Raw genomic sequence first — 110453 nt, 5'->3', positions numbered from 1 at the left:
CACGCTCGCGCAGGGGGACAACTTCAACCTGCTGGAGGCGCAGCTGCCCGGGTTCCCGGGGGCCGCGGGTGTGGACAGCGCGGGCTTCGGCGACGTGCGCGTGCTGCCGCGCCTCTTCCTGCTGAACCCCGAGAGCGCGCCCATCGGCCTCGCGCTCACCACCGAGGTCCGGCTGCCCACGGGCACGGGCGACAGCTTCCTCGGCGAGAGCGGCGTGCTCTTCGCCCCGCGCTTCGCGGTGGAGCGCTCGATTGGACCGGTGCGGCTCATCGGCAACGTGGGCTACCGCATCCGCAAGGACACGCAGTACCTGAACCTGCTCGTCGGGGATGAGTTCACCCTCGGCGGCGGCGGCACGGTGTCCCTGCCCAGCTTCTGGAAGTTCACCGAGGTGAAGGCGCTCGCCGAGATGCACCTGGCCACGCCGTCCTCGAGCCCCTTCAACTTCAAGGAGGCGGACTCGCTCAAGACCCCCTGGGAGGTCATGGGCGGCGTGCGCGCTCAGGTCGCGGGCCCCTGGGGCGTGCAGCTCGGCGTGGGCAAGGGCGTGAGCACCGAGAGCGGCTACGGACGCGAGGCGTTCCGCGTCTTCGCCTCGTTGCGCTACGAGGTCCCGGGCAAGGACCAGGACGGCGACGGCATCCCGGACGTGCGCGACGCCTGCATGGGCGAGCCCGAGGACAAGGACGGCTACAAGGACGGCGACGGCTGCCCCGACCCGGACAACGACGGCGACGGCGTGCTCGACGGCGTGGACAAGTGCCCCCTCGTGCCGGGCCTCGCCGAGTACGACGGCTGCCCGGACGCGGATGGCGACGAGATTCCCGACGACGAGGACCACTGCCCGCAGGAGGCGGGGCCGCCGGAGAACGACGGCTGCCCCGAGCAGGAGCCCCAGGCCGTGACGGTCGAGTCCGACCGCATCAAGATCAACGGCAACATCCAGTTCGAGACCGGCTCCGCGAAGATCCAGCAGCAGTCCTACAAGCTGCTCGACGAGGTCGCCGTGGTGCTCAAGGCGAACCCCACGCTGGGCCCCGTGATGATCGAGGGACACACGGACAACAAGGGCTCGCGCGCCCTCAACACGAGCCTGTCCAAGCGCCGCGCGCGCAGCGTGCTGGAGTACCTCGTGAGCAAGGGGATTGCCGCGAACCGGCTGCGCTCCGAGGGCTATGGGTTCGACCGTCCGGTGGCCTCGAACGACACCGCGCTCGGCCGCGCGAAGAACCGCCGCGTGGACTTCAAGCTCGTGCGCGACACGGTGGAGGGGCCGGAGCGCACGGTGCCTGCGGACCCCACGGGTCGTCCGGATGGGAGCAAGGAGCCCGAGCCGACGCCGAATCCCCAGCAGGGAAAGAGCGCGACGCCGACGCCGAAGGAGGAGCTGCCCGAGCCGGCGCCGCTGACGCCGGCGAAGCCCGCGGCGCCCGTGCAGGCTCCGGCGAAGCCGGCTGCGAAGCCTGCGGCTCCGGCGAAGAAGAGCGCCACGCCGGCGAAGAAGCCTGCTCCGGCCAAGGCGCCCGCGAAGCCGAAGGCCGCGGCGCCGGCGAAGGCTCCTGCGACCGATGGGGGCGTGAAGCAGTAGCGGGTCCGCGGTCGGGAACCCGGCTCCCTCACCGTTTCCCTCTCCCAGGGGAGAGGGGACGGCTTCGTCCGGGTCCTCCCTCTCCCCCTGGGAGAGGGCCGGGGTGAGGGAAGTTCGCCCTACCGCGTCCCTGCGCGCCCTACCCCGCCGCGCTACTGCTTCTTCAGCGCGGTCTCGATGTTCCGGCGCATCTCGTCCTCGTCCATCATCCCGCGGTGGACGTTGAGCACCTTGCCGTCGCGGTCGAGGAAGTAGAGCGTGGGCAGCGCCTCCACCTTGAACTCCTGCGCGATCGCATCGCCGCCGTACACGATGTACGGGGCGAGCTCGGGCCGCTCGCTGCGCAGGTAGTGCCCGACGAGCTCCTCGGCGACGTCGTCCTCGTCCTGGCTCACGGCGACGAAGGCGAGCCCCTGGGCCTCGTACTCGCGCGCGAGCTTGATGAGCGTAGGCATCTCCGCCTTGCACGGCGGGCACCACGTCGCCCAGAAGTCGAGCATCACCACCTGGCCCTTCAGATCGGACAGGGCCATGGTCCCACCGCCGTGGCGGCGCAGCTGGAGTGCGGGCGCGGCGCTCGCCTGCGGCGGCACCGCCCCCACCTTGTTCGCCTCCATCATGGCGAGCGACACCATCCCCACGACCAGCACCAGGCCCACCACCCACCAGATGATCTTGCCGCCGCGCCCCTTGGGCGCCGGGGGCGGACTGCCCACAGCCTCACTCGTCACGTCGCCGCTCCTCTCGTGCCTTCAATCCCTGGTGCACCCGGCCCAGTCCCCACCGCACCGCGCCGCGCACCCGCGGCCGCGCCCGCACCCACTCCGCCACCCCGGGGCCGAGCTCGTAATACCCCCGGATGAACAGCCGCCCCGCCGCGTGCTTCCGGAGCACGTCGTCGCGAAACGCGCGGAAGGCCACCAGCTCCGGTGCGCCCTCGCCGAACGCAACAGTTGCTACGAAGCAGCTCGACGCCGGTGACATCCACATCACGCGGCTGGTGGTCAGGTTCACCACGGCCTTCAGCTCGCGCTTCTCCGTGTACAGGAACACGAGCAAGTCATTCCGTGCCGCGGGGAACTGCTGGCCGCTGGCCTCCTCGAAGTCGACGCGGGCCGCGCCCCCACTTCCCACCTCCTTCACGGTGAAGAGGTAGCGCCGCGAGCTGCGCTTCTCCTCCACCTCCAGGCCGGTGAGCTCGCCGAAGAAGCCGACGAAGGGCTGCCGGCAGTGCGGGCAGGTGAACTGGTGCGTGGGGTGCAGCGGGGAGAAGCCGAACTCGTCGATGCGCTTGCACCCGGTGTTCGGGCACACGAGCTTCACGCGGACCACGGGGTTCGTGTGCGGATCGAAGCGCGAGCGCCCCGAGCTCTTGTCGAACACGGGCGGCAGCTCTCCGCCGCGAGAGAGCAGCGCACGCGTCTTGTGCGCCGCGCGCTCGAGCTCCTGCGCGCGCCGCCACTGCACCTCGGCCTGCTCGAGCCTCCCCGCGGCCGTGTGGCACAGCGCGGCCCCGTGCGCTTCCAGGGCCTCCAGGTGCGGCATCGCCTGGGCCTGCGCCTCGGGCACGCGCACGAGCGCGAGGCCCTGGGCGAGCACGCGCTCCACCTCGGGCAGCAGGCCCTCTGCGGCCTTGCGCGCGGGGTCCTCGGAGGAGCGGCGGTAGAGCGGGGGCTCGGGGATCTTCGCGTACAGCGCGGCGGCCTCGGCGCGCAGCCGCTCGAGCGCGGCCTCGAGCGCTGGGGGCGAGCGGGGCACGTCGATGGCGGCGGAGCGGGCCTGGGCGGCCTGGATGAGCTCTTGGGGCTGCAAGGTGGCGAAGACCTTAAGGGGCGCCTCCGGCCCTGTCAGCGGGAGACTCCGTGCGGGCCGGAAACTGGCGCTCGTGCACCCCGCAATGTAAGACGGGGTGGGAGGATGTAAACGTATGACCTTCTTGAAGTGGCTCGTCTGGACCGCTTGCGCTGTGGGGCTCGGCGTCTTCCTCGCGTCCGGTGACGTCGGCGGGCACACGCCGCTCGAGCACATGGAGCGCGCGTGGAAGCGCAACGTGAACCCCTCGAAGCTGGACCGGGTGAAGGACGGCCTCGAGGACACCTACGAGAGCGCGAAGGACGCTGTCACGGATGCGACGGACAAGGTGCAGGGCAAGCCGGCCAAGCCCCCGCGCGAGCGCATCAGCAAGGACGAGCGCGACGCCGTGAATCGTCTGATCGCGCAGAAGAAGTAAGACCGCGGGGATCCCCCCTTCCCCACCGCTTCCGCTTCCGAGCCTGCCTCCTTACCTTCGCGGCGAGGTGGCGGGTAGGGAGTGCGGGAGGGGAGTCATGGGGTCTGGTGGGGTGAGAGCCGTGGGAGTGGCGGCGCTGGCGTGTGTGCTGGCGCAGCCGGCCCTGGCGTCGCGTAGCAGCAGCAGCGCCCAGCAGCACCGGTTGTGGGTGGAGGCGCAGGGACGCACGCTGCACCAGCAGCGCTCGAGCCTCGCCGAGGTCGCGCGCAAGGCGATGCCCGCGGTCGTCTCCATCACCACCCGCACGGCGGCGCCCGAGGGCGCCACGGCGGGCGCCGAGGACGAGCCCCAGAAGGGCATCGGCTCCGGCTTCATCATCCACCCGGACGGCTACATCCTCACCAGCGCCCACGTGGTCGCGGGCGCGGACTCGGTGAGCATCAGCGTGCTCAACGCGCGCGGCGAGGCCGAGGAGTACGAGGCCGCCGTCGTCGGCGAGGACGAGCGCACGGACTTCGCGCTGCTGAAGATCGACGCCCCGCGCAAGCTCCCCGTGCTCAAGCTCGCGACTGCCGAGCGCGTGCAGGTGGCCGACTGGATCGTCGTCATCGGCAACCCCTTCGGGCTCGCGCACTCCGTCACCGTGGGCGTGGTCAGCTACAAGGGCCGCACCGACATCACGCCCAACGGCCACGACGCGGACTTCGACTACCTGCAGACGGACGCGTCCATCAACCCGGGCAACTCGGGTGGGCCCGTGCTGGACCTGCAGGGCGAGGTGGTGGCCATCGCCAACGCGGTCAACGTGACCGGCCAGGGCATCGGCTTCGCCATCCCCATCGACATCGCGAAGGCGGTGCTCCCGCAGCTCAAGGAGCACGGGCGCGTGCGCCGCGGCTGGCTGGGCATCTCGGTGGCCGACTGGTCTCCGGAACTCGCGGACAGCCTCAACCTCTCGCGCCGCCAGCACGGCATCGTCGTCACCGACGTGGTCGCGGGCAGCCCCGCGGACGAGGCGGGCCTGCGCGTGGGAGACCTCATCAGCGGCCTGGACGGCAAGCCCCTCTCGCGCGCCCACGCGCTGCGCTGGGCCATGTCCACGCGCCAGGAGGGCCACAGCGTGGGGCTCCACGTCCGCCGCGACACGAAGCGCTTCGCCGTGCGCGTGCGTCTCGGGAACCCGCCTCCCGAGGTCCCCTCCCCCTCCCAGGTCGCCCAGGCCAAGGGCACCCCGCCCGCCGCGCCCCCGAGCACCCTCGGCGCGAGCGTGGAGGACCTGCTCGCCGAGGCCGACCCCGGCACGCACTCGAACCCGCTGGGCGCCTTCATCCGCTCGGTGCAGCCGGACAGCGTGCTGGGCCGCGCGGGGCTGACGCCCGGGGATGTCGTCTTCCAGGTGAATGCCGCGGACGTGAGTGGCCGGGACGAGCTGGTGGGCAAGCTGGACGCCCTGGGGCCGGGCAGCCCCGTGGCCCTCACCGTGCGCCGGGGCGGCAAGACCCTGGACCTCGCCTTCAAGAAGCCCTGATCCGGGCGGGCGACGGCTGCCTGCCTGCTCGCCCCGTGGCTTGCACCTTGCGTTCCACCCCGCGCAGCGCTACACAAGCCGCCCTTTTCATACCCGGCGGCGAGGCGCTTCCCATGCGTGTGGGAGCCGCCGCCGCGGCATCGCAAGGAGCATCACCGTGGCCGAGGCCCAGAAGAAGACCCAGACCCTGAAGAAGTGGCCGCGCGTCGCGAAGGCGAGCGGCAAGAAGGTGTGCAGCGTGGACGGCTGCAAGCGTCCCTACCGCGCGAAGTCCTACTGCTTCTTCCACTACAAGAAGTGGCGCCAGGGCGAGCTGCCCCACAGCCGCTACCGCACCTGCTCCAAGGCGGAGTGCCGCAACAAGGTGTCCAAGGGCGGCCTGTGCGAGAAGCACTACGCCGAGACCTACAAGAAGGACGCGGCCTAAGAACCTCCCGGTTCCTGGCTGTCTCGAAACCCGGCTCCCTCCTCGCGAGGGGCCGGGTTTTTCATTTGGACTCGGGCCGCCGCTTCATCGCGCGCGCGACGTGCTTCCACGCGTTGAGCCACAGCTCCGCCTCGCGCTGGGTGAGCTGCGCGCGCAGCAGGCTCAGCTCCAGCTCGCGCAGCACGTACTCGGGCTCCTGCGGGTTCAGGAAGCCCGCCGTGAGCAGCGTCTGGAGCATGAGGTTTCCCAGCGCGTGCACCGTGCCCATGCGCGCTCCGGGCGGCACCTCCTGCACGATGGGCGCTTCCCCCTCCACGCGCGCGAGCTCGCGAGACAGCAGGTAGAAGAGCACCGTCGCCGCCTGCGCGAGGTTCATCGACGGCTGCGTCGAGCCGGTGCGGATGGCGAGGATGTCCGGGCAGAAGTCGAGCTCCTCGTTGGAGAGGCCGCGCTTCTCCCCTCCCAGCACCAGCGCCACGGGGCCTCGCTGGGCCTGCTGCACCAGCTTCGCCACCGCCTCCTCGGGGGTGAGCACCGTGCGCCCCTCGAGCGGGATGCGCGAGGTGGTGCCGCAGGCCCACACGCAGCCCTCGAGGGCCGCCGGGATGCTGTCCACCACCTGCAGCGCGTCCAGCACCCCCTCGCCCTTCACGCCCAGCTTCAGCGCGTCCTCGATGTCGAAGGTGCCTGGCTGGGAGAGCAGCAGGCGGCTGAGCTCGAAGTTCGCCATCCCGCGCGCCACCGACCCGAGGTTGTCGGGCGACTGCGTCTGGTGGAGGACGACGCGGATGTTGGCGGCCAGAGACATGGGACCGGAGTTTAGCTTCCTGATCCTACGTCCTCTCGGTATATTCCCGTTCCGATGCGCATCCGGGTCGCCGCGGTCGTCCTCTCGCTCACCGTCCTCGCCGCCTGTGGCGAAGGGCCGGCTCCCCTGCGCGCTCCGCTCTCGGCTCGCCAGGCCCTCACGGGCTCGCCGGAGCTGCTGCAGCTGGAGTCCGCGACGGTGCGCCAGGAGCTGTTCCGCGAGCTCGCCCGCATCAGCGAGCAGGAGGCCGGGCAGTCCGCCCAGGCGCTCGTGCTCTTTCCCGTGAGCCGGGACGACCGCTTCGTCGCGGCGCCCGGCTTCGACGCCCGCCTGGACCTGCTGCAGGCCCCGGACGCAGGCGGTGGCCTCACGCTGGGCTTCGAGGGCCGCGCGGGCGAGCGCTGGCCCGAGGACCGCAGCGAGAGCCTCCAGGGCCTCTCCGAGCGCGAGGCCGCCGAGCTGGTGGCGCGCACGCTGCTCGCGCGCTGGGACGTGCACCCCGCGGGGCGCGTGCAGGTGGACCGCGCCGCGGGCGCCCCCTACGCGGCCGCCTACGTGGACGGCATCCTGCGCATCAACCCGTCCTTCCTCTACCTCGCCGCCGCGTTCGGTCCCGCTTCCACTCCGGCCAGCGCGCAGTAGAGTCCGGCGCCTCCACCCCTGTGGCCCCTCATTGGGGCCCTGTGAGGCCCCGTGAACCACACCGCTCTCCTCGCGCAGCAGCTGCCCTTCACCCTGCGGCAGACCGACCTGCCTGGCCTCGGCACGAAGTACCAGGGCAAGGTGCGCGACACGTACCGCCAGGGCGACCGGCTCACGCTCGTCACCAGTGACAGGCTCTCTGCCTTCGATCACGTGCTGACCACCCTCCCCTTCAAGGGCGAGGTGCTCAACCGGCTCGCGCACTTCTGGTTCGAGCGCACGAAGCACATCGTGCCCAACCACGTGCTGGACATGCCGGACCCCAACGTCATCGTCGCGCGCGCCTGCGAGCCCTTCGCGGTCGAGGTCGTGATCCGCGGCTACCTCACCGGCAGCCTCTGGCGCGACTTCGAGAAGAGCACGCACACCGCCTACGGCGTCCCCTTCCCGGAAGGGATGAAGAAGGACCAGGCCTTCCCCGCCCCCATCATCACCCCGTCCACCAAGGCGGAGCTGGGCAAGCACGACGAGCCCATCAGCGAGGCGGAGATCCTCTCGCGCGGGCTCGCGAGCCCGCGCGACTGGGCGCGCATCACCGAGGCCGCGCGCGGGCTGTTCGCGGAAGGGCAGGCCTGGGCGCGCAAGCAGGGCCTCATCCTCGTGGACACCAAGTACGAGTTCGGGAAGGTGGGCGACACCCTCTACGTCATCGACGAGATGCACACGCCGGACTCGAGCCGCTACTGGGTCGCGGACGAGTACGAGGAGCGCTTCAAGAAGGGCGAGCCGCAGAAGATGCTCGACAAAGAGAACCTGCGGCAGTGGCTCATCAAGGAGCGCAACTTCATGGGCCACGGCCCCCTGCCGGAGATTCCCGACGCGGTGCGCGTGGACCTCGCGGAGAAGTACCTCGCGGCCTACGCGCGCATCACGGGCGCGGAGCTGAGCCTGCAGCCGGGGGATGTGCACAGCCGGCTCACGCAAAACCTCAAGGCCAGGGGCTACCTGAAGTAGCTCCCTCCCCTCCGGCTACTTCTTGCCGAACACGCGGGCGAAGATGTCGTCCATGTGCTTGGTGTGGTAGCCGGAGCTGAAGCAGTCCTCGATCTCCGCGGTGCTCATCATCCGCGCGAGATCCGGGTCCGCGAGCAGGGCCTGCTTGAAGCTGACGCCCTCCTCGTACATGCGCATCGCGTTGCGCTGGACGATGACGTACGCCGCCTGGCGGTCCATCCCCTTGCGCGCGAGCTCGAGCAGGATGCGCTGGCTGTTCACCACGCCTCCGAGCAGGTCCACGTTGCGCTGCATGTTCTCGGGGTACACGCGCATGTTCTCCACGAGCCCCGCGAAGCGCTGGAGCATGAAGTCCATGAGGATGGTCGCGTCCGGGCCGATGACGCGCTCCACGCTGGAGTGCGAGATGTCGCGCTCGTGCCACAGGGCCACGTCCTCCAGCGCGCTCACCGCGTAGCCGCGCAGCAGGCGCGCGAGCCCCGTGAGGTTCTCGCTCAGCACGGGGTTGCGCTTGTGGGGCATGGCGCTGCTGCCCTTCTGCCCGGGGGTGAAGGCCTCCTCCACCTCGCGCACCTCGGTGCGCTGCAGGTGGCGGATCTCCACCGCGAACTTCTCGATGCTCGCGCCCAGGAGCGCGAGCGCGCTGAAGAACTCCGCGTGCCGATCGCGCTGGATGATCTGGGTGGAGGCCGGCTCGGGCGTGAGGCCGAGCTTCTTGCACACGTACTCCTCCACCTTCGGAGGCAGGTGCGCGAAGGTGCCCACCGCGCCGGAGATCATCCCCACGGCCACCACGTCGCGCGCGCGCTCGAGGCGCTGCTCGTTGCGCAGCAGCTCCTCGTACCAGACCGCCATCTTGTGCCCGAAGGTGATGGGCTCCGCGTGGATGCCGTGGCTGCGGCCCATCATCACGGTGTTCTTGTGCTCGTGGGCGCGCTTCTCCACCGCGGCCTTCACCCGCTGCAGGTCCGCGAGAATCAGGTCCGCCGCGTCCCGCAGCGTCATGCCCAGCGAGGTGTCCAGCACGTCCGAGGACGTCATGCCCAGGTGCAGCCAGCGCGCGCTGGGCCCCACGCGCTCCTCCATGAAGGTGAGGAAGGCGATGACGTCGTGCTTCGTCACGCGCTCGATCTCGTCGATGCGCCGCGCGTCCGCCTCGCTGAAGTCCCCGGCGCGCGCGGTGCAGTCGGCGAGCGCCTCCTTGGGGGCGAGCCCTGCGTCCACCATCGCCTCGAGCGCGGCGAGCTCCACGTCGCGCCAGCGCCGCAGGCGCGCGACGTCGGTCCAGAGCTGGGTCATCTCCTGACGGCTGTAGCGAGGAATCACGGGGCAACCTTGGGCGAGGGGTTACCCCGGGTCTACCCGGATCGCGGCCGCTCCGACGAGTGGATTTTCTGCTCGCAGGGACAAGGGCCTGGCGGGCGTGCCGCCTGGGTGGCTCAGAGGGCGTCGGCGCAGCAGCGGAAGCCCACCGTGGCGCTGCGGGCCGCGGGCGCCCCGTTCTTGCGCGCGGCGCAGCGGGCGGCCGCCTCCGCGCGGTCGAAGGTCCCGCCCTTCACCACCCGGTCCGCGCCCAGCGGCGTGGCCGTCCACTCCGCCACGTTCCCCGAGAGGTCCGCCACCCCGTACCCCGAGCGGCAGCGCGCCGCCCGGCCTGCCGCAGCGACCGTGCGCGGCTGGCCCTTCGCGTCCTCGGTGTTGCAGGCCTCGGAGTCGAAAGCATTGCCGTACGGGTAGCGCTGGCCGGAGGGTCCCTTGCAGGCCTTCTCCCACTCGTCCTCGGCGCACAGCCGCTTGCCCAGCATGCCGCAGGCCCGCTGCGCCTCCTCCCAGCTCACCGTGACGGCCGGGGCCGTGCCGGGGCGATTCGGGTACTCGTACTCGTCGATGCAGAAGGCGGCCACCGTGCGCGGGGCGAGTGCGCGCTCGTCGAGGCCACGCCCGCGCTCCTCGGGCGGGCTGCCCGCGGCGAAGGTTCCGCCCGGCACCCGGCGCATCCCCGCGGGGCAGCTGCCCGAGGCCGGCACCGCGAGCGCCGAGAGCGGCGCGCCCCCGGGGCCGTCGTGCGCCTCGGCGCGCACCACCGTGAGCGGCGGCGCGCCGGGCTTGGGCTTCATTGCGGCGACGAGGCTCGCCGGCTCCACGTCGTCCCCCTCGAGCGAGGCGCGCACCACCTTGGTGGGCGGGGCGGCGGGCGCTGCGGGCCTCGCCGGCGCGGGAGGCGCGGGCTTCGCCGGCACGGGGGTCGGGGCCGCAGCAGCGGCTGGCGCCGGAACCTCGGGCTCGCGGCGTCCCTGCATCAGCCAGTAGCCGCCGCCCAGGCCCAGCACGAGGCCCGCGACGGCGAGGACCACCAGCGGCACGGACGTGCGCTCGGGCTCGGCCTGGCTCGCGAAGAACGACGAGGCCTCGGGGGCCGCGGCGGGCGACTTCGCCGGCTTCTTGCGCCAGTTGCGCGGCAGCTGGTTCGCGAAGAGCGGCGGCAGCTCCACGGAGGGCCGGCGCGGCCGCAGGCGCGGAGGCGTGGCGAGGCGCGGCGCGGGACGGCGCACGCCGAGGCGCTCGGAGAGCGGCGGCCCGGGAGGCTCGGGACGCGGCAGCGGCTTCGCGGGCGCCTCGGGCTTGCTGAACTGGAAGGGCAGCGCGAAGGCCGGGAGCATCTCCGTCACCGCGCCGTCATCCGAGGGCCCCAGCGAGGGCGGCAGCATCGAGCTGTGCAGCTGGTAGGTCGCGTTCTCGGGCGCGGGCTCGAGCAGCGGCGGGCCCCCCGCGGCTCCTGCGGCCTGGGGGAACTGAGCGACGAGCGGCAGCGGGCGGCCGGGCGCGGACGCGGGCGGCTCCTTCGCGAAGACCACCGGCGCGGTGACAGCCTCGGAGGCGGCGAGGTCCGCGGGGCTCATCGAGGCATTCGGTGGAATGCTCGGCGGCGCGCTCACGGCGCGCGTGCGACCGGACTTGCGCAGGCGGCGCGACTCACGGGCGGCCCACGAGCGCTCGTGTCCGCAAGCGCTGCACCGATCACCTTCGCCAGATGACTTGCGACCACAGCGTTCGCAGAGCACGACGAACTCCCCCCAAGGTCACGGCCCCCACCCGAGTGGGCGCCGGGGCGTCGAACTCTTACCCCGTCCGCAGCGAGCGCCACAAGGAGGGGGTCCTGCGGGACTACCGGCCCGTGGAGCCGAAACCACCCACCCCGCGCTCGGTTTCATCGAGAAGCGAAACTTCCCGGAGTTCCGCTTGCTGCACGGGGGCCACCACCAGCTGCGCGATCCGGTCCCCGCGCTTCAGCGTGAAGGGCTCGTGGGAGAGGTTCACCAGCACCACCTGCACCTCGCCGCGGTAGTCCGCGTCGATGGTGCCCGGGGAGTTGAGCAGCGTGATGCCGTGGCGCAGCGCGAGCCCCGAGCGCGGGCGCACCTGGCCCTCGTAGCCGCGCGGCAGCGCAATCGCGAGTCCCGTAGGTACCGCCAGCCGCTCGAGAGAGCCCAGCGTGCGCTCGCCTTCGATATCGGCGCGCAGGTCCATGCCCGCCGCGTCCGAGGTCTGGTAGCGCGGCAGAGGCAGGGGCTCGGGGTGTGCGCGCACGCGGCGCACGCGGACGGTGAGGGCGTTCATGCCCTCACGCTTAGCACGAGGCCGGGGCTGAACACCGCAGGCGCCAAGGGGTGGCGAGGTGGGTGCGGTGCCGGAATGCTTGGGGCCATGACGGCGCCACAGGCGGAAGAGGTCCTCGAGTTCTGGTTCGGCGAGCAGCGAAACGACACGGCCTGGCTCGCGGAGAGGAACCGGCTCTGGTTCGGAGGAGACGCGGACACGGATGCGCGCATCCGCGAGCGCTTCCTCTCGGTGACGGAGGCGGCGCGCGCGGGGGCGTTGGATGAATGGGCCACGGAGCCGCGCGGACTGCTCGCGCTGGTCATCCTGCTCGACCAGTTCTCGCGCACGCTGTACCGGGGAACGGCGGGAGCCTTCGACGCGGATCTCGCCGCGCGTGCGCTCGTGCACCGCGCGCACGCGCAGGGGTGGATGGAGGGGTACACGCCCCTCGAGCGCATCTTCCTCGCGATGCCGCTCATGCACTCGGAGGCGCTCGGAGAGCAGGACGCGTGCGTGGCCGCGTTCGAGCGGCTCGTGGAGAGGTGCGAGGGGCCACTCGCGGACACGATGCGCAACTCGCTCGATTACGCGCGCAGGCACCGCGATGTGGTGCAGCGCTTCGGCCGCTTTCCCCATCGCAACGATGCGCTGGGACGGCCGTCCACTGCCGAGGAGATGGAGTTCCTGAAGCAACCGGGCAGCAGGTTCTGAGGAGCCTGTGGGCTAGCCGATCTGGAGCAACCCGATGTGGCTCTCCGAGACCTGCGAGAGCCACACCTGCACCTGGGCGAAGGCGGCCAGTAAGGCCTCGACCATCTCGGGCTCACGGCTCCCGTGCTCCTCTTCGAGATGGCCCGCGACTTCCTCGGGCGTCAGCGTGATGCCCTGCAGCTGCATCCGAAGAGTCCTCGCGCCCGCCGCGTCGAAGAGGACCGCGGTGGACTGCCGCGCCGCGGACAGCGCTGCGCTCTCTTCGCGCAGCGTGCTTGGGCCGAAGAGCGTTGCGTCGTGTCCCTGCAGCAGCAGTTCGAGTTCGCTGATGGCGTAGCCGGAGTAGCCGAAGCGCGCGAGCTCCGTCGCGTGCGAGGCCATGAACTCGCCGTAGCCATCGTGCTCCACCCACCGGGATGGGAGGAATGGAAGAAGGCGCTTCACCTCCTTGCGCCGGATGGCCGCCGCACTGAGGAGGGGCTTGAGATCGTGGGCATTGAGGCGATGGAAGGTCGCGATGGCGCTCATGCGAGGTTCACGGCTCCGGCCGCTTGCTGGGAGGTCAGGACAGGGTGCACCTCGAAGTCTACGAGGTCTCGCCACTGCGCCATCCACTGCTCGAGCAACTTCGGGTCCTCGCACTCCATCACCTGGTAGCAGCGCTTCAGGTCCTGCGTCACCCAGCTGTTCACGTACTCGAGCCCTTCAGGCGCGAGGCGGCCCTGCTCGCGAAAGCGCCGGTAGACGGGGCGGGCATCGCCATTCCGGAAGGTCTCGATGACGAGGAAGAGCATGCGGCGGACGCTAGCACCGTGCACGGTGCTCTATCCCTCACCCCGTCCCTCTCCCAGAGGGAGAGGGGACAGCTTCGTTCTCTCTTCTTCCTGTTATCGCGGGCCGGCGAGCGCCGTGGTTCGCGGACGGAAGCGCATGGGGTCCATCGGTTGGCCGTTGAGCTCGAGCTGGAAGTGCAGGTGCGGGCCGGTGGAGCGGCCGGTATTGCCTGAGCGCGCGATGAGTGCTCCGCGCGCGACGTGGTCCCCTACCCCTGCGAGCAACTCCGAGGCGTGCAGGTACGCCGTCGTCACGCCGTTCCCGTGCTCGAGGATGAGCACCTTCCCGTTCACCGCGTCCTCGCTCGCGCGGCGCACCACGCCGGCCTCCGCCGCGTACACGGGCGTCCCCACCGGCAGCGAGATGTCCACGCCCGCGTGCAACATGCGGCGTCCCAGCGTCGGGTGCTCGCGCATCCCGAAGGCCGACGTCACCGGGCCACTGCGTTGCAACGGCCAGGCAAGTCCGTACGCCGTCGCCAGCGCGAGCGCCTGGGCGGCCGCAGCGCTCGCGGCGCTCAGCCCCGGAGGAAGCTCCGCCGCGAGCTCCTCCAGGCTCGGGTGAGGCCCACGGCGCGAGAGCGCATAGCGCGCAGGCGTGCGCCCCGCGAAGAGCGCCACGAGTCGCGCCTCCGGCTCGGGGAACTCGGGATCCAGCGCCGCGAGCAGCTTGCGCGTGGCTGCGGGGCCCTGCGCCTCGTCGAGCAGCGTGGCCTGCGGGATGGAGAGCTCCGCCGCGAGCGAGAGCACGGGCCCGCGCTCCTGCGCCTGCAGCGCGCGCAGCGCGAGGTGGGTGCCGGCCGCGAGCGCCTCGGGCCGGGTGAGCGTGCGCGGCGGCGGCGTGGTGGGCGCGAGCGCGTTGCTGAGGATCGCCGCCGCCCCCTGCCCTTCGTAGTACGCGAGCAGCGGCCGCGCGGTGCTGCGCGTGCCCGTCATCCACGCCGCCGTGCGCCGCAGGAGCGCGCCCGCGGGCGTGTGGTGGTAGGCCACCCACAGGCAGAGCACCGCCATGACCAGGTCGAGCAGGCCGCGCAGGCTTCGCCAGCTGGAGGGAGTGGGCTCGCGCATCAGCGGAAGAACGAGAGGACGGGGCTCGCGTCCAAGAGGGCCGCGAGCGCGAGCGGGGCCACGAGGGCGCACGCGATGAGCCCGCGGCTGAGCCGCTCTGCGTTCGAGCCCGCGGGGGCCGCCACGCGCGCATCCGCGTACTCGAGGTTGCGGTACACCGCGCGCCAGCCGAGCGACGCCAAGACCCCCACGAGCGCCCCGATCGCGAGCAACTGCGCGAAGAGGTGCGAGGCGCGGTCTCCCAGGAGCCCGCGCCACGAGAGGTACACCGTCCCCTCCACCAGGCGTGCCGCGGTGCAGGCACCCGCGAGCACCACGGCCGCCGTCCCGAGCGGGAGCACGATGCGCAGCGGCGTGGGCTGCGCCTTGATGCGCTTCAGGAGCTCGCGCCAGCTCCCGCGCGAGGGCGCCCGCAGCGAGCGCCACGGGTCTCGCGAGCCCAGCTCGGGCTCGCGGTAGCGCAACAGCGGTAGGAGCAGGACGGCATCCGCCGCGAGCTCCCACAAGAGCGTCAGGGCCCGTGCGAACGTCGTGCGCTCCTCGAGCGCCACCAGGTCCACGAGCCCGTGCGTCAGCTCGAAGCGCCCCACGACAGCGTCGAAGGCCGCGTCCACCGCGTCTGCCACCGCGAGGAGGCGGTCATCCAGCGTGTCCGCCGCCGCGTGCACGCCCACTGCGACCAGCGCCGCGAGCCCCAGCGGCATGAAGAGCCAGCGGAAGTTGGAGACGAAGCGCCCGAGGACCTCGAGCAGGCTCTTGTCCTGGGCAGCAGTGGGACGCACGGAGGCGAGTTTCCCACGGTCGAGGCCGGAAAAGACAACGCCCCCGTCCGCACGCGGCGAACGGGGGCGCAGTGAGAAGCCCTCTTCCCTCACCCTGACCCTCTCCCAGAGGGAGAGGGGACAGTGTGGTCAGAGGACTCCAACCCGACGACGACCTAGGCCTTGGGGGCCTCGGTGGCGGGAGCGGGCGTGCCGGCGGCCGCGTTGGCGGCGGCGGCGCGCTCGGCCATCGCCTCCTTGCGGCTGAGGCGGATCTTGCCGGTCTTGTCGATGCTGACGACCTTCACCAGCACCTCGTCGCCCTCGTTGAGCACGTCGGACACGCTCTTCACGCGCTTGTCGCTCAGCTCCGAGATGTGGATGAGGCCGTCGGTGCCGGGGAACAGCTCCACGAAGGCGCCGAACTCGGCGATCTTCCGGACGGTGCCGGTGTAGATCTTGCCGATCTCCGCCTCGCGGGTGAGCGCCTGGATCATCGCGATGGCGGCCTTCACCGCGTCGCCGTTCGCGCTCGCGATGTCCACGCGGCCCGAGTCCTCGATGTTAATCGCGGCGCCGGTGCGGGCGATGATGTCCTTGATGACCTTACCGCCCGGCCCGATGACGTTCTTGATGTACTCGGGACGGATCTGGATGGTCGTGATGCGCGGCGCGTACTGGCTGATCTCCTTGCGGGGCTCGGGCAGCGCCTTGAGCATCTCGCCGAGGATGTGCAGGCGACCCTGACGGGCCTGCTCCAGCGCGCGGCTCATGATCTCCGTGGTGAGGCCGGTGATCTTGATGTCCATCTGGATGGACGTGATGCCCTTCGAGGTGCCGCACACCTTGAAGTCCATGTCGCCCAGGTGGTCCTCGTCACCGAGGATGTCCGAGAGGATGGCGATCTTCTCGCCCTCCTTCACCAGGCCCATGGCGATGCCGGCCACCGGCGCCTTGATGGGGACGCCCGCCGCCATCAGCGCGAGCGTGCCACCGCACACGGACGCCATCGAGGAGGAGCCGTTGGACTCGAGGATGTCCGAGACGAGGCGCACCATGTACGGGAACTTGTCGCTCGCCGGCAGCATGTTGCGCAGCGCGCGCTCGGCGAGCGCACCGTGGCCGATCTCGCGGCGACCCGGGCCGCGCAGCGGCTTGGTCTCGTTCACGCTGAAGGGCGGGAAGTTGTAGTGCAGCAGGAAGCGCTTGAAGGCCATCCCGCTCAGCAGCTCGAGGCGCTGCTCATCGTCGCTGGTGCCCAGCGTGGCCACCACGAGCGCCTGGGTCTCGCCGCGGGTGAACACCGCGCTGCCGTGCGTGCGGGGCAGCACGTCCACCTCGCAGGTGATCTGGCGCACGCCGTTGTGCGGGCGGTCGCCGATGCGGCCACCGTTCACGGTGAGGGCGCGCATGTGATCGTACTTGAGGTCCTCGATGATCGCCTTGGCGCTCTTCTCGACGGCCGGGGTGAACTCCGCGCCCATCTGCTCCTTGAGCTTGGCGACGGCATCCTTCTTCGCCTGGCCGAGCGCGGTGTAGCGCGCCGCCTTCTCCTTGATGCCGTAGCCCGCGGCGATGCCCGCCTGCGCGAGCTCCTTCACGCGGGCCTTGAGGGCCTCGTCGTGGCTGGGGAGCTTGTCGTAGGAGCGGGTCTGCTTGCCCAGCTCCTTTCGCATCTGCTCCTGCAGCTCGAGCACGGGCTGCACGGCCTGCTTGCCGAACTCCAGCGCGCCGACCATGTCGGCCTCGGAGACCTCCTCGGCGCCGCCCTCCACCATCACGATGGCCTCGCGGCTCACCGCCATGACGAGGTCGATGTCGCTCGCCTCGCGCTGCTTCGCGGTGGGGTAGGCCACGTACTTGCCGTCCACGCGGCCCACGCGGATGCCGGCGATGGGGCCGTTGAACGGGATGTCCGAGCACATCAGCGCCGCGGAGGCGCCGGTGATGCCGTGGATGTCACCCTCGTGCTCGGGGTCCGAGGAGATGACGCCCGCGATGATCTGGATCTCGTACGCGTAGCCGTCCGGGAAGAGGGGGCGGCAGCTGCGGTCCACGATGCGGCTGGCCAGCGTCTCCTTCTCGGTGAGGCGGCCCTCGCGCTTGAAGTAGCTGCCCGGGATGCGGCCGGCCGAGTACAGCTTCTCCGTGTACTCGACCGTGAGCGGGAGGAAGTCGATGTCCTTCTTCTCGCGCGCGCTCACCGCGGTGACCAGGAGCATGGTGTCGCCGTAGCGGACCACGACGCTGCCGTCGGCCTGCTTGGCCAGGTGGCCGGTCTCGATGCTGAGCTCGGCCTCGCCGATCTTGATGCTCTTCTTCAGGTGCATGGTGTTGTCCTGCCTTCGTGTCGCGCTCGAGCGCCGCTCCGGTCCGTGCCCCTCGCCCGGCCCATGCCGGAGCGAGGCCCGCACACGTCTACCGGGGGCCTGTTGCGCGTGCTGTATGCGGTCGCCGGCCCGGACAAGCGCACTGATGGCAACCGCGGTGGGACTGCGGTGAGACTGCTGAGAGAGAGCTGCCGCTGAAGAGAGGAACGCCGGCGGAAGTTTCGGCGGAGACCTTGGCCTCTGATCGCTCGGGCCGAGGCGCTCTGTGCTGCGGAAGCGCGTCAGCCGGACCGAACGGAAACCAAAACCCCCGTTCCCACCACCACCCGAGTCCCCGCCTGCGCGGGAGCCCCTTGCTGCGTGCTGCGTGAACTGGACTTCGTGAAACCGACGGCGTGAAACCGACTGCTGAAACGACCGCGGGGCGCCGGTCTGCACCAGCGCCCCGCGTGGGGTACGGCGACGGCTTACTTGCGGATGCCGAGGCCGTCGATGAGCTTCTTGTAGCGCTGGGTGTCCTTGCCCTTGAGGTAGTCCAGCAGGCGGCGGCGCTGACCGACCAGCTTCAGCAGACCGCGGCGAGAGTGGTGGTCCTTCTTGTGGGTCTTGAAGTGCTCGGTGAGCATGGTGATGCGCTCGCTGAGCAGGGCCACCTGGACCTCGGGAGAGCCGGTGTCGGCCTCGTGGGTGCGGAACTTCGTGACGACTTCCGCCTTGCGCTCCTGATGCACGGACATGCTGTTGCTTCGTCTTTCACCCGCTCCGGGTTTTTGCTGCAGGCCGCGGTCCGCGGAGGGGTACAGACCGGGCACTTCCTTCTAACGAATCAGGGGCTTATAAGCGCCGCCCCCCGGGGGGTCAACCTTCGATGTCTGCGGGGTCGTCGCGCTCGGCCGCCCCACCCTGCTCGAACAGGTAGAGCCGCCCGCCGGACTCCAGCCCGGTGCCGCCGCGCGCGAGCTCCCGCGCCGCAGCCTCCTCGAGCGCCAGGACGACGTGGCGGCGCGCCTCCCGGTCACTCGCCAGCTGTCCCTGCAGGCGCGGGTAGAGCGCGAGCAGCGTGGCGATGACGTCCACCACCCCGGAGCCGGCCGGCATGCCGAGGCTCACCTCGCGCCGTCCCTCGAAGAGCGGGCGCAGCGCGGGCGGGATGACGATGACGATGTCCAGGGGGCGGGCCACCGGGAGCACATGCTTTCCTTCCGTGAGACGTCGCTCAGACCATCACACGGAGGTAACGGAGCCGTCCCGCGGCGGCCTCGGCCACGGCGAGCAGGCGTCCTTCGGGTGACATCACCCGGAGCTTTCCGGCCGGAGCGCGGCCCTCGCCCAGCTCGAGCGGCAGGCCGTGGCTGACCTTCACGGCCTCGGAGGCGCTCACCTGCAGCGCGGGCAGCTCGCTCAGGGCCTGCTCCATCGGGACCAGCCGCGCGGCGAGCGCCTCGGCAGAGAGCTCCTGCAGCTGCGCGAGCGGCAGCGCGTGCGCGAGCAGGAAGGGGCCGCTCGCGGTGCGCCGCAGCGCCGTGAGGTGCGCGCCGCAGCCGAGCGCGCGGCCCAGGTCGAAGGCGAGAGTGCGCACGAAGAAGCCCTTCGAGCAGCGCACGGAGAGCTTGAGCTCGGTGGCGCTGAAGTCGCGCAGCACGAGCTCGTGCACGGTGACGGTGCGCGCGGCGCGCTCCACGTCCTTGCCCTCGCGCGCGAGCTCGTAGAGGCGCTTTCCGTCCACCTTGACGGCCGAGTACATCGGGGGCAGCTGGTCGAAGGAGCCGCGAAAGCGCGCGAGCGCGGGCTCGAGCAGCGCGCGGCTGAGCGGCGGCACCGGGGCCTCGGCGACGACCTTGCCTTCCGCGTCCTGGGTGTCCGTCTCGGCGCCCAGGCGCACGGTGGCCTCGTAGGCCTTGTCGCCCTCGAGGATGTGGCCGGCGATCTTCGTGGCCTCGCCGAGGCAGAGCGGGAGCACGCCGGTGGCCATGGGATCCAGCGTGCCGGTGTGCCCCACCTTCTTGATGCGCAGGAACGAGCGCACCTGGCGGACCACGTCGAAGGACGTGGGGCCCTTGGGCTTGTCGATGACGAGCACGCCGTCCATGCGAGCTTCCCGGGCCGCTACTTCCAGCCCTCCTTCTCCTTCACCTCGCGCAGGAGGCGGTCGATCTTGTCGCCCTCGCCCACCGAGGCGTCGAAGGTGAAGAACACCTCGGGGGACACGCGCAGCTGCACCGCGCGCGTCACCTCGCGGCGCACGTAGCCCTTGGCGGCGTCCAGCCCCGCCTGGGTCTCCTTGCGCGCCTTCTCGTCTCCAATCATGGAGTAGAAGACCTGCGCCACGCGCAGGTCCGGGCTCACCTTCACGCCGGTGACGGTGATGTAGCCGATGCGCGGGTCGCGCAGGTTGCCGCGGGAGAGGATGTCCCCGATGGCGGCCTGGATCTCCTGCCCCACCCGATCCGGTCTCGAATGCGTGCTCATTTCTTCTCCCAGTCTCGGGGGTTGCGGAGGCTGCGCGCGCGCGCCCGGGCCTCGTCCAGGGTCAGCTTGTCGCCGCCGCCCCGCTTTACCGCGGGACTCTCGTCCCCATTGCCATTGGAGCGCCCGCCACTGCGGGCGGCCGCGTTGCGGCGGTCCCAGGAGCCCAGGCCCTCTGCCTCCGCGAGGGAGCGGTCGCCCTTGCCGAGGTTCGCGCTGAAGCTCGCGATGAGATCGTCCGCCGAGGGCTCGCGCTCCGGGGCGTCGTCCCCGTCTCCGCCGTCCCCGGCCCAGTCGTGCGCGGGGGCGCCTTCGGGCAGCTGGCCGCGCACGGCCTCGCCGGGGCGCTGCGGGGCGAAGAGCCGGTCGCCGAAGCCGAGGATCTCCGTCTCGCGGCTCACGAGCGGCGCGACGTACATCTCCTCGACGTGGTGGATGATCTTCTCCATCTGCTCGTCCACGTGCCGCCGGTCGTTGCCGACCACGCACAGGCCGATGGTGGCCCGCTGCCAGAGATCGTTGTCATCGACCTCGGCCACGGCCACGTTGAAGCGGGCCTTCACCCGGTCGGTCACCCGGCGGAGGATCTGCCGCTTGGCCTTGAGCGAGCCGCTGTCGGGGATTTGCAGGGTGAGGCGTGCGACGCAGACGAACATGGTCAGGCCCTCGAAGCCCGGCGCGGGTGGGGTGTGCCCACCCGCGCGGGTTCGGTCGGTGATGCAGACCGCCGGGGCGCTGAGCGACTAGCTCAGGCTGGGCCGCGTCTCCTCGATCTCGTAGGCCTCGATGATGTCACCGGGCTTGAGGTCGTTGTAGTTCTCGATGCCGATACCGCACTCGTAGCCCTGGGCGACTTCCTTCACGTCGTCCTTGAAGCGGCGGAGGCTGGCCATCTTGCCGCTGAACAGCTGCTTGTTCTCGCGGATGAGGCGCACGAAGGCGCCGCGCTTGATGGTGCCGTCCAGCACCGCGGAGCCCGCGATGGTGCCCAGCTTGGGGACGTTGAAGGTCGTACGGACCTCGGCGCGGCCCAGCTTGCGCTCGGTGCGGATGGGCTCGAGCAGGTCCTCCATGCGCGAGCGCACGCCGTCGATGAGCTCGTAGATGATGGAGTAGGTCTGCAGCGTGACGCCCTGCAGCTTCGCAGCGGCCTCGGTGCCCGACTCGGCCTTCACGTTGAAGCCCACCACCATGCCCTTGGAGGCCGCCGCGAGCATCACGTCGGTCTCGGTCATGGCGCCCACGCCCTTGTGGATGATGTCCACCTTGACCTTGGGCGTGGAGAGCTTGTTGACCGCCTGGCTGACGGCCTCCGCGCTGCCCTGCACGTCCGCCTTGATGACGAGGCGCAGCTCCTTCGCGCCGCCACCCGCCTTGGTGCGCGCGAAGAGGTCCTCGAGCGACTCGCGGTTGACCTTGCCCAGCTCGCTGGCGCGCTCCTTCATGCCGCGGTGCTCGGCGATCTCCTTCGCGGCGCGCTCGTCGGCCACCACGTTGATGGTGTCACCGGCGGTGGGCACGCCCGAGAGGCCCACGACCTCGGCGCTGTAGCCGGGGAGGACTTCCTTCGCCTGCTCGCCGCGGCTGTTGTTCATGGCGCGCACGCGGCCGTAGTGGGTGCCGGTGACGATGGCATCGCCCACGCGCAGCGTGCCCTCCTGCACCAGCACGGTGGCCACGGGGCCGCGGCCCTTCTCCAGCTTCGCCTCGATGATCGCGCCCACGGCGGGACGCGCCGGGTTCGCGGTGAGCTCGAGGACTTCCGCCTGCAGCGCGAGGTTCTCGAGCAGCAGGTCGATGCCGGTCTTCTGGCGCGCGGAGACGGGCACCATGATGGTGTCGCCGCCCCACTCTTCCGGCGTGAGCTCGTAGTTGGCGAGGTCCTTCTTCACGCGGTCGGGGTTCGCGCCCGGCACGTCCATCTTGTTGATGGCGACCACGATGGGCACTTCCGCGGCCTTGGCGTGCTTGATGGCCTCGACGGTCTGGGGCATCACGCCGTCGTCCGCCGCGACCACCAGCACCACGATGTCCGTGACGTTGGCGCCGCGCGCGCGCATCGAGGTGAAGGCCTCGTGGCCCGGGGTGTCCAGGAACGTGACCTCGCCGCGCTCCGTCTTCACGGTGTACGCGCCGATGTGCTGGGTGATGCCGCCCGCCTCGCCGCTGGCCACGTTGGCCTGACGGATGGCGTCCAGGAGGCTCGTCTTTCCGTGGTCGACGTGACCCATGACGGTGACCACCGGAGGCCGGGGCCGCTCGTCCGCGGGGCTGGTCTGCACCTCGGGCAGGTGGTCCTCCACCTCGAAGCCCACCTTCTCCACGCGCCAGCCGTAGTCGGTGGCGAGAATCTCGGCGGTGTCCGCGTCGATGATCTGGTTCGCGGTGGCCATCTTGCCGCCGGCCATGAGCTTCTTGATGAGCTCGCCGGTGCGCACGCCCATGCGCTGGCCCAGGTCGGAGAGGCTGATGCCCTCCTGCAGGCGGATGACCTTCTTCTCCTCGGCCATCTGCGTGATCTGGGTCTTGGCGCCCTTCTTCGTGGGCTTCTTCTTCTTGCCGCGCAGCGGGATGTTCACGCGGCCCCAGACGAGGTCCGTGATCTCCTGCTTGGAGATGGTCCCGTCTGCGGCGGTGCCCTTCTTGCGCGGGCTCTTGTCCTTGTTCTTGCTGACGTCGACGAGCTCGCGGCCGCGGCCCAGGTGATCCGGGACGACCTTGAACTCGCGCACCTCACCGATGGCCTTCTTGCCCGGCGCGAGCGGGTAGGCCTTGGCGGGGCCGGTGGGCGTCACGCGGCGCACCTGGATGAGCGGGCGCGAGATGACGACGGCCTGGGTGGCCGTGGGGCGCAGCGTCTTCGGGTCCACCGTGGGGGCGCCGGCTGCCGGAGCGCCGGGGGCGCCGGCCGCGGGTGTCGCCGAGCCGGTGGGGCGCACCTGCACGCCGGTGCCTGCCGGGGCGCCGGGGGCGCCGCCGGGGCGCACCTGCACGCCGGGGCGTGCCTGCGGCGGGCCCAGGTGGGCCTGGCCGGGAGCGCGCGGGTAGCCGCCGGGCGGCATGGGGGGCCGGCTCGAGTACTGAGGACGGCCACCGCTCTGATAGGGAGGACGGCCCGAGCCGGAGCCCGCAGGACGGGAGGCACCCTGGCTCTGCGCCGGGGTGGCCTGCGTGGACGGCTGCCGCACGGTGGGGGGCACCGGCGGGGTCGGGGGGGTTACGGGCAAAGCGGGCTTCTCCTGCACGGGGGACGAGGGCTGCGCCGCCACCGGGGCGGCCGCCTGCGGGCGGGCCTCCGGCGCGGGAGGCGGCTCGGCGGCCGGCTGCGCCTGCGGCGCGCTGCTCTGGGCAGCGGCGACAGGGGCGGCGGGCTCGGCAGGCGCCTGGGTGGAAGCCTCCGGGGCCTGGGCGGCCGCGGGGGCAGAGGGGGCTTCGGCTGCAGGCGCCGACTGCTCGGGCGCTGCGGCCTGCTCGGGCTGGGCGGCCTGCTCGGAGGCAGCCGGGGGCTCGGGAGCCTCCGCGGCAGCCGGGTGAGCAGGCTCGGCGTACTGCGCGGCAGGCGCCTCGGCCGGGGCCTCGACGTGCTGCTGCGCAGGCGCGTGCCCCGCGTGGGACTCGGCGCCGTCACCGGCGTGAGTGCCCACCTTGCGGCGCACGACGAAGCCCTTCGCGGCGACCGGAGGGGCCGCCTGCTGGGGCTTGCGCTTGTTGAGGATCTTCTGGACCGCAGCGGTGGCCTGGTCGTCCTCCAGAGAGGACGAGTGGCTCTTGACGTCGTAGCCGAGCGACACGAGCTCGGTCACGACCTCCTTGTTGTCGAGCTCAATGCCGTGGCCCTTGAGCTCCTTCGCAATTTCGTGGACGCGCTTCTTCGACATACCTTGCTTGGCCTTTGGCTTCGCCCGACTGCCCGAGGGCGAAGCACCCTAATCCAAAATTGAGTGGGAGTGGTTCCTAACACCCACGACGGTTCGCTACCTCCCCGACCCCGCCGCTGCCCCCAGGCCCAGTGCTCGCTCGAGCACCAGGGGGTCTAGCGGCCCCGCCTTCCCCCGGAATGCCCTTCCGAAGGCTTTTCTCTTGAGCGCCGCCGAGAGACATCCGGCGCCGCAAAGGTAGGCACCCCGTCCAGGCTGCCTGCTCTTCCTGTCCACTGCCACTCCACCCCCGGGCTCCATCGCCACCCGCAGCAGCTCCCCCTGGGCCTTCTTCGCCCCGCAGCCGATGCAGGTGCGCACCGGTCCGGGGATGAGGGGAACATTGGATGCCTTGGGAGCCTTGGGGGTGCGCCTCATATGCGGGTTACGCCTTGGCCTCCTCGGTGCTTCCGGCACTGCCGAGCCCCAGGGCGGCGGTGTGGGCGGCGCGCTCGGCGTTGAGCTCGGTGCGCAGCTTGGCCTCCTCCACCAGGTAGGTCTCCGCGGCGCTCTTGATCTGCCGCGCCTTCTTGATGCCCACGCCCGGGACCTCGCCCAGCTTCGCGAGGTCCTTCTCGTTGGCGATGTCCTCGACCGTGCCGTAGCCGCTGGACATGAGGGCCTCGATGGCCTTCTCGCCCAGGCCGCGCACGCGCGCCATGCGCTCGGTCTGGTTCAGCTCGTCCGGGTGACGGCGCGCCTCGGCGATGCGGGCGGCCTCGCGCTCGCTCTCCATCTTGGAGAGCTCCTGGGCGTCCTCCACCATCTGCACGCGCGCCACGTCCTGCATGGCGGGGATGCGGGCGGGGTCGATGCCGGGGATCTGCGCGAGCACCTCGGGGGAGGCCTCGGCCACGTCCTTCGCCTGGCGGAAGCCGTGGGCGTAGAGCGTCTCGATGAGCATCTCGTTCACGCCGGGCAGCGCGCCGAGGCTCTTGTTCGCGAACTCGCGCATCTCGCGCACGCGGCTCTCGCTGTTGATGTCCAGCTTCCAGCCGGTGAGCTGGGCCGCGAGGCGCACGTTCTGGCCGCGCCGCCCGATGGCGAGCGAGAGCTGGTCGTCCGGGACGATGAGCTCCATGGCCTTGTTCGCCTCGTCGATGATCACGCGGCTCACCTCCGCCGGCGCGAGCGCGCTGCAGACGAAGCGGGCCGAGTCCTCGTCGAAGGGCACGATGTCGATCTTCTCGCCGCGCAGCTCCTGCACCACGGCCTGCACGCGGCTGCCCTTCATGCCCACGCAGGCGCCCACGGGATCCACGTCCGAGTCGCGGCTGCTGACGGCGATCTTCGCGCGGCCGCCGGGCTCGCGCGCCGCTGCCTCGATGACGACGATGCCCTCGGCGATCTCGGGCACCTCCATCTCGAAGAGCTTGGTGAGCAGGTTCACGCTCGCGCGGGACAGCACGATCTGGGGACCCTTGCTCTCGCGCAGCACGTCCAGCACGTAGGCCTGCACGCGGTCACCGGCGCGGTAGGTCTCGCGCGGCACCTGCTCGCGCACCGGGAGCACGGCCTCGGCGCGGCCCAGGTCCACGATGATGTTGCCGCGCTCGAAGCGGCGGGCGATGCCCGTCACGATCTCGTTCTTGCGGTCCTTGTACTCGTTGAAGACGTTCTCGCGCTCGGCGTCCCGGGTGCGCTGCAGGATGACCTGCTTCGCCGTCTGCGCGGCGATGCGGCCGAAGCCGCGGCGGAAGGTCTTCAGGCGCAGGATGTCGCCGTACTGGTCGTCCTGGGCCTTGGCCTCGGCGGCGTCCTCGTCGCGGTAGAAGATCTGGAAGACGAGCTCGTCGCCGGGCTCCACCTCCATGCCCTTGCGCTGCGCCTCGGCGAGGCTGAGCTGGTTCACGCCCTGCACGGGGTCGGTGATCTCGGTGACGACGACGATGGCCTGGAACAGCTCCACCACGCCCTTCTCGGTGTCGTACTTCGCCTCGAGGTTGCGATCCTGGCCGAAGTGCTTCTTGGCCGCGGTGGTCATCGCGTCCTCGAGCGTGGCGATGAGCACGCTCCGCTCGATGCCCTTGTCCTTGGCGACCTGGTCGAGCACGAGGTTGAGGTTGATGGTGGGGTTCGCCTGCGTAGCCATGGTCTTCTCCGAAAAGGGTCCACGGGCCTACCCGCTGAAGGAGTCAGCGAGCGCCCTGTATGTCAGCACCTAGAACTCGAACTCCAGATTCGCCTTGGCGATGTCCTTGAAGGGGATGCGGAAGACACCGCCCCCCTCCACGTCCACCGCCACGTCGTCCGCCGTGATCTCCACGAGCTTGCCCGTGAAGTTCTTGCGCGGCGGCTCGCCGATGGGGCCGAAGGTCTTCACCTTCACCCGCTCGCCTTTCACGCGCTCGAAGTGCGAGGGCTTCTTCAGCGGGCGGTTGACGCCGGGGCTGGAGACCTCGAGGTTGTACTCGTGGGGGATGAAGTCCTCCACGTCGAGCACGGTGTCCACCGCGCGGCTCACCTGGGAGCACTCCTCCAGCCCCACGCGGCCACCCGGCTTGTCGATGAAGAGCCGCAGCACCCAGCCCTCGCGCTCACGCAGGTACTCGAGCTCCAGCAGCTCCAGGCCCTCTCCCGCAACGATGGGCTCGAGGAGCTCCATCGCCCTCGACTCGACCGTCTGCTTGAAGTTGGACTCGGCCATCGCTGGGAACCTGGACCCCTGAAACGAAAAAAGCGGGCACGGCGGCCCACTTTTCGGTGAACGTCATCGAAAAATGTCGGCGGCCTCCCTACCACGCAAGGCCTTGCTATGTAAAGGAAGAACGCCGCGCGCGCAGGACGAAGTCCGGCAAGTTCAAGGACTTACCCGACCTCAACCCGCGGCCCCCACGTTATAACGCTCCCATGCACCTCATCGCCGCCGCCCAGATGGTCTCCACCGGAGACAAGGCCCACAACCTCGAGGTGGCGACGCGGCTCGTGCGCCAGGCGGCCGGGCTCGGTGCGCGGCTGGTGGGGCTGCCGGAGAACTTCAGCTGGATGGGCAACGACGCGGAGCGCGCCGCCGCAGCCGAGGGGCTGGAGGGGCCCACGCTCGCCCGCATGGCGCAGCTCGCCCGGGAGCTGAAGGTCACGCTGCTCGCGGGCTCGGTCCTGGAGACGGGGGCGCCGGGCGCGCGGCTCTACAACACCAGCGTGCTCTTCGGGCCGGACGGTGCGCGGCTCGCCGTGTACCGCAAGGTGCACCTCTTCGACGTGGAGGTGGGCGACGGGGCGACCTACCGCGAGAGCGCGGCGGTGGCCCCCGGCACCGAGGTGGTGGCGGCGCCCCTGCAGCCCGCGGAGCTGGGCACCCTGGGGATGAGCGTCTGCTACGACCTGCGCTTCCCCGAGCTCTACCGCCGCCTCGCCACCGCGGGCGCGACGGTGCTCGCGGTGCCCGCGGCGTTCACGCTGATGACCGGCAAGGACCACTGGGAGGTGCTGCTGCGCGCGCGGGCCATCGAGAACCAGGCCTACGTGCTCGCGCCCGCGCAGGGCGGCAAGCACAGCGAGAAGCGCGTCACCTACGGCCACGCGATGGTGGTGGACCCGTGGGGCCTCGTCGTGGCGCGCGCCTCCGAGGGCGAGGGGCTGGCCGTCGCCCCGGTCGACCCGGCCCTGCTCGCGCGCATCCGCGAGAACCTCCCCTGCCTCAAGCACCGCCGCCTGGACGTCTGAGTGCCCGCCGCCCATTCGTGCAGCCGGGGCCCGTCGCGCGGGACGCGGCGCGAGGGTAGAGTCCCCTCCCCCGTGCCCGCCCCCCTACCCCGCTGGAGACAGATGGCGCTCTTGTGCGCGCTCGCAGCGCCTGTGGGCTGCTCGCCCGGCGCCCCGCCCCCGCCGCCCGAGGACGCCCGCCCGAGCGCCCCGGCCCAGCCGCCGCGCGCCCACCTGCGCTCGGTGAAGGGCGGCGTGCTGCTCAAGCGCGCCGCGGGCGACGAGTGGGTGAGCGCGCAGGAGGGCCAGGCCCTCTACGAGAACGACAAGGTGCGCACCGTGGCGGGCGCGAGCGCGCTCGTGGCCTTCGTCAACGGCAGCGAGCTGAGCCTCGGCGAGAGCGCGCTGGTGGGCATCGCCGAGACGCGCCCTGCGCCCGGCCGCGACCGCTCCGACGTGACGGTGCTGCGCGGGCGCGTGGACGCCGAGCTGCAGGACCCCGAGCGCCAGTCGCTCACCGTCAGCACCCCGGCGGCCACCGTGAAGGCCGGAAGGGAGATCGTGTTCCAGTGAGCCCCCTGCTCCGCAACCTGGCCCGCAGGCTCTCCGGCGCGCTCGCCGCCGCGGTGGGCTTCGCCCTGCTCGTCATGGGCGCCTCGCCCCTCTCGCCGCGGACGGCCGCCGCGGCTGCCACTCCCACCGCGGCCGCGCGCGCCCCCGCTGCGCCGCAGCCCACGCCCACGCCCACGAGCGCGACGCTCGCCGCGGGCGAGACGCTGGAGCAGCTCGCGGAGCGCACGCTGGGAGACCGCCGCGCGGCCGCGGAGCTGCGCGCCCTCAACGGGCTCGCGCCGGACGCGAAGCCCGCGGCAGGCCAGTCGCTGCGGCTGCCGGGCCCCGAGCGCGGGCTCGCGCTGGGCGCGCTCGCGGCCGCCCGCAACGCGCTCGCGCAGACGCCGCCCGAGGCGCAGAAGCGCCAGGAGGCCGCCGCCGCGCTCGCCGAGGCCGAGGCGCACCTGCAGGCGGCCCGCTACGCGCGCGCGGCGCAGTCCGCGGATGCGGCGTGGCAGCTGGTCTCCGCGAGCGCGAGCAAGCCCACCGCCTTCACCGTGGACGTGGCGGAGAGCGGCGCCACCGCGGTGCACGCGCGCTCGGGCAAGCCGGTGCGCGTGGAGGCCGAGGGCGTCGTGCGCCCGGTGTACCCGGGCCAGGCGGCGACGGTGGAGAAGGGCCAGCCTCCGACCCTGAGCTTGCAGACCGCGCAGCCGCTCGCGGCGCCGCAGCTGCTGCAGCCCGAGCACGCGCGCAAGCTCAGCTTCCCGGCCGCGGCGCAGAAGGGGCCGAATGGCCAGCGCGCGCCGGTGCTGGGCCCGGTGCAGCTCGCCTGGAGCGAGGTGCCCGGGGCACGCGGCTACGAGGTCGAGGTGGTGCCGCCCTCGGGTGCGGCGCTGCGGCTGACGGTGGAGGCCCCCCGCGCGCGCCTGCCGCTGCTGCCCGCGGGGCTCTACCGCTGGAACGTGCGGGCGCTGGGCCCTGCCACGCCGGGCGAGGCCTCGGCCTCGCGGGAGTTCGAGCTCGCCCCCAGCAGCCTGAAGCTCGAGGTCAAGGGCTCGAGCTGGAAGTAGGAGAGAGGACCTCCCGTGCGTCTGTTCAAGGCCATCCTCCTGCTGATGCTGGTGGCGAGCATCGTTCCCACGGTGATGGTGGGCTGGCTCTCCGTGCACGACACGCGCGAGATCCTCGTGCGCGACGCGCAGGAGCTCACCCAGGAGCGCGTGGAGCAGCTGCGGCTCAAGAGCGAGCGCTACCTCGAGGAGCCCACGCGCGCGGTGATGTCGCTCGCGCGCGTGCCGGGCTTCTTCGCGCTGCCCTTGAGCGAGCAGCGCACGCACGTGGCGAGCGTGCTCAACCAGAGCCGCGAGGTGCTCGCGCTCACCGTCTTTGACGCGCGCGGCGAGCGGCTGCCGGGGCTGCAGGCCTTCGCCGTGAACGACGTCTCCCCCACCGCCATGGCCGGGCACGAGGCGCGCGCGCGCGGGCTGCTCGGTGGCCTCACCGAGCTGCGCTACGCGCCGGTGGCCCTGCAGCCGGGGACGGGGGAGCCGGTGGTGACGCTGGCCTTCCCCATCGGGGAGCCGGCGCGCGGCTACGTCGCGGCGGACGTGGCGCTCGCGGGGCTGCGGGCGATGCTGGCCGAGCAGCGGCTGGGCTCGAGCGGCTTCGCGTACCTGGTGGACCGCGACGGGCGGCTGCTCGCGGGAGGCCTCCTGCGCGAGCGCGCGGGCGCGGACGTCTCAGCCCGCCCGCCCGTCGCGCACATGCTGCAGGCGCTCGCGCGCTCCCCCCGGCGCGGGCTCTTCGCCGAGCTCTTCCACGTGGGCAACTTCGGCACGGGCGACGACGCGGTGGTGAGCGCGTACGCGGCGCTGCCGGGGCCCGGCTGGGCCGTGGTGAGCGAGCAGCCGGTGGCGCTCGCGTACAAGCAGGTGGCCACGATGGAGCGGCGCATCGTGCTGGGCGTGGGGCTCGCCTTCCTCGCGGCGCTCGCGCTCGCGGCGAGCTTCAGCCGCTACCTCACGCGGCCGCTCAAGGGCTTCATCGCGGGGGCGCTCGAGCTCGCGAAGGGCAAGTTCGGCGCGCAGGTGCGCGTGGAGCAGAAGAACGAGCTGGGGGAGCTGGCCCGGACCTTCAACTACATGAGCCAGCAGCTGCTCGCCTACGATCACGAGACGCGCGGGCTCTACGAGAGCCTGGAGAACGGCTACCTCGAGACGATCGTCGCGCTGGCCAACTCCATCGACTCGAAGGACGCGTACACGCGCGGCCACAGCCAGCGCGTGGCGGACGTGGCCATGGAGATCGGCCGCGAGCTGGGCCTGCCCGAGAGCGAGCTGAAGCAGCTGCAGTACGGCGGCATCCTCCACGACATCGGGAAGATCGGCATCCCCGAGGCCATCCTGCTCAAGCAGAGCCGCCTCACCGACGAGGAGATGGCGGTGATGCGCGAGCACCCGGTCATCGGGGACACCATCATCCAGCCGGTGAGCTTCCTGGGGCCCGGCGTGCGCGCCTGCGTGCGCAACCACCACGAGCGCTGGGACGGCACCGGGTACCCGGACAAGCTCGCGGGCGAGGCCATCCCGCTCACCGCGCGCATCGTGTCCTGCGCGGACACCTTCGACGCCTGCACCAGCACCCGCCCCTACCAGAAGGCGATGCCGCTCTCGGAGGCGATGGGCATCCTCGACCGCCTCAGCGGCCAGCAGCTGGACCCCCGGGTGGTCGCCGCGCTGCGCAGCGTGCTGCAGAAGCGCGGCGTGCGGGTGGAGGGGCACCGCCAGCCGGTGAAGCTCGCATCCTGACCTGACCGGATGTTACAGACGGCCCCTCGCTGTTACCGCCCAAGAGAGGGACACCCGCCGTGAGCTTCTGGGATCGCATCAAGCCTGCCGCCCGCCCCCCCACCGCCACCGACGTGAAGCTCTCGCCGGACGGGCGCACGCTCACGCTCGGGTGGGACGACGGTTTCACCACCCACGCGAGCGCCCAGCACCTGCGCCAGCAGTGCCCCTGCGCCGAGTGCGTGGACGAGTGGACGAACAAGCGCACCCTGGACCCCTCGCGCGTGCCGGCGGACCTGGCCATCACCCAGGTGCAGCCGGTGGGCAACTACGCGCTCGCCTTCGCCTTCGGAGACGGGCACTCCACCGGCATCTACCACTGGACGCACCTGCGCGAGCTGACGAAGCCCTAGCGCTTCCCGAGCCTAGGGCGGCCCCACCTGCTCGCGCACCAGGGCGAGCAGCGCGTCCAGGTTGAAGGGCTTCTGCAGGAAGGCGCGCCAGCCGTACTCGGCCTGGCTCACCTTGGGCTTGAGCGCGCTCATCAGCACCACGGGCACCTGGGCGAGCCGGGGGTCCGCGCGCGCGGCCTTGAGCAGCTCGAGCCCGTCCATCGCGGGCATCATCAGGTCCGCGATGACCAGGTCCGGCGGGCTCTCCTGCATCGCGCGCAGCGCGAGGGCGCCGTTGGGGAAGCCCAGGGCGCGATAGCCCTCCAGCTCGAGGATGTCCTTCAGGGCCTCGAGGATGTCGAACTCGTCGTCGACCACGAGCACGGTGGTCATTTGCGGCTCCCGAAGATGCGCCGCTTCTTGCGCTTCGGGGCCGGGACGGCGAGCGAGCGGGCCTGCCCGCTGAGGATGCCCTCGGCCGCCGGGAAGGGCCCGTCCACCTCGATGCCCTTCTGCGAGATGCGGAACTCGCGGATGGCGCTGTCGTAGGCGCTCTCGCGCACCTTCATGATGGAGACGAGCCGGTGCAGCTCGCTCTGCAGCTCCACGTTGCGCAGCAGGATGACGTTCTCCACCGCGCCGCCCAGCTCCTGGTTGGGCATCTCGATGTCCGGGCGGAACAGCGGCGTCTCCTCGCTGAAGACGGTGGTCACGTCCAGGATGCGCAGCTGGTGGGTGAGCGCGCTGAGGAAGCGCCCCAGCCGGTCCGGGTACACCGTGGCCGAGCGGAAGCCGGAGATGCCGTCCACGAAGAGGCGCAGGCGCTGCTTGCCCACGTCGCGCTCGCGGATGCGCTCGAGCAGCCGCTCCGCGAGGCTGTCCAGGTTGTTCTCCAGCGGCGGCTGCCACTGGATCTCCAGGAGCTTGCTCTTCACCGCCCGGGCGAGGTGGATGCCCACCGCCTCGCCCTTCTCCACGAGGCGCGGCGGGGTCTCGAAGAAGCCGAAGTACACGCCGGGCTCGCCCGCCCGGGACCCCTCCTCGAGGAACTTGAGCCCCAGCAGCGTCTTGCCCGTGCCGGGTGCGCCGAGCAGCGTGGTGGCGGAGCCCGAGAGCACCCCGCCGTGCAGCGCCTCGTCCAGGCGCTTGATGCCGAAGGCCATGCGGATGCGGTCCTCGCGGGCGCGCTCGTGCGGGTCCGCGAACTGCACCTCGGTGCGCGGGTGGATGACCACGCCGTCGCGCGAGATCTCCACCTCGTGGCGGCCGAGGAGGCAGTCGCTGCCGCGGAACTTGTGCACGGTGAGCTCGCGCACCCCGCGCGGCCCCACGTTCTGCAGGCTGAGCTCGAGGATGCCGTCCACGGAGGTGTTGGCCGCGTGGGCCTCGGCGGCGCCGCGCGGGGTGAGCATCAGGGTGGTGCAGCCCAGCAGCGAGGTGAAGGCCTGCTGCTCGTGCAGGTACTTCTTGAACGCGAGCGTGGTCGGAGCGAACTCCCCCGCGGCATCCAGCCCGTCCACGACGAGCAGCGTGGCGCGGTGCTTGCGGGCCGCGTCGCGCACGAAGGCGAGCAGCCCCTCCAGCCCCTCGCGCTCGAGCACGTCGTAGCCGCTGAGGTAGCGCAACTGGCCGGGGATGACCTCCTCGTCGAAGAAGGACATCGAGCGGATGTTGGAGAGCATGCGCGCGTGGCTCTCGGAGAGCAGCGTGACGTAGAGCGCGCGGCCCCCCCGCATGACGTGGTTGAAGCAGATCTGGTTGCCGAGCACCGTCTTGCCCGTGCCCGGCGGGCCCAGGATCACATAGGACGCGGTGCGGATGAGGCCGCCCTTGAGGATGAAGTCCAGGCGTTGCACGCCGGTGGCCACCCGCTCCTGCGTGTCCTGTTGCGCGGGCTCCTTCTCGCCGCGTCCGTGCTTGCCTGCCATGCGTGCCCTCCACTCCTCGAAGCGCTGCGTGAGAGATCAGTAGGTCTGGCTGCGGGAGAGCGGAACCTCGAGCGTGAACGTGGCGCCCGCTCCGGGCCGGCTCTCCACGCGCACGCTCCCCCCGTGGGCGAGCGCCGTCTGCTGCACGAGGTACAGCCCCAGCCCGAGGCTGGAGCCCTGGTACGACTCGGTGGCCCGCTCGAAGCGCTCGAAGATGCGCGCCTGCGCCTCCAGGGGCACGCCGATTCCCTCGTCGCGCACGCTCAGCTGCGCGCGCCCGTCCACCCGCCGCAGCCGCAGGGAGACCGGCCGGCCCACCCCGTACTTGAGGGCATTGGAGAGCAGCGCCTCGAGCGCGTGGGCGAGGCGCTGCACGTCCGCGTAGCCCACCACGCCGGGCTCCACGTCCAGCGAGAGCGGGCAGCCCGCGTGGGCGGCCTCGTCGCGGTGGCGCGCGACCACCTCGTGCACCAGCGCGGAGAAGTCCACCTGGGCAATCTCCAGGGGAAGCCCGCGCTGGGGGCGCGCCGAGTCCAGCAGCGAGCCCGCGAGCCGCTGCAGGCGCTCCACCTGCTGCGCGGAGGCGCTCAGGTGCTCGCGCAGCTGCGCGCCCGGCAGCCCCTCGCCGCCGTTGCGCTCCAGCGCGCGCAGGAGCCCCTGCAGGCGCAGAGCCAGGGCGGTGAGCGGGGTGCGCAGCTCGTGCGCCGCCGCGCCGAAGAAGGCGTCCCGCCGCCGCACCGCGCTCAGCGCCTGCTCGCGCAGGCGCAGCAGCGCGCGCACGTTCGCCACCAGCTCCGCCGGCTCGATGGGCAGCGTGAGGTAGGCATCCGCGCCCCCCTCGAGGCCGCGCACCTTGGCCTCCGAGTCCAGGCGCTCGCCGGACAGGTGCACCACCAGGATGCCCGCGGTGGTGGGGTTGGCCTTGAGCCGGCGCGCCACCTCGAAGCCGTTGAGGCCGGGCATCTGCACGTCCAGCAGGATGAGCTCGGGCAGCCCCGCGGCGAGCCGCAGCGCCTCGGCCCCTTCGCCGGCCTCGAGCGTGCGGAAGCCCGCGAGCCGCAGCGTGCGCGAGGTGACGTAGCGCACCACGGGGTCGTCGTTCACGATGAGGATGCTGGCGGGCTCGGAATCCGACACGGGTGGGAGTGCGCCCCCCGGGCTGGCGGGCGGGCTGACTCCCAAGGTGCGGAGCCTCGTATCCGGCCGCAAGCGCCGCGCGTGAGGGGCGCGTTCACCGGGAGGCAACCGGCCGCTCGCCTCCCCTCGCGCCCTACTTCACGACGCGCAGGTGGCTGCGGCGCGGCCCGCCCGGAGGCGGCGGCTCCTTGGGGGGCCCCTCGGACTCGGCGGTGGCGGGGGGCGGCGGCGTCACGGCGAGCGGCTGCGGCGCGGGCTCGGGCCGCAGCGGCGCGGAGACCGGTGCGGGGACGCCCGGGGCGGGGTCCTCGGCCCGGTCGCAGGAGACCTCGCGCAGCACGGCGCGGGGGCGGGCGCCGCCCGGGACGGGCGCGGGAACGGTCGGCGCCTCGCGCGGCGTGGGCGGCGTGGCGAGCGGGTGCTGCAGCAGCTCCTGCGGCATGTCCTCGGGGTAGAGCCAGAACTCGCGCGACACGTGGCTGGTGATGGCGAAGAGCGCGTTCCAGGGCACCGCGACGGTGAAGCGGCTGCCGGAGAAGCTCAGCGTGGAGCGCACCCCCCACTCGTTGACCGTGAGGTCCGGCGGGTCGAAGCGGTAGCTGAGGTTGAGGCGCAGGTGGGCCTCGCCGCCCAGGTGCGAGGGCACGGCCACGCCGGGCCGGCGCGCGTCCAGGTGGATCATGACCATCCCCTGGTCGAGCGCGGCGAGCAGCCGCTCCTTCTTCTCTGGGACCTTCGATTCCATCCCGCTCATGTTCTCCGAGGAGCTCCCCTCTTGGCCAGTGAGGTTGCTAACGCCGCCGCACGGCCCGGTCCATCTCCCGCTTCGTCTCGCGCTCCTTGATGTCCTGGCGCCGGTCCTCGTGCGTCTTGCCCCGGCACAGGCCCAGCTCCACCTTCGCCTTGCCGTCGCGGAAGTAGAGCACCAACGGGATGATCGAATAACCGCGCTCGCGCACCTTCGCCGCCCAGCGATCCAGCTCCGCGCGGTGCAGCAGCAGCTTGCGGCCGCGCGTGGGCTCGTGGGTGAAGACGCTCGCCGGGTTGTAGACCCCGATGTGGGCGTTGAGCAGGAACAGCTCGCCGCCCTTGGGGAGCGCGTAGGCGTCCGCCAGGTTGGCCGTCCCCTCGCGCAGCGCCTTCACCTCGCTGCCCAGGAGGCTCAAGCCCGCCTCGAGCTTCTCGTCCACGGTGTAGTCGTGGCGCGCGCGGCGGTTCTCCGCGATCAGCTTCACCCCGGGCTCGGCGCCCACGCCCTTTGGTTTGCCAGCCATGGAGGAAAGAAGCGGACCCCTCTACCCCTGCAGCGGGCCGTTGTCGATGAGGCGCGTGGTGCCGGCGAACGCGGCCACCAGCAGGCGCGCCCTCTGCCCCGGGGCCACCTGCTCGAGCGGGCGCAGCAGCTCGGGGTCCACGAGGTCCACGTAGTCCTCGCGCAGCTCGGCGGCCCGCAGCTCCTGGCGCACCGCGCCCGTGAGCGCCTGCGCGCTGCGCTCGCCGCGCGCGAGCAGGGCCGCCGCCGCCTTGAGCCCCCGCGAGAGCGAGAGCGCGCGCTCGCGCTCGGCGGGCGAGAGGTAGGCGTTGCGGCTGCTGAGCGCGAGCCCGTCGGGCTCGCGGATGGTGGGCATCCCCACGATGTCCACGCCCAGGTGCAGGTCCCGGTTGAGCGCGCGGATGACCTGCAGCTGCTGGAAGTCCTTCTCGCCGAACAGCGCCACCTCCGGCCGGAACAGTGCGAGCAGCTGGGTGACGATGGTGGCCACGCCGCGGAAGTGCCCGGGGCGGCGCTCGCCGCACAGCCCCTGGCTCACCCCCTCCACCTCCACGTAGGTCTGGTAGCCGGCCGGGTACATCGCGCCCGGCTCGGGGGCGAAGACGGCCTCCACGCCCGCGGAGGCGCACTTGGCCAGGTCCCCCTCGAGGTCGCGCGGGTAGCGGGCGAGGTCCTCGCGGGGGCCGAACTGCGTGGGGTTCACGAAGATGGAGGCCGCCACCACGTCCGCGCGCGCGCGGCCCTCGCGCATGAGCGAGAGGTGCCCGTCGTGCAGGAAGCCCATGGTGGGCACCAGCGCGAGCCTGCGCCCGGAGGCGCGCAGGGAGCGGGTGAAGGCGTGGACGTCCTCGAGGGAGCGCAGCAGCGTGGGGGCGGCAGCCATGGAGTCCGTCCTAGACCGGCACGCCGTAGACGGGGCCGATCTTCAGCTCGCCCCCGTCCGCAGTGTCCGCCGTGAGGGCGACGTTGGCCACGGTCGTGGCGGTGGGCGCCTGGGTGCCCGCGGCGACCGGCTCGGGCGCCGGCGCGGGCACGGCCTCGGCGTTGGAGGCCACGAGCCGGATGGTCTTGCTCTTGAACGAGTGCTCCTCGTCCGGGAAGACGCCCTCGCGCACCTCCGAGAAGAAGGCGCGGGTGGCCTCGGAGATGTTGCCGTGCAGGTCCGTGTAGCGCTTCACGAACTTGGGCTTGAAGTCCGGGTTCATCCCCAGCAGGTCGTAGCAGACCAGCACCTGGCCATCGCAGTGCTTGCCGGCGCCGATTCCAATCGTCGGGATGCTCAGGCGCGCGGTGATCTGCTTCGCGAGCTCCAGCGGCACGCCCTCGAGCACCAGCGCGTAGCAGCCCGCGCGCTCGAGCGCGAGCGCGTCCTGGAGGATCTTCTGCGCCTGCTCCTCCTCGCGCCCCTGCACCACGTAGCCGCCCATCTTGTGCACGCTCTGCGGCGTGAGGCCCAGGTGGCCCATGACGGGGATGCTCGCGCGGGTGATGGCCGCGACCGTGGCGGCGAACTCCTCGCCGCCCTCGAGCTTCACCGCGCCCACGCCGCCCTCGGCCACGAGCCGGCCCGCGTTGCGCACTGCCTCCTCCACCGAGACCTGGTAGCTCATGAAGGGCATGTCGCCGACCACGTGCGCGCGCCGCGCCCCGCGCATCACGGCCTGGCAGTGGTAGACCATCTGGTCCATGGTCACCGGGAGCGTGGAGTCTCGCCCCTGGAACACCATGCCCAGGCTGTCTCCCACGAGCAGCACGTCCGCGCCGGCATCGTCGAGGATGCGGGCAAAGGTGGCGTCGTAGGCCGTGACCATGCAGACCTTCTGCGAGGCCTGCTTCATCCGCTTCAGCGTGTGGATGGTGACCTTGTCCTTCACGGTTCACCTCCTGTGTGGACTGCGGGTGGGTGCTGCGCGCCCCTCCGCCCGGTCGCCCGCTCGCCGTCCCCCGGGGGGGCTCGCCGGAGGGTGCCGGGTGGGAGGCGCCAGGACCATAACGCGCCCCCGGCCGATGTGGAGCCCTTCCGCACGGAGACGCACGCACGGCTGGACACTTGACCGTCCCGGGCCGCCCCGGGCTCCGGACTTCCCGGGCTAGGGACGCTGGCGGCCCGCCGGCAGGTAGTGCTGGGTGCCGTGGCGGGTCTTGCGCACCATGGCGAGCAGCCCCTCCAGGTCCTCGGGGTTGTTCACGAAGTCGATGTCCGAGGTGTTCACCACCAGCAGGGGCGTCTCGCTGTAGTGGAAGAAGAAGTCGTTGTACGCGCGCGTGAGGCGCTCGAGGTAGCCCGGGTCGATGCGGCGCTCGAAGTCGCGGCCGCGCTTCTTGATGCGGCTCTGCAGCACGTCCAGGCGCGCCTGCAGGTAGATGACCAGGTCCGGCTTCGTCACGCGCGGCCCCAGCGCCTCGAACACCCGCTCGTAGAGCGCGAGCTCGTCCTCGCTCAGGTTGAGCGTGGCGAAGATGCGGTCCTTGGCGAAGAGGTAGTCGCTCACCGTGAGCGAGCGGAACAGGTCCTGCTGGAACAGGTCCTGCTGCTGGCGGAAGCGGCTGAGCAGGAAGAAGAGCTGCGTCTGGAACGCGTACTTCTCCTTGTCCGCGTAGAAGCTGGAGAGGAACGGGTTCTCCTCCACCACCTCCAGCACCTTCCGGCCGCCGGAGCGCTCCGCGAGGATGTTCACGAGGCTGGTCTTGCCCACCCCGATGACGCCCTCGACCACGATGTAGCGCGGGTCGCTGCGCGGGTCGTTCCGGGAGTCGTTCTGCCGCGGTTCCATGGCCTGCCCTTCCCTCCGAGAACGTGCGCCGGGGCCGATTTTCCGGCCCCGCAGCGCGCGCCGAGCACCTAACCACGCGCGGCGCGGCGCGGGCAATTCGCGCGAAAAAACGCGAGCGGTTCCAGGCGCTTGGGGCGCGAGCCCGCGCGCGAGCACGGCCGTTGACGCGGCCGTGGCGCTTCACCTACCTTGCGCACCGCCGTTCGACACCAAGCGACACCCTGCAACAGGGATGGTTGGGGAGGCTACGGGGCGCATGAGCCGAGGGCAGCGGGTGAAGGCGGCGGTGGTGCACCTCCAGGAGCGCAGCGCGGAGGCACGCGTGCGCCAGGACGCGGACGGCCGCGCGGTCGGAGCGCCTGCGGGCCACGAGCCCGCCGAGCCGATCGAGGCGAGCCCCCTGTACGGCGTGGCCCTGCTCAAGGCGGCGATGGAGCTCAAGCGCCAGCCGAACCGGGAGCTGGAGGAGATCCTCTCCGGCGTGCTCGCGCGCATGCGCATCCCGGAGGACGAGTTCCGCCGCTACCTCGCCCAGAACGGCGGGCTGCTGCGCCAGGTGGCCGAGCGCAAGCGCTTCTGAGCGCTCGCGCCGCCCTGCCCTACTCCGCCGCGTCGTCGGCGTCCGGCGCTGCGCCGCCCAGCGGCGTGGTGCCGGACTCGGGCGCGAGCGTGCCCAGGGCCCGCTCGAGCGCGGCGAACTCCTCGGGCGCGAGCGTCTCGGCGCGCCGCGTGGGCTCGAGGCCCGCCTGCGCGAGCGCCTGCGGGAGCAGCTCCGGCGCGACGAGCGTGCGGTCGCTCTTGAGCGAGTTGAGCAGCGTCTTGCGCCGCTGGGCGAAGCCCGCCTTCACCACGCGGATGAAGCGCGTGTCGCTGAGCACCGGGGCGCGCGGCGCGGGCAGGCGCGTGAGCCGCAGCACCGCCGAGTCCACCTTGGGGGGCGGATGGAAGCGCGCGGCCTCCAGCGTGAGCAGGTTCTCCGCCTCGAAGTAGAGCCCGAGCAGCACGCTGAGCAGGCCGTAGTCGCGCCCGCCCGGCTTCGCCGCGAGCCGCACGACGACCTCCTTCTGCAGCGTGAACACCGCGCGCGTCACGCTGCGGCGCTGCTCGAGTACGCGAAAGAGGATGGAGCTGGTGAGGTGGTACGGGAGGTTTCCCGCCACCGCCACCTCGGGCGCGCCGGCCACCTCGGCGAAGTCCACCGTGGCGGCGTTGCCCGCCACCACCTTCACGCCGGGGATGGCCTCCTTCTCCAGCACCGCGACCATGTCCCGGTCGCGCTCCACCGCCGTCACGCGCGCGCCGGTGGCCGCGAGGAAGCGCGTGAGGTGGCCGAGCCCCGGGCCCAGCTCCACCACGGGCTCGTCCTTGCGCAGCAGGAGCGCGTCGCTGATCTGCTCGAGCGCGTCCGGGTCGCCGAGGAAGTTCTGGCCCCAGCTGTGCTTCGCCTGCAGGCCGTGGCGCTTGAGGATGTCTCGGGGGGAGTCGAAGGTGAAGCTGCGGGTCACGGGGCCTTCCTCACATGCGCCAGGCGGGGTCCGCCGCGAGGCGGAAGTCGCCGCGCAGTCCGCGCCGCCACGCCTCGTAGCCGGCGACCGCGATCATCGCGCCGTTGTCCGTGCACAGGCGCACCGGCGGGAGGAACAGCTTCAGGCCCCGCTCCTCGGCGCGCTCCTGGCACAGGCTGCGCAGCCGCGAGTTGGCCGCCACGCCGCCGCACACCACCAGCTGCGTGAGGCCGAGGCGCTTCGCCGCGAGCACGAACTTGCGGCTGAGGCTGTCCGCCACGGCCTCCTGGAAGCTCGCGCACAGGTCCGCGAGCGCCTGGCCCTGCGGCACGCCGTGCTTCTTCACGTGGTGCAGCACCGAGGTCTTCAGCCCGCTGAAGGACCAGTCGAAGTGGTCCGTCTGCGGCAGCGCGCGCGGAAAGCGGATGGCCGTGGGGTCGCCCTTCTGGGCGAGCTGATCGATGGGCAGCCCGCCCGGGTACGGCAGCCCGAGGATGCGCGCCGTCTTGTCGAAGGCCTCGCCGGCCGCGTCGTCGCGGGTGCTGCCCACCAGGCGGTAGCGCCCGTAGGCCTGCACCTCGTAGAGGCTGGTGTGGCCGCCGCTGACCACCATCCCGAGGAAGGGAGGCTCGGGCGCGTCCTCCAGGAGGCGGATGGCCAGCAGGTGGCCCTCGAGGTGGTTCGCGCCCACGAAGGGCTTGCCGGTGGCGAGGCTGAGGCTCTTGGCCACCTGCAGGCCCACCAGCAGCGCGCCGATGAGGCCGGGGCCCGAGGTGACGGCGATGAGGTCCACGTCGTCCAGGCGCTTGCCCGCGCGCGTGAGCGCCTCGTGCAGCACCGGCATCACCTGCACCACGTGGTTGCGGCTGGCGAGCTCCGGCACCACCCCACCCCAGCGCCGGTGGATGTCCACCTGGGTGGACACGACGTCGGAGAGCACGCGCCGGCCGTCCTCTACCAGCGCCGCAGCGGTCTCATCGCAGGAGGTCTCCAGGCCGAGTACGAGCACGGCCTGGGGTTAACACGCCGCCCGGCTAGTTGCCGAGTTCCTTCAGCATCGCTCGCACGTCTGCTGCCGACGAGCCTGCCGGCTCGAGGAGCAGGTACTTGCGGTAGGCCTGCGCCGCCTGCGCGTTCTGCCCGGTGAACTGCAGGCCCATGCCGAGCGCGAGCCAGGCGCGCGCGTTGCCGTCCTCGGCCTTCACCGCCTCCTGCAGCAGGCGCACCGCCTCGCGGTAGCCCGAGTTGCCGGGGTCGCTGTTGACCAGGGCGATGCCCAGGCCGGCCTTGGCATCCATCGAGTCCGGGCGCAGCGCGAGCGCCTTGCGGTAGCTCACCGCGGCGGCCCGGAAGCGCTGCCCGGCGTTCGCGGCCTGCGCGAGCTTCATCAGCTGCGGGTAGTCGGCCTCCCCGCCTGCGCGCGCGGGGGCAGCGGCAGGAGTCTCGGGCGAGGCGACGGGCTGCGTGGGCGCCGGCGCGGTCACCGTGGGCGCCGCGGTGGGCTGCTGCGCCGCTGCACTCGGCGCAGGGGCAGCGGGGGCCGCCGTCGCGGGCGCGGGAGCAGCAGCGACTGCGGGCGCGGTGGCCTCGGGCGCGGCCGCCTGGGGCGCCGTGGCCGGAGGCGGGGCGACCGCCGCAGGCGCCGCCGCGGAGGGCGCCGGCGCCTGGACCTCGGGCGCGGGCGCAGGCGAGGCCGGCCGGCGCACGCCCCACACGACGGCGGCACCGAGCAGCAGCGCGCCGACGGCGAGCCCCACGAAGAGGCCGGTGCGGGAGGGAGGCTCCGCGCTCACGGCGAAGCTCTTCATCGGCGCGGCGGCGGCCACCGGCGTGCCCTGCGCGGGCGTGCCGTGGCCCGGATGGGGCGGGAGCGCGAGCGGGGGCTTGGCAGCCACCGGCTCGGGCGCGGGCACGGGCGCAGCCACGGGCTCGGGCGGCGGAAGCGGCTTCGGCGCGTCGATGGCGGCGCCCCCGAACACGGGCGGGCGCGACGCGGCAGCGGGCTCCACGGAAGCCGGAGCGGCGGCCACGGGAGCGGGAGCGGGAGCGACCGGCGCGGGTGCTGCGGCCACGGGCGTCTCAGACGTCACGCGCGGCGCGGCGGGGGTGGACTGGGAGACCGAGGGCGACCACGACGGCGAGGGGCCCCAGGTGCTCGCGGCGCCCAGGCCATCGGTGTCCACGTGGCTCCAGTCGAGCAGGAGGCTGCGATGCTCCCGGGCCTGCTGGCCGTGCGCGGGCGGCGGCGCGACGAGGAACGCGGAGGCGTCCTCGTCCACGTCCGGCAGCGCCGAGAGCTCCGGGGCGATCTCTGGCAGCTCGGCGGTCGCGGCGCCCTTTGCACTGCGGCGCGGCTGCGCCTCGAAGGCATCCGGTGCGGGCTCGGCACGCTTGGGGCGCGGCGCGAAGAGCACCACGTTCGCGGGCGGCGACGCAGGGGGCGCGGCGGCGGCCGGCGCAGGCAGCGGCACGGCCTGCTCGTCCGGCACGCCCGCGGGCGGCGCGAGCACGCTCTGCAGCGGAGGCTTGGGCGCAGGCGGCGCGACGGGCGCGACGGCGGGCACGGCCGGAAGCTCCGGCTCGGGCGCGCGCACGGCGGCGACGGCCGGCGCGGGCGAGGGCACCGGGATGGGCGCGGGCCCAGGGGCCGGCTGCGGCGAGGGCGCCGGGCCGGGCTCGGGCGTGGGGGTGACGGCGGGCGCGGCGTTGAGCCACACCTCGATGCCGGGCTTGGGCTCGTAGGCCGGGTCCAGCGAGCTGCTGCCCAGCTCGCGGATGAGGCCCTCGAAGTAGAGCTTGCTGATGATGCCGAGCGCGGCGAGGTCCTCGAAGTCCGAGTCCTCCACCACGCGGCTCAGGGCGCGCTTGCCGTCGAAGAGGCGCAAGAGCCCGTTCACCTCGTCGGGGATCTCGGAGAGGCGCTCGGCGAGCTGGCGGTAGTCGATCTCGAAGACGGTCTCGAGCGGCGGCAGCTGCTCGAGCATGCGGCCCCACTCGTCGAGGCGGCGCATGCCCTCCATCAGCAGGCCCTGCGTGGAGACCTCGATGCGGTCCGCGCGCTCGAGGGGGCCGAACTGCACCTCGAACTGGCCCTCGAAGGTGTTGAGCATGCGGTAGAAGGCGTTCTCGCCCTTGAGCCGCCCCAGCTCGGCATCCACCACCCGCCCCTCGCGGAAGTAGATCATGCCCACGCGCTCGCCCTGGATGGCGATGGTGCCCGTCTTGCGGCCGATCTCGAAGGTCTGGACGAGGTCCACCACGCCCATGTCCGCGAGGCTCCCGCTGAAGCCTCCCTTCGTCTCCTTCTTCTCGATCCTCTCCTTCTCCGCCTTCTGGAGGATCATCTTCACGCGGGTGACGATCTCTTTGATGTAGATCGGCTTGGTGAGGTAGTCGTCCCCGCCGAGCTCCAGCCCGCGCACCTTGAACTCGACCGACTTCTGGTTGGTGAGGAAGACGAAGGGGATGAACTTGAAGCGCTCGTCCGTCTTGAGCGCCCGGCACAGCTCGAAGCCGTCCATCTCCGGCATCTTCGTGTCCGCGAGCACGAGATCCGGAGGGCTGATCTGAACCTTCTCGAGTGCGTCCTTGCCGTGGATGGCGGTGGTGACGGAGAAGCCGGCCTTCTTCAGGCTCACCTCCATCACCCGGAGGCTCTTCGCGTCGCCATCGACCAGGAGCAGGTGCTGCTTGGCCACGTGTGCTTACCTTTCGCTGCCGGCGCTACCGAGGAGAAAGCCGGGCGCGAGGAGAGGCGGGATGATCACGTTGCGCGTTGCACGCTGTCAACGGCTGCGGGGGCTCGGGGCCATGACCGGCTCCCTGCCCTGCGGACGGCCCCGCACCTAGCGGAACAGGCCCTTCTTGGGGGCCTTCCCCTTGCGCATCTCGATGAGGCGCAGCTCCTGGTTCGCCTCGAGGTGCTTGGGGTTCGCCTGGACCGCGAGCCGGAAGTGGCGCTCGGCGCGATCCGCGTCGTTCTCGACCCGGGCGATCACCCCCAGCTGGTAGTGCGCGCGGTCACAGGTAGGTTCCGCGCGCACGGCATCCGCCATCATCTGCTTCGCGCGCGGGATCTCGCCCTTGCGCTGGGGGTCCATGTACAGCGCCCAGGCGCGCGCCGCGAGGTACAGCGGCTTGGGGTCCGCCTGGTGCGCGCGGCCGTAGAGCTCCTCGGCCTGGGCGAACTCGCGCTTGCGCAGCAGGGCCTCGCCCCGCTTGAAGAAGTCCGCGGCGGCCTCGGTGGCGTTGGCCGGGGGCTTGGGCGCCGCGGTGGCCTGGGCGCGCGCGAGCTGCTGCAGGTAGGCCTGGCGCTTCGCGTCGTCGTAGAGGACCTCGTAGGCCTCGCGGATGGACTCGAACACCGAGGTCATCTTCGGCGCGAGCGCCGAGAGCGCCGGGGGCAGGCGGTCCGGGTGGAACACCTTGGCGAGCGAGAGGAACGCCGTCTTCACCTGATCGCGGCCTGCCTGGGGCGCGAGCCCGAGCACCGCGAAGTGGTCGCGCGGGCCGCGCAGCGCGGCGAAGCGCTGCTCGATCTGCGCGGCGAGCTTTCCCTCTTCCGCGCTGGGGGCAGTGGCGGCGGTCGCCGGACTGGAGGCGGCGGCAGGCGCTGCGGCCGCCGGCACCGGGGCAGGCGCAGGAGGCTCGCCGGGGCGCGACGGCAGCGCGCCCATGTTCTCCATGGCACGGCGAAGCAGCCGCTGCCGGCGCATCCGCGCCGCGTCTTCCGGATTGTTGGGGTCCCCCACGTCGTCCTCGTCGAACCCCCAGGAGTCCTGCATCCCGGGGTCGTCCAGGGGTGCAGTGTCTCCAGAAACGGTGCCGTTGTCACCCGTCGTCGCCAGCTCGACCTCTGCCTCGACGATGGCCTCGACCGGCAGCACCTCCGCCTCGGCCGTGAGCTGCTCGAAGCCGACGAGCGCCTCGAGGTTCGCGTCCACCTGCTCGAAGACCGCGTCGAACGAGGAGGAGAGGCTCTGCGGCTGACCGCCCCGCGGCTCGGAGACGATGCGCCACAGGTCGTCCTCCCCGGGCGCCTGCGCCGAAGGCCCGAGAAACAGGGGCTGCGGCACCGACGCCGGGACCTGCGTCCACGCGTCCTCGACGTTCGCGGCGGAGGCGCTCGGCGCGTCCGCGGCAGGGAGCTCGGGCTCGGTGGGCAGGGGCTCCGCCTCGAGCACCGGAGGCTCGACGGAGCTCAGGTCCAGCGTCGGGAGCTCCTCTGCAGAGGGCGCAGCAGGCGCGGGGCGCGGCGGAGCCGTGGGGCCATCCGCGAGCCACGCCTCCAGGGGCGAGGAGCCCGCCCCCGCGCGGCGCAGTGCCTCCTGCATGTCGTGCAGCAGGGCGTCCTGCGCACGCTGGCGCGCATCGCGCAGGGCCTGCGTCTCCTGGGCCGCCTGCACGGGCGCGATCGCATCGCCCCACGAGCCCGTCAGGACGTCGTCGTCGGCCGTGAGCAGCTCCGTGACCGGGAGGATCTCCGGCTCCGACTGCGCGGTGACCGGGGCACCTGCGTCCACGGGGAACAGCGTCGGAGGCGGGGTGCGACGCGGCGCCGGCACGCTGCGCCTGCGCTGCTCCTCCTGGTGTTGCTCCCAGTCGAGGCGCAGCTGCGCGAGCCGCGCAGCCTCTGCGTCGCGCTCCGCGGCCTCCCGGCGGGCGTGCTCGGCCTCGAGCGCCGCCTGCACGCGCTGGGTCTCCTCCGCCTGGCGCAGCGCCTCGGCGTGGCGCGCGGCCTCCTGGGCACGCACCGCTTCTGCGAGCCGCGCCTGCTCCGCGGCGAGGGCCGCCTCGGCAGCGCGCGCCTCCTCGGCGAGGCGCACCTGCTCTGCGAGGAAGGCCTCCTCCGCGAGGCGAGCCGCTTCGGCCTGACGGGCCTCCTCGGCGAGTCGAGCCTCCTCCGCGAAGCGGGCCTCTTCGGCGAGCTGTGCCTCGCGAGCGAGGCGGGCCTCTTCGGCCAGACGCGCCTGCGCTGCGAGGTGCGCCTCGTGGGCGAGACGCGCCTCTTCGGCGAGGCGGGCCTCTTCTGCGAGCCGTGCAGCCTCGGCCCGGCGCGCCTCGTCTGCGAGGCGGGCCTCTTCGGCCAGGCGCGCCGCTTCCGCTGCGCGGGCCTCCTCGGCCTTGCGAGCGAGCTCCGCGAGGCGGGCCTCTTCGGCGAAACGCGCCTGCTCGGCCTGGAGCGCCTCCTCGGCCCGACGCGCCAGCTCGGCGGCGTAACGCTCCGCGGCCTCACGGGCTGCCGCGGCAATCCGCGCTTCCTCTGCGGCCTGCGCTTCCGCCGCGAGACGCTCGCGCTCGCGACGCGCTGCTTCCTCGGCGAGACGGAGCGCCTCGGCGGCGCGGGCCTCCTTCTCAAGCCGGCGCTCCTCCTCGGCGAGACGCTGCGCCTCGGCCACGCGAGCGGCCTCCGCAACGCGCTCCGCTTCGGCCACGCGCTCGGCCTCGAGCCGTGCCGCTTCGGCGCGCAGCTGCTCTTCGATCCGAGCCGCCTCCGCGGCACGAGCCAGCTCGGCAAGGCGCGCCTCTTCCGCTGCGCGCGCCTCCTCGGCCAGGCGCGCCGCTTCCGCAACGCGCGCCTCCTCTGCCCGTCGCGCCTCTTCGGCGAGGCGGGCCTCCTCCGCGAGACGAGACTCCTCGGCCAGTCGCAGTTCCTCAGCAAGCCGCGCGGCTTCTGCCAGGCGAGCCTCTTCGGCGACACGCGCCTCTTCGGCCCGGCGTGCCTCCTCAGCGAGTCGCGCCTGCTCGGCACGCAGCGCCTCTTCGGCGCGCCGCGCCTCCTCTGCACGGCGGAGCTCCTCGGCCCGGCGCGCCTCCTCCGCTGCGCGGAGCTCTTCGGCGACGCGAGCCTCCTCCGCGAGCCGCGCCTCTTCGGCGAGGCGCGCTTCCTCGGCGAGACGAGCCTCCTCAGCGAGTCGGCGCTCCTCTGTAAGCCGGGCCTCCTCCGCGAGACGAAGCTCTTCCGCGAGGCGTGCCTCTTCGGCGAGCCGCGCCTGCTCCTGGCGCTCCAGCTCCGCGCGCCGCTCGGCCTCGCGCGCCTCCCACGCGTCCACGGTGAGGGACTCGACGCAGCCCTCGCGCTCGAGCAACGCCAGCAGTGCCGCGAACTCGGCCGCGAGCGGCTCGATGCGCCGGAACTCGGTGAGCTCTGCGAGGGCGCTGCGCTCGCCCGCGTCGTGGAGCCACGGGCTGCAGCGCTCGACGTCCGCGCAGCGGTACACGCGCTGCACCACGCCGGGCGGAGCATCCAGCGCCGCCCGCACCACGCGGGTGCTCGCGATGGGGGCGAAGGCGCCCTGCACCGCGCCCGCCTCGAACTGCGCGCTCTCGGCGAGCTGGCTCAGCCGGCGCACCTGCGCGAGCGCCTGGGCATGGGTGAGCTCCTCCGCGGACAGCCCGAGCTCCTCGAGCAGCTCCTCGTCCACGCTCCCCGCGCTGCCGCGGGCCCACAGCGCATCCAGCTGCGCGGGGCTCAGGCGGCCGGACTGCAGCAGCGCCTGCGCCGCGGACTGGTGGCCGAAGCCGAGCTGCGCGCCGACGAGGTCGCCCTCGCGCACGAGCAGCCGCGCCTCCCGGCTCCCGGCGCGCAGGGTGAGCGCCCCCGTGGCCCGGTTCCGGTGGACGGCGTACAGCGCTTCGGCGACCTGCGAGGAGGACATGGACCGCCGCAGTGTAGTGCCTCCTGCCCTTCTCTCAACTTGTGGGGTCTGCCTGCCTGCTCAGCTGCACCTGGCGCAGGGCCTCGTAGGTGGCGATGCCTACCGAGGTGGACAGGTTGAGGCTGCGGCGCTCCGGGAGCATCGGGATGGTCAGGGCTTCACCCACACCCGACTGCATGACCTCGGGGGGCAGCCCGGTGGTCTCGGCGCCGAAGACGAGGTGGTCGCCGGGACTGAAGCGCGCGGCGTAGAGCGAGGTGCTCGCGCGCGCGGAGAAGAGCCAGCGGCGGGCCTGCGGGAACGCGGCGACGTAGGCGTCGAACGAGGGGTAGAGCGCGAGGAACACCTTGTCCCAGTAGTCGAGCCCGGCGCGCTTCAGGTCGCGGTCCGCGATGGAGAAGCCGAGCGGCTCCACGAGGATGAGGCGGCAGCCGGTGACGGCGCACAGGCGCGCCACGTTGCCGGTGTTGGGCGGAATCTGCGGGGCCACCAGCACGAGGTGGAAGGGCTGCGCGAGGGGCTCGAGCATGGGCTAGAAGGCAGGCATGCGCCTGAAGGTGAGGAACGTCACGCGGGACCGCATCCTGGCAGATCGCGCCCTGCGCGCCTCGTCCTTCCTGAAGCGGCTGGTGGGACTGCTCGGCCGCGCGAGCCTGCCCATGGGCGAGGGCCTGCTCATCGAGCCCTGCGGCTCCATCCACACCTTCTTCATGCGCATGGCCATCGACGTGGCCTTCCTCGACGCCGACGGGGTCGTGGTGCGGCAGGTGGGCGCCCTGCCCCCCTGGCGCGCGGCCTCGGGGCCTCGCCGGGCGCGCTCCGTGCTGGAGCTGCCCGCGGGCACGCTCGCGGCGAGCGGGACCTGCGAGGGTGACCGGTTGCGCTTCGAGAAGGTCGACTGAGGCGCGAGTTGCGGTTACGGGAGCTTTGACCCGTTTCTTTCCGCTTTGTTAACCTCGCCCGCTTCCGGGCGAGGCTGCCCCCATCCCTCTTGGGTCTCACGAGCATGCGCATCGAGGTCGCCGGCAGCACCCACGTCGGGATGAAGCGGAGCCACAACGAGGACAACTTCCTCGTGCTGCCGGACGAGCGGCTCTTCTGCGTGGCGGACGGGATGGGCGGCCACTCCTCCGGAGAGATCGCCTCGAAGATCGCCGTGGACGAGATGGCGGAGTTCTTCCGCCTCACCGCGGGGGACCAGGACGTGACCTGGCCCTTCAAGATGGAGAAGAGCCGCAACTACGACGAGAACCGGCTCGCCACGGGCATCAAGCTCGCCAACGCGCGCATCTACGAGCGCTCCAGCACCGAGGCCCGCTACAAGGGCATGGGCACCACGCTGGTGAGCGTGCACTTCACGCCGGCCGCCGTGTACGTGGGCCACGTGGGCGACAGCCGCGTGTACCTCTTCCGCGCGGGCCAGCTCTCGCAGCTCACCGAGGACCACTCGCTGCTCAACGACTACCTGAAGGCGAAGAAGCTCACGCCGCAGGAGATCGAGAGCTTTCCCCACAAGAACGTGATCGTGCGCGCCCTGGGGATGAAGGACACCGTGCAGGTGGACGTGGCCCGCGTGGAGCCGCGCGAGGGCGACACCTTCCTGCTCTGCTCGGACGGGCTCAGCGGCATGGTGAGCGACGCGGAGATCCAGTCCACCCTGCAGCGGGTGGCGGACCTCGAGAAGGCGTGCGAGCAGCTCATCGAGAAGGCGAACGCCGCCGGCGGCACCGACAACATCACCTGCGTGCTGGCGCGCTACCGGGCGCAGTAGGCCCCGGCAGCCTCGCTCCCCAGAGCGCTACGCAGGCACCCGGTGCGGGCCCCAGGCGAGCACCGACTCGAGCTGCTCGCCCGCCGCCACCTCGGTCTCCTCGAACACCGCCGCCCGCGTGAGCCGGGCGCCTGCGCCCACGCGCGCCCCCGCCCCGACGGACACGCCCGCGCCCAGGTGCACCCCGGGCGAGAGCTGCGCGCCCGCGCCCACGTAGGCGGGGCCGCCGCGCTCCACACCCTCGAGCCGCGCGTCCGGCTCGGCCCACACGGGTCCGCTGCCCCGCGCGAGCGGCGAGGCCGCCCCCAGGCCCGAGAGCTCGGCGCGCCCGGAGAGCACGTCCTGCACCGTGGCGAGGTAGCGAGAGGGGGTGCCGAGGTCCGACCAGTACGCGCGCACCTCGTGCCCGCGCAGCGCGAGCCCCGCCTCCATCATCCGCACGTACACCTCGCGGTTGATGTCCTCGGCGCCCTCGGGACGCATGAAGTCGAAGACGCGCGGGCTCATCACGTGCACGCCGGTGAAGTGCCACGGCGTGAGCGGTCCGGCTCCGCCGCCCGGCCCGTGCCCGGCGATGCGGCGCACCCGCCCCGAGGCGTCGCACTCCACCGCGGCGTACGTCTCACCGGCAGGCAGCGGCATGAGCAGCATGGTCGCCGCGGCGCCCGAGGCGCGGTGCGCCGCGAGCACGGGGCGCAGGTCCACCGGGAAGAGGATGTCCCCGTTGAAGACGAAGAAGTCCTCGCCGCCCTCCGCGAGGAAGCTGCGCAGGCCGCGGATGCCGCCGCCGGTGCCCTGGATGACCGGCTCGTGCACCACGTGCAGCGAGAGCCCGAGGCGCGCACACTCCGCGCGCGCCGTGGCCGCCATCACCGCGGGCAGGTGGTGGGTGTTGATGCCCACCGCCGTGACGCCCGCGCGCTGCAGCACGGCCAGGTGGTAGCGGATGAGCGGCGCCCCGAGGAAGGGCAGCGCCGGCTTGGGCCAGCGCTCGGTGAGCGGGCGCAGGCGCGTGCCCAGTCCTGCGCAGAGGATCATCGCCTTCATGGGTGGGGGTCCTTCCGCCTCAGCCGACTTCGGGCACGTACTTCGCGATGAGCTTCTGCAGCCCCGCGAGCTCGGGGCGGCGGCGGAAGCCCTCTTTCACGTAGCGCAGGGAGGCCGGGATGGAGACGAGGAAGCCGGGGTTGCCCTTCACCCGGTTGATGAACTCGAAGCGGCCCGCGTCCTTGAGCTTGCGCTGCACGGTGAGCAGGTCGAAGAAGGCCTTGAAGGGGCCCGGCTCGATGCGCTCGCCGCTCGCCTCGAAGAAGGCCTGGATGTAGCGGTCCAGCATCGTGTCCACGAAGTCGCGGTCCAGCTCCACGTAGCTGTCGCGCAGCAGCGCCACCAGGTCGTACTGGCGGGGGCCCTGCAGCGCATCCTGGAAGTCGATGACCACCAGCTCGCCGTCCTTCACCATGATGTTGCGGCTCTGGTAGTCGCGGTGCGTGAAGCCGCGCGGCGCGGCCGCGAGCTGCTTCGCGATGTCGCGGAAGGTGCGGTCCAGCTCGGCGCGCTCGGCATCCGTGGGCTTCTTGCCGCTCCAGATCTCCAGGCCCCACTCGCGGAAGTGGTGAAGCTCCCAGTCGTAGAGGTCCTCGTCGAAGGCGCGGGTGAAGGCGAGGCACTCGGGGTCCACGTGGCGCTCGGCCTGGGCGCGCAGGCGCGCGAGCAGGTCCACCGCCTGGCCGTAGAGCCGCGCGTTGTTCTTGCCGCCCTCCAGCGCGAGCTCGAAGGTGCGGTCCGAGAGGTCCTCGAGCACCATCATCCCGGCGGGCTCGTCGTAGCGCAGCACGCGCGGCACCCGCACGCCGAGCTTCTCCAGGTAGCGGTGCACGTTGAGGAAGGGCAGCTCCTTGGGCGCCTCGCCCTTGGTGGCCTCCTCGCTCTTCTTCGCGGTGCCGGCGGCCATCACCATCACCACCCAGCTCTCGGGCGCGGTGCCCACGCGGAAGTAGGAGCGGGTGCTGGCCTCCTCCTTGAGCTTGGTCACGGCGGCGTGGGGGACGGGGCGGCCAATGGCCTTGCCCACCTGGTCGCGCAGGGCGGCCTCGAGAGTCATGGGGTGCGGTCTCCGGGAAGTAAAAAAGGGTGCTCCCGAGTATCGCGGCCCCACCTTCCGGGTCTAGCGGGCTGAATGGAGGCCCCCTGCACGCCTGTCTCCCAGTAGGCGGGGGGCCGAGCGCAGCGCCGCACCGGCGCCGGGGCCCGCGCGACGCGGGGCGCCCTCCGGAATCCCACCTTGCCGCCCCCTGTGGCCCTGCGCGGGTGGGAAGCGTATAAAGCCCGGCCGCGTTCCCTTCCCTCTCGAAACCCCTGTCTCAAGAGCCCTCATGCACACCCACGAGAACATCCTCTCCGCCATTGGCCACACGCCGCTCGTCAAGCTCAACAAGATGGTCGGCCCCAACGACGCGACCGTGCTCGTCAAGTGCGAGTTCATGAACCCGGGCGGTTCCATCAAGGACCGCATGGCCAAGTACATCCTCGAGAAGGCCGTGCGCGAGGGGAAGCTCAAGCCCGGCGGCACCATCATCGAGAACACCAGCGGCAACACCGGCATGGGCGTGGCGCTCGCGGCCGCGGTGATGGGCTTCAAGTGCATCTTCACCATGCCGGACAAGATGAGCACCGAGAAGGTGAACCGGCTCAAGGCGATGGGCGCGCAGGTGGTGGTCACGCCGACGAACGTGCCGGCCGAGGACCCGCGCAGCTACTACGAGACGGCGAAGCGGCTGTACCGCGAGACGCCGGGCGCCTTCATGCTCAACCAGTACCACACGCCCGACAACATCGAGGCGCACTACATGGTCACCGGCCCGGAGATCCTCGAGCAGACGGGCGGGAAGATCGACGCCTTCGTCACCGGCCTCGGCACCGGCGGCACCATGAGCGGCGCGGGCAAGTTCCTGAAGGAGAAGATCCCCGGCCTGCGCAACGTGGGCGTGGACCCCGTGGGCAGCGTGTACGAGGGCTACTTCAAGACGGGCAAGCTCTCCGAGCCGCACACCTACAAGGTCGAGGGCATCGGCGAGGACATGCTGTGCGGCGCCATGGACTTCAAGGTCCTGGACGACATCCGCCAGGTGGATGACCGCGTGAGCTTCATCGCGGCGCGCCGCCTCGCGCGCGAGGAGGGCATCTTCGGGGGCGGCTCCACCGGCAGCGCCGTGCACGTGGCGGTGCAGCTGGCCAAGGAGCTGGGCAAGGGCAAGACCATCGTGGTCATCGCCCCGGACTCGGGCAGCAGCTACATCTCCAAGTTCCACTCCGACGAGTGGATGCGCGACAACGGCTTCATGCAGGAGCAGGGCGCCGGCACCGTGCGCGAGCTGCTGAGCGGCCGCAAGGGCGAGGTGATCACCGCCAAGAAGGGCGACCGCGTGGACGCGGTGGTGGAGACCATGCGCAAGCACGGCTTCAGCCAGATGCCGGTGGTCAACGGCGACGGGCGCAGCACCGGCATGATCCACGAGTACGATCTGCTCAACGCGCTGGTGGCCAACAAGGTGCGCTTCGCGGACACCATCGACGCCATCGTGCAGCCGCTGATGGGCGTGGTGAGCCCGGACACCAGCCTCGACCGGCTGCGCGAGATCTTCGCGCAGGACAAGGTCGCGGTGGTGAAGGAGGGCGAGAAGGTGGTGGGCATCGTCACCAAGATCGATCTCATCGACTACCTGCACGGCAAGGCGGCGTAGGACCGTCCCCGGCAGCGCGAAGTAAGCGGGGCTCCGCCGTCCGAAGGTGCGCAAGCGCTGCGCACTTCCGGACCCGCGGGGCCCCGCGTCTTTGCGGGCCCGCCCTTTGTGCGCGCAAAGAGGGGGCCGGGGCCGCTACGATCCCGGACATGAGCGCTCCCCACGCCGCCGCCCCTGGCCCTGCCGCCGACGAGGACCTCGCCTTCGCCGGGGCCGTGGGCCAGCTGCAGGCCCTCGCCGAGGGCCGCGTCACCAGCCGCCAGCTGGTGCACCTGTGCCTCGCGCGCATCGCCCGCTACGACCCCACGCTGCGCGCCTTCCGCGAGGTGTGGGCGGAGCAGGCGCTCGCGGCCGCCGACGCCGCGGACGCCGCGCGCCGTGCGGGCGAGGCGGCGCAGCGGCCGCTGCTGGGCCTGCCGGTGGCCCTCAAGGACGCTGCGGACGTGCAGGGCGTCTCCATCCGCTTCGGCACGCCCTCCCAGCAGCCGCCGAGCGAGAAGGACGCGGAGCTGGTGCGCCGGCTGCGCGCGGCCGGGGCCGTGTTCGTGGGGCTCACCTGCTCGCCCGAGCTCGCGCTCTGGCCCTTCACCGAGTCCCGGGCCACGGGCGCCACGCGCAACCCCTGGGATCCGCTGCGCCAGACGGGAGGCTCCTCGGGGGGCGCGGCCGTGGCCGTGGCCGCGGGGCTGGTGCCGCTCGCGCACGCCTCGGACGGCGGTGGCTCCATCCGCATCCCGGCGGCCGCCTGCGGCCTCGTGGGGCTCAAGCCCACGGTGGGGCGCGTGCCGCTGGGCGACGGCCACGCCGAGCACTGGCACGGCCTCAGCTCGGCGGGCTTCGTCTCGCGCCACGCACGCGACAGCGCCCTCGCGCTGGACGCGGTGCTCGGGGGAAGCGCGATGCAGGACGCGGTGAGCAAGGGTCCGGGCGTGCTGCGCATCGCGCTCTCCGAGAAGGCCCCGCTGCCGGTGCGCCTGCACCCCGAGGTGCGCAGCGCCCTGCACGACACGGGGGCCCGGCTGCGCGAGCTGGGGCACGTGGTGGTGGAGGCGGACCCGGCCTACGGCAACATCGTGCCCGGCTTCATCACGCGCTACCTGCGCGGCTGCGCGGACGACTTCGCGCAGCTCGAGGAGCCGCAGGCGTGCGAGGCGCGCACGCGAGGGATGGCCCGGCTCGGCCGCCGCGTGAGCGATGCCATGCTCCAGCGTGCACGCGCCTCGGGGCGCGCCGCAGCCGAGCGCCTCGCGCAGCTGCCCGCCGGCGCCGACGTGCTGCTGGTGCCCACACTCGCCACGCCGCCGCCGCTGGTGGGCCGCTGGGCAGGCCGGGGCGCGGTGCGCACCATGGTGGGGGTGAGCAGCTACACGCCCTTCACGCCGCCCTGGAACGTCACGGGGCAGCCGGCGGTGTCCGTGCCCGCGGGCTTCACGGCCAACGGCCTGCCGCTCGCGGTGCAGCTGGTGGCGCGCCCCGGTGAGGACGCGCTGCTGCTCGCGCTCGCCGCACAGCTCGAGGCGGCGCGCCGCTCGACCCAGCGGCGGCCGGACCTCGGGCGCCTGCACGCCGTGGGCTAGTGCCCTGCGCTAGGACCTTCAGGCGCCTCCTCCCCTCCTCCGGGCTCGCGGTCCTCGTTCGCGGCCTCTTCGCGCCCGCCCGGCAGCGAGTCTTCGTCGGCGGGGACGCCAGGGGCCAGCAGCAGCCAGAAGAGCAGTTCCATCGGGGTGACCTCGGTCGGGCAGAGCGGCGTTGCCCTCTTCTCCACTGACGAACGAGGTCCCGGCTTTTCGACATCGCCCGCCGAGCACGGCCCCGCGTCAGGGGCTCGCGCTGGCGGCTGGGGCGGGCGTGGTGCCCAGGGTGAGCACGTCCGCGGGCGGCGAGGCGGTGGGGCGCGTGATGAAGAAGATGCCGTGGAAGCCGCGCGGTGGGTGCTGCCCGCCGTGGATGAAGAAGCGGTCGCGGCCGTAGAGCCGGAAGGGCGCCAGCAGTTCGCTCCGGTGCTCGCGGTCGAAACGCCGGTACGCGGCGCCGTAGACGGCTTCGTGGGCGGTGTGCGGCAGGTGGTAGTCCTCGGGGTGGATGCCGCAGGAGAGTGCCCCCTTCTCCCCGAGGCGGCAGGTCCACGCCTGCCCCGCGTCGTAGAGCACGTCCAGCGCACGCACGCGGTAATCCGAGCGCGCGAGCAGCGCGCCCATCGGCACGAGGCCCGGGTCCCACTCGGTGCCGCGCTCGGTGCTCGCATGCGCATTGCCCGTGAGCACCAGGAGCGCCGAGCCCTTCTCCTTCGCCCTGCGCGCGAGCAGGCGCTCGGCCATGGCCTGCTCGTGCGCGTTGCCCTGCAGGGTGAGCGAGTCGAAGGCGAGCAGGGACACCGGCAGGCCCTGGCGGTTGAGCACACGCACGTGTTCGATGAGCTCGAGCACCGCGCGGCTGGTACGGCCGTCCTGCCGCGGACGGTGCCACACCGCGCCCATGAGGAGGGCGCGCTGGTCGTCCGGGCCTCCCTCGCTGCGCAGGTACGCGTCCAGCGCGGGTTGTTCCTGCACCGGGAGCTCCAGGGCGAGCACCACCGGCACCTGCTCGAAGGCGACCTGGCACACGGCGCGGGCCATGAAGCGCGGCACTTCCTGGGTGCCGTGCAATTCGCCGAGCAGCAGGATGCCTCCGGGCTTCGCCATCTCGTCGAGGCCCGGGAGGGTCTCTCCGCAGCGCGCCTCGCGCACGGCGCGCGGGGCCTCGTCCGCGAGGTGTACCGCGAAGGAAGCGGCATGCAGGGCGCCGGCCTCGCGGGTCGCGGCTGCGACGTCGCCCCGCAGGCTCGGGTACAGATGCGCGAGGAGGTCGTTCTCCGCCTCGAGGTCGCGGAAGAAGTTGCGGTCGAAGGTGGGCGTGCCGGGGCCCTCCTCCCCCAGCTCGAGGCGCTCGCGGCTGAGGATCTGGAAGTTGACGGCGTCGTCGCGCGTGAGCTTCGTGAAGTTCACCGTGTCCACGGGGGCCCCGCGGCGCCCGAGTCGACCTGCAGCTCGCCCGGGTTCCCCACCATGCGATGGTGCACGAGCGAGGTGAAGGTCCAGCGGTAGATGCGCACCCGCGCGCTCAGCGTGCCGACCGGCTCAGCCTGCATGTAGTAGCGGGTGAACTGGAAGGTCTCCATCGGCAGGCGCTTCGCCTGCACGTCCGTCACCAGGAGGTAGCGCTCGGAGTCCGGAGAGAGGTCGAAGCCCTGCGCGCGGAAGTACGCCTGCACGCGGGGCCAGAGGGCCTCCACGGGCTCGTCGTAGACGTAGTCTGCGGAACACTTCAGCTTCTGCTCTTTCGCCCGCGCACCCGCGCATCCGACCGCGAGCACGCACGAGAGCAGGAAGACACTCCAGAACGGGAATCGCCGCATGCCCCGACCCTATGCGCCGGCGCGGCGCGCGAGCAAAGCCGGTCCCCCGCCCCGTGCATGGCAGTGGACGCGCTCAGCTCACCGCGGCGGCGGCGGCGCTCCAGGCGCCTGCGGTGGCCGTCTCGCGCGCCCACGCCCGGAAGTCGCGCGGCGCACGGCCCAGCACCTGCTGCACGCCGTCCGCGAGGTCCGCGTTGCGGCCGTCGAGCACCTCGCAGAACAGCTGCGCGAGGAACTCGGCCTCCTCCTGCGGCAGGTAGGGCGCGAGCGAGGCCGCGTAGGCCTCGGGTGTGAGCGGCACGTAACGCACCGGGCGCCCCACCGCCTCCGAGAGCTCCGCTGCGGCCTGCGCGAAGGTGAGCAGCCGCGGTCCCGTGAGCTCGTAGGTCCTCCCCGCGTGCGCGCCGTCCGTCAGCGCCGCCACCGCCACCTCCGCGATGTCCTCGGCGTCGAGGAAGGGCTCCGCGACCTCGCCCGCGGGGAAGGCCAGCTCGCCTGCGCGCACGGCCTCGAGGAGGTGCCCCTCGCTGAAGTTCTGGAAGAACCACGCCGCGCGCAGCACGGTGAAGGCCACACCGCACGTGCGCACGCCCTCCTCGGCCTGGTGCGCCTGCGGCTCGCCCCGGCCCGACAGCAGCACGATGCGCTGCACTCCACCGGCCGCAGCCTGAGCCGCGAAGGCGCGCACCTGCTCCCTCGCCCCGGGCGCCCCGAGGTCTGGCGCGTAAGCGAGGTACACCGCCGTCACGCCCTCCAGGGCCGGGCCCCAGGTCTCGGGCGCCTCCCAGTCGAAGCGGGGCGTGCCCGTGCGCGAGCCCACCCGCACGGGCAGCCCGCGCGCCCGCAGTCGCTCCACCACGCGACGCCCCGTCTTGCCCGTACCGCCCAGCACCAGCGTCATCCCGCTCTTCGTCTCCATGGCCATCTCCCTGACTGCGCTGTGTTCGGGAGAAAGGTGCTCCATGCATTAGCGCATCGCTACGCCCAGGAACGCAGGTTAGCCTTGCACCCATGCAACGCTCCCCCTGCCTGCCCTGGGACGACGTCCGGCTCTTCCTCGCACTGTGCCGCGCGCGCAACCTGGGCGGCGCGGCGAAGGCACTCGGCGTGGATGCCTCCACCGTGTCTCGCCGGCTCGCGGCCCTGGAGGAGGCGCTCGCGGTGACGCTCTTCGATCGCAGCCGCGAGGGCATCACCCCCACCGAGGCCGCCGAGGGGCTCTTGCCCGTGGCCGAGGAGCTGGAGGTGGGGATGGCCCGCTTCGCCAGCGCTGCGGATGCGCTCGAGCGCGAGGTGGCGGGCCTGGTGCGCCTCACCTGCCCGCCGGACCTCGCGGAGCTGCTGGTCGCGCCCCTGGTGAAGGAGCTGCTCGGCCGCCACCCGGCCCTGCGCATCGCGCTCGAGCCGGGCGAGGCGCTGCGCGACCTGAGCCGCCGCGAGGCGGATGTGGCGCTGCGCACGGTGCGCCCGACCCGCGGCGACCTGGTGGTGACGCGCCTCACCGCGGTGCCCTGGGTGCTGGTGGGGGCGCCCGCGCTCGTGAAGCAGTTCGGGGTACTGAAGCGCTGGGAGGACGCGCCCTGGGTGGGCTGGGGCGAGCGCCTCGCGCACCTGGCGCCCGCGCGCTGGCTCGCGGCGCACGCGCGGGGCGTGGAGCCGCGCGTGCAGTCCGAGAGCCTGCGGGTGCAGCTCGCCGCGGTGGCGGCCGGGGTGGGCGTGGCCCTGGTGCCCGAGCCCAGCGTGGCGCACTTCGGCCTCGCGCCGGTGAGGCTCGCGCCCTCGCTGCGTGAGGACGCGGCGCAGTGGCCGGTGGACGAGCTCTTCCTCGTCACGCACCGGGCGCTGCGCGAGGTGCCGCGCGTGCGCGTGCTGTGGGAGCTCCTGCGCGAGCGACTCGGCGACGGCGCGCGCTAGCGACTCCTGAAAACGGCGAGGGCCCCGCGCAACGGCGCGAGGCCCTCGGGTGCAACGGAAGCGCGGAGGAGGCTACGCCGCCTCGAGCGCGTTGTTCAGGTCGTCGACGAGGTCGCGCGCATCCTCGATGCCCACCGAGAGGCGGATGAAGCCGTCGGTGATGCCGAGCCTCTCGCGCGTCTCCTTGGGCACGGAGGCGTGGGTCATGATCGCCGGGTGCTCGATGAGGCTCTCCACGCCGCCGAGGCTCTCGGCGCAGGCGAAGAGCTTGGTGCGCTTGAGGAAGCGGCGCGCGCTCTCCAGGCCGCCCTTGATGTCGAAGGTCACCATGCCGCCGAAGCCGCGCATCTGCTGGCGCGCGAGCGGGTGCTGCGGGTGCGTCTCGAGGCCCGGGTAGGTGACCTTCTGCACCTTGGGGTGCTTGAGCATCGCCTGGGCGACCGCCATCGCGTTCTGCGCGTGGCGCTCCATGCGCACGTGCAGCGTCTTCACGCCGCGCAGCACGAGGAAGCTGTCGAAGGCGCCGGGGACGCCACCCACGGCGTTCTGCAGGAAGTACATGCGCTCGGCCACGTCGTCGCGGCTGGTGCACACGAAGCCGCCCACCACGTCGCTGTGGCCGTTGATGTACTTGGTGGTGGAGTGGGTCACCACGTCGAAGCCGAGGTCCAGCGGGCGCTGGAAGTACGGCGTCATGAAGGTGTTGTCCGCGACCGAGAGGATGTTGCGGCGCTTGGCGACCTCGGCGATGCGCGCCAGGTCGATGAGCTTGAGCATCGGGTTGGTCGGGCTCTCCACCCACACCATGCGCGTCTTCGCGGTGAGTGCGGCCTCGAAGGCCTCGGGCCTGGAGAGGTCCACGAAGGAGAAGTTGAGGCCGTGGCGGCGGAACACCTTGTCGAAGATGCGGAAGGTGCCGCCGTACACGTCGTCGGAGACGATGACGTGGTCACCGGTCTCCAGCGTGTGCATCAGCATGTCCGTGCCCGCGAGGCCGCTCGCGAACGCGGCGCCGTGCTTGGCGCCCTCCAGCGCCGCGAGGCAGTCCTGCAGCGCCTTGCGGGTGGGGTTCTGCGTGCGGCTGTACTCGTAGCCCTTGTGCTCTCCCGGACCGTCCTGCACGTAGGTGGAGGTCAGGTACACCGGCGTCATGATGGCGCCGGTGCTGGGGTCCGGCGCCTGGCCGGCGTGGATCGCGAGGGTGTCGAAGCGCATGGCGGCAGGGCTATCACACTCCCTGCCGCGCGTCCGTCCCCTCCCCGGCGCCGAGCCTCGTGAGCACGTGTGCGACGACGCGCAGGTCCTCCAGGAAGGCGGCGTGGGCCTCGCGCCGCGCGGCCTCGTCCGGGGCGCGCAGGATGGACGAGGGGTGCACCGTGGCGATGACGGCCTGGGCGTAGGCCGAGGGGTTGAGCTCGCCGCGGCTCTAGGTCACGCGGAACTCCTTGCCCAGCAGCGCCTGCGCGGCCGTGGCCCCCAGCGCGACGATGACGTCCGGGGCGAAGACCTGGATCTCCGCCTCCAGCCAGGGCTTGCAGGCCGAGATCTCCCGCCCGTTGGGCTTCTCGTGGATGCGGCGCTTGCCCTGCCCCACCCACTTGAAGTGCTTCACGGTGTTGGTCACGTACACCTGGCGCCGGTCGATGCCCACGCTCTCGAGCGCCTCGTCCAGGAGCTTCCCGCTGGGGCCCACGAAGGGGCGCCCCGCGCGGTCCTCCTGGTCACCGGGCTGCTCGCCCACGAACATCACCCGGGGGCGGGCGGCGGCGCCTCCCCGGGCCGGGCGCTCGCCGAACACCGTCTGGGTGCCCGTCTTCCACAGCGGGCAGGCCTTGCAGCCCGCGGCCGCCTCGCGGAGCTTGTCCAGCGTGGGCGAGTCGGGGATGAGGGGGGCGGCGGTTTCCTGAGGGGGTCTTTTCGGCATGGCTGCACCTGACAGTAAGCACGGCGAGGCGGGGGCTGAGGCGGGCGGCGCGCCCTTCGCCAACCGGCTGCGCAAGAACGCCCGGCACTTGCGCAAGTGGGCGAAGGCGCGCGGGCTCACGGCCTTCCGCGTCTATGACCGCGACATGCCGGAGTACCCCTACGCGGTGGACGTGTACGGCGAGTGCGTGCACGTGGCGGAGTTCCCCAGCCGCAAGGTGCTCAAGAGCGGCGCGCTCGCCGAGCTGCGCACGGGCGTGCTCGCGGCGATCCAGGAGGTGCTGGAGGTGCCCCCCGAGCGCGTCTTCGCCAAGACGCACCTGCCCCAGGCATGGGGCCGCACGCAGTACGGGCGGGCAGGCGAAGGGCACGCCCGCTTCCCCGTGGAGGAGCAGGGGCTGCGCTTCTGGGTGAACCTGGGCGACTTCCTGGACACCGGGCTCTTCATGGACCACCGCCTCACCCGGGCGCGCGTGCGCGAGGAGGCGCGCGGGAAGCACTTCCTCAACCTCTTCGCCTACACGGGGGCCTTCACCGTGTACGCAGCGGCCGGGGGTGCCGCGAGCACGACCACGGTGGACCTGAGCGAGCAGTACCTCGACTGGGCCGAGGACAACCTGGACCTCAACGGGCTCGCGGACGCGCGCCACACCCTGATTCGCGGAGACGTGCTCGCGTGGACGGCGGCCGCGGCGGACGAGCCCGAGCGCTACGACCTCATCGTCTGCGACCCGCCCAGCTTCTCCACGTCCAAGCGCATGGACCGCAGCTTCAACGTGCAGCGCGACCAGGTGCGGCTCGTGGCCGGCGTGCGGGCGCTGCTCGCGCCGGGCGGAGTGCTCTACTTCTCCACCAACTTCACCGGCTTCGAGCTGGACCCGCGCACCTTCGCCGGGATGCAGCAGGTGGAGGAGCTCACCCCGGGAAGCATCCCCGAGGACTTCCAGCGCAAGGAGATCCACCGCTGCTGGCGCGTCGTCGCTTCGACCTGAGGCGAAGCCGCGTCACTCCTCGCTGAACTCGGCATCCTCCTCGCCCCGCAGCGTCCGCCGCTCCACCCGCTGCGGCGCCGCGGGCCCCTGCGCCCCCCACACGCCCACGTGCAGCCCGCCCGAGCGCATCTGACGCTCCGCCCCGCGCCGCAGCCGCCGCGCGACGAAGCGGCGCACGGGAGGCAGCAGCAGCGCGAGGCCCAGCGCATCCGTCAGCAGCCCGGGCACGGCGATGAGCGCGCCACTCACCACGACGAGCCCCGAGCGCAGCACGGCCTCGTCCGGAAGCTGCCCGCCTGCGAGCCCCGACTGCACCTGCCGCAGCACGCGCGCGCCCTGGCGGCGCATCAGCAGCGAGCCGAGCACGGCGCCTACGATCAGCACCCCCAGCGTGGGCACGAGCCCCACGCGCGCGCCGAGGTGCACGAGCAGGTAAAGCTCGACGAAGGGCAGCAGCAGGACGAAGAGGAGCAGTTTTCCCACGGTCTCCTGCTCCTAACGTGTCCCTGAGCCCTGCGCCGCACTTCCCCCGAGCTGCCCGAGGAAGTCGCGGATGCGCGCGGCATTCACGCCGAGGTCCCCCTTCCCGTCGCGCGAGCGCGAGCGCATGTCCACCCGGGCGCCCTGCCCTTCGGCGCGCACGCGGATGGCGAAGTCGTCGCGGAAGCGGAAGAGGCGGCTCTCGGCGTAGCCCTCGCACACGCGCGCCTGCGGGTCGCAGGAGACCACGGTCCAGCCGGGCTGGCGGCGTGCGAGTGCCTCCACGCGCGCGAGGACCGCATCTGCAGGCTCGGGGAGCACGAGCGGCCGCAGGTCCGCGTACGAGTCGCGCACGAAGTGCACGAAGTCGGGCGGATACGCGAGGCTGCGCCCGGAGGGCTCGGCGCGCGTGAGGGCCGGCGGGGACTCGAGGTCCGTGCTCACGTCGTTGATGGGCGGGATGCGGCCCGCCGCGAACGCGGGCAGCAGCACCACCAGGAGGCACAGCATGCCCAGCCCGATGGCCAGCGCGCCTTGACGCGCCCGCCTCCGGAGCACACTGACCACCCCCGCCACCATGGCGAGCAGCCCCAGCGCGGCAGCGGCCCCGAAGCTCATCAGGCCCTGCAGCGGCCGGACGACGCCGAAGTGCGCGAGCAGTGGCCCGAGCACGAGCGCGGCGACGGCGAGCAGGGCGACCCAGACGGACGCGGACTTGAACATGGGCGCGAGGCTCGTCCGAGCTGCCGCGGAAAGCCAGCGCGCTGCACCGCTTCGGCCCCCTCGCCCGACGAGCAGGGGCTCGTCCCGCCCGCCCTGACTGGGATGCCCCCTCCGCGCGCCGGGAGGCCAGCCGCGGCACTTTGCTGTATAGGTGCCCCGGTGAAGCCCTCTGCTCCGAAGCACTCCGCCCCCCGGGCCCCGCGCCCGGGCGCCGCCGCTGGCCGTCCCCCGCCCCGCCACCACCGCCCCGAGAAGGTGGCCCCCGACCGCACCAGCCCCAAGCTGGGGCCGGACGGCCTGCCCGAGGTGAGCCTCGTTCGCCGGGGCGTGGAGCGCTGGCAGGCGGGCCACCCGTGGATCTACCGCGCGGACCTCAACGGCGACCCGGCGCTCGCAGGCGGCGAGGTGGTGCGCGTGATGGACGCGCGCGGCTGGTTCCTGGGCAAGGCCTTCTACTCGAAGCAGTCCAAGATCTCCCTGAAGTGGCTCAGCTACGAGGACGTCGCGGTGGACACCGACTTCTTCCGCGAGCGCCTCCGGCTTGCGGACGCGATGCGCAAGCGCGCCCTGCCCGGCGAGGTCACCTACCGCGTGGTCCACGGCGAGGCAGACCTGCTGCCGGGCCTGGTGGTGGACCGCTACGGCGAGTTCCTCACCGCGCAGTTCCTCAACCCGGGCACCGAGCGGCTCAAGGGCATGTTCACGGAGCTGCTGAGGGAGCACTTCCGCCCGCGCGGCATCGTGAACCGCTCGGACGTGGGCGTGCGCGCGCTGGAGGGGTTGCCGCAGGAGAAGGGCATCCTGCACGGCGAGGTCCCCGACACCGTCCCCTACGACGAGGGGCTGGTGCGCATGCGCGCGGACCTCCTCCAGGGCCAGAAGACCGGCGCCTTCCTCGACCAGCGCGAGAACCACGTGATGGCGAGCCAGTACGCCTTCGGCGAGGCGCTGGACTGCTTCTCCTACGTCGGCGGCTTCGCGCTGCAGCTCGCCACGCGCGCGACGAAGGTCACGGCGGTGGAGATCTCGGAGCTCGCCGCGGGCACGCTGCGGCAGAACGCGGCGGCCAACAAGCTGGACAACGTGGAGGTCGTGGTGGCCAACGCGTTCGACTTCCTGCGCGACGCGGTGGACGAGGGCCGGCGCTTCGACACCATCGTGCTCGACCCGCCCTCCTTCGCGAAGAACAAGGACGCGATCGAGGCGGCGACCCGCGGCTACAAGGAGATCAACCTGCGCGCGATGCAGCTCTTGCGCCCCGGGGGCATCCTCATCAGCGCGAGCTGCACCTACCACATCGACGAGCAGGCCTTCGAGGACATGCTCGCCTCGGCCGCGGCGGACGCGAAGCGGCGCGTGCAGATCATCGAAAAGCGCGGCGCGGGCAAGGATCACCCCGTGCTGCTCAGCCTGCGCGAGACGCGCTACCTCAAGTGCTTCGTGCTGCGGGTGCTCTAGGGCAGGCCATGCAGGACTGGGACGAGGACGACGTGCCCGAGGCGGCTCCCGCGAAGGCGGGAGGCCGCGAGGAGCAGGCCGCCCTGCAGGAGCTGCGAGCGGTGTACCGCCACGCGGACGCCGCCTACGCCCCCTTCTCCTGCAGCGCGAGCGGCGAGTGCTGCCAGCTCGCGGTGACGAAGCGCCAGCCCTGGCTGTGGCTGCCCGAGTGGCGGCTCTTGCGCAGCCGCCATCCCCTGCCTCCGCCCCGCGCCGACGGCGGCTGTCCCTACCTGGATGCGGCCGGCAAGCGCTGCACCGTGTACGCGGACCGCCCCTTCGGCTGCCGCACCTTCTTCTGCGCGCGCATCCGCGGGCCCGCCCAGCAGCCGAAGGAGGCCGTCATCGCGCTCTCGCGCCGCATCGAGTTCATCTCCGAGCGGCTCGACCCCGGCCTCACCGCGCCGCGCGAGCTGCTGGACTGGCACGCGGAGGCGCTGCGAGAGCAGGACGGGGACTGAAGGCCCCTTCAGCGCCCGGCGAGCGCCCGGTGCAGCTCCGCGCTGCTGAGCACCGTGCACACCACGCCGCCCAGCTTCACCACGGTGTGGCTCTGCAGGGTCGCGCCATCGCCCGCGGGCGCGAGCGGGACTCCGTCCACGGAGGTGCCGTTGGTGCTCTTCGCGTCCACGAGGCTCCAGCGCCCGTCGCGGCAGGTGGCGCGCGCGTGCACCTTGGACACGGACGTGTGGCGCAGCACCACGTCGTTGTTGGTGGCCCGCCCGATGATGATGCGGTCCTTCCACGGGTTCTTCGGGTTCTTGCGCAGCGGGTAGAAGCCGAAGCCATCCGGGCGCTGCGCGATGCGCTGCAGCAGGCCGGTGCTGCCGATCTTCAAGTCCTCCTCGGAGAGGAAGGTGGTGGCGAAGCTGGGCTCCGGCAGCGACTCGGCGCTCAGGTCGCGCACCAGCCACGGGTAGGGATGCGCGCCCTCGAAGGCCGCGAGGGCGCTGCCCTGGCACTCGGCGCGAAGGGCCTGCCCGGTGACCATGAAGGCCTCGGGCGAGTCGTTGAGCTCCGGCTGGTCCGACGGCATCGACGCTGTCTCCCGCGAAGGCGCTCGCGTGGCCCCTGTGTCCGCCGCGCACGCGGGACAGGGACTGCGGCGCATGAACGAATCCAGAGGGGGCGTCGAGCATCGCACAGCTACCCGGTGCGCACCCACTCCCCACGCCGGTGTCCCGCAGGACCCGCTCTAGAGGGGAACGCCCCCCGCCGGCTGCCAGCGCAGGTAGCCGCCATCCAGCAGCCAGGCGTCCGTGGCTACGCCCTCCACGCGCTCGGCGAGCCGCAGCGCGGACGCGCGGAAGGCCTGCGGCGGAGCCAGCCCCGCGCGAACGCCCTGCCAGGCCTCGGTCCACGCGCCGAGGAAGGCGTGGATGGGCTCGCCCGGGCGCACGCGGCGGCGCAGGTCGCGCGGCAGCCAGTCGCGAAAGAGCATGGGCGCGAAGCCGTGGGTGAAGTCGGTGTGCAGCAGCAGCGCCTCGCGCCGCAGGGCGCCCCCCTCGCGCCGCAGCAGGTGCACGCCGGTGATGCTGCCGGTCGGATCCGCGCTGCCCTCCACCAGGAGCCCGCCCTCGAGCAGCGCCTCACCGAGCAGGCGATGCGCCTCGGGCACGTGCTCCGCGGGATAGCTGCGCAGCACGTTGAGCGCGCGCACCAGGCGCGCGCGCTCCCCCGGCGCGAGCGGCAGCGCGAAGCCCCCCTGGCGGAACTCGGTGAGGGGCGCTGCATGGGCTGCGTGCGCTGCCTCGGCGCGCGCCGCTTCCAGCTCCACGCCCACCACGCGCAGGGCGGGCTGCAGCCGCCGGAAGGCGCGCGCGCTCTCCAGCGTGGTCCACGGGTGCTCCCCGAAGCCCAGGTCCACGAAGGGCGCTGAGGCCCACGCGCCCTCGGTGCGCGTGAGCAGCGCGGACTCGCAGTGCACGACGTACGCGTCCAGCGCGCGCAGCCGCTCGCTCGAGGTACGTCCGCGCGTCTTGCGGTCCAGACCGTCCATCGCCCGGGCCACCCTTCGTCCAGCGCGCCTGCCGGGTCAAGCGCCTCGGAGCGGCCGCCGCACGGGCCTCCCGCGCGCGCGATGGGACCTTCGTTTGAGTACAAACCTCTCACCCGGGCGCACACCAGACGCAGCGCAGTTGCAACTTTGCCGCGCACGAGGATGGAGCGCGGTGCGCACGCGCGAGAAGCAGGGCGTGCCCTCGACCGCGTCCGCTCGCATCAGTGAAGATGCAGGCGTGCGGAGCGCCTGCGCGCTGCCCGCTACCTCTGGAGTCGCCTTGAGAATGCTGCGCTCGCGCCCCCGCCTCCTGCTGCTCGGGGTGGCCCCCCTGCTGCTGCTCGCCACCGCTGGCTGCCCGGGCCGGCTCGAGGACCCCGAGCGCTTCGGCGGCGACGCGGTGGGCACCTGCACGCTGGACGTGGAGAAGACGCTGCTGCCCACCTCCTGCGGCGGCGGCGGCTGCCACGGCGCGAGCAAGCCCGCCGCGAACCTGGACCTCGAGTCGCAGGGCGTGGGGCGGCGGCTGGTGGGCGTACCCAGCGCCTGCGGAGGCAAGCCGCTGGTGAGCGCGGGCACGAGCTACTTCCTGGAGAAGCTGGAGCCGGATCCGGAGTGCGGTGCGCAGATGCCCGTGGGTGCAGAGCTCAGCGCCTACGAGCGCGGCTGTCTCGCGCAGTACGTGCAGGGCCTGCTGGACGGGGGCACGCAGTGAGGGCGCGCACGAAGCCCCTGCTCGCGGCGCTGCTCGCGTGCGGCGCGGTGCTGCTCGGCGCGATCCCCGCGCGCGCCGGGACGCCGCAGACGATGGTGCTGGACGTGAAGGGTCCCGGCGCGGCCGCGCTGCGCTCGGGCCTCGAGCGCACCCTGGGCCCGGACGCCATCCCGGTGCGCAGCGCGGCCCTGCGCACGCAGCCTCCCGCGCCAGCCGTGCGCGCGGCGGCGCGCAAGCACCACGCCACGGCGGTGCTCGTCGCGCGCGCCGAGCGCAGCGGGGGCGGCAGGTTCGAGGTGAGCGTGCGCGTGTTCCGCGGCAGCAGCGGTGCGCCGCTCGAGTTCCTGCGCTGGAGGGTGCGCTCGGAGCGTGCGCTGTCCGAGGTGCCCGCGGTGGAGGCCGCGCAGCTGCGCGAAGCGCTCGCGACGCTCACCCGTCCGGGCACCCCGCGAAGGGCCGTGGCAGCACCCGGGTCCGGGGCCGGCGCCGAGTCCCGCAGCGATGCCCTCCGCCCGCTGCAGGGCGCCGAGCCCCGCGTCGAGCCACGACAGGATGCACCGCGTGCAGTCGCGGCGCTGGAGCCCGCGGCGAGCGCCGACCCGCCGCCACGCGCCGCGTCCGCCGCGGCGCTCCCACGCGAGGCGCCCTCTGCTTCCCGCCCTGCGGCGCCCGTGCGCGAGCAGCCCCGCGCCGCCGCCGCACGCATCGAGTCCCCTGCACCGCAGGCCCGCGTGGCCTCCTCCCCAGCGGCACGCGCGGCGGCGCCCGAGGCCGAGCCCGCAGCGAGTGCGGACACGGGCCCCGCGCCGGTGCTCGCGCGCTTCACCGTGGGCGGGCGCGTGCTCTCGCGACGCCTGCAGTACACGGACGACCTGCGCAGCGCGCTGCCCACCTACCGGCTCCTCGGAGGCCCGGCGGTGGCGCTCGGCGTGGAGTGGTACCCGGGGCTGATGCTCACGCACGGCTTCTGGACGCACGTCGGCGTGACGGCGTCCGCGGAGATCCTGGTGGCGGTGAGCTCGACGATGCCGGACGGGCAGCGCTACGGCACGGACTCGGACGCGTACCGCGGCGGGCTCACGCTGCGCCTGCCGCTAGGGCGCGGGGAGCTGGGCACCTCGGCCACCTTCGGTACCCAGGTGTTCGCGTTCCGGCAGCCCACGCGCGGCGGCACGGAGCTCCTGGTGCCCTCGGTGCGCTACCGCAGCGCGCGCGCCGGGCTCTTCGGGCGCATCCCGGTCGCCGAGCGGCTCACGCTGGTGCTCGACGCGGGCGTGCACAAGGTCTGGGAGACGGGCGACCTGCGCGACGCCTTCTTCCCGCACAACGTGGTGGGCGCGGTGGACGGGGCGCTCGCGGGCGAGTGGCACCTGGGCGAGGCATGGCGGCTGAAGGTGGGCGCCGAGTACCGGCGCTACTACTACGCGATGCACCCGGAGCCCGGAGACCGCTTCATCGTCGGCGGCGCGCTGGACGAGTACCTCGCGGGCACCGTGGCCCTGGGCTTCGAGCTGCGCTAGCGGCCCTTGCGGAAGCGGTAGAGGCTCGCCGGCTTGCTCGCGGTGCGCCGCACGCCGGGGGCGCGCTCGAGGATGCGGTCCTCGAGCAGGCGCTGCACGCGGCGGCGGAAGTTGCCCGCGTCCTGCGGCGCGCCCTTCACCGCGGCGAAGACGGCGCGCAGCTCGGGCACGGTGAAGGTGCGCGGCACCAGGGCGAAGGCCACGTCGGAGGTGTCCACCCGCTCGCGGATGCGCGCGAGCGCCACCTCCAGGATGTGCCCGTGGTCGAAGGCGAGCGCCCCCTCCCCCAGGGACGCGACCTGCGCCCACTCGGCCGCGGCCGCATCGCCCCCGGCGTGCACGCGGCCCGCGAGGTCGGGGCGCACCAGCGCCGCGTAGGCCACGGTGACCACGCGCATGCGCGGGTCGCGGTGCGCCTTGCCGAAGGCGCCCACCTGCTCGAGCCACACGTCCCGGGGCGAGAGCCCCGTCTCCTCCACCAGCTCGCGCTCGGCCGCGGCCTCCAGGTCCTCGCCCTGGTCCTGCACGCCGTCCGCCACGCGCAGGAAGCCCCCGGGCAAGGCCCAGCGCCCCGCGAAGGGCGCCTCGGCGCGGCGCACCAGCAGCACGTGCAGGCTGCCCTCGAGCAGCGTGAGGATGACCAGGTCCACGGCCACCGCGGGGCGCGCGTAGGCCTCCAGCGCCTCGCGCGCGCGCGCCACGCCCTGCGCGGCGCTGCTCGCGCCCGGCACCGGTAAAGGCGGGGACGGACGGCGGCTCACGCGTCCAGCGGGTCGCTGGTGCGCACCACCCGCATGCCCGCCCTCCGGAAGTCCTGCATCGCGGCCTCGGCCACGCGCGGGAAGTCGAGCCCCGGTGGCAGCGGATCCAGCGGCGGCGCCGGCACCGGGCTCATCGCGTCCTCGAGGATGTGGATGCGCGCGAGCTTCTCCGGGTCGCGCACCTCGAGCGTGCGCTGCAGGTCCCTCAGCGTGGACAGCACGCAGTGGCTCTTGGCCTGGCCGAAGACGTAGATGCGGTCGAAGGAGAGCAGGTGCTCGAGCAGCGACTCGTTGAAGGCGCCGACCTTCTCTCCGGCCACCTCCGTCACCTCGGGGCTGAGCACCGAGTAGTTCTCGGTGAGCGCGTGCTCGCCCTTGATGTCGAAGCGCGTGGGCACGTCGCGCACCAGGGCGTGGAAGAGGCTGGCCTCCATCACCGCGGGCACCAGCGCGTGGCTCAGGCCCCCGAGCAGCGTGTGGTAGGGCCAGATGGTGAGCACGTAGCGGCCGCTCGCCTCCAGGCGCTCGCAGTACGCGAGGCTCGCCTCGGGCTGCCGCGTCGCGCGCCAGCGCCCCGCGCGCACGTCCGCGGCGAGGATGGGGGTGAGGGGCGGGGGGGCGTTACCCGCCGCGTCCTGCCACCACGCGGGGTGGAAGATCTGGAAGACGCGGTGCGTGTCCAGCGAGAAGGCCAGGCCCGTGATGCGCCCGAGGTGGCGGTAGAGCCAGCCCAGCGCGCACTGCGTGTCCTCCACCGCGCCGGGCACGAAGAGGCTCGCGCCCGGCGTGCAGAAGCCCACCTGCACGTCGATGCCGAAGGCGACGATGCGCTCCCTGTCCGCGTGCGCGGGCCTCACGCCGTGGCGGGCGCGGTAGGCGTGCGCGGCCTCGGCCACGCGGGCGCCGCGCTCGAGGAAGAGCGCGCCCACCTGGGAGGGATCGTAGAAGTCGGGAGGGGGAAGCGGCGGGGTCGCGGACACGGGCACAGACCTCCGGGCGCGTGCGCGCTACACGCGCCCCTGCGGGAAGTAGCGCTGGCGCAGCGAGTCCACCAGCGCCTGGGTGGCCGGCGAGAGCGCCACGGTGTGGCCCTGCACGTCCCCGCTGTCGCTCGCCACGAGGCTGGGGACCTCGGCGCCGCTGCCGGTGAGCAGGAAGTAGCCCTCGGGGGGCTGCTCGTCCGCCTGACCGATGAGCCCGATGGGCCCGCTGCCGTGGCGGCGTCGGAACACCACCGGCACGCCCGGGATGCTCTGCTTGCCCTCGGCCAGCTCGTTGCCGAACTTCATGGTGGGCCGCCCGCCCGTGCAGGACAGCTTGTAGATGGCGGCGGCGCGGTCGCGCGTGAAGGGCGTCTCCATGGGGCGCGCCACGATGTAGCCGCCGTAGCCGTAGAACTGCTCGGCGGGCGCCCAGTCCACCATGCGGCGCAGCTCCTCGAACTCGCGCGTGGCGGCAGCGTCCAGGCCGTCCTCGAGGATGTGCACGGGGCGGATGCCCAGGTCGCGCGCGCGGGTGACGGCGTAGAGGTACTGCAGCTTCTTGTTGCCCGAGTCGAAGCGGATGGAGTCCTGCGCCGCCGGGTCCTCGCGGATGAGCTTGAAGGCGTTGGGCAGACCCGAGCTCAGGGTGTCGTAGGTGTCCAGCAGGTAGCTGGAGCGGTGCGGGCGGCGCTCGCGCATGGCGCGGAAGGCCGCCTCGTCCGAGCCGTAGCGCTGCACGTGCTCGTGGCCCATGGTGCCCACGGGCGTGAGCCCCAGCTTCTGCGCCGCGAGCACGTTGCTCGTGCGCGTGACGCCCGCGTCCTTGCAGGCCCGCACCGCGAGCTCGTGCTGGCTGAGGCAGCTCGCGGCGCGCAGGCCCACCTCGAAGATGCGCGAGGGGTCGCCGACGATCTCCACCAGCTCCTGCACCACCGCGCGCACCCGGCGCACGTAGCCGTCCGCGTCCACGTCCATCGGGAAGGGGCGCACCCCCACCGCGTCCAGGGTCTCCAGCACGATGTCGCGCTGCTCCTCGCAGCACAGGCGCGCGAGCGCCTTGGCCGTGAGCTCGCGGTCGCTCAAGGCGCTCGTGGCCACCTGGATGCGGAAGTTGAGCTGCAGGAGCACCGGCTCGATCCAGGACACCAGCGCCGACGGACCGGTGAGGGTGAACACCGGCTCCTTGGGGAAGAAGAGCGCGCCCTTGGGCAGCGCCCGGATGCGCAGCCGCTCGCGGCGCAGCATCCCGGCCTTGAAGCCCGCGCCCATCGCGTACTCGTGCGCGGCGAGGTACGCGTAGTCCGCGTCCGTGGGCTCCGGCAGCAGCGTGGGCAGCAGCTGCTCCAGGTCCAGCGGCATCACCTGCAGCCCGCCGCGGCGGTGGCAGTAGTAGAAGGTCTCCTCGCGCAGCGGCCAGCCGGCCTCCGCCATGCTGAACTTGTACCCGTCCGTCGCCAGCAGCGAAGCGCCCATCCGTGGCTACCTCCCGGGACGAAAGCTAAGGACGGCAGAAAGAGTTTTCAAGACTCTTTCTGGCCCGCTGTGCGCCGCCCGCTACCTGCCTGCGCGGCGCCGGGCCTTGGCGGCGGCCTTCCCCTTCACGGTGGCCTTCACCGGCGCGCGCGGGGTGCCGTAGAGCCGCTCGTAGTCCTTCTGGCTGCGGCGGATGACCTCGTGGGCCTCGGCGCGGTCGTAGACCTCGGCGATCTCCACCTTGCGCTTCCCCTCGTTCGGCAGCTGCTTGTAGGTGAGGAAGTAGTGCTTGAGCCGGTCGATGAGCGCGCGCGGGCACTGGGCGATGTGGGCGAGCTCGCCGTAGACGAGGTCGTTCTCGAGCACCGCGATGATCTTGTCGTCCGCCTCGTTGCCGTCCACCATCCGGAAGCCGCCCACCGGCACCGCGCGCACCAGCAGGTTTCCCGAGTGGATGACCTTCTCGGTGAGCACGCAGATGTCCAGCGGGTCGTGGTCTCCCTCCACGTCCAGCCCCGTGCGCTCGGCGGCGCGCTTGGCGACGAGCGCGTCGCAGTAGGTCTGCGGGATGAAGCCGTAGAGCGTGGGGCACTGGCTGCTGAAGCGCTGCGGGCGGTCCAGGCGCATCAGCCCGCTCGCCTTGTCCAGCTCGTACTTCACCGCGTCGGTGGGGACGATCTCGATGTACGCGGTGATGACCTCGGGCGCGTCGTCGCCGACGCTCACGCCGTGCCACGGGTGGGCCTGCAGGTTGCGGGTATCGAACACGGGCTTGGACTTCGGGCTCACGGCAGGTCTCCTGAGCGCTCGCGCGCCTGGGCATAGAGTTCGCTCACCGCGGCCTGCAGCCGCTGGGTGAAGGCATCCCGGTCACTGGGCTGCAGGCCCACCGGCGAAATCGGCTTCCCCACCACGAGCGCCGCGCGCTGGCCCCAGCGCACGCTGCGCCCACCCTTGGGCAGGATGAGGCGCGTGCCGCTCACGGCCATGGGGACCACCGGCACCCCGGACTGGATGGCGAGCATCGCCGCGCCCTTCTTGAAGGGGCGCAGGACGCCGTCCTCGCTGCGGGTGCCCTCGGGGAAGAACATCACGCTCACGCGCTCGCGCACGGCGTGGACGGCGTCCTGCAGCCGCTCGCGGTCCTTGCTGCTCCCGGTGCGGTCCACCACGATGTTGCCGGTGGCGCGCACGGCGTGGCCGAACACCGGGATGCGCGCGAGCTCGCGCTTGGCCACGTAGCGGATGTGCTTGGGCACGTGCTTGAGGATGAGGAAGGCGTCGTAGTGCGACTGGTGGTTGCAGACGAAGACGCAGTGCCCCTCGGGCAAATGCTCCAGCCCCACCGCCTCGGTCACCACGCCGGCGGAGGCGAGCATGCTCTTCGCCCACAGCTCGAGCAGCGGGTCCGCGGCGCGCGGGCCGCGCAGGGCGGCGGCGCCCCACACCACGGGGGACAGGGCGCCGGTGATGGACAGGCCCGCGGCACCTGCGAAGGCGGTCTGCGCCAGCTCTTTGAGCAGAGGCTTCACACGAACTCGTGGGCGGGGAACAGGAGGACGTCGGTGATGCGGCTCATCCCCAGCAGCAGCATCAGGATGCGGTCCAGCCCCACGGCGATGCCGGCCGAGGGCGGCATGCGGCCTACCGCATCGAGGAAGCGCTCGTCGAGCGGATAGACGGTGCGGCCCTCGGTGCGCCTGAGGGCCTGCTCCTCCAGCAGCCTCGCGCGTTGCTCGGCCGCGTCCGTCAGCTCGCTGAAGCCGTTCGCCAGCTCCAGCCCCTTCGCGTACAGCTCCACCCGCTCGGCCACCTCGGGCTCTCCGGGCTTGAGCCGGGCGAGCGAGGCCATGGAGGCCGGGTACTCGACGAGGTAGGTGGGCCGCTCGTGCCCCAGGCCCCGCTCCATGCGCTGGAGGAAGAGGTGGAAGAAGACGTCGTCGAAGCTCGTGGCGTCCCCCGTGCGCACGCCCGCCCCTTCCGCCGCGCGCTTGAGGCTCGCCCCGTCCCGGTGCGCGCGCAGGTCGATGCCGGTGGCGCGCAGCACGGCGTCGCGCACGCTCACGCGCTCGTAGGGCGTGCGGGTGAAGAAGAGCGGGTCTGCGCCCTCGACGCCGTGGCCCGCGCCGGCCGCCGCCTGGCCCGCCCTGGCGAGCGCGCCCTCCAGGTCCGCCATGATGGCGTGGTAGTCCGCGTGCGGCCGGTAGAACTCCAGCATCGTGAACTCGGGGTTGTGGGTGCGGCTCACCTCCCCGTTGCGGAACACCTTGCAGAGCTGGAACAGGGGCCCGCTGCCGTCCGCGAGCAGACGCTTCATCGCGTACTCGGGGCTGGTGTGCAGGTAGAGCGGGCGGGCGCTGCCCACGTCCGTCTCCGGCACGAAGGGCACCTCGAAGGCGTTGATGTGCGGCTCCATCCCCGGCGTGGGGACGAGCAGCGGCGTCTCCACCTCGAGGTAGCCGAGGCCGGAGAAGAAGTGCCGGAGGCTGGCGTAGAGCGCCTGGCGCCCCGCGGCCGCCTTCCACTGGACGGAATTGGGCATGGGCGCCGCGGAAGCTACATTGCCCTCCCCATGCGTCCAAGGCTCCTGCTCCTGCTGCCCCTCGCCCTGCTAATCGCAGCGTGCGCGAAGAGGCCCTCCGCTTCCCCGGCCAACCCGGCGGCGCTCCAGGGCGAGAGCGCCCAGCTCACCCGCGAGGTGCAGGGGCTCTCCTCCCGCGCCGAGGCGCTGCTCGAGCGCCAGGACGACCGCGTCTGGGCCTATTGGACGGAGGGCACCCAGGCAGACGTGGGCGCCACCTACGCCCAGGACGCGCAGCTCTTCTCGCTCGCCTCCCTGCGCAAGATCGACCGGCTGCGCCAGCTCTCCACCGCGCCGCGCGAGGTGCGCGCCCTCACCTACCTGGAGTCCCTCTTCGCCGGCGAGTACCTGGCGAGCGCGCTCGAGGAGCAGAACGACGCGGTGGCGAACCTGGAGGGCTCGCTCAGCTACACCCTGCCGGACCCGAAGGGCGGCGCGGGCCGGGAGGTGCGCTACCGCGACCTGGAGCGGCTGCTCGCCAACGAGCGCAGCGCGGAGGTGCGCCGCGCGCTGTATCGCGGCGCTACCCCCAGCATCGAGCGGCTGAACCAGTCGCTGCGCCGGCGCGAGGAGCGGCTGCAGGCCGTGGTGCGCCAGCTGGGCTACCCCTCGTACGTGGCCTTCAGCGCGGAGCTGCGCCAGGCGGACCTGGACCGGCTCGCGGCGCTCGCCGAGGAGATCCTCCAGGCCACGCAGGCGCCCTACCTCACGGTGATGACGCGGCTCGCGAAGAGCGAGCTGGGGCTCTCCTTCGAGCAGCTCACCCGCGCGGACATCCCCCGCCTCTTCCGCCCCCGCGAGGTGGACAGCTTCTTTCCGCGCGCCGCCCAGCTCACCCGGGTGGACAAGACGCTCGCGGGCCTCGGCATCCAGCTCTCGGCGCTGCCCAACGTGCGCGTGGACGCGCGCGAGCTGCCGCGCAAGAACCCCCGCCCCCTCACGCTCGCGCCCAAGGTGCCCGGCGACGTGCGCCTGAGCGTGCGGCCCGCGGACGGGGTGCTCGAGCAGGCGCGCGTGCTGCACGAGGTGGGGCACCTGCTGCACGCCGCCTTCACCCGCGAGCCGCGCTTCGAGCTCGCGAAGCTGGGCAACCCCACGGTGGGCGAGGCCTGGGCCGCGCTCTTCGAGGACCTGGTGGAGGACCCGGTGTGGCTCGAGGAGCAGGCGGGGCTCACCGACGTGCGCCGCGACACCTTCCTCGCCGCCTCCAGCGCGCACCGCCTCTTCCTCATCCGCCGCGCCGCGGGGCGCCTGCTCTACCAGCTGGAGCTGCGGCGGCGAGGGGACAAGGTGGACGCGCGCGCCCTCTACAGCGCCATCCTGCAGCGCACGGATGCGCTGCCCATGGGCCCGGACGACGAGGCGCGCTACCTGGTGGACCTGGAGGACTTCTTCCAGAGCGCGGACGCGTTTCGCGCGTGGTTCCTCGCAGGCCAGCTGCAGGGCCAGCTCAAGGCCCGCTTCGGCCCCGCGTGGTGGCACAGCGCGGAGGCCGGCAAGTTCCTCGAGGGGCTCTGGGCCCACGGCAACGCCCTGAGCGCACGTGAGCTCGCGCTGGCGGCGGGCGAGCGCGGCATCGAGCCGGACGTGCTGCTCTTGCGCCTGGGCACCACGCTGGGGGTGCCCATCCGCCTCGGCACGCCGGCGGCCGGGTCGCCCTAGCCCACCCCGCTCAGGTCTGCACGGGCTTGCCGCAGCCGTTGCAGAACTTCGCGCCGGGGGCGAGCTCGGTGTTGCAGTCCACGCAGCGCGCGGGGGCCGCGGCGAGCGGCTTGCCGCAGCTGCTGCAGAACTTGCCCTGGGCGCTCGCGCCGCAGTTCGGGCAGAAGGTGCCGTTCACCGGCGCGGTGCCCGGTGCGCCCGGAGGCGGACGGCCCTGCTGCTGCTGCTGCTGCTGCTGCGTGAACATGTTGGCCATGCCGAAGCCCATCCCCATGCCCATGCCCTGCAGCGCGCCGCCGGAGCCCTCGCCGCCGCCCTTGGCCATGCCCTCGGCCGCGCCGAGCATCGCCTGGCCCTGCGCGTACTGCTGGAAGCCGCCGGCGAGGCGCGAGTAGGCCACGTCCTTGGAGAGCTTCTTGAGGGTGGCCTCGTCCTCCTCCTTGATGGAGATGTGGAAGTTGCCCAGGCGCACCACGGTGAGGCCGTAGCCGTCCACGTGGGGCTTCAGCCCGCCGATGACCTCGCCCTCGATCTCCTCGGTGTACGCGCCGCTGGTCACGTCGAGCAGCGGCCACTTCTTCTTCACCAGCAGCTCGGCGATGCGGTCGCGGGTGACCTTGAGCACCTGGCTGCGGAACCAGCCTAGGAACTCCTCGTTGTCCGCGCGGCGCAGGCCCACCAGGCCCACCACCAGCTTCTCGGGGTCGGTGACGCGCACGCTGAAGTCGCCGTACACCATGGTGCCGATGCCCAGGCCCGTCTCCGGGTCGCGCACGTCCCCGATGGGGCCGCCGAACTTGATGCCCGCGAACTCGCGCAGGCTGACGAAGAAGATCTCGGCGACGAAGAGGTTGCCGCCGGTGAAGCCCTCGAGCAGCCGCGAGAGGAAGGGGATGTTGCTCGTGTCCAGCTGGTGGCGGCCCGGGCCCAGCGTGCCCTCCACCTTGCCGTCCTTCACGAACAGCGCCACCTCGTCCGCGTCCACGGTGAGCTGGGTGAGCATCCGGACGTTGTTCTCCGGATAGCGGTAGATGATCGCGTTCTTCGCCTCGTCGGAGCGGGCGATGAAGTTGCGCCGCGCCTCCCCCTTGATGCCGTCGAAGATGCCCATCGCTCTCGATGCCTCCTGTACCGCGCTGAAGACCGCGGCCTCCCCTCCCCTACGCGGGAGCGGGCGCCGGATTGCGTCGCTCGTCTGCTTCGACCATGCCAGCTTCGATGTGGGATGAACAGGCGAAGCCCCGCCCCCCATCCGGCACCGCACCCCCGAGCCGCGGCGCGCGCCTAGCCCCAGCGGCTCAGGAGCCGCTCGCGGTCCAGCAGGCGCAGGCTGAGCGCCACCAGCAGCACGTCCAGCCCCAGCACCACCAGCCCCTCCAGCGCGTAGAGCGCGGGCCCCGCGCGCACGAGCCCCGCCACCTGGCCCGCGGCGAGCCCGAGCAGGGGCAGCACCACCAGCGCCGCCACCTGCTGCGCCGTGCGCGCCTCGTTCACGCGCGCCGAGATGAGCACCGCCACCGCGTTTCCGAAGAAGGCGAAGAGCGGCCCCAGCACCAGCACCCCGAAGCCCCACAGCGCATCCGGCAGGAGCGGCCTGCCCACCAGCGGCCACGCCACCCAGTCCACGCCGATGCACAGCAGCGCGAAGGCGCCCCAGGTGAGCGCCACCGCGGGCACCAGCGAGGCGAGGCTCTTGCCCGCCACGAGCTCCCCCGCGCTCACGGGCGAGGCGAGCAGCGGCTCCAGCGTGCGCCGCTCGCGCTCCCCCGCCACGCTCTGCGAGGAGATGAGGATGGGGATGAAGACGGGCATCACCAGGAACAGCCCGAACCAGTCCACCAGCGTGCGCTCCACGAGGAAGCGCACGCTGCTCGTCCCCGCCGGAAGGCCCGGCTCGTAGAAGAGCGCCACCGCGCGCAGGGACTGCTCGCTGCCCTCGTGCACGTAGGCCCACACCACCGCCACCGGCACCGCGGCGAACACCAGCGGCAGCACGGCCATGGAGAGCAGCAGCAGCGGGTTCTTGCGCAGGTCGAGCAGGTCCTTCCAGAAGACGGCGCGCGCGCGTGCGGGGTGGAAGGCCACGTCACGCCTCCCGGATGTGCTCGAGGTAGATCTCCTCGAGCGGCAGTCGGGACGGCACGGCCGCGTGCACCCGGGCGCCCGCACCCACCAGGCACGCGAGCACGTCGGGCGCCTGCGCCTCCTCGGCGAGGGTGACCTGCAGCCGCTCGCCGTCCGCGCTCACCCGGGGGACGAAGGGCAGCGCCTGCAGCAGGGGCACGTAGCGCGTGGCGTCCCCCTCCACCCGCACCTCGAGCGCGGCGCCCGCGCGCCGCTGCAGCTCGGCCACGGACGCGAAGGCGAGCAGCCGCCCCTTCACGATCCCGATGCGCCCGCACAGCTGCTCCACCTCCGCCAGGTTGTGCGAGCAGAGCAGGAGCGTGCGCCCCTCGCGCGCGAGCTCCGCCAGGGCATCGCGCACCGCGCGCGCCGCCTCGGGGTCCAGCCCGCTGGTGGGCTCGTCGAGGAAGAGCACCGGCGGGTCGTGCACCAGCGCCCGCACCAGCGCGAGCTTCTGGCGCATCCCCTTGGAGAGCGCGCCGCAGGGCTCGTCCTCGCGGCCCGCGAGCCCGAAGCGCTCGAGGTAGCGCGAGAGGCGCGGCCACTCCACCCGCTCCGAGCGCTCGTGCAGCTTGAGGAAGAAGCGCAGGTTCTCTCGCGCGCTCAGCCGCTCGTAGAGGCCGGGCTGCTCGGTGAGCAGCCCCACGCTCTGGCGAAGCCGCTCACCGCCGGGCCCGGTGCCGTCGCCCACCGGGTGGCCGAACACCTGCGCGCGCCCCTCGCTCGGGCGCAGGAGCCCCGCGAGCATGCGCAGCGTGGTGGTCTTCCCGGCGCCGTTGGGGCCCAGCAGCCCGAACACCTCGCCCGGCCGCACCTCGAAGCTCAGCCCCTGCACGGCCACGCGCGCACCGAAGCGCTTGCCGAGCCCCTCCACGTGGATGCCGCCGATGTCCGCCGCGAAGCTCACCCGGGCCTCCCTGCGTGACGCGCACTGCACCTGCTGCTGCTCAGCTGCCGCTCAGTCGATGCTCACCAGGACGAACTTGTTGTTGATGGCCGGATCCACGGTCGTCACCACGTGCCCGGGGCCCACTGCGCTGCGCAGCAGGTTGAGCCGGTTGTGCTCCACCAGGGCCCACTCGCGCCCCGGCTGGTCCGCGAACTCGCGCATGTGCTGGTTGGCCTGCGCGTCGCGGAACTGGAGCACGGTGTTGCGCGAGTAGAAGGTCTCGCCGTGCCAGTTCATCATGTACGCGGCAATCGGCTCCTCGGGCTGGCGCAGCCGGTAGTAGCGCCAGAAGAGGTCGCGCTGGGTCCAGTGGTGCGAGAGGTCCACCCAGTGGTTCCAGTTGAACCAGAGCGCGAAGCCGGCGGCGAGCAGCCACGCCGGGCCGAACACCCCCATGCGCGAGCGCCGCGCAGCGCCGACGGCCGCGAAGAGCCCGGCCGCGAGGAAGGCCAGCCCCAGCACCCCCTCGACGTTGAGCGGCTGCGAGAGCGCGCGGGTGAGCGGGTCCAGCGCGCTGGGCGCGAAGAGCCCGCGCGCGAGCAGCGGCGCGCCCACGCCCGCGAGCAGCACCGCGCCGAGCCAGCGCGCCGTGCGCGCCTCCTCCGGCGCCCGCAGCGCCTGCAGCGCGAGGTAGGCGCCCGCCGCGAGCAGCGCCACGCCCACCAGCGCGAGCGCGGACACCTGGCCGCGCCCCACCACCGCCGCGAGCAGGGCCGCGCCCGTGAGCAGCACCGCGAGCCCGAGCGCGCGCAGGCCCGGGCGCGGGCGGCTGCCCTTGCGGAAGGCCTCGAGCGTGAGCCAGGCGCCGAGCAGCAGCGCCCCCGCGGACACCGGGTCTCCGAGCCACAGCGGGCGCGCGGAGAGCAGCGTGATGGCGCGCGTGTCCAGCTCCACCGGGTAGGGCCGGTCGTAGTTGTAGACGAAGAGATCCGTGAAGTGCTTCGGGTTCTCCGCGAGGTCCTTGCCCACCACGCAGAAGAGCACCAGCCCCAGCAGCACGCTCAGGCCGTGCGGCCCGATGCCCTCCTCCCACAGCCGGTCCACGAAGAGCGCGATGAGCAGCGCCAGCGCCGGCACCAGCGGGAACACGTAGTGGTGGAACTTGGTGGCGCTCGAGGTCATCAGGAAGAAGGTGAAGCCCGCCCACACCGCGGCGATCAGCGCCACGTGGTCCGCCCGCGTCCCGCCGCGCAGCCGCACCCGGCCCGCCAGCGCGAGCGCGCCGGGCAGCGCCGCCACCCAGGGGAAGATGGCGTAGCCGCCCTGCTCGATGAAGTAGGTGAACGAGCCGCCCGGCGTGGTGGTGTGCACGCCCGCGGTGAGGCGGTTGAGGTGATCGTGGATGAAGAAGCGGTACCAGAACACCTTGCCCTCGTCGTCCACGCCGTCGAAGAGCGTGAGCGCGAGGTACCAGGGCCCCGCCACCCCGAGGAACACCAGCACCCCGGGCCCCAGGCGCATGCGCGAGAGCTGCTCCCAGAGCACCGGCATCGGGCGCTGCCCGCACTTCACCTCGGCGCGGTAGCCGCGCTCCAGCAGCCAGCGCAGGTGCGCCTGCAGGGACTCGCCGCTCCAGGGGATGACCGCGAGCGCCGCGTAGACGAGCAGGATGATCGCCGGCAGGCCCACGCCCAGCAGGCCCTTGGCCAGCGTGGACAGGCCGCAGAAGACGTAGAAGGCGTACCACCAGCCGCTGCGGTGGCGCGTGGTCTCGTCCAGCTGCCCCACCAGCGCGCACGCCATCGCGCACACCAGCGTGGCCACGAAGGGCAGGTCCGTCACCGCCTGGCGCGTGAGCAGGAACCACAGGGGCATGGTGGAGAGCACGAAGCCCGCCGCGAGCCCCGCGCGTGCGCTCACCAGCCGCGCCAGCGCGTACGAGAGCAGGCTCACCGCCGCGATGCTCAGGAGCGCGAACGGCAGGCGCATCCCCCACTCGGTGTACAGCCCGAGCGCGCCCTCCGTGCGCAGCGTGCCCACCACCTGCATGCCGAGCGCCTGCATCCACATGGTGAGCGGCGGCTTGGAGAAGAACCAGGAGGTCTCGTACCAGGGGTAGAGGTAGTCGCCGCGGTGCACCATCTGGCGCGCCACCTCGCCGTAGTGCGTCTCCCAGGGGTCCCACAGCCCCACCGCACCGAGGTACGGCACGAAGAGCAGCGCGGCGAAGAGGCCGGTGGCCCACGCCACGCGCGCCGGCGCGGAGAGCGCCCGCCAGCGAGCGGCCCAGGCGCCGCGGTCGTACGCCGGCCCCAGCACGCCCTCGGTGAAGGTCTGCGGTTGCTGCCTCTCCACGCCCGCTGCCTCGGTGCTCGCCACGGACCGGAACGCCTCCGTTGAGCGCCCGCCGGGACGCCCGCGCGCGCTTATAGCCCCCCACCCCCAGCCGGTCGACGTGGAAGAACCGCCCGTGTCCCGGGGCTCCCCCTGGGCGGGCCGCGTTTGCTATACCTGGGGCCCACAGGACACCCCTACCGTGCTCAAGCTCATCATCGAAGACGACGAAGGGCGCAAGACCGTGGTCCCCTTCGTGCGCGAGGAGCTCACCATCGGCCGGCAGGAGGGCAACACCATCCGGCTGACCGAGCGCAACGTGTCGCGCCGCCACGCGCGCCTGCTGCGCCAGCAGGAGCAGGTGCTGGTGGAGGACCTCGGCAGCTACAACGGCATCCGCCTCAACGGCGAGCGCATCGAGGGCCAGGTGCCGGTGCAGCACGGCGACCTGCTGCAGATCGGCGACTACGAGCTCGCGCTGCAGCACGAGGGCTCGCTGCAGCCGCTGCCCCCGCCCCAGGCCCAGGCCGGAGACGGCGCGCAGGAGGCGGACGCGGCGGACGCGCGCCACCAGGCCACCGCCATCATCAGCCGCGAGCAGGTGGAGGCCGCGGCGCGCCCGCGGCGCGTGGAGTCCATCGAGCCCGCCGAGGCCCCCCGGCTCGTGCTGGTGGACGCCCCCGCTTCCGCCTCGGAGCCGCGCGAGTTCAGCCTCATCCGCACCGAGATGCGGATCGGCCGCACCGACGACAACGACATCGCCATCGACCACCGCTCGCTCTCGCGCACCCACGCGAAGCTGGTGCGCGAGGAGGGCGGCGCCTGGCGGGTCATCGACCTGCAGTCGGCCAACGGCCTCACGGTGAATGGCGAGCGCTACGCGCAGGCGCCCCTCACCCCCGGCGACGTGCTGGAGCTCGGCCACGTGAAGCTGCGCTTCTGCGCGCCCGGGGCTCCGGCCGCCGCGCCGCAGCGCGGGCGCGCGGGCCTGCTCGCCGCCGCGGCGGGCGCGCTGCTCGTGCTCGGCGCCGGCGCCTACCTCCTGCGCGGGCGCGTGCACCCGGCGGCCCCCGCGGCCGTGGGCAGCGCGGCCTCCCCCGAGTCCCCGGCCCCGGCGGCCCCCGCCCAGCGGCTCGCGGCGGCACGCGCGGCCATCGGCGAGCGCCAGTTCGAGCAGGCGGTGGACCTGCTCGAGTCCCTGCACGATGCCAGCGGCGCCCCGCTGCCCGAGGTGCAGGGGCTGCTGGACAGCGCGCGCGCGGAGCTCGCCGTGAAGCGGCAGCTGCTCGCGGCCCAGAAGGAGCTCGAGGCGGGCCGCCCGGCCGCCGCCCAGGCCCTGCTCACCCGCAGTGCAGGCACCCAGGCCTACGCCGGCGAGCTCGCGGCGCTCAGCGCCCAGGCCGCGCAGGCCCTCCGGCCCGCGCCCGCCGCCCCCGCCGAGCCTGCGCCGGTGGCCAAGGCGCCCGTCGCCAAGGCTGCCGCGCCCGCCCGCGCGGCCCCGCGCCCGGCGGCGCCTGCCGCAGCCCCCGCGCCTGCCGCGGCGCCCGCGAGCGGCGCCCAGGCGCTCTACGAGGACGGCTTCCAGCTCTTCAAGAAGAAGCAGTTCAAGGAGGCGGAGGTCTTCTTCCGCAAGTGCCTCGCGGCGGACGCGGCCTTCGCCAGCTGCCACATGATGCTGGGGACCACCTACGCGAACCTGAAGCAGCTGGAGAAGGGCGCCTACCACTACCGGCGCTTCCTCGAGCTCGCGCCGGACCACCCCAAGGCCGAGGCGGTGCGCCGCCACCTCGAAGAGTACGAAAAAGCTCGGTCCCAGGCACAGTGATACTGTAACGTCCGCCAGCACTGGATCGGTTCCGACTGGAACCGATTTCCCGGTTAAGGAGGACTTGTGCAGATTCGGATCCTGGTAGTCGACGATGAGCAGGACAACTGCGACTACCTGAAGCTGGTGCTGACCCGCGAGGGCTACGAGGTCGCGACCACCACGGACCCCACCAAGACGGTGGAGATGCTCCGCGCGGCGGACTACCACCTCGTGGTGCTGGACATGATGATGCCGCAGATGTCCGGCACCGAGGTGCTCGAGCAGATCCGCAAGATCGACTCGGACGTCGCCGTCATCGTGGCCACCGCCTACCCCAACGTGGACACCGCCGTGGCCAGCCTCAAGGCGCAGGCGAGCGACTACGTGAAGAAGCCCATGGAGCCGGAGCAGTTCCTGGCGGCCGTGCGCTCCGCGCTCTCCAAGAAGGGGCTCAGCCAGGACCCCGAGGCGGACCTGCACCGGGCCATCGGGCGCACCATCCGCGAGGCGCGCAAGACCCAGGAGCTCACGCTCAAGCAGCTGGCGCGGCGCACCGGGCTCTCGGTCAGCTTGCTCTCGCAGATCGAGCGCGCGGAGTCCTCGGCCTCCATCTCCTCGCTCTACAAGATCGCGAGCGCCCTGCAGATCAAGATGGGCGACCTGTTCGGCGGCGCGTAGCGCGCGGCGCGCAGCTTAGCGACCGGTGAACCGGGGGCGGCGCTTCTCCAGGAACGCCGCCCTCCCCTCGCGCGCGTCCTCGCTCGCGAAGGCCTCGGCGCGCAGCTGCCGCAGGTGCCCGGCCTCCTCGGGGGTGAGCGGCGCGCGGGCGAGCCGCCGGAAGGTCTCCTTCATCCCCGAGATGGCCAGGGGCGCTCCGGCGGCAATCGCCTCGCAGAGCGCGAGCGCGGCCCCTTCCGCGCCCGCCGCCTCCGGGTGGCACTCGTCGAGCAGGCCCCACGCGAGCGCCGCAGCGCCCTCGAGCTTTCGCCCGGTGAGGAACAGCAGCTTGGCGCGCGCCGGGCCCACCAGGCGCGACACCCGCGCGATGCCGTCCGCCGAGTACACGACGCCCAGGCGCGCCGGGGGCATGCTGAAGAGCGCGCTCTGCGTCCCCACGCGGAAGTCGCAGGCGGCGGCGAGGTCGAAGCCCGCGCCGAAGGCCGCCCCCTCCACCAGCGCCACGCTGGGCACCGGGTGGGACTCGAGCCGCGCGAGCAGCGCCATCAGCGCGTCGTCCGGGAGGCTCCCGCCGGGGGCCGGCGGGCCCAGGCCGGTGAGATCGTAGCCCGAGCAGAAGGTGCCACCGTGGCCGCGCAGGAGCAGCGCCCGCACGCCTGCGCAGGCCTCGGGGGCGAGCGCCGCGTGCAGCGCGGCCACCAGCGCGTCGTCGAGCGCGTTGCGGCGGCTGGGGCGCGCGAGCGTGAGCACCCGCACGCCGTCCGGCCGGTCCTCGATGCCCAGCGGGGCGGCGGAGGGGTGCACGCGCGTCGTGCCTCTAGCCGAGCACCACCAGCACGTCGCCCTCGTTCACCGCCTGCGCCTCCTTGCAGCGGATCTCCTTCACGGTGCCGGCCTCGGTGGCCTCCACCGGCATCTCCATCTTCATGGACTCGAGGATGACCAGGGTCTCGCCCTCGGAGACCTGCTGGCCGACCTTGACCTCGATCTTCCACACCGTCCCGGTGATGTGCGCCGCCACGTCCGCCATACGCTGTTGCCTCCTGGGGTGCTGCTCTCTCGCGACTGCTGTGGAACGACTCTAGGGCTTCGGCGGCTTCGCGTGGTTCTCGAGGAAGCGCGTGTCCAGCTGGCCTGCGGCGAACGCCGGGTCCTGCACGATGCGCAGGTGCAGGGGGATGTTCGTCTTGATGCCCTCGATGCGGAAGTTCTCGAGGGCCGTCTTCGCCCGCGCGATCGCCTCCTCGCGCGTGGCCCCGGAGATGATCAGCTTGGCGATCATCGGATCGTAGTTCGGGGTGACGGTGTTGCCCTCGGCGTAGCCCGAGTCCAGGCGCACGCCCTCGCCCGTGGGCGGCTGGTAGACCTTGAGGGGGCCGGGGGACGGGAAGAACTTCACCGGGTCCTCCGCGTAGATGCGGAACTCGAGCGCGGCGCCCCGGCGCTTCACGTCCTCCTGGCGCACGGTGAGCTTCTCCCCCGAGGCGATTCGCAGCTGCCAGCCGATGAGATCCAACCCCGTGGTGAGCTCCGTCACCGGGTGCTCCACCTGCAGGCGGGCGTTCATCTCGATGAAGTAGAACTCGCCGTCCGAGTACAGGAACTCCACCGTGCCCGCGTTCGCGTAGCCGAAGGCCTTGGCCGCGGCCACCGCGGCCGCGAACATGCGCTGGGCCACGTCCGCGTGGAGGCCGCCGGCGAAGAGCGGAGACGGGGCCTCCTCCACCACCTTCTGGTGGCGGCGCTGGATGGAGCACTCGCGCTCCAGGCCGTGGATGAGGTGGCCGTGGTGGTCGCCGAGGATCTGCACCTCGATGTGGCGCGGCGCCGGGAAGTAGCGCTCCAGGTACACGCCCTCGCGGCCGAAGGCGGCCTTCGCGCGGTCGGTGCACTGGCGGAACACCTTCTCCAGCTCCGCGGGGTCCTTCGCCGCCGCCATGCCGATGCCGCCGCCGCCGCCCGCCGCCTTGCACAGCACCGGGTAGCCGATGCGCTCGGCCTCGGCGAGCGCGCTCGCCACGTCCGGCACCACGTCCCGGCTGCCGGGCACCACCGGCACCCCGGCCGCCTGCACCAGCTTGCGCGCCTGGCTCTTGTCCTTCATGCGCAGCATCGACTCGGGAGGCGGCCCCACGAAGGTGATGCCGGCCGCCGTGCAGGCCTGGGCGAACTCGGCGTTCTCCGAGAGGAAGCCGTAGCCCGGGTGCACCGCGTCCGCGCCCGTCTGGCGCGCCGCGTCCAGGATGGCCGCCACGTTGAGGTAGCTGTCCTTCGCCGGGGCGGGCCCGATGCGCACCGCCTCGTCCGCCTCCTTGACGAAGGGCAGGTCCGCGTCCGCGTCCGAGTAGACGGCCACGGTCTTCAGTCCCATGCCGCGCGCGACTGCGCCGATGCGGCGGGAGATCTCCCCGCGGTTCGCGATGAGCAGCTTCTTGAACATGTGCGCCAGCCCTCCCTGGGCCCCCGGAAAGAGGCGGCGCAACCTAAACCCCACCCCCGCACCTGACAAGGCGAGAAGCGCACCTGTGCGCACCAGGGTTGTAGCGCCGAACGCTGCGAGGCCGATTTACCGGCTCCGGACGCGTGTGAGGGTTGCGGCACGTCAGGAGGCTGACGTAGCTTGATCCCCGTGAGCCTCCCTCCCCGAGAGCAGGACAGCGCGAGCGCACCCCGCGGCACGGTGGTGAGCCTGCGCGGCGTGCGGCTGGAGCGCCGCCTGGAGCTGTACCGGGCCCGCCTCGCGGACCGGGTGCAGAGCAACCGCGCGGCCGTGGAGGCGCTCTACGGCGAGGGCACCCTCTTCACGCCCCAGGGCGCGCGCTCCGGGCGCAGCCTCCTGCGCGCCTACCAGCTGCTGCAGCGCGCGCGCGCCCGGCTGGAGGAGCTGGCAGGGGACGGGGCGCTTCCCGCCCCGCGCCTGCCCGAGCGGGTGGAGGCGCTCTACCGCGAGGTGGACGTGCTGCTCGCCCGCGCGGACGCCCTCTCGGGCCGCCCGCTGGGCACCGGCGCCAGCGTGAGCCGGCTGCCGGCCCGCTAGCGCCCCTTCCCTGCGCCTACGGCATCTCCGTCTGGCCCTGGCGGCGCAGGAAGGTGGGGATGTCGAACTGATCCTCGTCCAGGGGCAGCGCCGGGTCCTTCACCACGGCGGTGCGCGCGGTGGCCACCGCGGCCTTGCCCGCATCCGCGGCGCTGAGGCTGCGCGAGCCACTCTTCGCGGGGACCAGGCTCGCCACCTCCTCGCGCGCGGCGCTGAGCACCGCAGGCGCGGGGCGCGCGATGAGCGGCGCCTGCATCACCGGCTGCACGATGCGGCTCTTCGCCTCGCGCTGCACGAAGCCGGTGGCGATGATGGTGATCTTCACCTCGTCCTGGATGGTCTCGTCGATGAGCGAGCCGAAGATGATCTCGGCCTCGTTGTCCGCGGCGTCGTGCACCAGCGTGAGCGCCTCGTTGACCTCCTGCAGGGTCATGTCGCGGCCGCCCGTGATGTTGATGAGCAGGCCGGTGGCGCCGTCGATGGTCACGTCCTCGAGCAGCGGGCTGCTGATGGCCTGCTGCATGGCGTTGAGCGCGCGCTGGGCGCCGGCCGCGCGGCCCGTACCCATCAGCGCGAGCCCCTTGTCGCTCATGATGGTCTTCACGTCCGCGAAGTCCACGTTGATGTAGCCGTGGTACTGGATGAGGTCGGAGATGCCCTGCACGGCGTTGAGCAGCACCTCGTCCGCGCGCTTGAAGGTCTCCAGCAGCGGCATCGGCTCGTTGCTCAGGGTGAGCAGCCGCTGGTTGGGGATGGTGATGAGCGTGTCCACCGCGGCCTTGAGCTCGATGAGCCCCTGCTCGGCCTGCTTGCGGCGGCGGTTGCCCTCGAAGAGGAAGGGCTTGGTGACGACGCCCACGGTGAGCGCGCCCAGGCTCTTGGCGATGTCCGCGATGATGGGGGCTGCGCCGGTGCCCGTGCCGCCGCCCATGCCGGCGGTGACGAACACCATGTCCGCGCCCTCGAGCAGCTGCGCAATCTGCTCCCGGCTCTCGAGCGCTGCCTCGCGGCCCATCTCGGGGTTCGCGCCCGCGCCCAGGCCCTTGGTGAGCATCTGGCCCAGCTGGATCCGCGTGGGCGCCTTGCTCGCGGCGAGCGCCTGCACATCGGTGTTGGCGGCGATGAAGTCCACCCGGTCCAGCTTCGCCGAGATCATCGTGTTGACGGCGTTGCACCCGGCACCGCCGGCGCCCACCACGCGGATCTTCGCGGCCTGCTTGCTCTGCTCGAAATGGTCCATGGGTCCCTTTCAACGGCAGGTCGCGCGCTGCCGCCCCCCTGCTACTGAGGCCGCCATCATCAACAGGACGGGATCTTTGGCAAGTTTTCCGCTACGGCCCTGTAGCATCGCAGGGATAGAAAGACCCCCTTTGGCCGTTGACAACGCCAGAGGGGGTCGTTCAAGCACTGCGCAGGGCTAGAAGATCTCTTCGAGCCACTCGCGCATGCGGTTCTTCACCTTCTTGTACGCGTTGCCGTCCTCGCGGATGCGGAACATGCGGCGGTCCAGGTGCTTGGCGCCGTACACCACCAGGCCCACGCCGGTCGCGTACATGGGGCTCTTCACCACGTCCACCAGGCCGCCGATGCCGCGCGGCATGCCGCGGCGCACCGGCAGGCCGATGACCTCCTCGGCCAGCTCCGGCATGCCGGCGAGCAGCGTGCTGCCGCCGGTGATGACCACGCCCGAGGCGAGCAGGTCCTCGTAGCCGCACTTCTGGATCTCGCGGTGCACCAGCTGGAAGATCTCCTCCACGCGAGGCTCGAGGATCTCGCAGAGGATCTGCCGGCCGAGCACGCGCGGCTGGCGGCCGCCCACGCTGGGCACCTCCAGGGTCTCGTCCTTGTTCACCATGGAGGCGAGCGCGCAGCCGTACTTCTGCTTGATGCGCTCCGCCTCGTGCGCGGGCGTGCGCAGCCCGATGGCGATGTCGCTGGTGAGGTTGTTGCCGCCCAGCGCGATGACCGCGGTGTGCACGATGGAGCCGCCGGAGAAGATGGCGATGTCGGTGGTGCCCCCGCCGATGTCCACGAGGCACACGCCCAGCTCCTTCTCGTCCTCGCCGAGCACGGCCTCCGCCGACGCGAGCGGCTGCAGCACGATGTCGCTGACGTTCAGGCCGGTGCGGTTCGCGCACTTCACGATGTTCTGCGCGCTGCTCACCGCGCCCGTGACGATGTGCACCTTGGCCTCCAGGCGCACGCCCGCCATCCCGAGCGGCTCCTTGATGCCGCCCTGGTCGTCGATGATGAACTCCTGGGGCAGCACGTGGATGACCTCCCGGTCCAGCGGGATGGCCACGGCCTTGGCGGCGTCGATGACGCGCGCGATGTCCGCCTCGCGCACCTCCTTCTCCTTCACCGCCACGATGCCCTGCGAGTTGAAGCCCTTGATGTGGCCGCCGGCGATGCCGGTGTACACGTGGGAGATCTCGGCGCCCGCCATGAGCTCCGCCTCCTCCACCGCGCGGCGGATGGAGGCCACGGTCGCCTCGATGTTGACGACCACGCCCTTGCGCAGCCCCTTCGACGGGTGCGTGCCGATGCCGATGATGTCGATGCCGCTGTCGGTGAGCTCACCGACGATGGCGCAGATCTTCGTGGTCCCGATGTCGAGGCCGACGATGATCTCCCCGGACTTCTGCTTCGCCATGGACTTCCCTCCCAGCGCCCCCGCGCTCTCGCGGACCGGGGGCGTCCCATTGCTTACTGCGTCGCGGTCCCGGTCCTCTCGGAGCCGGCACCGGAAAGCTTCACCGCCACCCAGCCGGGACGCGCCCGGTTGTCCAGGTGGATGACCTCGGCCGAGAGCCCGCGCTCCGCGAGCTCCCCGCGCACCTTCTCCAGCCGCGCGAGCTTCTGCGCGAGCTGCTCCGCCTCCATCCCCTCCCCCAGCGGCACCTCCTGCCCCGTGGCGCTCACCAGCGTGAGCGCGTCGCCGGTGAGGCGCACCTCGCTCAGGCGCTCGCGGCGCGAGGGGGAAGCCGCCGCGTACGCGCGCGCCACCTCGAGCGCCTGGCGGAAGCGCGCGCGGGTGTGCGCCTCGTCCGCCACGTACGCCTCGCGGTCCACGCCCGTCACCAGCGGCAGGTCCAGCGCGTCCGAGGGGGCCACGCGCTTGAAGGGCTCGCCCTGCTCGTCCAGCACGTAGAGGTCGCCGAGCACCACCAGCGCCACCGGCACGTGCTCCTCCACGACCACGGAGACCGCGGCGGGGAAGTGGCGCGTCACCTCCACCGCGCGCACCCAGGGGTGCGCCATCAGGCTGCGCTCGAGCTGGTCCACGTCCAGGGAGAAGAGGTTCTGCCCCGGCGCGAGCCCGCTCAGCTTGAGCAGCTCCGGGCGCCCCGCGCGCGCGAGCCCCGTGAAGGTGACCTCCTGCAGCGCGAAGGTGGGGGACGCGAGCGCCCACGCGCGCAGCGCCACCCCGCTCCAGACCAGCCCCACCGTGAGCGCCGCGGTGAGCAGCGCGCGCAGCACCGTGGGCGCGTGCGTGCGCACCGCGCCCTGCACCGCCGCGCGCGTCTGGGCCGCATCCTGGCGGCGGCGGTTCTTGGCTCTTCCGAAGGCCATGGGGGGGGTCCGTACCGACGCAGGATGATCGCACTGCGATCTCGACGCCAGTTTTTGGCTACAGGTACGTCGCTGTAGTGGGAGCGCTCGGCGGAGAGGGGGTGCGGGCGCAGCACCATACCTGTTTCGCGGCCGCGCGGAATGGCCCTGCGCATCTTGGGGCCCAGCGCGCCGCGTGACCCAAGGGCTAGTGGGGTGCAGCGCTACCCTGGGTGCAACCGCACAGCGGAACGCGCACTCAGGGCAGGAACTCACCCACGCGCTTGACCTCCGGGTGCAGCTCCACGCCCGAGAGCTCGCGCACCCGCGTCTGCATCAGCATCATCAGCCCGAGCACGTCGCGCGCCGCGGCGCCGCCCAGGTTCACGATCCAGTTCGCGTGCAGCGTGGACACCTGCGCGCGCCCGAGGACGTGTCCCTTGAGACCGGCGAGCTCGATGAGCCTTCCCGCGTGGTCTCCCGTTGGGTTGGTGAAGACGCTGCCGAAGTTCGGCTGGCTCAGGGGCTGGGTGCGCTTGCGGTAGCCGAGGTCCGCCTCCATCGCCGCCTTCGAGGCCGCGAGCTCCTCGGGACCGGCGCGCCGCAGGCAGAAGCGCACCCGCGTCACCACGCTGCCCGCGGGCAGCTCCGTGTGGCGGTAGGCGTGGGGGATGCGCTCGCGCGGCAGCCACCCCACCCCCTCCGCCGTCGCCAGCTCCACCGCCTCCACCACGCGGAAGGCCTCGCCGTTCTTGGTGCCGGCGTTCATGGTCACCGCGCCACCCAGCGTGCCCGGAATTCCCGCGAGGAACTCCGCGCCCACCAGCGCGTGGGTGCGCATCAGGTTGGGCAGCCGCACGATGGCCGCACCCGCGCCCAGCGTGAGCCTCCCCTCCTCCGCCCCCAGCTCCACGCCTTCCGCGAAGAGGTCTCCGGGCAGCCGCAGTGTCACGCCGCGCACCCCGCCGTCACCCACCAGCGTGTTCGCCCCGCCGCCCAGCACCGTGAGCGGAAGCCCTTCCGCGCGCAGGTGGCGCAGCAGGGCGACGAGCGCGTCCGGAGAGCGCGGGCGCACCAGCGCGTCCGCGCTGCCGCCGGCACGCACGCTGGTGAGCGGGGCGAGCGGCGCGTCGCCGCGCACCTCGAGCCCGGGAATCGCCTCGAGCCCTTGCACGAGAGACGCGCCCATGGCCTTCAGGCGCTGCGCTCGGGCGCGGCGTGGCCGAGCAGGCCGAGCAGGTCGGGGCCCACCTGGGTGATGTCGCCGGCGCCCAGGGTGAGCACGATGTCGCCGTCCTTGAGCCGCGGCAGCAGCGCGCCCGGAAGGTCGGTGCGCTTCTCCACGTAGGTGACGTCGCGGTGGCCGTGCGCGCGCACCGCTTCCGCCAGCGCCTCGCCGTTCGCGCCCGGGATGGGCTCCTCGCCGGCCGCGTACACGCCGGAGACGAAGAGCACGTCCGCGTCGTTGAAGGCGGTGGCGAACTCGGAGAGCAGGTCGCGCGTGCGGGTGTAGCGGTGCGGCTGGAAGGCCACCACCACGCGCCGCCCGAAGGCGCGGCGCGCGCCGGCGAGCGTGGCCAGCACCTCGGTGGGGTGGTGCCCGTAGTCGTCCACCACGGTGATGCCGCGCGCCTCGCCCTTCACGGTGAAGCGCCGCTGCACCCCGCCGAACTCCGCGAGCGCCGTGCGCACGGTGTCCAGCGGCACCTCCATCTCCTCGGCCACCGCGATGACCGCGAGCGCGTTGAGCGCGTTGTGCGCGCCCACCATGCGCACGCGGAACTCGCCCAGGTCCTCGTCGCGGCGCCAGGCGCGAAAGCGCGTGCTGTAGCCGTCCAGCTCCACGCCCTCCAGCCGGTAGTCCGCCATGTGCGAGCTGCCGTAGGTGACGTAGCGCTTCTCGAGGTGCGGCAGCAGCGCCTGCACGTTGGGGTGGTCCAGGCACAGCACGTTGAGCCCGTAGAAGGGCACGCGGTTGCAGAACTCCACGAAGGCGCGCTTGAGCGCGTCCAGGTTGCCGTAGTGGTCCAGGTGCTCGGGGTCGATGTTGGTGACCACCGCGATGGAGGGGTGCAGGTGCAGGAAGGAGCCGTCGCTCTCGTCCGCCTCCACCACCATCAGCTCGCTCTTGCCGAGCTTCGCGTTGCTGCCCAGCACGTTGACCTTGCCGCCCACCACCGCGGTGGGGTCCAGGCCGGCCGCCGCGAGCACCGTGGCCACCATGGAGGTGGTGGTGGTCTTGCCGTGGCTTCCCGCCATGGCGACCGCGTACTTGAGCCGCATCAGCTCCGCGAGCATCTCGGCGCGCGGGATGACGGGGATCTTGCGCGCGCGCGCCGCCATCACCTCGGGGTTGTCCTTCTTCACCGCGGAGGAGATGACCACCACGTCCGCCTGCACCAGGTTCTCGGCCTTGTGGCCCAGGCGCACGTCCGCGCCCAGCTTGGCGAGCCGGCGCGTGATGTCGCTCTCCTTGAGGTCCGAGCCGCTCACCTTGTAGCCGAGGTTGAGCAGCACCTCGGCGATGCCGCTCATCCCGATGCCGCCGATGCCCACGAAGTGCACGTGGGCGGCGTGGCGCGTCTTGAACAGGCTCGGCGGCTTCACGCGGCTCACTTGCGCACCTCCGCGCCCTTCTCCGGGCGCTCGCGGCCGTTCTGGCCCCAGGTCTGCACCATCAGCTCCACGCACACGTCCGCGAGCTCCTTCGCCGCCTCGGGCCGGCCCAGCAGCCCCGCGCGCTTCTCCATCTGGCGGCGCTGCTCCGGGTGCTCCTTGAGGCGGCGGATCTCCTGCGCGAGCTTCTCGCCGGTGAGCTCGCCCTCGCGCATCATCACTGCCGCGCCCACGTTCACCAGGCTCATCGCGTTGACCTCCTGGTGGTTGTCCGTGGCGTGGGGGAAGGGCACCAGGATGCTCGCCTTCTTGCAGACGGTGAGCTCGGCGAGCGTCGTCGCGCCCGCGCGGCACACCACCAGCTCGGCGTTCGCGTAGGCCGCGGACATGTCCTCGATGAACTCGCTCACCTGGGCCTTGAAGCCGCGCGCGGCGTAGCCCTCGCGCACCGCCTCCACGTCCTTCTTGCCCGTCTGGTGCACGAAGGAGATCTGCTCCTTGAGATCTCCGAGCGAGTCCAGCGCCTCGATCATCCGCGCGTTGAGCGCCTTGGCGCCGAGGCTCCCGCCGAACACGAGCACGTTGAAGCCGTCGTGCGCGACGCTCGAGCGCAGGTAGTTGTCCATCAGCTTGCGGCGGATGGGGTTGCCGATGAGGTGCACCTTCGCGGGCGGGAAGAAGCGCGCCGCCTCCGGGAAGGAGGTGAAGACGACCTTGACCATCTTCCCCAGCACCTTGTTGGTGAAGCCCGGCAGCGCGTTCTGCTCCTGCACCGCGGTGGGGATGCCCATCAGCCACGCCGCGAGCACCACCGGCCCGCTCGAGTAGCCGCCCACCCCCACCACCACGTCCGGCTTGTGGCGCACGAGGATGCGGAAGCTCTTCACGAAGGCGAGCGGCAGCGCGAGCAGCCCGCGCAGCAGGCCGAGGAAGCCCTTGCCCTTGAGCCCCTGCGCCGGAATGGTCTCCAGCAGGTAGCCCGCCGCCGGCACCACGCGCGCCTCGAGCCCGCGGTCGGTGCCCGCGAACACCACCTCGTTGCGCGGGTGGCGCGTGGTCACCTCCTCGGCGAGCGCGATGCCGGGAAAGAGGTGGCCCCCGGTGCCTCCGCCTGCGATGAGCACCTTCACGCCGACACCTCCCGCACGTCCGAGCCCACGCTCGCGCCCACGCCGCTGCGCACCGGGGCGCGCGCCCCTTCCGCGCTCGCGCTCAGGGACAGGAGCACCCCGGCCGCGCCCATCATGATGACGAGCGAGGTGCCGCCGTAGGAGACGAAGGGCAGGGTCAGCCCCTTCGTCGGCAGGAGCCCCATCGCCACGCACATGTTCACCACCGCCTGGAACCCGATGATGGAGCACAGCCCCAGCCCCAGGTAGGTGCCGAACGTCTCCCCTGCGGCGAGCGCCGCGCGCACCCCGCGCCAGAGGATGACGCCGTAGAGCGTCACCAGCACCGCCACCCCGATGAGCCCCAGCTCCTCGGCGATGATGGAGAAGATGAAGTCGGTGTGCGCCTCGGGCAGGAAGAAGAGCTTCTGGCGCCCGTCCCCCAGCCCCAGCCCGGTGACGCCGCCACTGCCGATGGACATCAGGCTCTCGGCCACCTGGTAGCCCACGTCGTGGCGGTGCGCCCACGGGTCGGTGAAGGCGAGGATGCGCTTCATGCGGTAGGGGCTGCGCGCCACCGCGACGTACGCGAGCGGCAGCGCCGCGAGCACGCTGCCCACCAGGAAGCTCAGCTTCGTTCCGGCCGCGAAGAGCAGCACGAAGAGCAGGAACACCAGCAGCACCGAGCTGCCGAAGTCCGGCTGCTTCATGCACAGCGCCACCAGCAGGCCGCACAGCAGCAGGTGCGGCAGGAAGCCCACCGAGAAGGTCGCCACCTTCTCGCGCTTCTTCGCGAGTGAGTAGGCCAGGTAGACCACCCAGGAGAACTTCGCGACCTCCGCGGGCTGCAGCCCGAAGCCCGGCAGGCGGATCCACCGCTGCGCGCCGCCCGCGGTGCTGCCCAGCCCCGGGATGAGCACCGCCACCAGCAGCACGAGGGTGATGAGGAGCAGCGGGTAGGCGAAGCGCGCGAGCCGGCGCCAGCCCACCTTCATCGCCACCGCCATCGCGACCAGGCCCATGCCGGCGGCCGCGAGCTGGCGCTTGAGGAAGTAGAGGCTGTCACCCAGCTTGTCCTGCGCGAGCACGGCGCTGGCCGAGTAGACCATCACCAGCCCCAGGGCCACGAGGAGGAACACCGCGCCCAGGAGCACCGGGTCGAAGCGGACGGCGGGAGAGGAGGACTTCATCGGATGCCTTGGACCTTTTCGGTGCCCTGCTACGCCAGCGCTCGGACCAGCTGCTTGAACTGCTCGCCGCGGTCCTCGAAGTTCTGGAACTGATCGTACGACGCGCAGGCCGGCGAGAGCAGCACCGTGTCGCCCTCGCGCGCGAGCTGCCGCGCACGCGCCACCGCCTGGGCCAGCGTGCCGCAGGGGTGTACCTCCGCTTTTCCCCCGTACGCCTGGGCGAGCGCCTCTGCGTCCTGCCCGATGGTGAGCACGCCCTTCACCCGCCCCTGCCCCGCCTCCACCATGGGCGCGTACGGCGCGCCCTTGCCCTTGCCTCCGGCAATGAGCCACAGCGGCCCCGCGAAGGCGCGCAGCGCCACCAGCACGCTGTCCACGTTGGTGGCCTTGGAGTCGTTCACCCACTCTACGCCCCCGAGCACGCGCACGCTCTCCAGCCGGTGCGCGAGCCCCGGGTAGCCGTCCAGCCCCGCCTGCACCGCGTCCGGCGCCACCCCACCGAGCCGCGCGAGCAGCGCCGCGGCCATGGCGTTCTGGGTGTTGTGCGCCCCGCGCAGGGAGCGGTTGCCCAGCCGGTAGCGCTCGGGCGGTGCACCCTGCTCGAGCGCGAGCCGGAAGCCGCCCTCCTCCGCGGTGGCCAGCCCCGCGAGCGCCGGCGCGGGCGCCGCGACGAGCCCCGTGAGCGAGAAGCCGTACACGCGCGAGCGCGCGCCCTCCGCGAGCCGCATCACCTCGGGGTCATCCGCGTTCACCACGCAGAAGTCCTCCGGGCCCTGGTTCATGAAGATGCGCGCCTTGGCGGCGCCGTAGGCGCGGTGATCCTCGTAGCGGTCCAGGTGGTCCGGGGTGAGGTTGAGCAGGGCCGCGCCGCGCGGGGCGAGCTGGGCGATGCCCTCGAGCTGGAAGCTGCTCAGCTCCACCACCAGCGCATCCCACGCGCCCGGCTGCTCCGCGGCCTCGCTGAAGGGCCGGCCCAGGTTGCCGCCCACGAAGGTGCGCGCGCCGCTCGCCGCGAAGAGCTCGCCGGTGAGCGCCGTCGTCGTGCTCTTGCCGTTGGTGCCGGTGATGCCGAACAGGGGCACGTGCGAGAGGAGGCGCCCGGCGAGCTCCACCTCGCCCCACACCGGTACGCCCGCGGCGCGCGTGCGCGCGAGCTCCGGCAGGGCCAGGGGCACGCCCGGGCTCACCACCACCAGGTCCTGCCCCTCGAGCAGCCCCGCGGGGGGCGGCGCGCCCACGGCGAGCGCCACGCCCGCGGCGCGCAAGGAGGCGGCCGCCTCGCCCAGGGCCGCTTCGCTGCGCGCGTCCACCGCCGTCACGCGGGCGCCGTGCGCGCCGAGCAGCCGCGCCGCCGCGAGCCCGCTCTTCGCGAGCCCGAACACCGCGACCTTGCGGCCCTTCAAGTCCCGGGGGAGGTCCTGCAGCGGCTTCATCTGGGGCGAGGCCATGGCGAATTGCCGTCCTTCAGCGCAGCTTGAGCGAGAGCAGCGCCACCCCGCCGCACAGGATGGCGGCGATCCAGAAGCGCACGATGATCTTCGGCTCCGCCATGCCCTTGAGCTCGAAGTGGTGGTGCACCGGGGCCATCTTGAAGACGCGCCGGCCGGTGAGCTTGAAGGAGGTCACCTGGATCATCACCGAGAGCGCCTCGGCGAGGAACACGCCGTGGATGATGGCGCTCACCACCTCGTTCTTGGAGAGCATGGCGAGCCCGCCCAGCGCGCCGCCCAGCGCGAGCGAGCCGATGTCCCCCATGAAGACGCTGGCCGGGTAGGTGTTGAACCAGAGGAAGGAGATGCCCGCGCCCACGATCGCCGCGCAGAACACCGCGAGCTCCGCGCCGCCCGGCACCTGCGGGATGCCCAGGTACTGGTAGAGCGGCACGCCCACCAGCCGCGCCGCGCCGTTCACCGTCTCCACGTCCGAGATGGAGAGCGTGGTGCCCGCCACGTAGCAGAGCACCGCGAAGGTGATGGCCGAGATGATGGTGGGCACGATGGCGAGCCCGTCCAGGCCGTCCGTGAGGTTCACCGCGTTGCTGGTGCCCACCACCACGAAGCCCGCGAAGATGACGTAGAAGATGCCCAGGTCCGGGCTGAACCAGTGCGTGGGCACGAAGGGCAGCGTGAGCCGCGTGTCGATGAGCAGGTGCGGGTGCCCGCCCGTCCAGTCGGTCATCACGCCGAACACGGCGATGGCGAAGAACAGCGTCTGCAGCACCAGCTTCTTGCGCCCCGCGAGCCCCTTGCTGTTGCGCTTGGAGAGCTTGAGCCAGTCGTCCAGGAAGCCGGTGAAGCCGTAGCCCACGGTGAGGATGAACACCGCCCACACCGCGCGGCTGCGCAGGTCGCAGAACATCAGCGTGCCGGCCACGATGCACAGCAGGATGAGGGCGCCGCCCATGGTGGGCGTCCCCTTCTTCTTCTTGTGCGTGTCCGGCGTGTCCTCGCGCACGTTGCTCTGGCCGTGCTGCTTGAAGCGCAGCCGCTCGATGAGCCCGGGGCCCACCAGCATGCCCAGCAGCAGCGCGCTCACCCCGGCCGCGATGATGCGGAAGGTGGGGTAGCGCAGGAAGTTGAGGAAGCGGGCGGCCTCGGTGCTCGCGAGCCACTCGTAGAGGAAGAAGAGCATGTCAGTGGCCCCCTCCGGCCGGGGCCTGTCCCGTGAGAGCCGCCACCACGCGCTCCAGGCGCATGCCGCGGCTCGCCTTCACCAGCACCACGTCACCCTCGCGCAGCTGCGGCTTGAGCCAGGCGACCAGCGGCTCCACCTCGGTGAAGTGCGCTGCCCCGTCGCCCATCCCGCCCGCGCGCGCCGCCTGCAGCCCGTGCACCGAGCGCGGCCCGAAGAAGGCCACGCGCGAGGCCCTTCCCACCACCCGCTCGCCCAGCGCCGTGTGGTCCGCCTGCTCGCCTGCGCCCAGCTCCAGCATGTCCCCCAGCACTGCAAAGGCGCGGCCGCCCTCGGGGGTGAGGCTCACCAGGGTGTCCAGCGCGGCGTTCATGCTCGCGGGGTTCGCGTTGTAGCAGTCGTCCACCACCGTGACGCCGCCGGGGGCATCCACCACGTTGAGCCGGCGCGCGTAGGGGCGCGCGCTCGCGAGCCCCGCCACGCACTCCTCCGGGCGGTAGCCCAGCGCGAGCGCGAGCGCGAAGGCGCCGGTGGCGTTGAGCGCGTTGTGCTCGCCCACGAAGGCGAGCTCCACCTCCCAGTCGCGGCCCGCATGCCGCACCGTGGCGGTCATCCCGGCGCGGCCCCGCAGCCGCACCCCGGCGAGCCGCACGTCCGACTCGGCCGCCCGCCCGAAGGTGAGCCGGCGGGCCTGCGTGCGCTGAGCGCGCTCGGCGATGAGCGGGTCGTCCAGGTTCACCACCGCGGTGGCCTGGGGGGAGAGCTCCTGGAACAGCTCCGCCTCCGCGTCCGCCACACCCTCGAGGCTGCCGAGCCCCTCCAGGTGCTCGGGCTGCACGATGGTGATGAGCCCCGCGTCCGGCTGGGTGACGCGCGCGAGCCGGGAGATCTCCCCCGGCCGGTTCATCCCCACCTCGATGACCGCCGCCACGTGGGAGGGCTCGAGCCGGAACAGCGTGAGCGGCACGCCCACCTCGTTGTTCAGGTTGCCCTCGGTCTTCAGCGCCGGCCCGCGCACCGCGAGGATGGCGCCCACCATCTCCTTCGTCGTCGTCTTGCCGTTGGAGCCTCCCACCGCGCCCACCGGGATGCGGAAGCGCTGGCGGTGGAAGCGGGCGAGCGCGCCCAGCCCCGCGAGCGTGTCGTCCACGGCGTAGAGCGCGAAGCCCGCGGGAATCCCCGGGGGCAGCGGCTTGCCGCGCTTCACCAGGGCACCCGCGGCGCCGCTCGCGGCCGCCTGCGGGAGGAAGGTGTGCGCATCGAAGCGCTCACCCTCCAGCGCCACGAAGAGGCAGCCGGGGGTGAGCGCGCGGGTGTCGGTGCACACGGCCTCGTAGGCCGCGCGGGCGCCGGGCGCGGCCCGGGTGGCCCCGGTGGCCTGCACCACCTGCTCGTCGGAGAGTCTGACTGCCATAAATCCCTGGGAGTAGAGAGAGAGGGAGGGCCCGCCGAGCCTAGGCGCGCGTGGCCAGCGCCCGGGCCGCGATCTCGCGGTCGTCGAAGGGAATGCGCTCGGCCTCCACCTGCTGGTAGGCCTCGTGCCCCTTGCCGGCCACCAGCACCACGTCCTCGTCCTTGGCGAGGCTCACCGCCACCTGGATGGCCTCCTTGCGGTCGCTCTCCACCAGGTAGCCGCGCTCGCCGCTCTTGGCCTTGCCCGCGCTGATGCGCCGCAGGCCCACCTTCTCGAGCCCCGGCGTCACCTGGCCGATGATGTCCTCGGGGTCCTCGCTGCGCGGGTTGTCGCTGGTCACCACGGCGAGGTCCGCGCCCTCCCCGGCCACCGCGCCCATCAGCGGACGCTTGCCCTTGTCGCGCTCGCCGCCGCAGCCGAACACGACGATGACGCGGCCCTTGGCCAGCGCGCGCGCGGCCTCCAGCGCGCGCTTGAGCGCGTCGTCCGTGTGCGCGTAGTCCACGAGCACCGCGGGGCCGCTCGCGCCCGGCGCCACCGCGCCGTCCACGCGCTCCATGCGCCCGGGCACGCCGGTCATCCGCTCGATGCCCTCCTGCACGTCGCGGCGGCTGAAGCCCGCCCCGAGCGCGATGCCGGCCGCCGCGAGGATGTTCTCCAGGTTGTGCGGCCCGATGAGCTTGCTCTTCACCGGGATGTCGCCCGCGGGCGTCTTCAGCGTGGCCTTGATGCCCTGCAAGGAGAAGGTCACGTCCGTGGCGCTGATCTCCCCGGCGCCCTGGCGGCTGAACTTCCACGCCATGCGCTTCTGGCCGCGCAGCTCGTTGTAGATGCGGCTCGCGCTGGTGTCGTCGCCGTTCACCACCGCGACCCCGCCCGCACTCAAGTTCTCCGAGAACAGCTTGCGCTTCGCCTGGAAGTACTCCTCGAGGTCCTTGTGGAAGTCGAGGTGGTCGCGCGTGAGGTTGGTGAAGGCGGCGGCGCGGAAGGTGAGGCCGTGCACGCGCTCCTGGATGAGCGCGTGGCTGCTGACTTCCATGACCACGTTCTCGATCCCCGCATCCACCATCTCGCGCAGGATGCGGTGCAGCTCCACCGGGTCCGGCGTGGTGTGCTGGGTCTCCACCGAGCGGCCCGCGAAGCGCGCGCCCAGCGTGCCGATGACGCCCGTGGACGCGTAGCCCGCGGTGCTCATCGCCTGCAGCAGGTAGCTGGTGGTGGTCTTGCCGTTGGTGCCGGTGACGCCCAGCAGGGTGAGGCCCTGCGCGGGGCGGCCGTAGAAGTTCGCCGCGATGAGCGCGAGCGCCTTGTGCGCGTTGGAGACCTTGAAGAAGGGAATCTGAGAGGCCGCGGGCTGCTCGGCCACCACCGCCACGGCGCCGCGGCTGATCGCCTCGCCCACGTACTTCGCCCCGTCCTCCTTCGTGCCCGGCACCGCCACGAACACGTCCCCCGGCTTCACCTTCCGGGAGTCCTGCGTGACGCCCGTCACGTCCACCGCGGAGCGCCCACCCGAGGTCTGCTCCGCCCCACACCCTGCCAGGACATCCGTCAGCTTCATCGTTTTCCCTTCCAACAGCTCTGCTGCATGCGCGGGGGAGGCTGGAGGCCGTCTCTTCCTGCGCGCGGCCTCATTGCCGCGCGGACAGCTCCACCGTGACCCGCGAACCCTTTTCCACCACCGCTCCGGGGGCGGGATTTTGCGCGACAACCCGTCCACTCCCCAACAACTCTGGCTGGAGCCCGGCGGCCAGGAGCCTGCTCACTGCCTCGCGCCCCGCCTGACCGAGCAGCGCCGGCACGTGCACGCTCCCCTCCCCCGCAGGCTCCACCAGCTCCACCGAGGGCACCGCGCCGCGCACCGCGCTCACCGTGGCCACGGGGGACGGGCTGGCGGGCAGGCCCTTGCCGGAGCCCTGGGTAGCCACGGGCACGGGCACGGGCGCCTCGCGCGAGGGCGGCACCGCGAGGTGCGCGAGCGCCTGCTGGGCGATCTCCTTGAAGGCGGGGGCAGCCACGAGCCCCCCGTACACGTCCGTCTTCGGCTCGTCCACCACGACGAGGATGACGAGGCGCGGGTCCTCCGCGGGCACCATGCCGATGAAGGACGCGATGCGCTTGTCCGAGTAGCCGCGCGCCACCGGGTCCGCCTTCTGCGCGGTGCCCGTCTTGCCCGCCACCCGGTACTGCTCCATGGCGGCCTTGGGCGCGGTGCCCTCCTTGAGCACCACGCTCTCCAGCATCTTCACCACCTGGCGCGCGGTCTTCGCGCTCACCGCCTGGCGCACCTCGGTGGGGCGGTTCTCGAGCAGCACCACGCCGTCCGGGTCCACCACCTTCTGGACGAGGTAGGGGCGCATCAGCACGCCGCCGTTGGCCAGCGCCCCGTAGCCCGCGGCGAGCTGCACGGCGGTGGCCGTCATGCCCTGGCCGAAGGACTGGGTGGCAAAGGAGATGTCCGCCTTGGGGAAGGGCACCACGCCGCGCCCCTCGCCCGGCAGGGACAGGCCCGTGCGCTCCGCGAAGCCGAACGCGTGGTAGGCCTCGACCATGCGCTCGCGGCCCAGCTGCTGGGCAATCTTCGAGACGCCGATGTTGCTCGAGACCTGCAGCACGCGCTCGGGCGTGAGCCAGCCGTACTTGTGCGTGTCGTTGACGACGTTGCGCCCGATGCGCCAGGCGCCGTTCTCACAGAAGAAGGTCTGCTCGGGCTTCACCGCGCCGGTCTCCAGCGCGGCGGCCACCACGAAGGCCTTCATCGTGGAGCCGGGCTCGAAGGTGTCCAGCGCGGCGCGGTTGCGGATGGCGTTCTTCAGCCCCGTCTCCGGGGTGTTGGGGTTGAAGCGCGGGTCGTTGGCGAGCGCGAGGATCTCCCCCGTCTTGGGGTCCAGCACCACCGCCATCCCGGCCACCCCCTTCGCCTCCTCCACCGCGTGGCTCAGCGCGCGCTCGGTGACGAACTGCAGGTGCCGGTCCAGCGTGAGGGTGATGGCCGCGCCCTGGCGCTCGAGCGGGTCCGCGGTGCCCCCTTGCGTGAGCAGCTTGCGCCCCTTCGCATCGCGCAGGCCCGAGAGCCGCGAGTTCTGCCCGGAGAGCTCGTCGTCGAAGGCGAGCTCGAGGCCCTCGAGGCCGCGCCCGTCCATGCCCACCATGCCCACCACGTGCGCGCCCAGCTCGCGCTGCGGGTAGAAGCGCTTGGGCTCCTTCGTGAAGCCGATGCCCGGAAGCGCGAGCTCCTTCACGCTCTCGGCCTCGCGCGGGGTCACCTGGCGCTTCACCCACGCGAAGCGGCGCGAGCGGGTGAGGCGCACCGTGAGCTCGTCGGGGTCCAGCCTCAGGCGCTTGGCGAGCGCGCGCGCGGCCCCCTTCACGTCCGGGAGCATCGAGGGGTCCACCCAGACCGAGTCCACCTCCACGCTCTGCGCGAGCGGGGCGCCGCGCCGGTCGAAGATATCGCCGCGGCGCGCGGGGATCTCGATCTGGCGCATGTACTGGTCCTGCGCCATGCCGCGCAGCTGGTCGCGGTCGAACACCTGCAGCTTCACCGCGCGCCCCAGCGCCACCGCGAGCAGGCCGAGGAACAGCGCGAGCATCAGCAGCACGCGCAGGCGCAGCCAGCGGCTCCCGCCGGCCACCCCGCCGCCCGGGCCGGCATCCGGCGCCCGGACGCTCTTGAAGTCTCTCACTGCCCGGCGCTCCGCTCGGCCACCTGCACCGCGTGGCTGCTGCGCGCCTGCACGCGCGCGGGCGTGCGCGCCGGCGCGAGCGCGATGACGGCGCCTGTGGCCGGCAGCCCCATGCCCAGCTTCTCGCGCGCGAGCCGCTCGAGGCGCGCCGGGGTCTTGAGCGTGGCGAGCTCCAGCTTCAGCCGGTCGTTCTCGCGCTGCAGCGTGCGGCTCTCGGCCTCCGAGCGGCTGAGGCGGTAGCCCGCGTCCACCACCATCACGCGGCCCGTCACGTGCACGAGGCCCACCGCGGTGAGCAGCACCATCACCGCCACGGCCGGCAGCAGGTGCGCGAGCACCCCCGCCACGCTCACGCTGCCGCGCGTCCCTGCGCTCGCGCCGAACCCCGTGCCGCGTCCACCCTTGCCCAGCTTGCTCATTTGATTCGCTCCACCGCGCGCAGGTGTGCGCTGCGGGATCGGGGGTTCACGTCGAGCTCCGCGTCCGAGGCGGAGAGGGCCTTGCGGGTGAGCGCGGCGAAGCCGTGCCCGCCTCCGCCGCACGCGCACACCGGCAGCCCCGGCGGGCAGGTGCACTGCCCCACCAGCGCGCGGAAGGCCTCCTTCACGCGCCGGTCCTCGAGCGAGTGGAAGGAGATGACGGCGGCGCGCCCGCCCACCTTGAGCAGCGTGGGCAGCGCGGCGAGCAGCGCGTCCAGCGCCTCGAGCTCGCCGTTCACCGCCATGCGCAGCGCCTGGAAGGTCTTGGTGGCCACGTGGATCTTCTTCGGCCAGGCGCGCCGGGGCACCGCGCGCTTCACCGCCTCGGCCGCCTCCAGCGTGCGCGTGGGCAGCGCCCGCTTGAGCTCGCGCGCGATGGGCCGGGCAAAGGGCTCCTCGCCCAGCTCGCGCAAGAGCTGCGCGAGCTCCTGCTCGTCCACGTCCGCGATGAGCTCCGCCGCGGTGCGCCCGGTGTCCCCCATGCGCATGTCCAGCGGGCCGTCCTTCATGAAGGAGAAGCCGCGCTCGGCCACGTCCAGCTGCGGGCTGCTCACGCCCAGGTCCACCAGCACGCCGTCCACCGGCGCGAGGTCCGCCACCAGCTCCGGCAGCTCGCCGAAGTTGCCCTGGCGCGCGCTGAAGCGCGGGAAGGCCGCGAGCCGCGCGCGCGCCGCGGCGAGCGCCACCGGGTCGCGGTCCACGCCCACCACCGTGGCCCCGCGCGCGAGCAGCGCCTCGGTGTGGCCGCCCCCGCCCAGGGTGCCGTCCACCAGCAGCTTGCCCTCGCCGGGCTGCAGCACGGCCACGGTCTCCTCGAGCAGCACGGTGTGGTGGTGGAAGTCGGACGGCACGGGCGCGGCCTCTCGGGTCAGGGCAGCCGGGTCAGACGAAGGGAGCGCGCGCGTGCGCGAAGGCGGCGCGCGCATCGGACATGTGCGGGTAGAACTCGAAGGCGTCGTGGGCACCCGCCGCGCGGAAGATGGCCTTCAGGTAGGGCGAGAGGCCGGAGAGCTTCACGTCCCCGCCCGCGCGGCGCAGCTGTGCGGCGCGCTCCATCAGCGGGCGCACGCCGCGGTAGTTCAGGTGCGGCACCTCGCTGAAGTCCAGCACCAGCAGGCGCGCGCCGCGGCCCGCGCGCCGGGTGAGCTCGTCGGCCACCTGCACCAGCTCCTGCTCGGAGAGCTCGCCCTCCAGCAGCACCGTCTCCACGCGCTCGGCTCCGCCCGTCGCCCGCGCCGCCCGCTCTGCAATCGCCCAGTTCATCTGCATGATGACCCTCCCCGTGAATCCGCTTACTGCCGAAGCTCCGTGAGCACCCGCATCACGTCCGCGCTCTCCACCTCGTTGCGCGCGTCCGCCTGCGCCTTCGCCCAGCCCGTCACGCTCCACACCTCGATCACCTTCACCATCCCCGCCCACACCAGGTCCTTCTCCAGCCCCGCGTGCGCGCGCAGCGAGGGCGGGATGAGCACGCGCCCCAGCTTGTCCAGCGGGCACTCCTGGGCGCTGGCCACGTAGAGGCGCATCAGCGTCTTGACCCCCGGCTCCATGGGGTTGCGCTTGGCGAGCGCCGTCTCGAGCGCCTCCCACTCGCGCACCGGATAGGCGTGCAGGCAGGGGTCCAGCGCGGTCGTGATGATGAGCCGCTCGTCGTAGGCGCCGGTGAGCGTGTCGCGCAGCTTGGCCGGCAGGCTCGTGCGGCCCTTTGCGTCGATCTGGTGCTCATAGACGCCTCGGAACACGGGGACCTGCCACCTTTTCGCGCGCGCAGGGCACTTTGCGCCACTGCTTCCCACTCCTTGCCACTTGGCCGCGCGAAGCTACCCCCCGCCTCCTACCCGGTCAAGAAAGCGCAACAGCCCGAAACAGCACGCGCCGTGCGGGCGCCGAGCCCCCGCGCGGGGCGAATTCCGAGCCCCCGCGCGGGGTTGCCCCAGGGCATCCGCAACGACCCGACACTCGCCGTGGGTTCCCGGGTAACCGGCCTTGAAAAGTTTGCAGGCGGCGCGCAATGTTCCTGCCTACGTGAAGACCCCCGCCCCCAAGGCCCCGCCGGGAACGCCGACCGTGCGGCTGAAGGTCTCGTACAAGTCGCCCGCGGCGCTGCTGGGGGAGTTCACGCGCAGCGTGGGCCAGGGCGTGGTCGCGCTGGAGACGCAGAAGGACGTGGGCGTGGGCACGCGCTTCGTCTTCGAGCTGCACGCCTCGGGCGTCGAGGCGCCGGTGGAGGTGCTGGGCGAGGTGGTGCAGGTGGCGGTGCAGCCCAGCGGCCGGCGCCTGCTCACCGTGCGCTACGACGCGGGCGGCGACCGCGCAGGGCTGGATGCCGTGCTGCAGCGCATCTTCGACACGCACGAGCACGAGAAGATGCGCCGCTTTCCGCGCATCCCGCTCAACCTGCGCGCCACGGAGGACGCCCCCTTCTCCCCTGCCTTCCTCGTGCGCGACATCTCGCGCGGCGGGCTCGGGCTCGAGGTGGAGGCGCCCGCCCTGCCGCGCAGCGTGCGCGTGGGCACCCCCTTCCTGCTCGAGATGAGCATGTCGCTGGGGCAGCTGCCGCTGCACGGCGAGGTGGTGTGGACCACCAGCACGCAGACCGACCGCACGCCCGCGCTCGCCCCCGGCTTCGGCGTGCAGTTCGGCAAGCTGCGCCTCGACATCGCCGAGCGGCTCGAGCAGCTGCTCGCGCTCAGCGCCCTGCCCCCTGCGCCCTGGCGCGCGCGGGTGAGCTTCGGCATGGACGCGGTCAGCCGGATGCCCTGAGCCTCAGCGCGTGAACTCCTCGCGCCGCAGGAGGCCGTCGTCGGGCACCTCGTAGTAGTCGCCCTTGCTGCCCAGGTAGATGTGCGCCTTGGGCGTGAGACCGCTCGGCGCGTCGAAGGAGCCCGCACAGATGGACATCTTGGAGGCGCCGTCCTCGTCCCACAGCAGGCTCGAGCCGCACTCGCCGCAGAAGCCCTTGCGCACCGTGGGAGACGCCGCCCACCACCTGAGCCCGCGCTGCTCGACGAGCCGGAAGCCGGGGCGGTCCACCGCTGCCCAGGCCCCCACGTGGCCGTGCCAGCGGCGGCACTTCGAGCAGTGGCAGAAGGTGACGGAGGTCAGCGCGAGGCTGACCTCGTAGCGGACTGCACCACAGGCACAACCACCGGTCTTCATCGCTCGCCTCCCGGGCACACTCGGCGCCAGCGTGCCAGCGGTCGTGGCGCATCGGCAGCCTGGACTGAAGTCCGAGCGCTCCCTGCGGCGGACTGCCGGACGAGCCACGGGTGGTCTGCCGCAGTCCGGCCGGGTGCCCGGCCACTCGGGCCGCGAGGGGCTACCCTCCCGCGTGGGGCGACCGCTCAGCTCTCGAGCGGCAGCGGGTCCGCGCTACCGGCGACGGCCACCAGGCGCTGGATGACGCAGGGCCGCGCGCGCAGCAGCAGCCCGTGCTCGTAGGCCACGGGCGTGAGGGGCGGAACGAAGGCCTCGAGCAGCTCCCCGGGGCGCAGCAGGAACTCGGGGCGGCTCGGGCGGCCGTAGCGCTCGTGGCCCTGCGCGAACGTCTCGTACAGGAGCACGCCGCCGGGAGCGAGCGCGCCGGGAAGCGCAGGCAGCAGCGGGCGGTGGAGGTAGTTCGTCACCACGATCGCATCCCAGCCGCCGCCCAGCGACCAGGGTGCGCCGTCCTCGAGGTCGAGCCGGCGCACGTCGCACCGCTTCAGCCGCTCGAGCGCGTCCGTGGTGCGGTCCACCGCCGTCACCGCATGCCCGCGCGAGAGGAAGAACGCCGCGTGCCGGCCCTCGCCCGCCGCCACGTCCAGCACGCGGCCTCCCGCGCGGACCAGATGGGCGAAGCGCACGATCCACGGGGAAGGTTCGGAGGGAAGATGGACGGGGGTCATGGTGTCTCACGCGAGGCCGCGCACCACCCTGCCCGAGACGGGGGCGGGTGCAGCGACACCCGACTTCAGCTCCCCTGCATCACCCAGCGCGCCGGCGAGCCCGCACTGGTATCGAGCCCGACCTCCAGCCGCCCGCTGGAGAGCGAGCGCATGAACCAGACGCGCACCTGGTTCTGCCCCTGGCTCCAGAAGGCGAAGCGGCAGTAGCCCGAGAAGTTGTCGGTGAAGATGACGTCGCCGAAGGTGCCCGTGCTCCCACTGGCCGGGGCCTCGCCGACGGCGTCCGGGTTGGTGATGGTGTAGTGGTCCGTGCCCGAGAAGGTGAGCGTCACCGTCTTCGACGGCGCGCCGGAGCTGCCGCCGTTGCTGACCTCCGTCACCTTCCACGGCCCGCCCGCCTTCACCGCGGACCACCACTGCGAGCACGCCGCCGTCTGCTGCAGCGTCGAGCCGCCGCCCCCTCCCGCGTCGCCGCCGCCGGCCTTCGTGAACTGCGCCGTCGAGCCCGGCAGCGCCTGGCTGCGCAGCGTGATGAGCGTCCCGGCCGCTTCGATGATCACGTTCACGCGGCTGTAGCTCACGAGGGTGCCGTTCACGAGCTGCGGGCTCACGATCTGCCCCTCGCAGCCGGAGTCCTCGCACGCGATGTCCTCGATATAGGCATCGCCAATATCGAGCACTCCGCGATTGGTCCCGAGCGTCGAGCTACCGAAGTCGGTCACGACGGCCTGGTTCCCGTCGAACTCGATGGTCAGTCCGTCGACGCCCGTCCAGACGCCCTCGAGCGCAGCGTCGATGGGATTGCCGCAACCGCCGAGGGCGACCACGGCGGCGATGCGGAGGAGGACAGCCGCAGCGCGGCGGGGCAGAAGGTGCATGGGGCTCTTCCACTCGAGCGCAGCGAGGCTGCGGCCCGTGAAGGGGGTGTGCTGCAGGTGCGGCCGGCAAAAGCAGCCATCTTCCGCACCGGCAGCGCCCGCGTCAAAGCCCCTCTGCGCTTCTAGGCCTGCTCGAAGGGATAGCCCCCGCTCTTCTCCAGCGCCGCCACCACGGTCTCGCGCAGCGCCACCGGGTCGCGCGGCACGAAGCGGTAGAGCGGCGCGATGGCCTTCAGGTGCCCCTCGAGCGCCGCGCCCTCGCTGCTCGCGCACAGGGCGCGCTTGGTGCGCTCGTAGCTGCGCGCGCTCGCCTCGGTGGCGAAGGCCTGCACCAGCGCCACGCGCACCGGGTCCAGCTTCCCCTCGCTCGCGGCCTGGCGCGTGCGGGTGACCATGGAGTCCAGTGCGAACGCGTCCATCACCACGTCGGCCACCGCGGCGAGCACCTCCTGGTGCTTCTCCAGCTCGGGGCCGAAGCGCTCGGCGGCGACCTTCAGCGCGTAGATGGCGAGCCGCTTCGTGCACTCGGCCGCGTGCGCTTCCGCCGCGAGCGCGTCCCCGGCCGCAGGCGCGGGCACGCTGCCCTTCGCGAGCGCCTCGTCGAGCTGCTGCGCCACCTGGAACAGGGGCAGGCTGCCCTTGAGGGTGCGCTTGAGCAGCATGCCGGCGATGAGCATGCGGTTGATCTCGTTGGTGCCCTCGAAGATGCGGTTGATGCGCGCGTCGCGGTACGCGCGCTCCACCGGGTACTCCTCGATGTAGCCCGCGCCGCCGTGCACCTGCACCGCGTCGTCCACGAGCTGCCCCAGCGCCTCGGAGCCGAACACCTTCATGATGGAGCTCTCGATCGCGTACTCCTCGATGGAGGCGATGAGCTTCGCGTCGTAGTCCGCGGCCGCCTTGTCCTCGCCCGCGAGCCGCGCGTCCACCAGGCCGCCGGTGCGGTAGGTCATGCTCTCCACCGCGTAGATGAGCCCCGCCATGCGCGCGAACTTCTCGCGGGTGAGCGGGAACTGCGCGATGGGCGTGCCGAACTGCTTGCGCTCCTGCGCGAACGCGAGCGCGCTCGCCAGCTGCAGCTTCATGCTCCCCAGCACGCCCGCGCCCAGCTTGAGGCGCCCGTAGTTGAGGATGTTGAAGGCGATCTTGTGCCCCTTGCCCACCTCGCCCAGCAGGTTCTCGCGCGGGATGCGCGCGTCCTCGAAGTAGAGCGGGCAGGTGCTGGAGCCGCGGATGCCCATCTTGTGCTCCTCGGGCCCCACGCTGAAGCCCGGCGCACCCTTCTCCACGATGAAGCCGGTGAACTTGTCGCCGTCCACCTTCGCGAACACCACGAACACGTCCGCGAAGGCCGCGTTGGTGATGTAGAGCTTGCTGCCGTTGAGGATCCACTCCTTGCCGTCCGGGCTGAGCACGGCCTTGGTCTTCGCGCCCAGCGCGTCCGAGCCGCTGCCCTGCTCGGTCAGCGCGTACGCCGCCACCAGCTCCGCGGTGGCGAGCTTCGGCAGGTACTTCGCCTTCTGCGCCTCGGAGCCGAACCACACGATGGGCAGCGACCCGATGCCGGTGTGCGCCCCGAAGGTCACGCTCCAGCTGCCGTGCAGGCTCATCGACTCGGCGAGGATGAGGCTCGTGGTCTTGTCCAGCCCCAGGCCCCCGTGCGCCTCGGGGATGTCGATCATCAAGAGGCCCAGCTCGCCCGCGCGCCGCAGCAGCTCGCGCAGCACGCCCGGCTCCTTGCGCTCGATGGCCTCGGACTGCGCGAGCACCTGCTCGCGGCTGAACTGCAGCGCGGTCTTGAGGTAGAGCCGCTGCTCCTCGGTGAAGGCCTCGGGCGTCGTGATGCGCACGCTGCCCACCTCCTCGAAGAGGAAGGCGCCCCCCGCGGGCACCTGCGCGGGGTGTTTCGTCTCGAGCACTGCGGCCATGGCTTGGAGCTCCTTGATTGACAGAAAAATCAACCTGCGGCGGCGCGGAAGATACGCCTCGCTGCCCGGGTGCGGAAGGCCGCGGCGCGCGGGGGCCCCGCGCTACAGGCCACAGGCGTCCTGTAGTCGAAAAGTTGCCCGCGCCCGCCCGCCCCCTACCCTCTGCGCCCAACGCCGCCCCCGCGCAGGCCGTGCCCGCACGGCCGTCCGCAGGGCGAGCACGCTCGGCAGGCCCGGGAGGGACGCACGGATGAAGGCACTGATGCTGGTGGCAGCGCTGGGAGTGACGGCAGGGCTGGGGAGCCTGCGCCTCGACGGACGCCTGGGAGACGGGCCGCCCCAGGAGGCCCGGGCCCGCGCCGCGGTGGATGCCCGCCAGCGTGAGGTGCTCGGGACACTGTTGCGTGTCCAGCGTGCCGCGGCCCTCGCCCAGCGCTAAGTTCGTGGCACCGGGTGGGTGATGGTGCTACGACCCTCCCTCTTCTTCCTGCACCCGAGGGGGACATG

At 72.4% G+C, this 110453-nt stretch carries 108 protein-coding genes (2 of these 108 running past the window's edge); 30 read left to right on the top strand and 78 right to left on the bottom strand.

Annotated features, from left to right (window positions below; translation table 11 throughout):
* A protein-coding gene (locus tag FGE12_RS30385) for an OmpA family protein (RefSeq protein WP_370459067.1) crosses the window boundary here: on the top strand, window positions 1-1588 show its 3' portion. 338 nt of this gene lie to the left of the window's left edge; the window shows 1588 of its 1926 coding nt (coding positions 339-1926); the start codon falls outside the window, past its left edge; the stop codon is at window positions 1586-1588.
* 152 nt (window positions 1589-1740) lie between these two features.
* On the opposite strand, the gene FGE12_RS19040 is transcribed toward FGE12_RS30385, so the two are convergent.
* Window positions 1741-2319 (bottom strand): TlpA family protein disulfide reductase, encoded by a 579-nt coding sequence (locus FGE12_RS19040; protein ID WP_370459066.1) that lies wholly within the window; start codon window positions 2317-2319, stop codon window positions 1741-1743.
* A complete protein-coding gene (locus FGE12_RS19035) occupies window positions 2309-3400 on the bottom strand; it encodes a CFI-box-CTERM domain-containing protein (protein WP_194798057.1) in 1092 nt (363 codons plus the stop codon). Before FGE12_RS19035 ends, FGE12_RS19040 begins: the two co-directional genes overlap by 11 nt.
* Window positions 3401-3515: 115 nt before the next feature.
* On the opposite strand from FGE12_RS19035, the gene FGE12_RS19030 reads away from it, so the two are divergent.
* The 3 genes from FGE12_RS19030 to FGE12_RS19020 all read left to right on the top strand — a co-directional run bounded on the left by FGE12_RS19030 (window position 3516) and on the right by FGE12_RS19020 (window position 5773).
* Entirely contained in the window at window positions 3516-3818 is a 303-nt protein-coding gene (locus FGE12_RS19030; protein ID WP_153867892.1) for a hypothetical protein, read from the top strand.
* A 112-nt stretch (window positions 3819-3930) separates the two neighbouring features.
* Window positions 3931-5346 (top strand): trypsin-like peptidase domain-containing protein, encoded by a 1416-nt coding sequence (locus FGE12_RS19025; protein WP_370459065.1) that lies wholly within the window; start codon window positions 3931-3933, stop codon window positions 5344-5346.
* A 157-nt stretch (window positions 5347-5503) separates the two neighbouring features.
* Window positions 5504-5773, top strand: coding sequence for a vegetative protein (locus FGE12_RS19020; protein WP_194798056.1), 270 nt, complete (start codon window positions 5504-5506; stop codon window positions 5771-5773).
* Window positions 5774-5834: 61 nt separating this feature from the next.
* Here the strand turns inward: FGE12_RS19020 and FGE12_RS19015 are convergent, their stop codons facing one another.
* Complete coding sequence (locus FGE12_RS19015) at window positions 5835-6581, bottom strand: RNA methyltransferase (RefSeq protein ID WP_153867890.1); 747 nt, start codon at window positions 6579-6581, stop codon at window positions 5835-5837.
* A 54-nt stretch (window positions 6582-6635) separates the two neighbouring features.
* Here FGE12_RS19015 and FGE12_RS19010 point away from each other — a divergent pair, with 54 nt between their 5' ends.
* Together FGE12_RS19010 and FGE12_RS19005 are read left to right on the top strand one after the other, a co-directional pair.
* Window positions 6636-7223 carry a hypothetical protein gene (locus FGE12_RS19010; protein ID WP_153867889.1) on the top strand — a complete coding sequence of 196 codons (588 nt, stop codon included), beginning with the start codon at window positions 6636-6638 and terminating at the stop codon, window positions 7221-7223.
* Between the two features lie 51 nt (window positions 7224-7274).
* Complete coding sequence (locus FGE12_RS19005) at window positions 7275-8237, top strand: phosphoribosylaminoimidazolesuccinocarboxamide synthase (protein WP_370459064.1); 963 nt, start codon at window positions 7275-7277, stop codon at window positions 8235-8237.
* Window positions 8238-8252: 15 nt separating this feature from the next.
* Here FGE12_RS19005 and purB read toward each other — a convergent pair whose 3' ends face one another.
* The 3 genes from purB to dut form a co-directional block, all read right to left on the bottom strand.
* Complete coding sequence (purB, locus tag FGE12_RS19000) at window positions 8253-9563, bottom strand: adenylosuccinate lyase (RefSeq protein ID WP_194798055.1); 1311 nt, start codon at window positions 9561-9563, stop codon at window positions 8253-8255.
* Window positions 9564-9676: 113 nt separating this feature from the next.
* Entirely contained in the window at window positions 9677-11137 is a 1461-nt protein-coding gene (locus FGE12_RS18995) for an SUMF1/EgtB/PvdO family nonheme iron enzyme (protein ID WP_153867888.1), read from the bottom strand.
* Window positions 11138-11402: 265 nt separating this feature from the next.
* On the bottom strand, window positions 11403-11855 hold the full coding sequence (gene dut, locus FGE12_RS18990; protein ID WP_153867887.1) for a dUTP diphosphatase: 453 nt from the start codon (window positions 11853-11855) through the stop codon (window positions 11403-11405).
* Between the two features lie 87 nt (window positions 11856-11942).
* Between dut and FGE12_RS18985 the strand changes: the two genes are divergently transcribed.
* Complete coding sequence (locus FGE12_RS18985) at window positions 11943-12548, top strand: DUF924 family protein (protein WP_228530899.1); 606 nt, start codon at window positions 11943-11945, stop codon at window positions 12546-12548.
* Window positions 12549-12560: 12 nt separating this feature from the next.
* Here the strand turns inward: FGE12_RS18985 and FGE12_RS18980 are convergent, their stop codons facing one another.
* The 14 genes from FGE12_RS18980 to rimP form a co-directional block, all read right to left on the bottom strand.
* Complete coding sequence (locus FGE12_RS18980) at window positions 12561-13076, bottom strand: hypothetical protein (protein WP_153867885.1); 516 nt, start codon at window positions 13074-13076, stop codon at window positions 12561-12563.
* Complete coding sequence (locus FGE12_RS18975) at window positions 13073-13366, bottom strand: DUF3303 domain-containing protein (RefSeq protein ID WP_370459063.1); 294 nt, start codon at window positions 13364-13366, stop codon at window positions 13073-13075. The genes FGE12_RS18980 and FGE12_RS18975 overlap by 4 nt, the downstream gene beginning before the upstream one ends.
* Window positions 13367-13435: 69 nt before the next feature.
* On the bottom strand, window positions 13436-14449 hold the full coding sequence (locus FGE12_RS18970; protein ID WP_153867884.1) for a M23 family metallopeptidase: 1014 nt from the start codon (window positions 14447-14449) through the stop codon (window positions 13436-13438).
* Window positions 14449-15231: a hypothetical protein gene (locus tag FGE12_RS18965; protein ID WP_194798054.1), complete on the bottom strand. Its 783-nt coding sequence runs from the start codon at window positions 15229-15231 to the stop codon at window positions 14449-14451. Before FGE12_RS18965 ends, FGE12_RS18970 begins: the two co-directional genes overlap by 1 nt.
* Window positions 15232-15386: 155 nt before the next feature.
* Window positions 15387-17540, bottom strand: coding sequence for a polyribonucleotide nucleotidyltransferase (gene pnp / locus FGE12_RS18960; protein ID WP_153867883.1), 2154 nt, complete (start codon window positions 17538-17540; stop codon window positions 15387-15389).
* A 467-nt stretch (window positions 17541-18007) separates the two neighbouring features.
* Window positions 18008-18277 (bottom strand): 30S ribosomal protein S15, encoded by a 270-nt coding sequence (rpsO, locus tag FGE12_RS18955; protein WP_153867882.1) that lies wholly within the window; start codon window positions 18275-18277, stop codon window positions 18008-18010.
* 121 nt (window positions 18278-18398) lie between these two features.
* Window positions 18399-18722, bottom strand: coding sequence for a hypothetical protein (locus tag FGE12_RS18950; protein WP_194798053.1), 324 nt, complete (start codon window positions 18720-18722; stop codon window positions 18399-18401).
* A gap of 34 nt (window positions 18723-18756) precedes the next feature.
* On the bottom strand, window positions 18757-19629 hold the full coding sequence (gene truB / locus FGE12_RS18945; RefSeq protein ID WP_153867881.1) for a tRNA pseudouridine(55) synthase TruB: 873 nt from the start codon (window positions 19627-19629) through the stop codon (window positions 18757-18759).
* A 17-nt stretch (window positions 19630-19646) separates the two neighbouring features.
* On the bottom strand, window positions 19647-20009 hold the full coding sequence (gene rbfA / locus FGE12_RS18940) for a 30S ribosome-binding factor RbfA (RefSeq protein WP_153867880.1): 363 nt from the start codon (window positions 20007-20009) through the stop codon (window positions 19647-19649).
* Window positions 20006-20662: a DUF503 domain-containing protein gene (locus tag FGE12_RS18935; protein WP_153867879.1), complete on the bottom strand. Its 657-nt coding sequence runs from the start codon at window positions 20660-20662 to the stop codon at window positions 20006-20008. Before FGE12_RS18935 ends, rbfA begins: the two co-directional genes overlap by 4 nt.
* Before the next feature lie 87 nt (window positions 20663-20749).
* Window positions 20750-23884, bottom strand: coding sequence for a translation initiation factor IF-2 (gene infB, locus FGE12_RS18930; protein ID WP_153867878.1), 3135 nt, complete (start codon window positions 23882-23884; stop codon window positions 20750-20752).
* 96 nt (window positions 23885-23980) lie between these two features.
* Window positions 23981-24184 carry a YlxR family protein gene (locus tag FGE12_RS30975; RefSeq protein ID WP_370459069.1) on the bottom strand — a complete coding sequence of 68 codons (204 nt, stop codon included), beginning with the start codon at window positions 24182-24184 and terminating at the stop codon, window positions 23981-23983.
* A gap of 124 nt (window positions 24185-24308) precedes the next feature.
* Window positions 24309-26015 carry a transcription termination factor NusA gene (gene nusA, locus FGE12_RS18920; protein WP_153867876.1) on the bottom strand — a complete coding sequence of 569 codons (1707 nt, stop codon included), beginning with the start codon at window positions 26013-26015 and terminating at the stop codon, window positions 24309-24311.
* 69 nt (window positions 26016-26084) lie between these two features.
* Window positions 26085-26570: a ribosome maturation factor RimP gene (rimP, locus tag FGE12_RS18915; RefSeq protein WP_153867875.1), complete on the bottom strand. Its 486-nt coding sequence runs from the start codon at window positions 26568-26570 to the stop codon at window positions 26085-26087.
* A 203-nt stretch (window positions 26571-26773) separates the two neighbouring features.
* Here rimP and FGE12_RS18910 point away from each other — a divergent pair, with 203 nt between their 5' ends.
* The 5 genes from FGE12_RS18910 (at window position 26774) to FGE12_RS18890 (ending at window position 31322) form a co-directional block, all read left to right on the top strand.
* On the top strand, window positions 26774-27589 hold the full coding sequence (locus FGE12_RS18910; protein WP_153867874.1) for a carbon-nitrogen hydrolase family protein: 816 nt from the start codon (window positions 26774-26776) through the stop codon (window positions 27587-27589).
* Between the two features lie 102 nt (window positions 27590-27691).
* Entirely contained in the window at window positions 27692-28141 is a 450-nt protein-coding gene (locus tag FGE12_RS18905) for a FecR domain-containing protein (protein WP_153867873.1), read from the top strand.
* A complete protein-coding gene (locus tag FGE12_RS18900) occupies window positions 28138-29193 on the top strand; it encodes a LysM peptidoglycan-binding domain-containing protein (RefSeq protein WP_194798052.1) in 1056 nt (351 codons plus the stop codon). The genes FGE12_RS18905 and FGE12_RS18900 overlap by 4 nt, the downstream gene beginning before the upstream one ends.
* 15 nt (window positions 29194-29208) lie before the next feature.
* On the top strand, window positions 29209-30930 hold the full coding sequence (locus FGE12_RS18895; RefSeq protein WP_194798051.1) for an HD domain-containing phosphohydrolase: 1722 nt from the start codon (window positions 29209-29211) through the stop codon (window positions 30928-30930).
* Window positions 30931-30989: 59 nt separating this feature from the next.
* Window positions 30990-31322: a DUF971 domain-containing protein gene (locus tag FGE12_RS18890; protein ID WP_194798050.1), complete on the top strand. Its 333-nt coding sequence runs from the start codon at window positions 30990-30992 to the stop codon at window positions 31320-31322.
* 12 nt (window positions 31323-31334) lie between these two features.
* Here the strand turns inward: FGE12_RS18890 and FGE12_RS18885 are convergent, their stop codons facing one another.
* From FGE12_RS18885 to FGE12_RS18850, 8 genes are all read right to left on the bottom strand, one after another.
* The gene (locus tag FGE12_RS18885; protein ID WP_153867871.1) at window positions 31335-31694 is read right to left on the bottom strand and encodes a response regulator; all 360 of its coding nucleotides are present in this window, start codon (window positions 31692-31694) and stop codon (window positions 31335-31337) included.
* Window positions 31691-33229: an ATPase domain-containing protein gene (locus FGE12_RS18880; protein ID WP_153867870.1), complete on the bottom strand. Its 1539-nt coding sequence runs from the start codon at window positions 33227-33229 to the stop codon at window positions 31691-31693. The genes FGE12_RS18885 and FGE12_RS18880 overlap by 4 nt, the downstream gene beginning before the upstream one ends.
* A 36-nt stretch (window positions 33230-33265) precedes the next feature.
* A complete protein-coding gene (locus tag FGE12_RS18875; protein WP_194798049.1) occupies window positions 33266-34366 on the bottom strand; it encodes a HAMP domain-containing sensor histidine kinase in 1101 nt (366 codons plus the stop codon).
* Window positions 34367-34499: 133 nt separating this feature from the next.
* Window positions 34500-35111 carry a ClpXP protease specificity-enhancing factor SspB gene (locus tag FGE12_RS18870; protein WP_153867868.1) on the bottom strand — a complete coding sequence of 204 codons (612 nt, stop codon included), beginning with the start codon at window positions 35109-35111 and terminating at the stop codon, window positions 34500-34502.
* Between the two features lie 46 nt (window positions 35112-35157).
* Window positions 35158-35640, bottom strand: a complete 483-nt coding sequence (gene smpB / locus FGE12_RS18865) for an SsrA-binding protein SmpB (protein ID WP_153867867.1) — start codon at window positions 35638-35640, stop codon at window positions 35158-35160.
* A 21-nt stretch (window positions 35641-35661) separates the two neighbouring features.
* Window positions 35662-36522, bottom strand: coding sequence for a pantoate--beta-alanine ligase (gene panC / locus FGE12_RS18860; protein ID WP_153867866.1), 861 nt, complete (start codon window positions 36520-36522; stop codon window positions 35662-35664).
* Between the two features lie 10 nt (window positions 36523-36532).
* Window positions 36533-37477 carry a 3-methyl-2-oxobutanoate hydroxymethyltransferase gene (panB, locus tag FGE12_RS18855; RefSeq protein WP_153867948.1) on the bottom strand — a complete coding sequence of 315 codons (945 nt, stop codon included), beginning with the start codon at window positions 37475-37477 and terminating at the stop codon, window positions 36533-36535.
* A 252-nt stretch (window positions 37478-37729) separates the two neighbouring features.
* The gene (locus FGE12_RS18850) at window positions 37730-38413 is read right to left on the bottom strand and encodes a deoxynucleoside kinase (protein WP_153867865.1); all 684 of its coding nucleotides are present in this window, start codon (window positions 38411-38413) and stop codon (window positions 37730-37732) included.
* Between the two features lie 256 nt (window positions 38414-38669).
* Here FGE12_RS18850 and FGE12_RS18845 point away from each other — a divergent pair, with 256 nt between their 5' ends.
* Window positions 38670-38993: a hypothetical protein gene (locus FGE12_RS18845; RefSeq protein ID WP_153867864.1), complete on the top strand. Its 324-nt coding sequence runs from the start codon at window positions 38670-38672 to the stop codon at window positions 38991-38993.
* A 19-nt stretch (window positions 38994-39012) separates the two neighbouring features.
* On the opposite strand, the gene rsmA is transcribed toward FGE12_RS18845, so the two are convergent.
* From rsmA to FGE12_RS18820, 5 genes are all read right to left on the bottom strand, one after another.
* Window positions 39013-39918 (bottom strand): 16S rRNA (adenine(1518)-N(6)/adenine(1519)-N(6))-dimethyltransferase RsmA, encoded by a 906-nt coding sequence (rsmA, locus tag FGE12_RS18840; protein WP_194798047.1) that lies wholly within the window; start codon window positions 39916-39918, stop codon window positions 39013-39015.
* 10 nt (window positions 39919-39928) lie between these two features.
* Window positions 39929-40927 carry a tRNA (adenosine(37)-N6)-threonylcarbamoyltransferase complex transferase subunit TsaD gene (gene tsaD / locus FGE12_RS18835; protein ID WP_194798046.1) on the bottom strand — a complete coding sequence of 333 codons (999 nt, stop codon included), beginning with the start codon at window positions 40925-40927 and terminating at the stop codon, window positions 39929-39931.
* A gap of 25 nt (window positions 40928-40952) precedes the next feature.
* The gene (locus FGE12_RS18830; protein WP_194798045.1) at window positions 40953-43616 is read right to left on the bottom strand and encodes a response regulator; all 2664 of its coding nucleotides are present in this window, start codon (window positions 43614-43616) and stop codon (window positions 40953-40955) included.
* A gap of 147 nt (window positions 43617-43763) precedes the next feature.
* Window positions 43764-47576 carry a J domain-containing protein gene (locus FGE12_RS30050; protein ID WP_194798044.1) on the bottom strand — a complete coding sequence of 1271 codons (3813 nt, stop codon included), beginning with the start codon at window positions 47574-47576 and terminating at the stop codon, window positions 43764-43766.
* 34 nt (window positions 47577-47610) lie between these two features.
* Window positions 47611-48105, bottom strand: a complete 495-nt coding sequence (locus FGE12_RS18820) for a tRNA (cytidine(34)-2'-O)-methyltransferase (RefSeq protein WP_153867863.1) — start codon at window positions 48103-48105, stop codon at window positions 47611-47613.
* Between the two features lie 16 nt (window positions 48106-48121).
* On the opposite strand from FGE12_RS18820, the gene FGE12_RS18815 reads away from it, so the two are divergent.
* Both FGE12_RS18815 and FGE12_RS18810 read left to right on the top strand, forming a co-directional pair.
* Window positions 48122-48478, top strand: a complete 357-nt coding sequence (locus FGE12_RS18815) for a DUF192 domain-containing protein (RefSeq protein ID WP_153867862.1) — start codon at window positions 48122-48124, stop codon at window positions 48476-48478.
* Between the two features lie 104 nt (window positions 48479-48582).
* Complete coding sequence (locus tag FGE12_RS18810; protein WP_153867861.1) at window positions 48583-49347, top strand: Stp1/IreP family PP2C-type Ser/Thr phosphatase; 765 nt, start codon at window positions 48583-48585, stop codon at window positions 49345-49347.
* Between the two features lie 27 nt (window positions 49348-49374).
* On the opposite strand, the gene FGE12_RS18805 is transcribed toward FGE12_RS18810, so the two are convergent.
* Together FGE12_RS18805 and FGE12_RS18800 are read right to left on the bottom strand one after the other, a co-directional pair.
* Window positions 49375-50394 carry a nucleotidyltransferase family protein gene (locus FGE12_RS18805; RefSeq protein WP_153867860.1) on the bottom strand — a complete coding sequence of 340 codons (1020 nt, stop codon included), beginning with the start codon at window positions 50392-50394 and terminating at the stop codon, window positions 49375-49377.
* Window positions 50395-50413: 19 nt separating this feature from the next.
* Window positions 50414-51451, bottom strand: a complete 1038-nt coding sequence (locus FGE12_RS18800) for an aminoglycoside phosphotransferase family protein (RefSeq protein ID WP_153867859.1) — start codon at window positions 51449-51451, stop codon at window positions 50414-50416.
* A 271-nt stretch (window positions 51452-51722) separates the two neighbouring features.
* On the opposite strand from FGE12_RS18800, the gene FGE12_RS18795 reads away from it, so the two are divergent.
* Window positions 51723-53090, top strand: a complete 1368-nt coding sequence (locus FGE12_RS18795) for a pyridoxal-phosphate dependent enzyme (protein ID WP_153867858.1) — start codon at window positions 51723-51725, stop codon at window positions 53088-53090.
* Window positions 53091-53239: 149 nt separating this feature from the next.
* Entirely contained in the window at window positions 53240-54667 is a 1428-nt protein-coding gene (locus FGE12_RS18790) for an amidase family protein (RefSeq protein ID WP_153867857.1), read from the top strand.
* 240 nt (window positions 54668-54907) lie between these two features.
* Here the strand turns inward: FGE12_RS18790 and FGE12_RS18785 are convergent, their stop codons facing one another.
* From FGE12_RS18785 to FGE12_RS18775, 3 genes are all read right to left on the bottom strand, one after another.
* Entirely contained in the window at window positions 54908-56083 is a 1176-nt protein-coding gene (locus FGE12_RS18785) for a hypothetical protein (RefSeq protein ID WP_153867856.1), read from the bottom strand.
* Window positions 56071-56484, bottom strand: a complete 414-nt coding sequence (locus tag FGE12_RS18780) for a hypothetical protein (protein ID WP_153867855.1) — start codon at window positions 56482-56484, stop codon at window positions 56071-56073. Before FGE12_RS18780 ends, FGE12_RS18785 begins: the two co-directional genes overlap by 13 nt.
* Before the next feature lie 73 nt (window positions 56485-56557).
* Complete coding sequence (locus FGE12_RS18775) at window positions 56558-57403, bottom strand: NAD(P)H-binding protein (protein WP_228530897.1); 846 nt, start codon at window positions 57401-57403, stop codon at window positions 56558-56560.
* 92 nt (window positions 57404-57495) lie between these two features.
* Between FGE12_RS18775 and FGE12_RS18770 the strand changes: the two genes are divergently transcribed.
* The gene (locus tag FGE12_RS18770) at window positions 57496-58398 is read left to right on the top strand and encodes a LysR family transcriptional regulator (RefSeq protein WP_153867853.1); all 903 of its coding nucleotides are present in this window, start codon (window positions 57496-57498) and stop codon (window positions 58396-58398) included.
* A 72-nt stretch (window positions 58399-58470) separates the two neighbouring features.
* Here FGE12_RS18770 and FGE12_RS18765 read toward each other — a convergent pair whose 3' ends face one another.
* Genes FGE12_RS18765 through FGE12_RS18760 form a run of 3 tightly spaced genes read right to left on the bottom strand, consistent with a single transcriptional unit; the run spans window position 58471 to window position 60322 of the window.
* Entirely contained in the window at window positions 58471-59613 is a 1143-nt protein-coding gene (locus FGE12_RS18765; RefSeq protein ID WP_153867852.1) for a cystathionine gamma-synthase, read from the bottom strand.
* A 13-nt stretch (window positions 59614-59626) separates the two neighbouring features.
* Window positions 59627-59773, bottom strand: a complete 147-nt coding sequence (locus FGE12_RS30380) for a hypothetical protein (protein WP_228530896.1) — start codon at window positions 59771-59773, stop codon at window positions 59627-59629.
* A 51-nt stretch (window positions 59774-59824) separates the two neighbouring features.
* Window positions 59825-60322, bottom strand: coding sequence for a UdgX family uracil-DNA binding protein (locus FGE12_RS18760; RefSeq protein ID WP_228530895.1), 498 nt, complete (start codon window positions 60320-60322; stop codon window positions 59825-59827).
* Between FGE12_RS18760 and FGE12_RS18755 the strand changes: the two genes are divergently transcribed.
* A complete protein-coding gene (locus tag FGE12_RS18755) occupies window positions 60321-61313 on the top strand; it encodes a class I SAM-dependent methyltransferase (RefSeq protein WP_153867851.1) in 993 nt (330 codons plus the stop codon). The genes FGE12_RS18760 and FGE12_RS18755 overlap by 2 nt on opposite strands.
* A gap of 12 nt (window positions 61314-61325) precedes the next feature.
* Here the strand turns inward: FGE12_RS18755 and FGE12_RS18750 are convergent, their stop codons facing one another.
* Together FGE12_RS18750 and FGE12_RS18745 are read right to left on the bottom strand one after the other, a co-directional pair.
* On the bottom strand, window positions 61326-61796 hold the full coding sequence (locus FGE12_RS18750) for an FxsA family protein (protein WP_194798043.1): 471 nt from the start codon (window positions 61794-61796) through the stop codon (window positions 61326-61328).
* Between the two features lie 12 nt (window positions 61797-61808).
* Window positions 61809-62516, bottom strand: coding sequence for a DUF1499 domain-containing protein (locus FGE12_RS18745; RefSeq protein WP_153867850.1), 708 nt, complete (start codon window positions 62514-62516; stop codon window positions 61809-61811).
* A 159-nt stretch (window positions 62517-62675) separates the two neighbouring features.
* On the opposite strand from FGE12_RS18745, the gene FGE12_RS18740 reads away from it, so the two are divergent.
* Window positions 62676-63974 carry a class I SAM-dependent rRNA methyltransferase gene (locus FGE12_RS18740; RefSeq protein ID WP_370459062.1) on the top strand — a complete coding sequence of 433 codons (1299 nt, stop codon included), beginning with the start codon at window positions 62676-62678 and terminating at the stop codon, window positions 63972-63974.
* A gap of 8 nt (window positions 63975-63982) precedes the next feature.
* Complete coding sequence (locus FGE12_RS18735) at window positions 63983-64474, top strand: YkgJ family cysteine cluster protein (RefSeq protein WP_153867849.1); 492 nt, start codon at window positions 63983-63985, stop codon at window positions 64472-64474.
* A gap of 8 nt (window positions 64475-64482) precedes the next feature.
* On the opposite strand, the gene FGE12_RS18730 is transcribed toward FGE12_RS18735, so the two are convergent.
* Window positions 64483-65049 carry an FHA domain-containing protein gene (locus FGE12_RS18730; protein ID WP_194798041.1) on the bottom strand — a complete coding sequence of 189 codons (567 nt, stop codon included), beginning with the start codon at window positions 65047-65049 and terminating at the stop codon, window positions 64483-64485.
* A 159-nt stretch (window positions 65050-65208) separates the two neighbouring features.
* Window positions 65209-66012 carry a methylase gene (locus tag FGE12_RS18725; protein WP_153867847.1) on the bottom strand — a complete coding sequence of 268 codons (804 nt, stop codon included), beginning with the start codon at window positions 66010-66012 and terminating at the stop codon, window positions 65209-65211.
* A 286-nt stretch (window positions 66013-66298) separates the two neighbouring features.
* On the opposite strand from FGE12_RS18725, the gene FGE12_RS18720 reads away from it, so the two are divergent.
* Together FGE12_RS18720 and FGE12_RS18715 are read left to right on the top strand one after the other, a co-directional pair.
* Window positions 66299-66727, top strand: a complete 429-nt coding sequence (locus FGE12_RS18720) for a hypothetical protein (protein WP_194798040.1) — start codon at window positions 66299-66301, stop codon at window positions 66725-66727.
* Entirely contained in the window at window positions 66724-68247 is a 1524-nt protein-coding gene (locus tag FGE12_RS18715; protein WP_153867845.1) for a hypothetical protein, read from the top strand. Before FGE12_RS18720 ends, FGE12_RS18715 begins: the two co-directional genes overlap by 4 nt.
* Here the strand turns inward: FGE12_RS18715 and FGE12_RS18710 are convergent.
* The 6 genes from FGE12_RS18710 to epmA form a co-directional block, all read right to left on the bottom strand.
* On the bottom strand, window positions 68244-68948 hold the full coding sequence (locus FGE12_RS18710; protein WP_153867844.1) for an NUDIX domain-containing protein: 705 nt from the start codon (window positions 68946-68948) through the stop codon (window positions 68244-68246). The two genes, FGE12_RS18715 and FGE12_RS18710, sit on opposite strands and share 4 nt — an antisense overlap.
* Before the next feature lie 56 nt (window positions 68949-69004).
* Window positions 69005-69988, bottom strand: coding sequence for a nicotinamidase (locus FGE12_RS18705; protein ID WP_194798039.1), 984 nt, complete (start codon window positions 69986-69988; stop codon window positions 69005-69007).
* A gap of 27 nt (window positions 69989-70015) precedes the next feature.
* Window positions 70016-71464, bottom strand: a complete 1449-nt coding sequence (locus FGE12_RS18700; RefSeq protein WP_153867843.1) for a nicotinate phosphoribosyltransferase — start codon at window positions 71462-71464, stop codon at window positions 70016-70018.
* A gap of 81 nt (window positions 71465-71545) precedes the next feature.
* A complete protein-coding gene (locus FGE12_RS18695; RefSeq protein ID WP_370459061.1) occupies window positions 71546-72253 on the bottom strand; it encodes an inorganic pyrophosphatase in 708 nt (235 codons plus the stop codon).
* The gene (locus FGE12_RS18690) at window positions 72250-72996 is read right to left on the bottom strand and encodes a lysophospholipid acyltransferase family protein (protein WP_370459060.1); all 747 of its coding nucleotides are present in this window, start codon (window positions 72994-72996) and stop codon (window positions 72250-72252) included. Before FGE12_RS18690 ends, FGE12_RS18695 begins: the two co-directional genes overlap by 4 nt.
* On the bottom strand, window positions 72993-74006 hold the full coding sequence (epmA, locus tag FGE12_RS18685; RefSeq protein ID WP_153867842.1) for an EF-P lysine aminoacylase EpmA: 1014 nt from the start codon (window positions 74004-74006) through the stop codon (window positions 72993-72995). Before epmA ends, FGE12_RS18690 begins: the two co-directional genes overlap by 4 nt.
* Before the next feature lie 30 nt (window positions 74007-74036).
* Here epmA and FGE12_RS18680 point away from each other — a divergent pair, with 30 nt between their 5' ends.
* Entirely contained in the window at window positions 74037-75707 is a 1671-nt protein-coding gene (locus FGE12_RS18680; RefSeq protein ID WP_153867841.1) for a chromosome segregation protein SMC, read from the top strand.
* A gap of 10 nt (window positions 75708-75717) precedes the next feature.
* On the opposite strand, the gene FGE12_RS18675 is transcribed toward FGE12_RS18680, so the two are convergent.
* The 4 genes from FGE12_RS18675 to FGE12_RS18660 form a co-directional block, all read right to left on the bottom strand.
* A complete protein-coding gene (locus FGE12_RS18675) occupies window positions 75718-76818 on the bottom strand; it encodes an SPFH domain-containing protein (RefSeq protein ID WP_194798038.1) in 1101 nt (366 codons plus the stop codon).
* Window positions 76819-76991: 173 nt separating this feature from the next.
* Window positions 76992-77792: an ABC transporter permease subunit gene (locus FGE12_RS18670; RefSeq protein ID WP_194798037.1), complete on the bottom strand. Its 801-nt coding sequence runs from the start codon at window positions 77790-77792 to the stop codon at window positions 76992-76994.
* A 1-nt stretch (window position 77793) separates the two neighbouring features.
* Window positions 77794-78720 (bottom strand): ABC transporter ATP-binding protein, encoded by a 927-nt coding sequence (locus FGE12_RS18665; RefSeq protein WP_194798065.1) that lies wholly within the window; start codon window positions 78718-78720, stop codon window positions 77794-77796.
* A gap of 69 nt (window positions 78721-78789) precedes the next feature.
* A complete protein-coding gene (locus FGE12_RS18660; RefSeq protein WP_194798036.1) occupies window positions 78790-81099 on the bottom strand; it encodes a glycosyltransferase family 39 protein in 2310 nt (769 codons plus the stop codon).
* A gap of 157 nt (window positions 81100-81256) precedes the next feature.
* Between FGE12_RS18660 and FGE12_RS18655 the strand changes: the two genes are divergently transcribed.
* Window positions 81257-82879, top strand: a complete 1623-nt coding sequence (locus FGE12_RS18655; protein ID WP_153867840.1) for an FHA domain-containing protein — start codon at window positions 81257-81259, stop codon at window positions 82877-82879.
* A 66-nt stretch (window positions 82880-82945) separates the two neighbouring features.
* A complete protein-coding gene (locus tag FGE12_RS18650; protein ID WP_194798035.1) occupies window positions 82946-83539 on the top strand; it encodes a response regulator in 594 nt (197 codons plus the stop codon).
* Between the two features lie 15 nt (window positions 83540-83554).
* Here the strand turns inward: FGE12_RS18650 and FGE12_RS18645 are convergent, their stop codons facing one another.
* From FGE12_RS18645 to FGE12_RS18635, 3 genes are read right to left on the bottom strand one after another with little or no spacing between them, the layout of a single operon-like run.
* On the bottom strand, window positions 83555-84343 hold the full coding sequence (locus FGE12_RS18645; RefSeq protein WP_370459059.1) for an enoyl-CoA hydratase/isomerase family protein: 789 nt from the start codon (window positions 84341-84343) through the stop codon (window positions 83555-83557).
* A gap of 13 nt (window positions 84344-84356) precedes the next feature.
* Entirely contained in the window at window positions 84357-84569 is a 213-nt protein-coding gene (locus tag FGE12_RS18640) for a biotin/lipoyl-binding carrier protein (RefSeq protein ID WP_153867839.1), read from the bottom strand.
* A gap of 51 nt (window positions 84570-84620) precedes the next feature.
* Window positions 84621-85979 carry an acetyl/propionyl/methylcrotonyl-CoA carboxylase subunit alpha gene (locus tag FGE12_RS18635; protein WP_153867838.1) on the bottom strand — a complete coding sequence of 453 codons (1359 nt, stop codon included), beginning with the start codon at window positions 85977-85979 and terminating at the stop codon, window positions 84621-84623.
* Between the two features lie 189 nt (window positions 85980-86168).
* Here FGE12_RS18635 and FGE12_RS18630 point away from each other — a divergent pair, with 189 nt between their 5' ends.
* Complete coding sequence (locus tag FGE12_RS18630) at window positions 86169-86576, top strand: hypothetical protein (RefSeq protein ID WP_370459058.1); 408 nt, start codon at window positions 86169-86171, stop codon at window positions 86574-86576.
* Between the two features lie 16 nt (window positions 86577-86592).
* On the opposite strand, the gene ftsZ is transcribed toward FGE12_RS18630, so the two are convergent.
* From ftsZ to mraZ, 16 genes are all read right to left on the bottom strand, one after another.
* Window positions 86593-87816, bottom strand: coding sequence for a cell division protein FtsZ (gene ftsZ / locus FGE12_RS18625; protein ID WP_153867836.1), 1224 nt, complete (start codon window positions 87814-87816; stop codon window positions 86593-86595).
* A gap of 177 nt (window positions 87817-87993) precedes the next feature.
* Window positions 87994-89229, bottom strand: a complete 1236-nt coding sequence (ftsA, locus tag FGE12_RS18620; RefSeq protein WP_153867835.1) for a cell division protein FtsA — start codon at window positions 89227-89229, stop codon at window positions 87994-87996.
* A gap of 53 nt (window positions 89230-89282) precedes the next feature.
* Entirely contained in the window at window positions 89283-90149 is an 867-nt protein-coding gene (locus FGE12_RS18615; RefSeq protein ID WP_153867834.1) for a cell division protein FtsQ/DivIB, read from the bottom strand.
* 238 nt (window positions 90150-90387) lie between these two features.
* Window positions 90388-91317 carry a UDP-N-acetylmuramate dehydrogenase gene (murB, locus tag FGE12_RS18610; RefSeq protein WP_153867833.1) on the bottom strand — a complete coding sequence of 310 codons (930 nt, stop codon included), beginning with the start codon at window positions 91315-91317 and terminating at the stop codon, window positions 90388-90390.
* Window positions 91318-91322: 5 nt separating this feature from the next.
* Window positions 91323-92744 carry a UDP-N-acetylmuramate--L-alanine ligase gene (gene murC / locus FGE12_RS18605; protein ID WP_194798034.1) on the bottom strand — a complete coding sequence of 474 codons (1422 nt, stop codon included), beginning with the start codon at window positions 92742-92744 and terminating at the stop codon, window positions 91323-91325.
* Entirely contained in the window at window positions 92741-93874 is a 1134-nt protein-coding gene (gene murG, locus FGE12_RS18600) for an undecaprenyldiphospho-muramoylpentapeptide beta-N-acetylglucosaminyltransferase (RefSeq protein WP_194798033.1), read from the bottom strand. The genes murC and murG overlap by 4 nt, the downstream gene beginning before the upstream one ends.
* Window positions 93871-95043, bottom strand: a complete 1173-nt coding sequence (ftsW, locus tag FGE12_RS18595) for a putative lipid II flippase FtsW (RefSeq protein WP_153867832.1) — start codon at window positions 95041-95043, stop codon at window positions 93871-93873. Before ftsW ends, murG begins: the two co-directional genes overlap by 4 nt.
* Before the next feature lie 29 nt (window positions 95044-95072).
* Complete coding sequence (murD, locus tag FGE12_RS18590) at window positions 95073-96491, bottom strand: UDP-N-acetylmuramoyl-L-alanine--D-glutamate ligase (protein WP_228530894.1); 1419 nt, start codon at window positions 96489-96491, stop codon at window positions 95073-95075.
* Window positions 96492-96507: 16 nt separating this feature from the next.
* Complete coding sequence (gene mraY, locus FGE12_RS18585) at window positions 96508-97674, bottom strand: phospho-N-acetylmuramoyl-pentapeptide-transferase (RefSeq protein WP_153867831.1); 1167 nt, start codon at window positions 97672-97674, stop codon at window positions 96508-96510.
* A 1-nt stretch (window position 97675) separates the two neighbouring features.
* Window positions 97676-99088 (bottom strand): UDP-N-acetylmuramoyl-tripeptide--D-alanyl-D-alanine ligase, encoded by a 1413-nt coding sequence (gene murF, locus FGE12_RS18580; protein ID WP_153867830.1) that lies wholly within the window; start codon window positions 99086-99088, stop codon window positions 97676-97678.
* A 40-nt stretch (window positions 99089-99128) separates the two neighbouring features.
* Complete coding sequence (locus FGE12_RS18575; RefSeq protein WP_153867829.1) at window positions 99129-100649, bottom strand: UDP-N-acetylmuramoyl-L-alanyl-D-glutamate--2,6-diaminopimelate ligase; 1521 nt, start codon at window positions 100647-100649, stop codon at window positions 99129-99131.
* A gap of 70 nt (window positions 100650-100719) precedes the next feature.
* On the bottom strand, window positions 100720-102774 hold the full coding sequence (locus tag FGE12_RS18570) for a penicillin-binding protein (protein ID WP_370459057.1): 2055 nt from the start codon (window positions 102772-102774) through the stop codon (window positions 100720-100722).
* The gene (gene ftsL, locus FGE12_RS18565) at window positions 102771-103193 is read right to left on the bottom strand and encodes a cell division protein FtsL (RefSeq protein ID WP_153867828.1); all 423 of its coding nucleotides are present in this window, start codon (window positions 103191-103193) and stop codon (window positions 102771-102773) included. Before ftsL ends, FGE12_RS18570 begins: the two co-directional genes overlap by 4 nt.
* Window positions 103190-104104: a 16S rRNA (cytosine(1402)-N(4))-methyltransferase RsmH gene (gene rsmH / locus FGE12_RS18560; protein ID WP_370459056.1), complete on the bottom strand. Its 915-nt coding sequence runs from the start codon at window positions 104102-104104 to the stop codon at window positions 103190-103192. The genes ftsL and rsmH overlap by 4 nt, the downstream gene beginning before the upstream one ends.
* Window positions 104105-104135: 31 nt before the next feature.
* A complete protein-coding gene (locus FGE12_RS18555) occupies window positions 104136-104516 on the bottom strand; it encodes an STAS domain-containing protein (RefSeq protein WP_153867931.1) in 381 nt (126 codons plus the stop codon).
* A 29-nt stretch (window positions 104517-104545) separates the two neighbouring features.
* On the bottom strand, window positions 104546-104995 hold the full coding sequence (mraZ, locus tag FGE12_RS18550) for a division/cell wall cluster transcriptional repressor MraZ (RefSeq protein ID WP_194798032.1): 450 nt from the start codon (window positions 104993-104995) through the stop codon (window positions 104546-104548).
* 283 nt (window positions 104996-105278) lie between these two features.
* Here mraZ and FGE12_RS18545 point away from each other — a divergent pair, with 283 nt between their 5' ends.
* Window positions 105279-106016, top strand: coding sequence for a PilZ domain-containing protein (locus tag FGE12_RS18545; RefSeq protein ID WP_194798031.1), 738 nt, complete (start codon window positions 105279-105281; stop codon window positions 106014-106016).
* A 3-nt stretch (window positions 106017-106019) separates the two neighbouring features.
* Here the strand turns inward: FGE12_RS18545 and FGE12_RS18540 are convergent, their stop codons facing one another.
* From FGE12_RS18540 to FGE12_RS18525, 4 genes are all read right to left on the bottom strand, one after another.
* Complete coding sequence (locus tag FGE12_RS18540) at window positions 106020-106412, bottom strand: GFA family protein (protein WP_153867825.1); 393 nt, start codon at window positions 106410-106412, stop codon at window positions 106020-106022.
* A gap of 185 nt (window positions 106413-106597) precedes the next feature.
* Window positions 106598-107140 (bottom strand): bifunctional 2-polyprenyl-6-hydroxyphenol methylase/3-demethylubiquinol 3-O-methyltransferase UbiG, encoded by a 543-nt coding sequence (locus FGE12_RS18535; RefSeq protein WP_153867824.1) that lies wholly within the window; start codon window positions 107138-107140, stop codon window positions 106598-106600.
* A 65-nt stretch (window positions 107141-107205) separates the two neighbouring features.
* Entirely contained in the window at window positions 107206-108018 is an 813-nt protein-coding gene (locus FGE12_RS18530; protein ID WP_153867823.1) for a hypothetical protein, read from the bottom strand.
* A gap of 122 nt (window positions 108019-108140) precedes the next feature.
* Window positions 108141-109946: an acyl-CoA dehydrogenase family protein gene (locus FGE12_RS18525; RefSeq protein ID WP_153867822.1), complete on the bottom strand. Its 1806-nt coding sequence runs from the start codon at window positions 109944-109946 to the stop codon at window positions 108141-108143.
* 250 nt (window positions 109947-110196) lie between these two features.
* Between FGE12_RS18525 and FGE12_RS18520 the strand changes: the two genes are divergently transcribed.
* A complete protein-coding gene (locus FGE12_RS18520; RefSeq protein ID WP_153867821.1) occupies window positions 110197-110385 on the top strand; it encodes a hypothetical protein in 189 nt (62 codons plus the stop codon).
* Between the two features lie 65 nt (window positions 110386-110450).
* Window positions 110451-110453, top strand: partial view of a CarD family transcriptional regulator gene (locus FGE12_RS18515; RefSeq protein WP_153867820.1) — the beginning only. 981 nt of this gene lie beyond the right edge of the window; the window shows 3 of its 984 coding nt (coding positions 1-3); it begins with the start codon at window positions 110451-110453; the stop codon falls past the right edge of the window.

It is taken from the genome of Aggregicoccus sp. 17bor-14 (assembly GCF_009659535.1).
GTDB lineage: Bacteria > Myxococcota > Myxococcia > Myxococcales > Myxococcaceae > Aggregicoccus.
Note: the sequence above shows the minus strand (reverse complement) of the source record. Positions and strands in the feature narration are given on the sequence as shown.

Excerpts from the sequence above, each read along its gene's own strand:
- FGE12_RS19030 (WP_153867892.1), top strand. The coding sequence starts at position 3,516 with ATGACCTTCTTGAAGTGGCTCGTCTGGACCGCTTGCGCTGTGGGGCTC.
- FGE12_RS19015 (WP_153867890.1), bottom strand. The coding sequence starts at position 6,581 with ATGTCTCTGGCCGCCAACATCCGCGTCGTCCTCCACCAGACGCAGTCG.
- FGE12_RS19010 (WP_153867889.1), top strand. The coding sequence starts at position 6,636 with ATGCGCATCCGGGTCGCCGCGGTCGTCCTCTCGCTCACCGTCCTCGCC.
- FGE12_RS18995 (WP_153867888.1), bottom strand. The coding sequence starts at position 11,137 with ATGAGCCCCGCGGACCTCGCCGCCTCCGAGGCTGTCACCGCGCCGGTG.
- dut (WP_153867887.1), bottom strand. The coding sequence starts at position 11,855 with ATGAACGCCCTCACCGTCCGCGTGCGCCGCGTGCGCGCACACCCCGAG.
- FGE12_RS18985 (WP_228530899.1), top strand. The coding sequence starts at position 11,943 with ATGACGGCGCCACAGGCGGAAGAGGTCCTCGAGTTCTGGTTCGGCGAG.
- FGE12_RS18980 (WP_153867885.1), bottom strand. The coding sequence starts at position 13,076 with ATGAGCGCCATCGCGACCTTCCATCGCCTCAATGCCCACGATCTCAAG.
- FGE12_RS18970 (WP_153867884.1), bottom strand. The coding sequence starts at position 14,449 with ATGCGCGAGCCCACTCCCTCCAGCTGGCGAAGCCTGCGCGGCCTGCTC.
- pnp (WP_153867883.1), bottom strand. The coding sequence starts at position 17,540 with ATGCACCTGAAGAAGAGCATCAAGATCGGCGAGGCCGAGCTCAGCATC.
- rpsO (WP_153867882.1), bottom strand. The coding sequence starts at position 18,277 with ATGTCCGTGCATCAGGAGCGCAAGGCGGAAGTCGTCACGAAGTTCCGC.
- truB (WP_153867881.1), bottom strand. The coding sequence starts at position 19,629 with ATGGACGGCGTGCTCGTCATCGACAAGCCCAAGGGCCCCACGTCCTTC.
- rbfA (WP_153867880.1), bottom strand. The coding sequence starts at position 20,009 with ATGAGCACGCATTCGAGACCGGATCGGGTGGGGCAGGAGATCCAGGCC.
- FGE12_RS18935 (WP_153867879.1), bottom strand. The coding sequence starts at position 20,662 with ATGTTCGTCTGCGTCGCACGCCTCACCCTGCAAATCCCCGACAGCGGC.
- infB (WP_153867878.1), bottom strand. The coding sequence starts at position 23,884 with ATGTCGAAGAAGCGCGTCCACGAAATTGCGAAGGAGCTCAAGGGCCAC.
- FGE12_RS30975 (WP_370459069.1), bottom strand. The coding sequence starts at position 24,184 with ATGGAGCCCGGGGGTGGAGTGGCAGTGGACAGGAAGAGCAGGCAGCCT.
- nusA (WP_153867876.1), bottom strand. The coding sequence starts at position 26,015 with ATGGCTACGCAGGCGAACCCCACCATCAACCTCAACCTCGTGCTCGAC.
- rimP (WP_153867875.1), bottom strand. The coding sequence starts at position 26,570 with ATGGCCGAGTCCAACTTCAAGCAGACGGTCGAGTCGAGGGCGATGGAG.
- FGE12_RS18910 (WP_153867874.1), top strand. The coding sequence starts at position 26,774 with ATGCACCTCATCGCCGCCGCCCAGATGGTCTCCACCGGAGACAAGGCC.
- FGE12_RS18905 (WP_153867873.1), top strand. The coding sequence starts at position 27,692 with ATGGCGCTCTTGTGCGCGCTCGCAGCGCCTGTGGGCTGCTCGCCCGGC.
- FGE12_RS18885 (WP_153867871.1), bottom strand. The coding sequence starts at position 31,694 with ATGACCACCGTGCTCGTGGTCGACGACGAGTTCGACATCCTCGAGGCC.
- FGE12_RS18880 (WP_153867870.1), bottom strand. The coding sequence starts at position 33,229 with ATGGCAGGCAAGCACGGACGCGGCGAGAAGGAGCCCGCGCAACAGGAC.
- FGE12_RS18870 (WP_153867868.1), bottom strand. The coding sequence starts at position 35,111 with ATGGAATCGAAGGTCCCAGAGAAGAAGGAGCGGCTGCTCGCCGCGCTC.
- smpB (WP_153867867.1), bottom strand. The coding sequence starts at position 35,640 with ATGGCTGGCAAACCAAAGGGCGTGGGCGCCGAGCCCGGGGTGAAGCTG.
- panC (WP_153867866.1), bottom strand. The coding sequence starts at position 36,522 with ATGGCTGCCGCCCCCACGCTGCTGCGCTCCCTCGAGGACGTCCACGCC.
- panB (WP_153867948.1), bottom strand. The coding sequence starts at position 37,477 with ATGAAGCAGGCCTCGCAGAAGGTCTGCATGGTCACGGCCTACGACGCC.
- FGE12_RS18850 (WP_153867865.1), bottom strand. The coding sequence starts at position 38,413 with ATGGAACCGCGGCAGAACGACTCCCGGAACGACCCGCGCAGCGACCCG.
- FGE12_RS18845 (WP_153867864.1), top strand. The coding sequence starts at position 38,670 with ATGAGCCGAGGGCAGCGGGTGAAGGCGGCGGTGGTGCACCTCCAGGAG.
- FGE12_RS30050 (WP_194798044.1), bottom strand. The coding sequence starts at position 47,576 with ATGTCCTCCTCGCAGGTCGCCGAAGCGCTGTACGCCGTCCACCGGAAC.
- FGE12_RS18820 (WP_153867863.1), bottom strand. The coding sequence starts at position 48,105 with ATGCTCGAGCCCCTCGCGCAGCCCTTCCACCTCGTGCTGGTGGCCCCG.
- FGE12_RS18815 (WP_153867862.1), top strand. The coding sequence starts at position 48,122 with ATGCGCCTGAAGGTGAGGAACGTCACGCGGGACCGCATCCTGGCAGAT.
- FGE12_RS18810 (WP_153867861.1), top strand. The coding sequence starts at position 48,583 with ATGCGCATCGAGGTCGCCGGCAGCACCCACGTCGGGATGAAGCGGAGC.
- FGE12_RS18805 (WP_153867860.1), bottom strand. The coding sequence starts at position 50,394 with ATGAAGGCGATGATCCTCTGCGCAGGACTGGGCACGCGCCTGCGCCCG.
- FGE12_RS18800 (WP_153867859.1), bottom strand. The coding sequence starts at position 51,451 with ATGACTCTCGAGGCCGCCCTGCGCGACCAGGTGGGCAAGGCCATTGGC.
- FGE12_RS18795 (WP_153867858.1), top strand. The coding sequence starts at position 51,723 with ATGCACACCCACGAGAACATCCTCTCCGCCATTGGCCACACGCCGCTC.
- FGE12_RS18790 (WP_153867857.1), top strand. The coding sequence starts at position 53,240 with ATGAGCGCTCCCCACGCCGCCGCCCCTGGCCCTGCCGCCGACGAGGAC.
- FGE12_RS18780 (WP_153867855.1), bottom strand. The coding sequence starts at position 56,484 with ATGCGGCGATTCCCGTTCTGGAGTGTCTTCCTGCTCTCGTGCGTGCTC.
- FGE12_RS18775 (WP_228530897.1), bottom strand. The coding sequence starts at position 57,403 with ATGGAGACGAAGAGCGGGATGACGCTGGTGCTGGGCGGTACGGGCAAG.
- FGE12_RS18770 (WP_153867853.1), top strand. The coding sequence starts at position 57,496 with ATGCAACGCTCCCCCTGCCTGCCCTGGGACGACGTCCGGCTCTTCCTC.
- FGE12_RS18765 (WP_153867852.1), bottom strand. The coding sequence starts at position 59,613 with ATGCGCTTCGACACCCTCGCGATCCACGCCGGCCAGGCGCCGGACCCC.
- FGE12_RS18755 (WP_153867851.1), top strand. The coding sequence starts at position 60,321 with ATGGCTGCACCTGACAGTAAGCACGGCGAGGCGGGGGCTGAGGCGGGC.
- FGE12_RS18760 (WP_228530895.1), bottom strand. The coding sequence starts at position 60,322 with ATGCCGAAAAGACCCCCTCAGGAAACCGCCGCCCCCCTCATCCCCGAC.
- FGE12_RS18745 (WP_153867850.1), bottom strand. The coding sequence starts at position 62,516 with ATGTTCAAGTCCGCGTCCGTCTGGGTCGCCCTGCTCGCCGTCGCCGCG.
- FGE12_RS18735 (WP_153867849.1), top strand. The coding sequence starts at position 63,983 with ATGCAGGACTGGGACGAGGACGACGTGCCCGAGGCGGCTCCCGCGAAG.
- FGE12_RS18730 (WP_194798041.1), bottom strand. The coding sequence starts at position 65,049 with ATGCCGTCGGACCAGCCGGAGCTCAACGACTCGCCCGAGGCCTTCATG.
- FGE12_RS18725 (WP_153867847.1), bottom strand. The coding sequence starts at position 66,012 with ATGGACGGTCTGGACCGCAAGACGCGCGGACGTACCTCGAGCGAGCGG.
- FGE12_RS18720 (WP_194798040.1), top strand. The coding sequence starts at position 66,299 with ATGCTGCGCTCGCGCCCCCGCCTCCTGCTGCTCGGGGTGGCCCCCCTG.
- FGE12_RS18700 (WP_153867843.1), bottom strand. The coding sequence starts at position 71,464 with ATGGGCGCTTCGCTGCTGGCGACGGACGGGTACAAGTTCAGCATGGCG.
- epmA (WP_153867842.1), bottom strand. The coding sequence starts at position 74,006 with ATGCCCAATTCCGTCCAGTGGAAGGCGGCCGCGGGGCGCCAGGCGCTC.
- FGE12_RS18680 (WP_153867841.1), top strand. The coding sequence starts at position 74,037 with ATGCGTCCAAGGCTCCTGCTCCTGCTGCCCCTCGCCCTGCTAATCGCA.
- FGE12_RS18675 (WP_194798038.1), bottom strand. The coding sequence starts at position 76,818 with ATGGGCATCTTCGACGGCATCAAGGGGGAGGCGCGGCGCAACTTCATC.
- FGE12_RS18640 (WP_153867839.1), bottom strand. The coding sequence starts at position 84,569 with ATGGCGGACGTGGCGGCGCACATCACCGGGACGGTGTGGAAGATCGAG.
- FGE12_RS18635 (WP_153867838.1), bottom strand. The coding sequence starts at position 85,979 with ATGTTCAAGAAGCTGCTCATCGCGAACCGCGGGGAGATCTCCCGCCGC.
- ftsZ (WP_153867836.1), bottom strand. The coding sequence starts at position 87,816 with ATGGACCATTTCGAGCAGAGCAAGCAGGCCGCGAAGATCCGCGTGGTG.
- ftsA (WP_153867835.1), bottom strand. The coding sequence starts at position 89,229 with ATGGCGAAGCAGAAGTCCGGGGAGATCATCGTCGGCCTCGACATCGGG.
- FGE12_RS18615 (WP_153867834.1), bottom strand. The coding sequence starts at position 90,149 with ATGGCCTTCGGAAGAGCCAAGAACCGCCGCCGCCAGGATGCGGCCCAG.
- murB (WP_153867833.1), bottom strand. The coding sequence starts at position 91,317 with ATGGGCGCGTCTCTCGTGCAAGGGCTCGAGGCGATTCCCGGGCTCGAG.
- ftsW (WP_153867832.1), bottom strand. The coding sequence starts at position 95,043 with ATGAAGTCCTCCTCTCCCGCCGTCCGCTTCGACCCGGTGCTCCTGGGC.
- murD (WP_228530894.1), bottom strand. The coding sequence starts at position 96,491 with ATGGCCTCGCCCCAGATGAAGCCGCTGCAGGACCTCCCCCGGGACTTG.
- mraY (WP_153867831.1), bottom strand. The coding sequence starts at position 97,674 with ATGCTCTTCTTCCTCTACGAGTGGCTCGCGAGCACCGAGGCCGCCCGC.
- murF (WP_153867830.1), bottom strand. The coding sequence starts at position 99,088 with ATGGCAGTCAGACTCTCCGACGAGCAGGTGGTGCAGGCCACCGGGGCC.
- FGE12_RS18575 (WP_153867829.1), bottom strand. The coding sequence starts at position 100,649 with ATGAAGCTGACGGATGTCCTGGCAGGGTGTGGGGCGGAGCAGACCTCG.
- ftsL (WP_153867828.1), bottom strand. The coding sequence starts at position 103,193 with ATGAGCAAGCTGGGCAAGGGTGGACGCGGCACGGGGTTCGGCGCGAGC.
- FGE12_RS18555 (WP_153867931.1), bottom strand. The coding sequence starts at position 104,516 with ATGAACTGGGCGATTGCAGAGCGGGCGGCGCGGGCGACGGGCGGAGCC.
- FGE12_RS18540 (WP_153867825.1), bottom strand. The coding sequence starts at position 106,412 with ATGAAGACCGGTGGTTGTGCCTGTGGTGCAGTCCGCTACGAGGTCAGC.
- FGE12_RS18535 (WP_153867824.1), bottom strand. The coding sequence starts at position 107,140 with ATGACCCCCGTCCATCTTCCCTCCGAACCTTCCCCGTGGATCGTGCGC.
- FGE12_RS18530 (WP_153867823.1), bottom strand. The coding sequence starts at position 108,018 with ATGCACCTTCTGCCCCGCCGCGCTGCGGCTGTCCTCCTCCGCATCGCC.
- FGE12_RS18525 (WP_153867822.1), bottom strand. The coding sequence starts at position 109,946 with ATGGCCGCAGTGCTCGAGACGAAACACCCCGCGCAGGTGCCCGCGGGG.
- FGE12_RS18520 (WP_153867821.1), top strand. The coding sequence starts at position 110,197 with ATGAAGGCACTGATGCTGGTGGCAGCGCTGGGAGTGACGGCAGGGCTG.